This is a genomic window from Pseudodesulfovibrio cashew, from assembly GCF_009762795.1.
GTDB lineage: Bacteria > Desulfobacterota > Desulfovibrionia > Desulfovibrionales > Desulfovibrionaceae > Pseudodesulfovibrio > Pseudodesulfovibrio cashew.
Map to the genome: position 1 here is coordinate 2423828 of NZ_CP046400.1, position 113058 is coordinate 2536885.

Sequence of the window (113058 nt, forward strand, 5' to 3'; positions counted from 1 at the left end):
TTCCGCAAACGGCTGGAGCCTTTTTTGCGCTACTTTCCTTCCCTTTCCATCCTGGTCATTGCCTTGCTCATCGCCTGCATCATCGGGTTGAACCAGCAGACCCTGCTGGCTTTTCCCGTGCTGGTTCTCGTTGCCGTGGCTTTGCACAACGGTCTTGGCCTTGCCATGGGGTACGGACTGGCGCGACTTGCCCGCTGCTCCAGGCGCGACGCACGCACCCTGGCCATTGAGGTCGGCATGCAGAACTCCGGACTGGGCGTGGCCCTGGCGGTCAAGTACTTCGGTGCGGCCAGCGCCTTGCCAGGAGCCTTGTTCAGCCTGTGGCACAACCTCTCGGGCGTCTGGCTGGCCCGTCGCTGGCGCAACACGCCGAATTCATAGAATCCATTCTTCTCAGGTGTGCTATCAAAAAAAGCTTTGCGCTTGACAGGTGTTACCGTTTTGATATGAGTATGCATCAATTGGTTATGAAACCCTGACAAGTGCTATTCACGAGGAGTGTGTGATGAAAGCGAGAGCGTTGCTTTTGGCATTGGTGTTGACTGTACTGGGGAGCACGGCGGCCTGGGCGCATTTCGGGATGCTCATCCCGGATACGGACGAGTTGGATCAGGACAAGCGGACGGTCAACCTGACCCTGTCCTTTTCTCATCCCTTCGAGATGGTAGGGATGAATCTGGAAAAGCCCGCCGAATTTTTTGTCGTGGCCAACGGTGAAGACAAGACCGACCTCAAGGCCTCCCTCAAGGAATGCAAGGTCATGGATCACATGGCCTGGCAGACCCAGTTCACCCCGCGCCGTCCCGGCTTGTACGCTTTCGTGTTTGATCCGGTCCCCTACAAGGAGGATGCGGAGAACAACTACATCCGTCATATCACCAAAGTCGTGATCGACGCCTACGGCGAAGGCGAGGAGTGGAACAAGCCTCTCGGCCTGAAGACCGAGATCGTGCCCCTTACCAGGCCCTTCGGCAACTACGCCGGCAATGTCTTCCAGGGCATCGTCATGCTCGACGGCAAGCCCGCTCCCTACACCCGCGTCGAGGTGGAGTACTACAACAAGGATGGCAAGCGGACCGCTCCCAACGAGCGCATGGTCACTCAGGAGGTGATGGCCGACGGCAATGGCGTGTTCACCTTCGCCTGTCCCTGGAAAGGGTGGTGGGGGTTTGCCGGCCTTAACGCCGACAGCCAGCCGTATGAAGGCCGCGAGCTGGAATTGGGCGCAGTCATCTGGGTGGAAATGCGTTAAGTACTGGATTACCGATAGCAAATCAGGCCTTCGGCTCGCGCCGGAGGCCTTTTTCTGTGGTGAGCCTGACCACGGGCAGCGGAGGCCGACGCCAGTACTCTAAGAATGCGGCTGGGCGGCTCGCTCTTCCTCGCCGGTCTGCTTGGCCGCCTCGCGGGCTCGCATCAATTCCAGAATCGGAGTAACGAATTCATCCGGGAAGGCGCCGAACATGGCCCCGAGAAATGATCCGGTCATGGAACCGATGACCAGGTTGGCTCCGTTGTCCGAGTTGGCGATCTGCCAGAGTACCCCCAGCACCGAACCGAGAAACGCGCCCATGGTCCACCCGTCGTTGTTCACGCCGCGATAAGGGGGCATGCCGCGCCATGTGCGGAAGAGGTCCTTGAAGAAAAAGCCCGTGAATCCGCCGGTGAAAGCCGCCACCAATGTGAGCATCATGCCGGGGAACATGGTGTGCAGGGTGAGTCCCTGGCGCAGGGAGCCCTCAAGGACTCCGGCAAATCCGCCGACCAGGATCATGGCGTGAAAATTCTTTTCCTTGATGTCCAGTTTCGGAAGCATGGCATTCTCGCTGTTGGGCGGGAAGTAATTTCCCCGCAGGAGATGTTTTGCCAGAACCGTGCCGCTTTCTTCCCGTTTTTCAGGGCAGAGTGTTAAACATCGTTTTTAAACACTCGTTTCAATTAAAAGTTATATTTACACAAAGTTACGCTTGGGTTATGCATTTTGCGTTTGTGCAAATATTAACTGAGTGGTCCCGCAGCGACGCAGTTCGCTGAATCTGGGAGGGTGAAGGGATCGCTGAAAGCCGGTTGTCGCAGTGTCGGCGGCAGCCCAATGGGGGAAGGATGAAACGTGCGTCCATATTCTTTTTTTGTGCTCTTTTTCTGAGCCTGACCGCCACCGCCGCTTATGCGGGAGGATTCGCTCTTTATGAGTGGAGCAGCCGCGGCGTGGCCATGGGTACCACCGGGTACGCCTTTGCCGGGGACGCATCGGTCGTCGCCACCAACCCGGCGCTCATGACCAAGCTGGAAGGCGGTCATGTCCTTGGCGGCTTCACGCTGATTTCTCCGCAATCCACCGTCGTGGTAGATGGAGACAAGAACAAGACAAAGGCCAACATCCACGTGGTGCCGCATGCGTATTACACGCAGCAGATGGGCTCCAATGAGGATGTCTGGCTCGGTTTCGGCCTGTTTACCCGCTACGGATTGGGCACCGAATACGATCACGACTGGATTGGCAAGGGCAGCCTGCAGCAGGTCCTGCTCGAATCCATCTCCTTCAACCCCAACATTGCTTTCAAGCTCACTGACAACCTCTCTCTCGCTGTTGGTGTAGAGGTGCTCAAGGGCGGCATCAAGATCAAGCGGAATATCAACATCCTCGGTACCGATTACCAGATCGACGCCGATACGGAAGGGTATGCTTTCGGCGGCAACCTCGCTCTGCATTATGACGTCAATGACCAGTGGGCGCTCGGTCTCACCTACCGCGCCCCCATGAAGATGTATACCTCCGGCTCTGCCTGGAACCAACGTTCCGGAGCTTCCACCCAAGACGATCAGGATATTCACGCCACACTTCCCGGCAGCTACACATTTGCCGTGGGGTATCAGCCCATGGATGAGTGGACTTGGGAGTTCGACGTGGTGCATACCCGTTGGGAACACACCGACAAGATGGTTTATGAGGGCGCGGTACTGAACTCGGAAACCCCGCTGCACTACAAGAACACCTGGCGCTTCCAGCTTGGAACCGAGTACTGGCTCAAGCAGTGGCTGGCGCTTCGTTTCGGTTACATCTACGACCAGACTCCCACCCGCGCTGGCGACGCCTCCTTCATGCTGCCCGCCAATGACCGGCAGTTGTATTCGACCGGTCTGGGCTTCAAGTGGGACAAATGGACCGCTGACTGGTCCTTCATGTACGTTTCCGCCAAGAGCCGTCACGACCTGGGCATTGATGATCCCAACGTTCCCGGCGGCGCCGATTGGGATGTTGATTTCAAGGACGGCAAGACCTGGGTAACCGGCGTCTCTCTCGGCTACAGCTTCTAAGCGGGCCGACTCCTGCGAATACAAGGCCCCTGCCTCGGCAGGGGCCTTTTGTTTTAATGGTATCTCCTCGTCCGCGCTGCCTCACTCTCATCGGGAAGTTGACAGGATGTCTTCTCCTGGGAGAGGGTGTTTTCGCGCGATCAGGCGCAAAGGAGCGCGAATGATTACCCTGTCCAATCTCGATTTTCAGTACCCGTCCGGCGGCGGGGTGCTCTCCTCTGTTTCCCTGTCCGTGGGGCGGGGCGAGTTGGTCGGGTTGGTGGGCGCCAACGGGAGCGGCAAATCAACGCTGCTCTCCCTGGTGGCCGGACTCTATTCGCCCTCCTCAGGCAGCCTCTCGGTGGGAGGGGTGGAGAGTCCCGGAGACGAGAAGGGCATCCGGGCTCGTTGCCGCATGGTCATGCAGGACGCCGACCTTCAGATTCTCGGCGGCACAGTGGAAGAGGATCTGCTCCTGGGCAGGAGGCGTACAGAGGATGCAGTCGCCGCAGCTCATACCATGGCTGCCCGCTTTCATCTTCTGGACGTCTGGGACAGGCCGGTGCAAACCCTGTCCTGGGGCATGAAGCGCAAGCTCTGCCTCGCCGCCGCCCTGCTTGATGGCCCGGAGGTCCTGCTGCTGGACGAGCCGTTCAGCGGACTCGACTATCCCGGCATGACAGAGATGCGCCGTCTGCTCGTAGAGAGCCGGGATGCCGGGCTGACCCAGCTGGTTTCTTCCCATGATCTCGAGTGCATGGTGGATCTGGTTGATGCTCTGGTGGTGCTCGACGGCGGCAGGGTGGCCCTTGCCGGTCCGCCGGAGGAAGTTCTGGACCATGTCCGGGATCACGCCGTACGCCCCCCGTGCTCGTGGAGTACCGGGCTGGGGATCAAGCCATGGGGCGGAGGCCGATGATGGTTCGGGCGGCCGCCATGGCCGGAGAGCTGGACCCGCGCCTGAAGGTGGGGCTCACCCTGGTGCTGGGACCGTTATTCTGGGCCGCATCTCCCTGGCCTCTGAGTGCCTGCCTTCTGGCATTGTCATGGTTTGTCGTCGGACTGGTTGCCGCTCGCCCCATGGAGGGGCGCATGATCCGCAGTCTGTTTTTTTTCCTCCTTTTCTGGGTCGTCATGAAGGGCGCGCTCGATGCCTTTTTCGGCCTTCCCCTGGCTCAAGTCGTCCTCTCGGCCCTGCTGCTAGGTCTGCGGCTGGCCGCTTTGATTTCGCTTGGGTTGTGTCTCGCCCTGTCTACCTCATCCCGCTCTCTGGGCTTGGCCCTTTCCTGGGCTTTGCGCCCTTTCCTGGGCCGAGAGCGCGCGTGGCAGGTGGCGCTCTCCCTGGCCCTCATGGTCCATTTCCTGCCTCTGTGCCTTTCTTCCCTCGCTCAGATAAAGGAAACCCTCGGTCTTCGCTGGCCAGGGTGTCCGCTCTGGCGGCGCATGCAGCTCATTCCCCAGGCCTTTCTCCGCGTTCTGGGGCAGAAGACATGGAATCAGACCCTGGCAGTTGCCGGTCGGGGGCTGGACAGCCATGAGGCCTGGGTGCCCGATTTCACCTGGAGCGGACTGGATACGCTCGTCGCTCTTTGCGGTTGCGCCGTCGTCGCCATTCTGTTCGCCGTTTGATCCTCACAACTGACATTTTCCCATACGGGAAGTGAACGTATTAATTTCTAACGGTATTGACGCAGACTTTTGTCCTGCCTTAGGCTGTTGCGGACTCCGTGCCGTTTTTTGCGTGAACAGCGAGGTAGATATGACACAGCCGGTACAGATGATGGAATCCGGGGAAGCCCGGGAGTACATGAACAGGCACAAGCCCGAAGAGTATTTCCTGCTGGATGTCCGGCAGGACTGGGAATATGAGGAATTTCACATCCCGGGCGCGCGGCTCATTCCTTTGGCCGAATTGCCGGATCGGTTGGACGAAGTGGACCGCAGCAAGCCGGTGCTCGTCTACTGTCTTTCCGGCGGGCGCAGTTCCGCCGCAGCCGGGTTGCTTAATGGACAGGGATTCGACCCCGTCTACAACCTGGTGGGTGGAGCCATGGCCTGGCAGGGGCACACCGCCTTCGGCCCAATTGAGCTCGGCATGGCCGTGATCACCGGGGATGAGGCCCCGGTGGAGGTGATCATCAAGGCCTACGCCATGGAGAGCTCGCTCCAGGAATTCTATCTGCACCGCGCCGACGTCGCCGAGACTCTGGAGCGCATCGAACTGTTCCAGAAACTGGCCGGGTTCGAGGACCGGCACAAGGACGTCCTCTACAATCATTACACCAGGATAGTCGGAGACAAGGTCCCGCGCGGGATGGTCGAGGACGTGGCTCTGGGCAAGGCAGGCAATGAAGTGGAAGGAGGAGTTGACCTTGAGGCTTTCCTTGAGGAATACGCCCCGGCCTTCGAGGGCGACAAGGGCGTGCTCGAGATGGCGGCCATGATCGAGGCCCAGGCCCTGGACTACTACCTTCGTTGCGCCGCTCGGGCGGAGAATCCCGAGACAAGGGACATCCTTCAGCAACTGGCCCGCGAGGAAAAGGCCCACCTTCGTCTGGTGGGCAAGTATTTCGACGATATGGGCGCAGTTTCGGATTAGCCCGTCTCGAGCTTTTTCGAAAGCGTGAGGACGCGGGCGTTGGGGATGACAATGCCCAGGATGATCAGCGCCGCGCCGCCAATCTGCAACAACACCACGTTTTCATTCAGAAACGCAGCAGCCGCAGCAAGAGTGACCACGGGTTCCACGGTGGAGAAAATGCAAGCGTACGCGCTGCCTACCTTTTCTATGGCGAGATAGAGCAGACTCACCGCTATGACGCCGGGGACCACGCCCAGGGCGAACCCGATGGCGAAGGTTTTCGGCGTCAACTCCAGCCAACCGCCGGGATTGCCTGTCAGGGTGAAGGAGATGGCGGCGAAGGAGATGACGTACACGGTGGCGGTTAGCGGCCGGATTCCTTTGAGCAGTATCTGCACCAGAATCAGATAGATGGAAAAAAAGATCATGGCTCCGGTGGCGTAGAGCAGACCGGCAGGGTCGACGGCCTTGAGAAAGGCGTCATAGAACACCAGGCAGCAGCCACCCATCACCAGGCCGAGGGAGAGTCCCACCACGCGGTCCGGTTTCATCTTCAGCAGCCAGATGGACAGCAGGGTGACGGTCACCGGGTGCACGTAGAGCACCAGGGCGGTGGTAGACGCCGGGATGGTCGCCAGCGCCTGCACGAAGCAGCTGGTCTGGAGCCAATAGACCACAAGGCCCAGGAAGGCGCACGCGGCCAGTCCCTTGCGGGAGATGACGAGTAGTCGCCTGTCCTTGACGAGCAGGGCGGCGAACAGGATGACCGCCGCGTAGGTGAAGCGGTATTGCATCATCTCGGACCCGGTCATGCCCGCCTGATAGCCAAGCTTGACCAGGATGGCCATGCACCCGAAGGCTGTTGCCGAGAGGAGCGCGTAGATCAGTCCCCGGAGCATGGTGTCACCGGGGTTTCTTCATATAGGCCAGATATTCCTGGTTGCCCTTGGGACCGAGTATGCTGGAGGGCACCACGCCTTCCACGGTCAGGCCCAGCTCGGTCCGGCAGAAATCGGTGACCATGTCCACGGCCTCCTGGCGCAGGGATTCATCGCGTACCACGCCTTTGTCCGTCTGGCCGGGCCCCAGCTCGAACTGCGGCTTGATCAGCACGGCCAGCTCGCCTCCGGCCCGTAGGAACTGGAGGCAGGCGGGCAGGATCTTGGTCAGTGAAATGAAGGAGACATCGGCCACGATGACGTCCACCGGTTCTGGGATCAGGTCCGCCTCGGCATGGCGAATATTGGTTCGCTCCAGATTCACCACCCGGTCGTCCTGCCGGAGCTTTTCGTGCAACTGCCCGTATCCCACGTCGGCGGCATAGACCCGCACAGCTCCGTGCTGGAGCATGCAGTCGGTGAACCCGCCGGTGGAGGCCCCGGCGTCAAGTGCGACCTTGCCTGTGAAGTCGATGGAAAATTCGTCGATGGCCGTGAGCAGTTTGTACGCGCCGCGAGACACGTACCGGCTGTCCTCCGGGACCGTAAACTCGGTGTCCTGCGCAAACTGCTGGCCTGGTTTGGTTACCGGAATCTTCTGGCCCCGGTCCAGGTAGTGGACCTTCCCGGCCATGATCAGCCGTTTGGCTTTCTCCCGGCTCTCTACGTAGCCCCCGGAGGCCAACAACTGATCCGCTCGCTGCTTTTTTGCCATTGTGAGCCTCCGGCGGCCGGGGGAAGGGGAGAGAGGGAAACCCTTTGCAAAGGGCTCTCCCTCTCTCCCCTTCCCCCGGACCCCCATCCCCTCTTTCCCTTCCTAAACTCTTTGTCTGCGCTTCGCGCAAGTGGAGGCCAAGGGGAGGTGAGTCTTGGCTTGCCATTCGGGCACGGCAAGCCTTGGTGGAGTAGTTACTTTTTTTCCAGCCCCAGCTTTGCCACCACGTTGTCGGCGGTGGTGCGAGTGTATTCCTCGGCGGAGAGGCGTTCCTTTTCCTCGGGGGTGATGACCAGCTCCGGCTTGTTGGCCAGGCTCATGTCCGGGGTGACCTCGAACTCGGGCGGGAAGGCATTGTCGAAGTACATATTCTGGAAATCCACGAACTTGAGCTGGTGAGCCGTGGAGTCAAGGATGCACAGCTCCTCATCGGAGATCAGGCCCAGCTCCATGGCGCGCTTGGCGCCGGCAAAGGACTCGCCGCCCTGGGTGCAGGCGATGTGCCCGTTGCGGTTGGCCTGGATCATGGAGTCCATGATCTGCTGCTCGGTGACCTGGATGACCTGGAAGGCTTCCTTGCCACCCACGGCCTCGAATTTTTCGGCGAAATACTTCACGCGCGGGAACGAGACCGGGCTGCCGATCATGGCGGCCTGGGCCACGGAGGCGCTGACGGTCACCGGCTCGTACTTGCGTTCCTTGGGATCGTCCACGGCGTAGTAGCGGTAGACCGGGTCCGCGTGATGGGACTGCACGCCGAAGATGCGCGGCAGGTCGGAGATGACGCCCAGGTCGTAGAGCTTGAGGAAACCGGCCATGATGGCGGTGATGTTGCCCGCGTTGCCGATGGGCACGAAGATGCATTTGCCCTTCATGTCCCAGTCGTACCACTGTGCGCATTCGAAAGCGTAGGACTCCTGGCCCAGGATGCGCCAGGCGTTCTTGGAGTTGAGCAGGGCCACGCGGTAGTTGTCGGCCAGGTGCTCGACTACCTTCATGCAGTCGTCGAATACTCCGGGCACCTCCAGGACCACCGCGCCGGAGCCGAGCGGCTGGGCGAGCTGGGCCGGGGTGACCTTGCCATGGGGCAGGATGACTACGGACTTGATGGCTCCGCCCGCATAGGAGGCGTAGAGGGCCGCAGCGGCGGATGTGTCGCCCGTGGAGGCGCAGACGGTCAGGATCTGGTCCCAGCCGTGCTTGCGGATGAGCGCGCGCAGGTAGGAGAAGCCGCAGGCCATGCCCCTGTCCTTGAAGGAGGCGGAGGGATTCTGTCCGTCGTTCTTGTAGGCGGTGCGGATGCCGGTCGCGGCCTTCAGGGCCGGGCTGGACTCCACCAGCGGGGTGTTGCCCTCGCCCAGGTAGACGATGTCCTCTTCCTCCAGCACCGGAGCCATCAGCTCATAGAAGCGGAAAATGCCGCGCAGGGCGGTCTTCTTGGACGCGGCGCGTGCGTCGAAAATCTTCCTCCACTCCTCACCCGGCGTTTTTTTCAACTCGTCGAAGGAGAGGTTCTCCAGCAGGAACACGCCACCGCAGTCGGGGCAGGTGTAGTAGAGTTCGTCGGTGGGGAAGCGCTTGCCGCAACCAAGGCAGAAGTACTCCATGTCGCCGCGATAGGTGGGGAAAAGATCTGCAGTCATTATTGCACCCGGTAAAGTTGGTTCTGTCCATGAATATCGCCGTAAAACGGCCTCCCAAGTTCGCCTAAAACACTGCTGGACGCAACCAAAAATGTGCGCACTGCGTTGGCGGGAAGCCTGTCCGCCCGGTTTTTGTCACAGCATCGTCCATTGACCGGCGGTACGGCCTTGGTGCTATGGTGCGTGGCAGTTCAACAGGAGATCAAGGAAGATAGATCATGCGCAGAAAGAAAACGGTTTCCCTCGTCCTCGGCAGCGGAGGCGCGCGGGGATTGGCTCACATAGGCGTCATTCGCTGGCTGGAGGAAAACGGCTATCGGATCAAGTCCATTTCGGGCTGCTCCATGGGAGCACTGGTGGGTGGTATCCACGCCATAGGCAAGCTGGACGAGTTCGAGAAGTGGGTTCGGGCCGTGACCAAGTCGGACATGGTGAAGCTTCTGGATCTATCCCTGGGCATGGGCGGCTTGTTCAAAGGTGGCAAGATTATCAATACACTCAAGGATTTGGTGGGAGACAGCCGGATTGAAGACCTGCCCATCGCCTTTACTGCCGTGGCCGCCAACCTTTCTCGCGCCCGTGAAGTCTGGTTCGACGAGGGGCCCATGTTCGAGGCCATCCGGGCGTCCATCTCCATGCCCATCTTCTTCACCCCATACCAGTATCGGGGAGAGGACCTGGTGGACGGCGGCATCCTGAATCCGGTGCCCATTGCACCTACCTTCAGCGATCACAGCGACGTGACCATCGCGGTCAACGTCTGCGGTCCGCCCATGGACGACCCGGAGTCAATCTTCGCCGATCACGAGGAGGAGCTTTCGCCTCTGACCGAAGCGGTTTCGGATTTCATCGGCAAGATTCGCTCGAGCATTCCCCGAAGCTCTCTGAACATAAAGGCCTTCGATATCGCAGCCCAGTCCTTCGAGACCATGCAGGGCGCCATAGCGCGGCAGAAAATTGCGGCCTATCCGCCAGACCATCTGCTGGAGGTCCCCAAGAACCTGTGCACCATCCTGGAGTTCGACAGGGCGGCCCCGCTCATCCGTTACGGCTACGACCTGGCGCAGGCGGAACTGAACGGCTCGTTGGAGTAGCAGGCCGACCGGGGATACTTCAGGCGTTCCATTCTTCGCCGGACAGCATGTCCGCGATGAAGCTGTGGAAGGTGTCGGCGGCTTCATTCTCCGTTTCCGCCTTGTGCAGTTCCATGGCCACGGGGGCGATGGACGGCAATCCCTCTTTGGCCGTCACCCGGCGGCAGCCTGGGGCCCGGCAGTTGCGAGTGACCGGGGCCACGGCCAGGCCCGCCTGTACTGCGGCCAGCACCCCGGCCATGCTCGGGCTGCCATACGCTATGCGGTACTCTATCCCTGCTGTTTCCAGGGCGGCCAATGCATTCCGGCGATACAGGCACCCAGCATGAAATAGAGCCAGGGGCAGGGGCCGTTTTTCAAGAGCTTCGCCCCGGTCGGCCACGGCCCAGGCCAGATCGAGCCGATGGGTGTGTGCGTCGGAAGCAGGCTCTCCGGTGGCGAGCATGACATCAAGTTCCCGCCTGGCGAACCGTTCCCTTAGGGTGGGCGAGGCGTCACAGTAGACCTCCACCTCAATCAGGGGATGGGACGAGGCAAACCGCTTCAGGATGGCCGGGAGATGCAGGCTCGCGTAATCCTCCGGGGCGCCGAAACGGACCACGCCTTTCACTCCGGGCGTACCGATGGCGGCCAGGGCCTCATCATGGAGCGCCAGCAAACGGCGGGCGAACCGATAGAGTATCTCTCCCTCGGCAGTTAATGTCACGCCGCGCCCTTCCCTGACGAACAGCGTTTTTCCCAATTCGGTCTCTAGTCGTTTTATCTGCATGGACACAGCGGATTGCGTTCTGTGCACTGCGTCCCCGGCACGGGTGAAGCTGCCCGTGTCGGCGGCCGACACAAAGGTTCGCAGCACATCCGGCGCAAGTTGCGTCATGGTTGTCTCATCAAACATACTTATGAATTACATCAAGAGAATTCGTTTGTCGAATGAGTCAGCCAGGCGTTAGCAAAGGAAAAAACGCAACCAAAGGAGACAGCGATGAAAGAAAGTCAGATTGCCCTCAAGGAAAGCATCGGCCGTCACTGGCAGGCCTACAAGGACGCCATGCCGGAGATAGCGGACGTGTATGATCCGTTACCGCAGGAAGTTTACAAGGACGGCGTGATCAGCGCCCGGCACAAGCGCCTCATGGCCCTTGTCGGCGGGTTGGTTCATGGCTGCCGAGGGTGCATCCTCTACCAGACGGAAAACGCGCTCGAACTCGGGGCGAGCGTCGAGGAAATCTGCGAAGCCTGCGCTGTGGCCGTATCTCTCGGCGGAACCATGGCGTCGGCGGAAACCTCCCGCGTAATGGCATATCTTGAAGAAAAGGGAATTTTGTAGCTAAAAAAAGCCGGTCAGATGACCGGCTTTTTTACTCCTCTGTTGCCCACCTATCCCTCGGCAATCAATGGCAAGCCATGCCTCCACTCGCTTCTGAGCGAAGCGAACCCAAAGAGTTTAGGAAGGGAGAGGGGATGGGGGTCTGGGGGAAGGGGAGAGGGGAACCCTTTGCAAAGGGTTCCCCTCTCCCCTTCCCCCAGCCGCCGGAGGCCTTTTGCCTACGGCCAGACGCGGGGGATGGACATGACCACGATAACTGCGCCGATGGCGGTCTTGAGCGTGAAGCCCAGGGCCTTGCCCACGAACGCGCCCTTGGCGGCGAGCATGGCCTCGGGCCTGGAGCGGCCCGGGCTCTCGGCGATGAAGCAGCCGAGCCATGCGCCGCCCAAGGCGCCGAGCAGGGCGCCCACGCCGAGGAAGAAGGGCGCGCCGAAGATGGCTCCGGCCACCGCGCCGATGATGCCGCCGATGTTGCCCCGTCTGGATGCGCCGTATTTACCGGCATAGCGGGCCTGGAGAATAAACTCCATGGCTTCGGCAATGCCCGCCACCACGCCCATGATGATGACGTAGTTCCAGGACATGGACTCGGGGTAGAGGTATCTCCACAGCGCGATCAGCCCCAGGGCCAGCCAGTTGGCGGGCATGGAGAAGAGCTGAAGCACCTGGGACAGGCACAGCAGGAGGATGACCAGAACGGCCCAGACGTATTCCATGTCGGTCTCCGGCTATTTCTTGCGGTTGTCGATCACGCGCACGGCCTTGCCCTCGCTCTTGGGGATGGAGTCGTGCTGGCAGAGTTCCACTCGGGGGGTGATCAGGATTTCGCTGCACAGGTTCTTGGCGATCTTTTTCTGCAACCCTTGCAGGGCGCGCATGTCTTCCACGAAAAATTCGTCCTTGATCTCCACCTTGACCTTGAGCTGATCGGTGACGCCCTCGGTGATCAGTTCGATCAGGTAGTTCTGGCCCACTTCCGGCATGGACATGAGGCATTGCTCGATCTGCATGGGGTAGATGTTCACGCCCTTGAGGATCATCATGTCGTCGGCGCGGCCCGCGATGCGGTCTATGCGCCGGTGCGTGCGCCCACAGGCGCAGTCGCCCGGGACGAACCGGGTCAGGTCACGGGTGCGGTAGCGGATGAGGGGCATGCCGTCGCGCAGGAGGGTGGTCATGACCAGTTCGCCGATCTCGCCCTCGGCCACGTGTTCCCCTGTGTCGGGGTTGATGATCTCCGCGATGTAGGCGTCCTCCCAGACGTGCATGCCTTTCTGCTCGATACACTCGAAGGCCACACCCGGGCCGTTCATCTCTGAGAGGCCGTAGGAGTTGTAGGCCTTGATGTGCATCATCTCCTCAACCTTTCGCCGGGTTTCCTCGGTGTGCGGCTCCGCGCCGATGAGCGCGATACGCCACGGCATATCCTTTACGTCGAATCCGGCCTCGTTCACCTTCTGCGCGAAGTAGAGGGCGAAGGAGGGGATGATGTGCAGGACCGTGACGCTGAAGTCGCGGATGAGCTTGATCTGGCGCTTGGTGTTGCCCGCTCCCGCCGGGACCGTGAGCATGCCCAGCCGCTCGCTGCCGTTGTGAATGCCCAGGCCGCCGGTGAACAGGCCATAGCCGGACATGTTCTGGAGCACGTCGGAACGACGGCAGCCGCAGCAGTACATGCTGCGCGCCATGAGGTCGGCCCAGGTGTCCAGGTCTTCCTGGGTGTAGAAGATCGCCGTGGGCGTGCCAGTGGTGCCGCTGGAGGCGTGCAGGCGAACGAAGTCGTCCAGGGGCCGGGTGAGCATGCCGTAGGGATACTGGCTGCGCAGGTCGTCCTTGGTGGTGAAGGGCAGTGAGGTTACGTCCGCCACGGATTTGAGGTCGTCGGTATTCACACCAGCCAGATGTTCCTTGTAGAACGGGGACTTTCTGGCTTTTTCAATGGTCAGCTTCAGGCGCTCGAGCTGGAGTTCCTCCAGGGCGGCGCGATTCATGGCTTCGACGGTATCGTAATACATGGCGGCTCGGGGCTAAAGGTTACAATGTGGTGCAGCAGCCCGTTTACTTCTTTATTCGGGAAAATTCAAACCCTAGTGACTCTTTTTTGCACAGGGGGAAGAGGGCGGCATTGAGCGCGTGGGTTGGAAATCAGAGGCTGTGGACGCCTTACGGCGGCGATTGTCAGGTGAGTGTCGTCTCCGGCGGCCAAAGAGCTATGACCCTTTGGAAGTCCCATCGCGCCTTCGGCGGGAGGGGATCAGACTCCTTCGGGGAGTTCGGAGGGATAGGGAGTGACATCCATGTTCTCGAACAGGGTGTACTCCTTCTTGAAGAAGAGTTCGCACTTGCCCACCGGGCCGTTACGCTGTTTGGCGATGATGATCTCGGCGTGGTTCTTGAGCGGGTTGTCCTCGGCCTTGTTGTAGGCCGCATCACGATAGAGAAAGATAATGATATCCGCGTCCTGCTCGATGGCGCCGGACTCGCGGAGGTCGGACATCATGGGGCGTTTGTCCGTACGTTCCTCAACCTTGCGGTTGAGCTGAGACAGGGCGATGACCGGGACGTTGAGCTCCTTGGCCAGGGCTTTGAGGGATCGGGATATTTCGGAGATTTCCTGTTCGCGGGAATCGGTCCTTCCCGATGCTCGCATGAGCTGGAGGTAGTCGATGATGATCAGCCCAAGGTTGTGCTCGGCCTTGAGGCGGCGGCAGCGGGCCTGGAGTTCCAGGGTGGAAAGGGCCGGAGTGTCGTCGATGAAGAGCGGGGCCTGTGACAGGACATCGCCCGCTTCGTAGAGCTTCTGCCAGTCCTGGTCCTCGAGGTAGCCGGTTCGCAGGTTCTGGAGCCCGACCTTGGCCTGGACGGCCAGCAGACGGGTCATGAGCTGCTCCATGGACATTTCGAGCGAGAAAATTACGGTGGGTGTGTCGGACCGGGCCGCCGCGCGCAGGGCCACGTTCAGGGCGAAGGCGGTCTTACCCATGGAGGGGCGGCCGGCCATGATGATCAGGTCCGAGTTCTGGAGTCCGGCGGTCATGCCATCGAAGTCGTGGTAGTGGGTGGCGATGCCGGTGATGGCCGACTTGTTCTCGTATTTCTTGGTCAGGTCTTCGAAGACCCGATCCAGGAGTCGCTTGGAATCGAGCTGGTTGGCCGTGCCCTGGGACTGGGCGATGTTGAAGATTTCCTTCTCGGACTGGCCGAGCAGCTCATCCACGTCGCTGGCTTCGTAGCAGTTGGTGATGATGTTGGACGAGGCGTCGATGAGCTTTCGGAGAATGGACTTATCAGCCACGATCTTGGCGTGGTGCCGGGCGTTGGCCGAACTGACCACAGAGTCCGCGAGTTCGAAAAGATAGACCGGCCCACCGATGGTCTCCAGGGTTCCGGTGGACTCCAGGTAGTCCTTGACCGTGACCAGGTCGATGGGCTTCTGCTTGTTGTAGAGATCGATGAAGGCCTGGAAGATGGTCCGGTGCGCGGGAGAATAGAAATCGTCTGCATCGACGATGTCCACCAGTTCATGGAACATGGTGTTGGACTGGAACACGCCGCCGAGGACGGCCTGTTCGGCTTCCAGATTCTGGGGGGGGAGTTTGCGTAAGAGATCGGAAGAGGCCCTTTCCAGGGCCTCTTCCGGATTGGTGTCAAATCGGCCTGATCTAGGCCTCGGCGGTTTCGGATTCTGCGGCATCGGTCTCTACGGATTCCGTGGCAGCTTCTTCCGCGACAGCCTCTTCTTCGACGATTTCTTCCTCGATGGGGCCGCCGTGGCGGACAACGGCGAGCTTCAGTTCGCCGCGCACATCCGGGTGCAGCTTGATTTCGATTTCGAACTCGCCCAGGGAGCGGATAGGCTCGGCCAGGAGGATCTTGCGGCGGTCGATGTCGATGCCGGCGGCTTCCATGGCGTCACCGATGTTGGCGGTGGTGACGGAGCCGTACAGCTTGTCGCCTTCGCCGACGCGGACTTCGATCTCCACCGGAGTGGCGGCGATCTTGGCGGCCATGCCTTCGGCCTGGGCGCGCAGGGAATCGGCCTGCTCCTGGAGCTTGCGGCGCTCCAGCTCGAAAGCCTTGAGGTTTGCATTGGTGGCGGGCTTGGCAAGTCCCTGGGGGATCAGGTAGTTGCGGCCAAAGCCGGGCTTGACGGTAACGATGTCTCCGAGTCGACCCAGAGCGTCGACATCAGCGCGAAGGATAAGTTTCATTTGGTCATCCTCCCTTAGATGGAGCTACGCTTTTTCACATCAGTGCTGTGAACGGTGGTGTAGAACAGGAGGGCCATCTGACGGGCGCGCTTGATTTCGTTGGTCAGGCGGCGCTGGTGCTTTGCACAGGTGCCGGTGATGCGGCGGGCAATGATCTTGCCGCGCTCGGTGACGAAATCACGAAGGATATCGGGGCGCTTGTAATCCAGGGGGAGTTCCTTGTCCGCGCAGAAGCGGCAGAACTTCTTCCGAGGGGTGAATTTTTTGCGAAATGCCATGGTTGGACCTCCTAGGCAGCCAGTTTGACGGTCATGAACTTGAAGATGCCGTCGGTGATGCGGATGTTGCGTTCCAGTTCGGCCACCAGCGCACCGGGGGCTTCGAAGACCAGGCGAACGTAGTAGCCGCGGGTCTGCTTCTGGACGGGGTAGGCCAGCTGGCGCATGCCCCAGTCGTCGGTCTCAACCATTTTGCCGCCTTCCCGGTCCACGATGGCGGTGAGGGTGCCCAGGATTTCTTTCCTGTTTTCCTCAGCCAACTCGGGAGACAGGAGGACGAGCGTCTCGTAATTGTTAGCCATTTTCATAACTCCTTTTGGTCGTTGGCCCTCTCCAACAACGGAGAGAGCAAGGCAAGAGGGGTTTCATAGATTGAAACGGTGCGCCTGTCAAGCCGGGCACCCCCCTCCCGTACCGCTACTTCTTTTCATCATCTTTTTCCGGCGGCGTCCAGCCGCATTGGTCCTTTCCGGGACCTCATCCCCCGCCGCCGAACTTGCCCCTGATCATTCGACTGACCAGGAAGGCAACGAGGAACAATCCGATAAGCTGCAACCATTCGTGCATTTGTTACCTCTTGGGATGTTGCTGACTGCCTGCTCCGGTGTTTGAGCCTTTTGCCCTTGAGTCCCTGCGAAGTTCCCTTGGTTTGTAAAGGGCGAGGGGAGGGGCGAGGCGACACCTACACCTGGAGTTCGCTGCCGGTAAGCAGCTTGTAGGCTTCCATGTATTTGGCGCGGGTCTGGGCCGCGATTTCTTCCGGGATATGGGGAGCCGGGGGCTGCTTGTTGAAGCCGATTTCGATGAGCCAGTCGCGGAAGTACTGCTTGTCGAAGCTGGGCTGGGACTGCCCCGGCTTGTAGCCGTCCATGGGCCAGAACCGGGAGGAGTCCGGCGTGAGCACCTCGTCGATGAGGATAAGCTCACCGTCGAGCATCCCGAATTCGAACTTGGTGTCCGCGATAAGGATGCCGCGCTCCTTGGCGTAGTCGCGGGCGCGGCTGTAAATGTCCAGGGCAAGCTTTTCGACCTTGCGCATCATGTCCTCGCCGATGAGTTCGGCGGCACGTTCCAGGGTGATATTTTCATCATGATCACCCAGATCGGCCTTGGTGGAGGGCGTGAAGAGCGGGGTCTCCAGCATATCGGATTCCTTGAGGTTGGCAGGCAGCTTGTGACCGCAAACCTCGCCGGTCTTCTGGTAGTCGCTCCAGCCGGAGCCGGTGATGAAGCCGCGCACGATGCACTCGATGGGCAGGGGGGCGGCCTTCTTGACCAGCACGGAACGGTCCTGAAGATCCGCCTTGTATTTGTGCAGCGGTTCCGGGTAGTCGTCCACGTTGGTGGCGATGATGTGGTTCGGGGTCAGGTCCTGCATCATATCCATCCAGAACAGGGTGATCTGGTTGAGGACCTTGCCCTTGTCTTCGATGGGATCGGGCATGACCACGTCAAAGGCGGAAATGCGGTCCGTGGTGACCAGGAGCAGCTTGTCGTCGCCGATGGCGTAGATGTCGCGGACCTTGCCCTTGGAGATGAGGGGATACTCGGTGATGTTGGTTTCCAGAACGGCCATTGTCTCTCTCCTATAGGTAATGCAATGTGCTGGCGTTGGTTGTCGAACGTGATTTCTACCGCTGCTTGCGGAACTCCACGCTGCGGGCGTGGGCTTCGAGGCCTTCCAGTCGGGCCAGTCTGGCGATCTTGTCGCCGTGCTCGGTGACATAGCTGGGGCTTGCAGCGATCACACTGGATTTCTTGCAGAAGTTCTGCACTGACAGGGCGGACGAGAAGCGCACCGTGCGCAGGGTCGGCAGTACGTGGTTGGGACCGGCGAAGTAATCGCCCACGGGCTCGGGGGAGTTGTGCCCCATGAAGATGGCGCCTGCGTGGCGGATGGAGCCGAGCAGGGCCCACGGGTCGCTCACGGCCAACTCCAAGTGCTCGGCGGCAAGCAGGTTTACCAGCTCTGTGCCTGTTTCAAGGTCCGGCACGGTGATGATGGCCCCCCATCCGTTCAGGGAGTCACCCGCAATGGCGCAACGGGGCAGGGCATCGCACTGGGTCTTCAGCTCGGCCTTGACCTTGGCGGCCAACTCGGCGTCGGGCGTAACCAGGATGGAAGCGGCCAGTGGATCGTGTTCAGCCTGGGAGAGCATGTCCGCAGCCATCCAGGCCGGATTGGCGGACTCGTCGGCCAGGATGACGATTTCGCTGGGGCCGGCCACCATGTCGATGCCGACCTGCCCGATGAGCTGGGACTTGGCTGTGGCTACAAAGATGTTGCCCGGTCCGGCGAGTACATCGCAGGGAGCAATGAGCTCGGTGCCGAAAGCCAGTGCGCCTATAGCCCAAGCGGAGCCGGTCAGAAAGATTTCGTCCAAGCCAAGAAGGGCGGCTGTCGCTAATATGTAGGGATTCAGGGTGCCGTCTTTGCGGGGGGGCGAAGTCACGGCGATGGACTCCACGCCCGCAACCTGCGCCGGAATGGCGTTCATGATCAGGCTGGAGATGAGCGGAGTTTCACCGCCCTGGCCACCGGGTACGTAGAGGCCGACGCGGTCCACGGGACGAACCATTTGTCCGAGGATTGTGCCGTCCTCAGCCGTGGTCCACCAGGAGTTTTCCTTTTGTTTTTCATGGAAATCACGAACTCGTGCGATGGCTTCCTCGAGGATGGCCACATCGCTTTCCGGGATTTCTTTCAGCGCAGCCTCGATGGCTTCCTTGGGCACACGGAGCTTGTCCGCCGTGAAGCCGGGGCAGTCGAAGCGGGCCGTGTATTCGGCCAGGGCCTCGTCACCGCGTTGCTTTACCGCTTCCAGGATTTCTCTGACGGTGCCGTCAACGTTGGTGTCCGGGTCTTTGCGTTGGTCCAGCCACTGGGTGATGGCGGGCCAGTCGTTGCTATCGGTATATGTCAATTCTCTACAGGGCATGGTGTACCTCTGTGGGCTGGTGTTCCGGCGGGCGGGAAAGGGAGACGGAGCGGCCCGCCAAGGGGAGTTGGTATAGCCGACACCGTTTCAAAAGTCGAGTCCCGCCGGGAGGGCGGAAAGCCAAAGAATGAGGGCCGGGGTTTGCACTCCCCGGCCCTCGGCGTCACTCAGGTGAAGATTTAGCTAGAAGCTAAGTCGTTATACAAGCTTAGAACTTGTAGACCAGACCGGTGCTGATCTTCCAGGCGTCGCCGCCCTTCTGGTCGGCGCCCCAGACGGATTCCTTGGTGTCCAGGTTCAGGTAACCAAGTTCCATACCGATGGTCATTTCGTCGTACAGCTTGTAGTAGGTGTTGAAGTCCACTTCGATCAGGCTGTCCTTCTCGGTCAGGGTGCTGCCGTAAGCAACGTTGCCGTAAGACTCGGAGTAGGCGGTGCCGATTTCCTTGTCGTTGGTACCCTTGGCGTAGATGATGGTGGCGGTGTGGGTCAGGCCTTCAGCGAAGGACTGGATGTCCTTGAGGGAGGCGCCCAGGGCCCAGAAGCCGAGGTACTTGCTACGATCGCCCATGGAACCCTGCAGGAAGGTGTCACCACCGAAGAAGAAGGAACCAAGAGCCCAGTTAGAGGCGGACAGGAAAGGCATACGCTCGGAGTCGCCGGAACCCTTGGAGGCGTTTCCGTCTTCACCAGTGGTGTAGGCGAAGAATACTTCGGGGGTCATGTAATCCAGACCGGTGTACTCGAGGGCCATGTCGAACAGCCAGCCAGAACGCTCGTTGATGTCGTTCTTGGCCTGCACCTTACCATAGTTCAGGTCGGCCTTCAGGACGAAGGGATCGAACAGGTCCATGGTGAAGGCAGCGCCGAGCCAGTAAGCACCGTCGTACTCGTCGGTGGTGGTGGAGCTGGTGGCGTTCAGGGAAGCCAGGTTGGGCAGGTTGGTGTCAACTTCGTTGCCGCTCAGACCCTTACCAACGTTGGCGTACATGGCGAACGGCTGCAGGGAGAAGCCGTCGAAGGCCATGGGCAGGGCGGCGACGTAAGCGTCGACCTGGCTCTCACCAGCGGTGTTCTCGTCGAAGGCGCGGGCGTAACCGGCCAGGAAGGAGACGTTGTCGGTGATCGGACCGGAAACCATGGCACCGGCGATTTCACCGTCGAGGATGAAGGAACCACCACCAATAGCGGTCGGCAGGGACAGGCCCATGTAACCGGACTTGATGTTGATGGAGGTGTCAGGCCAGTTGAAGTCGATGTAAGCGCGGCGCAGGCCGATGCCGGTGGCGCCGGTGTAGGTGTCACCATCGACGGAGTAGTCGGAACCCCAGAGGCCCTGAGTACGGGTGTACATGACGGCCTTCAGGTTTTCGCTGGCGATGAACTCGAGGACGATGTCGATACGCTGCTTCACGTTGAACACGCGAGAGTCGTTGTCTTTGGCGCCCTTGTCTTTGAAGTTCCAGTTGGACTGCCACATGGCGTCGTTAACAAACTGGCCGCTGGCCTTGAAGTCGGCAGCGGAAGCAGCAGCAGCGCTGAGCACGAAGGCGCACAGAACTGCGAGCATGATGAGACGTTTCATTGTTGTCTTCCTTTTTTTGCGGTTATCACTAGAGTTAACGCCTTAACTGGAAACCTCTTTACCTCAGGGATGGGGGCTTTGACAAGGGGTTGGGGCAAAAAAATAACGGTTGGTAAAAATTTTTATACCGTCAAAAAAGTTTAACTTAAGAAGTGTGCCGATATCATCTAACTAACTGTTATAAATATATTTTTAATTAATACAGTTGACGCTGTGGAGAACTGTATTTTGTCTGTGTGCGCTGTTTGAAAAAAAAGCGTTGAAAAAAAACCACACAGCTGAGTGGGGTGGGTACAAAATTTTTGCCGCTCCGATAAGGGGTGCGTTTTCGCGTTCGGAAGGGCCTGACGGAGGCCATAAATACCCCTTAGCGGAGCATGGTCTTCCATGCTATATATACCCCTACGCCATGAGTGAGACATTTACCTTCATTTCCTCCGACTATCCGGATTCGCCCGGCGTTTATCTGATGAAAAACGCGCGTGGGCGGATCATCTACGTGGGCAAGGCCAAGCGGCTCAGACGCAGGCTAGCCTCCTATTTCCAGAAGAACGCCGGGCACACACCCAAGACCCGGGCTTTGGTGGCCAATGTCCGGCAGGTGGACATACTCCTGACTGGCACCGAGAAGGAGGCTCTGCTCCTGGAGAACGGGCTGATCAAAAAGCACCGGCCCCGTTACAACGTGGTGCTCAAGGATGACAAGCAGTACGTCCTGTTCCGGCTCGACAAGCAGTCGCGGTTCCCTCGGCTTTCCATCACCCGCAAGGTGACCCGAGACGGTTCGGTCTATTTTGGCCCCTTTACCTCGGCGGCCGCGGCCAGGGCCACCTGGAAACTGCTCGGCAAGGTTTTTCCCCTGCGCAAGTGCTCGGATCATGTTTTCAGGAACCGCGTCAGGCCATGCCTCTATCACGACATCCACCAGTGTTTGGCTCCCTGCGTCAAGGATGTGGACCATACAATGTATATGGACCAGGTCCGAAGGGTGGAGATGCTCCTCTCGGGCAAGTCCGGCGAGTTGGTGGAGATGCTTCGTCGGCGTATGGAGGAGGCCTCGGAGCGGCTGGAGTTCGAGCTGGCCGCCGCCTGCCGTGACCAGATTCGGGCCGTGCAGAAGACCGTGGAGGGCCAGGTGGCCGTTATTCACGACAACCGCGACCGAGACGTTATCGGCCTCGGTGAAAACGAGAATGGCCTGGGACTCGGGCTGCTTTTCGTGCGCCGCGGGCGCCTGCTGGACGAAAAACAGTTCTTCTGGCCCGGCCTGACTCTGGACGAGGGGCCGGAGGTCCTGGAGAGTTTCCTGCTGCAGTATTACCGCACGGGACGGTTCATCCCGTCAGTCATTATCGCCCCACACGACGTCGAGGATGGCGCGCTGGCCGAGGTGCTTGCCGAGCGGCGGGCGGCTCCGGTGCGCATTGCGCCCCCCCAGTCAACCCAGGAGAAGAAGCTGCTGGAGATTGCCCGTTCCGTGGCCCGTCAGGCCAGGCAGGACAAGGACACCATCTCCCGGAGGCTGATGAAGGTGCTGCGGCTTCGGCAGGAGCCGTTGCGCATCGAGTGCATCGACGCCTCCCATCTGGGGGGCACGGGCATGCGCGTGGGCCAGGTGGTTTTTGAGGAAGGCCGTCGGAACAAGGAGGCCTCGCGGGTCTACTCGTTTCCGGACCTGGAGGGCTCGGGTGATGACTATGCTGCGCTGGCGGCGTGGACGCGGCGGAGACTTGAGTCCGGGCCTCCCTGGCCTGACCTGGTGCTCATCGACGGCGGACGCGGCCAGTTGTCAGCCGTGGAGGCGGCATTGGGCGAGTGTGCTGACGAGGAATTTGAATCCTGCTGGGAGTTGGCGGCCATCGCCAAGGGACCGTCGCGCCGGGCGGGGGAATTGGACGACCAGATATTTCGTCCGGGCCGCAAGAACCCAATGCCGCTCAAGTCAGGCGGCGCGGAACTGCTTTTCCTGCAAATGGTCCGTGACACCGCACATCGCTTCGTTCTTGGCAGGCAGCGCAAGGCGCGCAAGAAGGCCGTGCTTTCCAGCGAGTTGACTTCGCTGCCGGGCATCGGACCCAAGACTGCGCGCATCCTGTGGGATCGGTTCGGCTCGCTTGACGCCATGCTGGAGGCGGATGCAGCCGACCTCCGCGCACTCCCAGGCGTAGGGCGGAAGAAAGGCGAGCAGATTCATGCGGCGTTGCTTTCGCTGAAAAAGGCCCGCAAGGGGTAGGTGGCTGAGAAAGGCCTGCTTACTGATCTGTTTTAAAAAGAATCCCCTTCGCATGCTAAACAGCGCGACGGGGATTCTCTTGTGACTTGTTCCGCTATCCCCTGCGTTGGCAGGGCTGCGCACCCGGTCAGATTTCGGTGGGAACCCCCACCTTCAGTTCGGCCAGCCGTGTGTCCGGTGCCATCATGGCCAGTCGTTCGGCGAATTCCTTGGTGCTGCTGTCCAGAAGCGGCCAGGTGCCCCAGTGCATGGGGATGACCGTGTCGCATTTGAGCAGCTTGCAGGCGTAGGCGGCCTGCCGGGCGTCCATGGTGAAGTGCCCGCCGATGGGCAACATGGCGATGTCTATGTCGTGGAATTCCGCGAACAGGCCCATGTCGCCGAACAGGCCGGTGTCGCCGGAGTAGTATACGCAGGTGTCGTCGGGGAAGGTCAGGATGTAGCCCACGGGCACTCCCGTGATCGAGGAGTGCATGGCCTGGACCATCTTGATGGCTATGCCGTCGAGGAAAACGGTGCCGCCGATGTTCATGCCCACGGCGAGGTCGTCAGACAGTCCTTTGGGCATCAGCGCCTGGATGAGGTCAAAGATGGCCACAACCTTGGCGTTGTGTTTTTGAGCCAGTTCCAGGGTCTGGCCGATGTGGTCACCGTGGTCGTGGGTGACCAGGATGATGTCGCACGCCTCGATGTCCTCATAGGTGACCGGCGCGGAAGGGTTGCCTTCGAAAAACGGGTCGATGAGCAGGGTGGTCTCTCCGGTGGCCAGCCGGAAGTTGGAATGGCCAAACCAGGTGATCTCCATGATTGCCTCCTATTCTCCCCAGCGCGGGAACAGGTCGTGGGGAATGTCGAGTTGGTCCAGAATCCTGCCTGCCAGGTGGTCGGCCAGGTCGCCGATGGTTTCGGGCCGGTGGTAGAACCCCGGGCAGGCCGGAAGGATGATCGCCCCGGCTCGGTCCGCGGCCAGCATGTTTTGCAGGTGGATGGCGCTCATGGGCGTCTCGCGCGGAACCAGGACGAGCTTTTTGCGCTCCTTGAGCGTCACGTCCGCGGCCCGCTGGATGAGGTTGTTCCCCACGCCGGTGGCCACGGCTGCCAGTGTGGCCATGGAGCAGGGACAGACGACCATGCCGTGGTGCCGCCACGATCCGCTGGCGGGAGGGGCCGCGATGTCGCGCTCGTCGTGTACCGCATGGGCTCCGGCGGTCAGCGCGTCGGTCGTCATGTCTGTTTCCAGTTCGAGTACCTTTCTGGCCGCATCGGAGATGACGACGTGCAACTCCACGTCCTCTCGTCCGCCAAGGGCCTTGACCAGGGAGGCCGCGTACAGGGAACCGCTTGCGCCGGTCACGGCAAGTATGATTCGTTTGATTTCCATTGATGGCTCGTTTGCGTTGTCGTTTCGATTCCCCATTCATACGCTGCCATCCGGCTTTCCCGCAAGGCCATTCCCCTGTGCCGGAGAAACATTCCGGTTTCGCTTTCGTTCAATATCATATAACCTTGACAAAGAAGTGGGTGAAGTATAGCTACTTCCTTCCCCGCCCCGATCGTCATTTCGGGGGCAGCTTGGCGAAAAAGGTCCAAGCGCAAGGGGAAAGCCGTTTGACGGCAGATCGCCGGGAATGCCCTTAGCGCTAGGCGCGAGTGGGAAGCAGGGCCGCAGCGTATTCCGATACGCAAGGGTCTGGTTCCCACAAAGCAACGCGGTGATCAGGTTATTCCCGGCGATCTGCGGGCTATTAGCTCAGTTGGATAGAGTGCTTGCCTCCGGAGCAAGAGGTCACAAGTTCGAATCTTGTATAGCCCGCCACAGAAAACAAAGGCCCGCGTACCATCGGTACGCGGGCCTTTTCTTATATATCGATTCCGGGCCACCGGATCAGGAATGCTTCTGGTTACTCCTCGGCGTGGCTCTCTTCCTTGGGCATGAACATGGAGTATTTGCGGTCCTCGTCCATGATGTGCGTGATGAGCCAGCGGCTCAGGAAGACGAATATCTGGGAGAGGTTGGTTTTCTCCAGCATCTTCCTGCGGAACTCATCCACGTCGGCGTTGAATTTGGCGTGCAGGGCCTTGTGCGCCTCGATCTCCGGATAGCCGTAGCGCATCAGGTAGCCTTCCTCGGTGGCGAAGTGGAGCCGCGCGTAGCGGGCCATCTTGTCGACCAGTTCGGCGCGCTTGTGCTCGTCATGCCGCCGCACCGCGTCGTAGGCCTCATTGATGAGGGCGATCAACTGTCTGTGCTGATCGTCCAGTTCGTCCACGTGGACGGCCATGCTTTCGTCCCATTCCATCAGGGGCATTCTTCTCCTCCGGGTATGATTTGCTCGAGAGAATTCCTAGCACATGGACGGTTGGTGTCAATTGGCGAATATGCCCGGAAAAAGGATATCAGTAATCTCGGTAAGTTGTATTTTTGTTTTTGGAAAAATAACCTGAAGCGACGGAGGAGAGTAACATTATAATACCAACTGGGCGGGGGATGTGCTTGTCTCATAAACTGAGGGATTACCTGCCTTGGAGGTTTTATACATGCGTAAAATGGTAATTATGTCAAACAATTGTCAGGAGTGTGTATTTCACAGGAAGAAATGCATACTGGGCCACAAGCGGCCCTGGAACGCCGTCACCTGTGATGACTACCGCCCGTATTGCCTGGTCTGCAACTACCCGAAGGTGTTTTGCAACACGTGCCGCAATCTCGGGTTCAAACACCTAAAGCCCATGGACGGCGACCTGAGCATCGAGCACGATCCGTTGACTCATGCGCACTATGAATGCGTCTGGGTGCCGCCGCAGATGGCAAGACAGTAGCCTGCACGTACACGAGGTTCCCCGCTGCTCCCAATCTCCCCTTAACTTTTCCCGCCACTTTGTCTAGATTGACTCGCCAACGACTCGTGGGGGAACCTCAATGGGATACAAGAATACTCGGCAGTGCCTTGACGCGCTCGAGGCCGAAGGCGAACTGATCCGCATCGACGCGGCGGTTGACGCACGCATTGACGCCGGCGCCATCCAGCGCAGGGTGTTTCGGGCCGGTGGGCCTGCGCTCCTTTTCACCAATGTGAAAGGGTGCCGCTTCCCCATGGCCGCCAACCTGTTCGGCACGAAGAAGCGGATGCATTTCCTCTTCCGGGACACCGTGGACACGGTCCGGCGGCTTATGAAGCTCAAGCTGAACCCCATGGAGGCGCTCAAGCGTCCGTGGCAGTATCTCGGCGCGCCCCTGACCGCGTATCACACCATCCCGAAGCGGGTATCCACCGGTCCGGTCATGCAAAACGTGACGTCGGTCTCCAGCCTGCCGCAGCTGGTCTCCTGGCCCATGGACGGCGGGGCCTACGTAACCCTGCCCCAGGTTTACACCGAGAGTCCTGCCGAGCCCGGATTTGCCGGGTCCAACCTCGGCATGTACCGGGTGCAGCTTTCGGGCAACGACTACCTGCGCGACGAGGAAGTGGGGCTGCACTACCAGATTCACCGGGGCATCGGGCACCATCACGCCCAGGCTCTTGAGAAGGGTGCGCCGCTCAAGGTCAACATCTTCGTGGGCGGGGCTCCGTCCATGACCCTGGCCGCAGTCATGCCGCTGCCCGAGGGGCTGGCCGAAATCTTTTTTGCCGGGGCCATGGGCGGGCATCGCATTCCCATGGTCCGGCGCGAGGGCGGACTGCCCATCCCGGCGGAGGCGGATTTCTGCATCTGCGGTACGGTGATGCCCGGCGCGGAAAAGCCCGAGGGGCCGTTCGGCGACCATCTGGGCTATTACAGCCTGACCCATGACTTTCCGGTGCTCAAGGTGGACGCGGTGTATCATCGCGACGACGCGGTCTGGCCGTTCACCACGGTGGGCCGCCCGCCCCAGGAGGACACCCTGTTCGGGGACTTCATTCATGAGCTCACGGCGGAGTTGGTGCCGTCGGTGTTTTCCGGAGTGCACGAGGTCCACGCCGTGGACGCGGCGGGCGTGCACCCGCTGCTCCTGGCCGTGGGCAGCGAGCGCTACGTGCCCTATGCCGGGGAGCGCCAGCCCCAGGAGCTGCTGACCAACGGCATGGCCCTGCTCGGCAACACCCAGACTTCGCTTTCCAAGTATGTGCTTATCGCGGCCCGGGAGGACCTGGAGCATGGCGTCAATTGCCACGACATCCCCGCCTTCTTCCGGCACATGCTGGAGCGGGTCGACCTGACGCGAGACCTTCATTTCATCACCCGGACGACCATCGACACCCTTGATTATTCCGGCATCAGCCTGAACCAGGGCTCAAAGCTGCTCTTCGCCGCAGCGGGCGCGCCCAAGCGCACGCTCTCCGTGGAGATGCCCTCGGGCATGGATTTGCCGCGCGGTTTCCGCGATCCGCAGGTGTTCGCCCCGGGCATCCTGGTCATCAAGGGGCCCAAGCACAGGCGCAAGCGGGACCAGCAGGACCCGGCCATGGAGCGGCTGGCCGCTGCACTGGTCAAGGCCAAGGGCGTGGAGGGCTTCCCCATGATCGTAGTGGCGGACGACGCCGGATTCACGGCAACGGACTGGGACAATTTCCTCTGGGTGACCTTCACCCGTTCGGACCCGGCCACCGACATCTACGGCGTGAACGGGTTCACCCATGCCAAGCATTGGGGTGCGGAAACAGCCATGGTCATCGACGCAAGGCTCAAGACCTACCACGCTCCGCCCCTGGAGCCGGACCCCGAGGCCGAGAAGCGCGTGGATGCCCTCGGAGCCAAGGGCGGCCCCCTGCACGGTATTATCTAGGTTATAATTCGAGCTGTATGCCTATGCGCGGCTGCCGCCAATGGCGGTTGCCCGTTGTTGCGTAATGGTTTTCGGGCGCATTCTTTTGAAGCCCATAGGGAAATGTCTGGACGGCTTTCTGCTACTTCCGGTTGACCGGAATATCCGATGGCGGGATGGGCACCTGCTTGACCACGTTTCGCTTCTGGGGCTTGGCCTGCTGCCTGGGACGCTGGCCGTTCTTGGCCTGTTGGGGCTGGCGGGGTTGCTGTGCCTGTTGCGGCTGTTGGCCCTGCTGTTGCGGTTCGCCGCCCACCAGTTCGTGCATTTTGGCCATGGCGCTCTCCAGCGGCTCCTGTTCTGCCACCAGTTGGCGCAGGAAGCGGTTGATGGGGCCGACCATGGAGATCGCCTTGTCCACCTCGGCGTTGGCGCCTTTCTGGTACGCGCCGATGTTGACCATGTCCTCCACCTTCTTGAACGTGGCCATGTGCCTGAGCAGGGCGCGGCCGTCGGCCTGGGCCTGGTCCGAGGTGATGTCGGAGCGAAGACGGCTGACGGATTTGAGCACGTCGATGGCGGGGTAGTGGCCGAGGTCGGCCAGTTCGCGGGTGAGCACGATGTGCCCGTCCAGGATGGAGCGGGTGGAGTCGGCAATGGGTTCGGTGAAGTCGTCGCCGTCCACCAGCACCGTGTAGATGCCGGTTATGGAGCCGGTCTTGGCCTTGCCTGCGCGTTCCAGGAGCTGTGGCAGGTGGGCGAAGACGCTGGGCGTATAGCCGCCTCGGGTGGGCGGTTCGCCGGCGGCAAGGCCCACTTCCCGGCCCGCCATGGCGAAACGGGTCACCGAGTCCATCATCAGCAGGACGTCCTTGCCCTGATCACGGAAATATTCAGCCACCGCAGTGGCCGCGTATGCTGCGCGCATGCGGATCAGCGGCGATTTGTCGGAGGTGGCGACCACCAGCACGGACCGGGCCATGCCCTCCGGGCCGAGGTCGCGCTCCATGAACTCCACCACCTCTCTGCCGCGCTCGCCCACCAGGGCGATGACGTTGATGTCCGCCTTGGTGTAGCGGGCCATCATGCCCAGGGTGGTTGACTTGCCCACGCCCGAACCGGCCATGATGCCCACGCGCTGGCCCTTGCCCAGGGTGAGCAGGGAGTTGACCGCGCGGATGCCCACATCCAGGGGCTCGTTGATGCGGGGGCGCTCCAGCGGGTTGGGCGGGTCGCGGTGCAGCGGGGCGTAGGCCTCGGGAACGATCTCCCCCTTGCCGTCCAGAGGCTCCCCGAAGGCGTCCACAGCACGGCCGAGCATGGCCTGTCCCACCGGGATGAGCGGCGGAGTGGCCGCATTGCGGATCAGGGAGCCGGGACCGATGCCTCGCAGGGCGGAGTAGGGCATGAACAGGCACGCGCCGTCGCGGAAACCAACCACCTCTGCCGGGATGGGGTCGCCCGTGCCGGGCAGCAGGTAGCAGACCGATCCGAGGGGAGCCTTGATGCCCTTGCCCTCGGCGATGAGGCCCACCACCTTGGTGACCTTGCCGAAGGTCTGGCAGGGGTCGAGTTCCTGAAGCAGTCCGAGCCGCGACACGCGCTATGCTCCTTCCGGCTTGACGAGCTGTTCGGCCAGTTGGTCGAGGATGGGCTCTACCCCGCGCCAGCGGGAGGCCACAGAGTTGTCCACCATGCCGTCGGCGCTCTCCAGGAGGATGCCGCCATCGGCCAGGGTGGGGTCGCCCTTGACCGTCCAGTACTTCAGAGCCGGGTTGCGCTCCTGAATATTCTTGATGAAGATCTCCAGATCCGGGGCGTCATCCGGCGAACATTTGACGATCAGCTCCCGCTGGGATTCGATGCGTTCCAGGGCCTCGGTCATGAGCGCCTCCACCGAGGCGATCCGGGATTCGCTCATCTCGATCTTGAGCGTCTTTTCGACGGCCAGCCTGATCAGGCTGAGGATGTCCCTGCGTCGCTCGTCGAAGACCTTGGACCCCTGGGCGCCGATCTGGCTCAGGATGTTCTCCACCTCGGCGGACATTTGGTTCGCATGCGCCTCCAGGTCGGCCTGGGCCTGTTTCAGACCCTCCTCATATCCTTCGTGCCGGGCCGTGGCGCGCAGGGCTTCGGCCTCCAGTTCGGCGAGGACCATGATCTCCTTGGCCTTCTCTCTGGCCTTGGCCTTGACCCGCTCCAGGTACTCCTCGTTGGTCGAGTCGTCCCACATGAGCCTCCGCTTGCCTTCCAGCTCCTGGATGGTCATTTCGTCGGGCCCGGGCGTGGTCATGCCCATGACCACCTTGCCGGTATACTTGGGGGATGGTGATTTAGACAAAGACATCGCTGCCGCCTCTGCTGATGACTATCTTGCCTTCGTCCTCCAGACGACGGACCGTCTTGACGATATTCTGCTGTGCCGCCTCGACTTCGGAGAGCTTCTTGGGCGGCATGATTTCCAGGTCTTCCTTGATCATGGTGGACGCGCGCTCGGACAGGTTCTTGAAGAACTTCTCCTTGAGCTCGTCGGACGCGCCCTTGAGCGCCACGGTGAGGTCCTCGTTGGAGACCTCCTTGAGCAGCTCGCGGATGGCCACGTCGTCGATGCCCTTGATGTCCTCGAACACGAACATGAGGTTGCGGATATCTTCGGCCATCTGGGTGGATTCCTCTTCGATCTCGGAGAGGACCTCCTCCTCGGTGTTGCGGTCCACGGCGTTGAGAATTTCGGCCACTGCCGGGACGCCGCCCACCTTCTTGCCTTCCTTGCCGCCCATGGCGATGAGCTGGCTCTGGAGCACCTTGTCCACTTCCATGAGCATCTCTTCCGCAACCGCTTCCAGCTTGGCCAGGCGCATGAGCACCTCGGCGCGCACGCCGGCGGGCAGGTGGGAGATGAGGTCCGCGGCCTGGTCCGGGTGCAGGTGGCCGAGAATGAGGGCCAGGGTCTGCGGGTGTTCGTTGCGCAGGATCTGGGCCAGGATGCGCGGGCTGACGTTCTCCAGCTCCTGGAACGGCGTGGGGCCGGTGTCCAGCTCCAGGGAGTCCATTATGTACTTGGCCGTCTCGGAATCCAGGGACTTGGTCAGCAGACGCTTGACCTGGTCCGCACCGCCCACCAGCAGTTCCGCGCCGTAGGCCAGGGCCTCGTTGTACTCCTTGAGTACCTCGAGCACCTGTTCCCGGGGGATGGAGTCGGTGGTGAGCATGGCCTTGGATACGGCCGCGATCTCGTTGCGCTCCATCCGCTTGAATACTTCCGCCGTGAACTTGTCGCCCAGGGCGAGCAACACGATGGCGGTTTTCTGGGGTCCGGTGAAGTCGGCCATTTACGCACCTTCCTCCTGGGTGAGCCAGGTCTTGAGCAGGTGCACGGCCTGATCGATGTTCTCGTCGGACAGCTGCACCGCGTGATTCTTCGCGTTTTCCAGGCGCCTGGACATGTCCATGGCTTCCTCGTCCACGTCCTCTTCCTCGAGGGCGAGGCGCTCTGCACCGGGCAGGCCGGCCATTTCCTCGATCTCCTGCTCCGCCACGCGGGGCCTGATCAGGGCCATGACCACCGGGCGGACGACCAGGACCAGGAAGAGGAAGATCAGGAGGCCGTTGAGGAACGGCTTGCCGAGCCGCTGTGCGTACTCGAGCATGGTGCGCATCAGCGATTCCTGGCCGTAGAGGTCGGGTTCGCCGAAGGAGATGTTGGACACCTCGATGGTGTCGCCGCGCGCCGAGTCGAAGCCCACGGCATTGGCGATCAGGTTCCGGATGCGTTCAAGCTCTTCGGCCGTGCGCGGGACATAGATCTGTTCGCCGGTCTCCTCGTTGACCTGCCACGTCCCGTCCACGATAACCGCGACGGTGAGCCGTTGCAACTCGCCAACGGGGGCGACAATATTTTCTTCCTGCTTGTTGATTTCGAAGTTGGTGGTCCGGGATTCGCGGGTAGAGTCCTGGGTGGTGCGGGTGCCGGTGAAGCCGTCGCCTCGGAAGTTGGCGTCGGGTTCGCCACCGGCCAGGTTGGCCGCGCCGGCAGTGCTTTCCTCGCTGCGGGTCTCGGAGCGGACTACCGAGCCGTCAGGGTCGAAGGATTCCTTGCGGATGGTCTTCTGGCTGAAGTCGAGGTCCGCGTTGACGCGGGCGACGACCTTGCCCGGGCCGACCACGGGGCCGAGCAGTTCCATGATTCGGCGCTGGGTCTTGTTTTCGACTCCGGCCTTGTATTCGAGCTGGGTGTTGGACATGGCCAGCCCGGTGGAGTCGTCCTCGGGAGTATAGAGCGGGCGGCCCTTCATGTCGGTAACGGTGATGTTCTTGGCATCGAGGCCCTCTACGGCCATGGACACCAGGTTGACGATGCCCTGAACCTCGTTGGGAGCCAGCTTGCCGTCGTCCTTGAGCTGCAGGACGATGGACGCGGACGGCGGCATCTGTTCCTCGATGAACAGGGACTTCTGGGGCAGCACCAGGTGCACGCGGGTCTTGGTGACCTGCGGGAACTCGGTGATGGTCCGGGCCAGTTCGCCCTGGAGGGCGCGCTGGTAGTTGATGTGCTGCACGAAGTCGGTCTGGCCGATCTGCACGTCGTCGAAAATTTCAAAGCCGATGCCCTGGCCGTGGAGGTTGCCTTCCCCGGCCACCTTGAGGCGCAGGTCGTAGACGCGGTCCGCCGGGACCATGATGGTCTTGCCGTTCTCCTCGAGCTGATAGGGGATTTTTTCCGCCTGGAGCATGGAGACCACGCGGTTGGCATCCTCTGGGTAGAGGTTGGTCATCAGGATCTTGTAGTCCGGCTTGTTCATCCAATAGATCATGAGGCCGAAGGCCAGGATCACCGACAGGGCCAGCCCGCCGATGAGGATGCGCTGGGACATGGTGCGGTCGGTCCAGAATCCAGTGACTTTGGTGAAGAATTCGGCAACGGACGGAGGCATCGTTTCTCTCCCGGATACTTGTTACGGTTGGTTGTTGCGTCCTTGGCCTGACCTAGAAGGTCATGCGCATGATTTCCTGGTATGATGACATGAGCTTGGAGCGGACCGCGCCGGTCATCTGCATGGTCAAAGAGGCCTTCTGCAGGGAGATCATGAGCTCATGGACGTTCTGGGTCTTGCCCGAGTCGAACTCCTGGATCATCTGCTTCTTCTCGGTCTGGAGATCGTTGACGCCCTTGATGGACTCGCTCAGCGTATCCGAGAAATCCTTGACCGGGGTGGGGGCCTTCTTCAGGGACTGGGTAACCTTGGAGTCCACCGACGTGCGGCGTGCGTCCATGGCGCTCTGGTACGCGTTGATGGCGACGGATTTGACGACCATGATTCCTCTCCTACATGCCGATTCGCAGCGCCCGGGTGAACATCTGCTTTACGGCGGTTATGGTCTGTACGTTGGCTTCGTATCCGCGCGTGGCGGACATCATGTTGGTCATTTCCTCAACCACGTTGATGTCGGGGTAGAAGACGTATCCCTGATCGTTGGCGTCGGGGTGGTCCGGCTCGTAGACCTGGCGGAAGGGGCGTTGGTCGGCGGTGACGCCGAGGACCTTGACGCCGTTGAGTTCCCGGTTGAGCTGGTTCTGCATGGCGGTGTCGAAGGGGGAGTAGACCGGCGTGGCTTCGAAGGAGACCGACTTGCGGCGGTAGGGGCCGCCTTCCATAGTCTTGGTCGTGCGAATGTTCGCCATATTCATGGAAATGACGTTCAAATGCGTGCGCTGGGCCTTGAGGCCGGATGCGCTGATATCCATTGCGGTCATGAAGTCCATTACTTACTCCCCTCCTGGATGACCTTCTGCATCCCCTGGAAGTTCTTCTGGATGATCTGGGCGAGGGCGTTGTACATCATGCCGTTCTTGGTCATGACGGTCATTTCCTTGTCCAGGTCGATAGCATCGTCGCCGTAGATATGGCGTGGTTTGAAGTCCCGCAGCGAGTCGCCCTGGAACGTGCCCGATTCGAATGCGGCGGGCATGTGGTTCTGTTCGGTGCGGGTCATCTTGCCGTGAGCGTTCTGGTTCAGCGCGCTCTGCAGTTTGTCCTCGAACTCCAGGCGGCGTGCCTTGTAGTCCGGCGTGTCCACGTTGGCGATGTTTCCCATGACGAGATTTTGACGTTCCAGCCGCATGTCCATGACCTTCGACGTCAATTGTATGTGGCTTTCAAAAATGCCTCGCATGCCTTGATCCTCCTGGGTTTTCTTCCGTTTCGACCCGGTTGCGGCTATGGATTGCACCGGGCACGCCTGAAGCATAGCAACTAGTGTTCCAACTGAGTAACATATTGAAATAAATGTAGAAGAATTATACTGACAGAAGGTGGGTCAAGAACTGGCGCTCGTGCGGGGTGGGTGTGGTGTTTGCTGGCGAAGCAAGGGGCAGAATGTGCCGTTATCTGGACTGACTGGGCGATATTCTGTTTCAGCCACTCAATCCGTTTAGATTGAGGCTTTAAGAGAATATCTTTATGATTTTATTGGAATTAGTTGGAGTAGTGTATCTGGTGACAGGTCGGAAAAAAACGGTCTGGCATACTCCTTGCTTTTCACGATTGCGGGCCAAGCATGGCCAGCAGACATCTTTTCAGCCCGGCTTCCGGGTAAAGGAGAAATGGAGGGGAACGTCATGAGTGGACATCTCGACTACGAAATCAACAAGGAACTTGGTGAATGCTACCTGTTCATGGGTGAGCTGGACAAGGCCGAAGAGTATTACAAGAAGGCAGTCAGCTCCAACGGCATCCATCCCGACCCCTACCTGGGCCTGGCCACGGTGGCTGTGCAACGGGGCGACCTGGATGACGCCATCGTCATGTATCAGAAGGCGCACAAGATCGAACCGTCCGACAAGAGTCTTTCCGGGATTGCGCTCATCCGCATGGAAAACGGAGAAAAGGAGGAAGCCTTCTCCCTGTTCTCCGAGGCCATCGAGATGAATCCCGAAAACATGGTCGCCCTGTATTCCCTGATCAGGCTCGGCCATGAACTGGAGCGCGTGGAGCAGATCGTTCCGTATCTCGAGGCGCATCTCGAGATCGACCCGGCCAAGCACGAAGTGCGCTACTCCCTGGCCGGCTGCTTCATCTGCCTCGACCAGAAGGACGCGGCACGGGAACAGCTTGAGAAGATTCTCGAAATGAACCCGGACTTTGAAGCCGCCTCCGAAATGCTGGAAACGCTCCAGTCCTAACAAAGGTCTCCCCTCCCCGTTGATTTCCCGCTCCGTCCGTTTCGGCGGGTGGGGCGGGAAATCAGCCTTGGCTCTTACCTGCCGGGGGAGAGGGCGTCTCGCCGCTTGCCTTCCGTACACAAATCTGGCACTCCCTCTCAAAACATCTAGCGAGGGGTGCATAATGGAACTGTTGCCTGTCAAAAAAGCGATCCTTTCGGTCACCGATAAATCCGGTCTGGCCGATTTCGGTCGTTTCCTGGTCGATAACGGATGCGAGCTGGTTTCCACCGGCGGCACCAAGAAGATGCTTTCCGAGGCGGGGCTGCCCGTGACCTCGGTCAGCGATATCACCGATTTTCCAGAAATCCTCGGCGGTAGGGTCAAGACCCTGCACCCGAACATCCACGGCGGCATCCTCGCCGATAAGGATGATCCCGGCCACATGGAGACCCTGCGCGAGTTCGGCATCGAGCCGTTCGATCTCATCTGCGTCAATCTCTACAACTTCGCCGACGCTGTGGCCAAAGGGCTGGATCTCAAGGCTGCCGTGGAACAGATCGACATCGGCGGGCCCACCATGCTGCGCGCCACGGCCAAGAATTTCCACTCCATCTGCGTGGTTCCCGACCCCAAGTACTACCCGGTGGTCCAGAAGGAGATCGAAGAGAACGGCGGTCTTTCCCTGGCCTTCCGCAAGGAGATGGCGGCGCTGACCTTCAAGCTCACCAGCGAATACGACGCGATGATCACCAAGTATCTGAGCGAGAACGAAGCGTAGCTCGAGGCTCGTCCAGGCCAGCCCGAATAGTCGCCCGGGAACATCGCTCTCGGCACTGTACTGCGGAGGGACTCCCCACAGGAACTCCTCGGCGTGATTGATTTGAAAATTGTTGAAAGGCAAGTACTATCGCGATAGTACTTGCCTTTATTTTTAACGACGGAGCAAAGTCATCGCCCAGAAGCCCAAGGGCAACCTCCAGGGGTTGAAGCCCAATCAGATCAAGCGTCTGTCGCGCCTTTATCAGCGTCAGTTCCCGGCGGACGGGAACTACACCAACGAGCAGGCGCGCGAGTTGGCCGAGCTTTCTACAGATACGGGCCGCCAGCTCGCTCTGCTTGTCGACCGGCAAGGCAAGGTGGCCATGGTCCTGGTGGGCGACAACCGGGCCATCTACATCCCGGAGCTGCCGCGTGCACGAATGAGCTCAGGGCGGTTGCGCGGGCTTCGGCTGTTACACACTCACCTGAACGACGAGCAGCTCTCCCAGGAAGACCTCATGGACATGGTCTTCCTGCGCCTCGATTCGGTCACCGTGCTGACGGTGGCCGACGGATTCCCGCAGGCCGCCCAGACCGCGCACCTGCTGCCGCCCAATCCCGATGATCGCAGCTACGAAATTTTCGATCCGGTCCGATGGGACCGCATGGAGTTGGACCTCGGGCAAATGGTGGAGGCCCTGGAGGACGAATTCTCCCGCCAGGCTGACGGACAGGGGCTGGAGTCCGACGAGAACCGGGCGCTGCTGGTCAGCGTGGACAATACCCCCAGACCGGTGCAGGAGCTTTCCCTGGAGGAATTGGGCGAGTTGGCCGACACCGCCGGGCTGACCGCGGCCGGGACCATGATCCAGCGGGTGCGCAAGCACAACCCCAAGTTCATCATGGGCAAAGGCAAGCTGGCCGAACTGGAGGTCAAGGCCCTCCAGGCCAACGCCTCGGTCATCCTTTTCGATCAGGAACTATCTCCAACTCAGAGCCGCAACCTGGCAGAGGTCACGGAACGCAAGATTCTGGACCGTACCCAGCTCATCCTCGACATCTTTGCCCAGCACGCCACATCGGCCTCGGGCAAGCTTCAGGTGGAGATGGCCCAGCTCAAGTACACCCTGCCGCGCCTGGTAGGTAAGAATAGGGCCATGTCCCGTCTCATGGGCGGCATCGGTGGGCGCGGACCGGGCGAGACCAAGCTCGAGATCGACCGCCGTCGCGCCAACGACCGCCTGACAAGGCTCAAGAAGGAGTTGGAGCAGGTCCGCAAGCGGCGCACCCAGACGCGGGAGCGCCGGGCCAAGGCCGGGCTGCCCATCGTCTCCCTGGTGGGCTACACCAACGCGGGCAAATCGACCCTGCTCAACACCCTGACCCAGTCCAAGGTTCTGGCCGAGGATAAGCTCTTCGCCACCCTGGACCCCACCAGCCGTCGCATCCGCTTCCCTCAGGAGCGCGAGGTGGTTCTCACCGACACCGTGGGCTTTATTCGACGGCTGCCGCCGGATCTCAAGGAGGCGTTTCGCGCCACTTTGGAGGAGTTGGAATCTGCTGATCTGCTCGTGCTTGTCTGCGACGCCTCCCATCCGGAGGTGGAGGAGCAGGTGGCCGCTGTCAGGACTATTCTCGCCGAGATGGACCTGGACGAGATTCCGTCCATTCTGGTGCTCAACAAGTGGGACAAGCTGGACCAAGAAGCGCGCGAGACCATGCGCAACGTCTTTCCCGAAGGCATCTCCGCCTCCGCGGTGGACCGTGCCAGCCTGGAACCGGTGGTGGAGGCTATCCTGAAAAGGGTGGACTGGGACTAGAGGGCACGGGCGTCCTCTAGGACGCTTTCTCTTCGTTCGGACAACGGCCTGTCAGGGTGCGTTCGCACGCGCCGCCGACTTTTTTCCCGTCATAGGAGGAACCGCATTCCAGCGGTTCCACGTGGATGGTCACCTCGGATTGGTCGAGGCGTGACTTGATTTCGTTCTCGATCAGTTCACACAGGTCGTGGGACTTGAGGACCGAGGTGTCGCCGGGCAGCAGCAGATGGAAGTCGATAAACCTGCGGCTGCCAGCCTTGCGCGTGCGCAGGCCGTGAAAGCTTCCGGCGGGGCCCTGGTGCTTGATGATCGCCTCGGCAATGACGTCCAGCTCCTCCGGAGGCAGCGCGTCGTCCATGAGCCCTCCGATGGAGCGGCGAAGCAGGCTGATGCCCGTGAACACGATATTAACGGCCATGATGCAGGCGATGATCGGGTCGAGGACCTGCCAGTCGGGTGTGATGAGCAGGATGGCCAGCCCGGCTACCAGACCAACCGAGGTCCAGACGTCGGTGAGCAGGTGCTTGGCATCCGCTTCCAGCGTGATGGAGTCGAACCGCCGGGCCGCACGCAACATGATCTGGGCCGTGACGAAGTTGATCACCGAAGAGAGGAAGGCCAGGCCGAGGCCGAGGCCGAGATGCCCCAGGGGCTGGGGATGGAGGAACCGGTCCACCGAGGCGTAGCCGATGGCGCAGGCGGCCACGATGATCAGCACTCCCTCGATGCCGCTGGAGAAATATTCAGCCTTGCCATGTCCGTAGGTGTGGTGGTCATCCGCGGGGCGCATGGCGATGGTGATGGCCGTCAGCGCCATGAGCGCGGCGGTCACGTTGACGATGGACTCAGTGGCGTCCGAAAGCAGGCCCACCGAACCGGTCATGCCCCACGCGCCGAACTTGAGCACCAGGGTGGTGATGGACGCGGCGAGCGAGTAGATCGCGTACCGGCGGGGCGAGTCAGAGGACATGGTTATGCCTTGGGTTTCAGCCAGGGATTTTCCTCACCGCGGGCGAGGCGGCGGATGTTTTCCCTGTGCCGCCAGAAGAGCAGGAGCATGACCACCACGGCGGCCGGGAACAGCCCGAAGTTGCCAGTCAGGATCATGAGCACCGGCAGGGCCAGGGCAAAGGTCAGGGAGCCCATGGAGACATGTCCGGAAAGGGCGACCACGCCGAGGCACAAGGCCGCGGAGATGATGCCTCCCCAGGGAGATGCGGCCAGGAACGCGCCCACGGTGGTGGCCACGGCCTTGCCGCCCTTGAAGCGCATGAACAGCGAGTAGGCGTGGCCGAAGATGGCGGCCAGCAGGACCAGGCTCAGGGCGAAGTTCGATTCAAGCCAGTAAGAGGCCATGAGCACGGGCACGAACCCTTTGGCAAGGTCCAGCACCAGGGTGGCGATGCCGTACTTTGCGCCGCACAGCCGGGCTACGTTGGTGGCGCCGGTATTCCTGCTGCCATCTTCGCGCGGGTCGATGCCGCACAGGGTCTTGGCGATGAACAGGCCGAACGGGATGGAGCCGAGGATATAGGCGATAAGGCACCAGAGGATTATTGCCATGGGGATGAACTCCTGAAATTCGTGATTGATGTGTGACCTTGTATCGTTTTTGTTCACGGATTGGAAGAGGCTGTTCCGGGCTACTCCTCCAGGGCTTCTCCCAAACGGATTTCATTGGTCAGGGGGTCGACGCGGCTGAAGTTGATCTCGAACCGCTGGCCCGGGTAGAGCTTGTCACCGAGCAGTTTCTTCGGTGCGCGAACGTTGACCTGAAGGTGGGGCATGGCCAGGGTGGCCAGGGGCCCGTTATCGTCCACCAGCACGGCGGGCTGGAATTCCCTGCGCCGCGCGGCCAGGTAGACGAGTTTCCAGTACCGGGGGCGGAATCGCTGCACCGCGCTTACGGTCTTGATGCGCAGGTTCAGGTGGATGGCCAGCCTGTCCAGTTCCTCGATGTCCAGGCGCGGGACGCCGGAGTCGAGGAAGGAGGCCACCTGGGCCATATTGATGAAATCCGTATAGCGCCTGAGCGGCGAGGTGATGGGCGCGTAGGCCGGGACCGCAAGTGCGGCGTGGCGTTTGGGCGTGGTCTCCAGGACCGGCGGAAGGAGCAGCTTGACCGCGCGCAGGATCTTGGCCGGTTCCGTGAAGATGCCCGCCGACTCCTGGGGCAGGGCGATGTCCTGGGTCCGGTGAAGCAGGGGGACGTCATGATCCCTTGCCCAGAGCGCCAGACCGGAATTGGCCAGGATCATGAATTCGCTGACAACCAGTTCCGAGCGTGGGCATTCCTCTTTCAGGACGATGCTGACCTCGGGCTTGGCCTCGCCTTCCTCCACGGTAACCACGGGTTCGGGCTTGCGGATAACGCAGGCACCGGCCTCGATGCGCCGCTGGATGAGCTTTTCCGCCAGTTGATGCGCCAGGACCAGTTGCTGATCGCGCTCCTCCCGAATGGCCTCGTCCGTATCCTCGTAGGTGGCGTTGGCCGACACCGTGACCCATGCCGTGCGCGGGGTGACGCCCAGGAGCTTGCCTTCTTCGTCCAGGAGAAAATCCGTTACGAGTGCGGGTCTGGCTTCTCCGGCGACCAGGCTGTAGAGGCCGGTGCCGAACTGCTCGGGCAGCATGTGCGCCGTGCCTTCGGGCAGGTAGAGCGAGGTGGCCCGGTGCATGACGGCCCGGTCCAGAGGAGAGCCGAACTCCCAGTGCGCGTCGGGCCTTGCGAGGGCGAGGGAGAGTTTGTAGCCGCCCCCATCCCGCTCGATGCGGAAGGCGTCGTCGATGTCGCGGGTCGTGGCCGCGTCGATGGAGAGAAACTCTTCCGCCTCTGGTTCCATTCGATGATTGGAAAAGGTGCTTTCTATTGAGCTGATTTCATTGTTGAACGTTTCTGACCACTCGTTGCCCCACGCATACTCGGCCGTATCCAGAAGGTAGTTGTGGTGGGGAGGGAGGACTCCCCAGGACTGGGCCAGGAGCAGGCCGAGGTGCGGCACATCCGGCAGCCCCTTGGCGATGGCGGTCCAAATCTTGCGTTCGTTGTCGTCCAGGGTGTCCGCCACCTGATGCCTGAGGATCGTCTCCAGGCTGCCGGCCAGTTCCGGCTCCAGGGCCGGGAGACGCGGCTTGCGTCCCTGGCTGTGTGCGCCCCAGAGTTCCTGGAGCAGGGTTTGTCCGGCGGCGGTCACGGCTTCGCGGGCCTTTTCCTCGGCCTTTTCACGCATCCGTTTTTCGACCTGTTCGGCGGACCAGACCTCGAAATTGGGCGGCCGAAACTTGAAGTGGGTTTTGGCCCCCAGCATGGCGCGGCCCAGGGCGGCGGTTTCGTCCGGGCCCGGGGATTCCCAGAGCAGCCCTGCGAACCAGGAAAGAGAAGCTGTCTCCACTTCCCCTTGGGCGAGTTCCCACAACTCCATTACGTCGATCCCTGCCTGGATTTCTCCCCGCTTCTCCTGATGGGAATTGAGAATGTCCTGTATCTCCTGGCGATTGACTTCTTCCGAGCACACAGGGCCATGCCACGGCAGGAGACGGGCGGCAGGCAGCTTCATCTCCCGTTTGGTGATGGTGAGAATGCGGAGTTTGCCCGACGACTCCTCCAGCACCCAGGCCAGTTGGGGTTGGTCGCCGTGCATGAATTCCACCACCGTGCCGGGGCGAACGGTCGCGGTTAGAAAGGTCGTTTTCGCCATGAATTGCTTCTTTATGTCTTCGTTTTATCCGTTGCTAACATGAAACGGTTGCCAGTGTAAGGGCGGGGGGATAGTGATCTTGCCATGGACAGGGAAATCATGGAACTCATCGGCATTGTCGCTGGATTCTGCACTACCGCGTCATTCGTGCCGCAGGTGGTGCATACCTGGCGGACCAAATCCGTGGCGGATATCTCCCTGAGGATGTACCTCATGCTCTGCCTCGGAGTTGCCCTCTGGATCGTCTACGGGATTCTCATAGGGTCCCTGTCCGTCCTGCTCGCAAACCTCGCCACTTTTGTCCTGGCTGCGTCCGTACTGGGCATGAAGCTGCGCTACGGCCGCCTCTCTCGCAAACGGGATAAGCGCGGACCGTGAAAAAAAAGACCCCGCCGGACCCGCGTCCGGCGAAGTCTTTGTTGAATCGGTATCAATGCCCGCTTAGTGCTTGAAGGAGCGCTGGCCGGTGAAGACCATGGCCACCTGCGGAGCGGCTTCATTCACGGCGGTGATGACTTCATGGTCGCGGATGGAGCCGCCGGGCTGCGCAATGGCGGTCACGCCCTGGTCGATGCAGAGGTCTACGCCGTCGCGGAACGGGAAGAAACCGTCGGAGACGACCACGGAGCCGGGCAGGCCTCCGCGGGCCTCGGCGGTCCGCTTCTCGATGTCCTCCAGCTTGGCCTTCATGTCCGCGTCCTTGATGGCTGCGAGCTTCAGTTCGAACAGGGATTTGCCCAGTTCCTTGGAGGCGAGCAGGTCGGCGTATTTGATGTAGGCCTTGGTGGTGGCCAGGAGCACGCATCCAACGCGGTCCTGCTCACCCGTGCCGATGGCGGTGGTGACGCCGTCCCGGGCGAAGATGACCGAGTTGGAGGTCACGCCTGCTTCCACGGCCCAGGCGAAGAGCAGGTCGTCCGCCTCCTGCTTGGAGGGAGTGCGGGCCAGGAATTCGTTGCCGTCCTTTTCCGCCTTGGCCGGGATGAAGTCCTCGGCCTTGAGGATGGCGTTGCGGAAGGAGAACTGGAGGACCATGCCGCCGTCCGACAGGGACTTGATGTCCAGGAAGGGCTGCTGGGCGAGGTCGGCCAGTTGGGTGATGCCGGGGATGCGCAGGATGCGCAGGTTCTTCTTCTGCTTGAGCAGGGCCAGGGCTTCAGCGTCGAATTCAGGGGCGGCGACCACTTCCACATACACCTTGCTGATCTGCTCGGCGCAGGCGAGGTCCAGCTTGCGGTTGACGACCACAGCCCCGCCGAAGGCGGCGATGCGGTCGGCCTCGAAGGCCCGCTTGAAGGCTTCGGCCACGCCTTCCTCGGTCCAGGCAGCGCCGCACGGATTGTTGTGCTTGAGGATGAGCGCCGCGGGCTTGGCCGAGAGGTACTGCAAAATATTCAGGGCGTTGTCCACGTCCGTAAGGTTGGTCTTGCCCGGGTGCTTGCCAGCCTGGAGCATGTGCTCCTCGGTCAGGGCGGACACCAGGCCCTGTCCCGCTCCGATGAATTTGACGCCGCCCACTTCGAGCTGGCCTTCCACCGGTTCGTATAGCGCCGCAGGCTGGTCCGGATTCTCTCCGTAACGCAGTCCCTTGGTCTCGCCGTCGATCTCCCAGGTTCGTTTCCTGAAGGTCAGCTCCTGGTCGCCCAGGGTGATCTTGAGGTCGGCGGGAAACGGGTCCTGCTGCAACGTGTGGTACATCTTTTTCAAATCGCTCATGGTGGTCACTCCCTGTTGTTCCCTGTGAAGGAGGCGGTCATAGCACAGCTTGACAGGGCGGGCAATGGCTCCGAGTTGGGCTTTCCCGGCGGTGAGGGGGGCAATGAGTTCTTTTTCACAAAAAAAGAAAAATTATCATGCCTGTCAGACATATTTTATGTCATGGTTGAATTGACACGGGGAGTCCCGATTGCCGACATGGCACCATATCCGTCAATAATACCACAGGGGGTTTGCCATGAAGAGGTTTAGAGATTGGAGCATGAGAAGCAAGGTCTTGAGCCTGTTTCTCGCTGCCGTGGTTTTGGTCCTGGCCGGGCTGCTGGGGTACTTCATTCCCGTGGTGGGTAGTTCCCTGATGGGTGAGAAGCAAATCGCAACCCAGAGCGTGGTCGAAGTAGCTTATGGTATTATTGACTACTGGGGCGGTCAGGCCTCCTCAGGGAAGTTCTCCAGAGAGGAAGCCCAGAAGCTTGCCATGGATGAGGTCCGTACCCTTCGGTATAAGGGGGGCGAATATTTCTGGATAAACGACATGGGGCCGAAGATGATCATGCATGCCGTCAAGCCAGCCCTGGACGGCAAGAATATCGGCGACATGAAGGACGTCAACGGCGTTCGTCTGTTCCAGGAAATGGTCGACGTCTGCAAGCGGTCGGGCCAAGGCTTCGTCCACTATTTCTGGCCCAAGCCCGGGTCCTCGGAAGGCGTCCCCAAGGTCTCCTATGTCAAGCTCTACAAGCCGTGGGGATGGATCGTCGGTTCCGGCATTTACGTTGACGACGTGGAAGCCCAGGTATCCTCCCTCCGCTGGCAGATTCTTATTCCCACCATCATCGGCATGGGGCTCATCATCCTGGTGGCCGTCCTGGTTATCAAGAGCATGGTCAGGCCGCTTCAGGAGGCTGTGGAGGTCTCCGATCTCATGGCCCATGGCGACCTGAGCCGCGACATCGAAGTGAAGAGCGACGATGAAGTGGGGCAACTCTCCCGCGCCATGGCCAACATGCTGACCGAACTCAGGCGGGTCGTGACGGACGTCTCCAGCGCCACAGAGCAGGTGGCTTCCGGCAGTGAGGAGCTTGCGGCCTCGGCCATCGAGCTCTCCCAGGGTGCCACGGAACAGGCTTCCAGCGTTGAGACCGTGTCCGCTTCCATGGAAGAGATGACCTCCTCCATCGAGCAGAACGCCGACAACTCGGCCACCACGGACCAAATGACCAACAAGGCCGCTGCAGATACGGAAAAGGGCGGTCAGGCCGTGGCCAAGACCGTTGAGGCCATGAAGCAGATTGCGGACAAGATTCTGATCATCGAGGAAATAGCGCGTCAGACCAATCTGCTCGCGCTGAACGCGGCCATCGAGGCGGCCCGTGCCGGTGAGCACGGCAAGGGATTTGCCGTGGTCGCCGCCGAGGTGCGCAAGTTGGCCGAACGAAGCGGTACCGCCGCTGCCGAGATCAGCGAACTGTCCATCTCCAGCGTGCAGGTGGCCGAGGAGGCGGGAGACCTGCTGGCGATGATCGTCCCGGATATTCAGAAGACAGCGGAACTGGTGCAGGAAATCTCCGCTGCCAGCAACATGCAGCGCGACGGCGGTGAACAGGTCAACCGCGCCGTGCATGAACTGGACAAGGTCATCCAGCAGAACGCGTCGGCCTCCGAGGAGGTCGCCTCCACCGCCGAGGAACTCTCCGGCCAGGCTGTGCAACTTCAGGAATCCATCCGCTTCTTCAAGCTGGACGGATACGGTGGGGCCATGCCCGCACCGGTCAAGCCCGCCTTTGACACCCGGAAGGCTTCGGCCAAGCCCAAGCCGCTGGCTGCGGGCAAGGCCAAGTCCGGCGGAGTGGCTCTGGAAATGGACGATGACGGGGATTTCGAGCGCTTCTAGGCATTCGGCTTCCCTTACATTAAAGAAGGTAAAGATGAAGACCTCCCCGCGTTGCGGGGAGGTCTCTTTTTTTGGCGTGGCAGGTGCGGAATAATTTTGTTATGTATTACATCCCGGCGTTTGCGCCGAGGTTGAGAATTAAGGAAGGAAGATGTCCGAAAGCTATATGGAAAAGGCCCTTCTCAAGCTGGCCCGCCAGATAAATGCCTTTGATGAGGCCTCCCTCATGAGTCTCTGGGAGAAGTATGCCGAAAAGGTGTCCCGCTTTGAGCCCACCAAGAGGTGGGAGGAAGCGGTGCTGGTGTTCAACCTGATCCAGTCCACACGCATGAAGAACCAGTTGTTCAACTACAATTGGGCTCAATCCAGAATGCCCGAGGCCCCTGCACACGAGGTCGATCTCGCTGCCCTGACCGCCCCGGAAAAGGTGCGCGAACCTGCCCCCGAACTCGAGGAGAAGCCGTCCGCCGATGAAAAGAAGCGGGATCGCAAGGGCAAGGTCCTTACCCTGACGCCGAAAAATAAGAATTGATTAGCTGTCTTGGACAGTTGACAGATGATCGCAATTGTACTTACGGAAGATAACCGTTTGTGCGCGATAATTTCGCCGGGCGTTTTTCCCGGTTTTCAAGGAGCAACACCATGGCCAATACAGTGGTTTTCGGTTCCCAGTGGGGAGACGAAGGCAAGGGCAAAATAGTTGATATGCTGGCGGAGGACGCCAAGGCGATCGTCCGTTTCCAGGGCGGCAACAACGCCGGCCACACCCTGGTGGTGGACGGCGAGGAATGTATTCTTCATCTCATCCCCTCCGGCATCCTGCATCCGGGCAAGCAGTGCCTCATCGGCAACGGCGTGGTCCTGGATCCCTTCGTTTTCTGCGAGGAGCTGGACAAGCTGGCCGCCAGGGGAATCGACGTTTCCTCCAGCCGGATGATGATCAGCAAGAAAACGCATATCATCATGCCCTACCATCGGTTGATGGACGCGGCCCGAGAGGCCGCCAAGTCCGCCGACGGCAAGATCGGCACCACGGGGCGGGGCATCGGTCCCTGCTACGAGGACAAGATGAACCGCTGCGGCATCCGCGCTGGCGATTTCGCGAACCCGGAGTTGCTCAAGGACAAGATCGCCAAGGCGCTGGAAGAGAAGAACGTGCTTTTCACCAACCTTTACGGCGCCGAAGCCGTCGACCCCGAGGCCATCTACAATGATGTGCTTCCCGTGGCCGAGCGACTGGTCCCGTACCTGGGCGACGTCTCCTCCGCCATTCAGGATGCCGCCGGCTCCGTGCTGTTTGAGGGTGCCCAGGGCACGCACCTCGATATCGACCACGGCACCTATCCTTTTGTCACCTCCTCGAACACGGTCACGGCCAATGCCGCTTCCGGTTCCGGCTCTTCGCCGCGCGACCTGGAGCGTATCATCGCCATCGTCAAGGCCTACACCACTCGCGTGGGTAGTGGCCCGTTCCCCACGGAGCAGCTGAACGAGGAAGGCGACTACCTCCAGAGCCAGGGACATGAATTCGGTGCCACCACCGGACGCAAGCGCCGCTGCGGCTGGCTCGACCTGGTCGTGCTCAGGGAGTCCGCGCGTCTGAACGGTCCCACCGAGCTGGCCATCACCAAGCTCGACGTGCTCTCCGGCCTGAAGGAGATCAAACTCTGCGTGGCTTATGAGTACAATGGCGAACAGATCGCCTACCCGCCGCAGGAACAGAACGGCATGGCTTACGTCACGCCCGTTTACGAGACCATGCCGGGCTGGGACGAGGATATTACCGGTGCGCGCTCCTGGGACGAGTTGCCGGAGAATGCCGTCAACTACCTGCGCCGCGTCGAGGAAATCTCCGGCGTGAAGATCGGCATCGTTTCGGTCGGCCCGGACCGGGCGCAGACATTCTAGCGGAGGTTGGGCCATGACGAGACACGATGATCCCCTGGCCGCTCTGGTCGGGCAGGAGCATGCGGTCACGCGTCTGAATAATATCGCCCACCATCCTCCCCAATCCATTGTTATCGAAGGGGGCGATGCGGACAGCCGCGTCGCCCTCGCCCTGTATTGGGCCATGCGCCTGAACTGCGCTTCCGGCGACATCCCGTGCGGCCAATGCCCGGCGTGTCGCCAGATCGCGGATTTCGCCTTCAACGACCTGCTTTTTTTCGACGGCCGGGAAGGGTTGATCAAGGTCGACGCCGTGCGCGGTCAGCGCGGCACCTGGGGGCAGCCGCCCAACGGCGACGGCTACCGGGTGACCATCTTTGCCGAGGCCCAGATGTTCATGACCGAGGCCGCCAACGCGCTGCTTAAATCCCTTGAGGAGCCGCGCCCCGGCAACGTCTTTGTCCTGGCTGCGCCCCAGCGCGAAAGGCTGTTGGAGACTCTGGTCTCGCGGTCCTGGGTTGTCACCCTGGCCTGGCCCGATATTCGCGAAAACTCGCCGGAGGTCACGGAGTGGACCACGGCTCTTGTCCGGTTCTGGGCCACGGGGCAGGGGTGGTTCGAGCGTACCTCGGCCAAGGGGGCCGTGGACAAGAATCTGGCCATGCGCGTGGTGCTGGGCATGCAGCGCGAATTGCGCGAGGCGTTGTCCGGCGCTTGCGGTACGCCGCTCTCCGGCAGAATGGCCCAGGCCTATGACCTCCGTGGGTTGCAGAAGATCGGCCTGGTGCTGGATCAGGCCCTGGACGCGCTCAACACCCAGGTTCCGGTCAACCCGGCCATGGTTCTGGACTGGGTCGCCACAAGGATGGTTTGACCATGCATATCACACCCTTCGACAATCACGACTGCCGCGCTATCGCCGAGTTGATCACCACGATCCAGATCGACGAGTTCGGCGTTGCCACCTCCCTTGAAGCCCAGCCGGACCTGTTTGAGATTCCCGCTTTTTACCAGCAGGGAGCGGGCGAGTTCTGGCTCGCCCTTGAAGGCGATGAACTGGTCGGCACCATCGCGCTCAAGGATGTGGGCGACGGGGTTTGCGCCCTGCGCAAGGTGTTCGTGAAAAAGGCGTACCGTGGGAAGGAACGGGGCATTGCCGCCGCGCTCATGGAAACCCTGCTTGACCATGCGAGGGGACAGGGTGTCCGGGAAGTCTACCTGGGTACCGTGGACGTTTACCACGCCGCTCATCGTTTTTACGAGAAACAGGGCTTCGTCGAGGTCCAACGGGAGCAGGTGCCGGAATCGGTGCCGCTCATGGCCGTGGACGTCAAATACTACCGCTATACATTCTAGTCGGGAAACTGACTCTCCTTCTCCACCCGGCAGATCCGCGTGGTGAACCATTCATACCACTTCTCGCGGCCGAGCCGCTGCGCCTCCCCGTGACCGGGGTGTTCGCGCCATGCCTTGATGGCCTCCAGACTCTCCCAATAGGAGACGGTGATACCCACTTCCTCGCGGGCGGAGTCGGCGCCGAGAAAGCCGGGCATGGTCTTTGCCAGCTCAAGCATGCGGCTGCCGGTTTCGGCATAGCCTTCGTTCACATCAGTGCGTTTCGAGGTGAAAATGACAGCGTAGCAGGGCGTTTTCAGGGGGGTGTTCAAGAAAGTCCTCCTTTTTTGGACGGCAATTAATTTAACATGGCTCTCCAGGACCGTCCACAAGTGAGGCTGAACCGCCGGAAAGCAAGGCCCCGTGCGGCATAAACGATCGTTTAAAAGCAAAAAAACTTTGACTCGTCCTGGCTCATGACCTATCCTTGCGAACTGCATTTTATTTTGTGTAAAAGTAAGAAAATCCAACCAACCCCAGGAAAGAATTTATGTATACATTGCGTACCCTTCCGGGAGATGACGTCCGCCAGATCATGTGGCGTTTCGCCGACCGTTTCGACCTTCAGATGTCCGTGCAGTCCGCCCGCTCCATCGCGCGAAGCGTGGTGGCCAAGCTCGTGGCAGAGGGCGCGCGCAACACCCACGAGTGGACCGAGCAGAAGAACGAGCTCCTGACCGCCTTTGACCAGTCCGGCCTGACCGCGCTGTTCATGGACCCGCATCAGGGCGGCTTCATCGAGGGCCCCAAGAACCTGGCTTTGGCACTGGTTGCCTTCGAACTGGCCTGGGTCGATGCTGGCGCGGCCACTTCTTCCCTGGCCTCCTGCCTGGCCCTGGCTCCCATCCATGAGAAAGGTACCCCGGAGCAGCGCGACTATTACATGTCCCGCTGCGTGCCGCCCCAGCCGGGCGAGGACCGCACCATCTGGCGCGGTGCCTTCGCCCTGACCGAGCCGCTGCCCTACGTGGGCGTGGATACCGGCGTGCTCTGCGGCAAGGCCACCGTGGCAGAGTGGAACGAGGGCGAGGAGCCCATGCTCCAGGTCGACAAACGCGGTCGGTTCATCACCAACATGGACTTCGCCAACTTCGTCACCGCCGCCGTGGAATCCAATGACGAGCGTATCAAGGGGACGTTCATGGTCACCCTGGAAGAGGGCGACGAGGGCGTTTTCGACCGCGGCGCACCTACCCTGAAGATGGTTCACCAGCTTTCCTCCACGCGCGATCCCGTGCTGAATCTCAAGGTTCCGGCCTCCCGCATCATCGGCGGCTACGACGTGGTCGATGGCGTGATCGTGCCCAAATACAACCACTCCGAAATCATCGGGTCGGTCTTCCACCGCACCCGCATCCCCGTGGGGCTGATGACCTCTGCCAAGCTGCTCTCCGCCGTGGAGCCGGTCATCCGCTACCACCGCAATCGCTTCCGTGGCGGTGACGCCTGCAAGGAAGGGTCCCCGCGCTATGACAAGGGGCTCCAGGCCAACGAGGACGCGCTCCAGCGCCTTGTGGACGTATGGGCTTCCGGTGAGGCCGGTTGCTCCCTGGCCCTCGCCGCTTCCCGTCTGGCCGACCGGTTCGATCCGATCGAGAAGGCCAAGGAGACCGAGTTCGAGTCACAGGGCGTGACCTCCCCGCGCAAGCAGATGGCGGCCCTGCGCAAGCTTCAGGATCAGGTGTTCGAGCTTATCGATCTCGAATACACCCCGGAAGCCGAGCGTGATCAGGCCCGTTATCAGGAGCTGAGCAACGATACCCTGGTGGCCTACGCCTACATGGAGGCCTTGGCGGGAGTTCTCAACCCCGGCGTCAAGCTCTGGAACACGGGCGAGGGCGCCAACAAGATGCGCGAGGCCGTGGCTTTGGTCGGCGGCTACGGCATCACCGAGGACTGTCCCGGTTTCCTGATGCAGAAGTGGTCCGACACCCAGCTCGAGGCCACCTACGAGGGCCCCGAGGCCGTGCAGCGCCGCCACCTGACCATGACCATGCCCAGCGATGTCTTCCAGTACACGCTGTCCGCCTGGATCAAGCAGATGAAGCGCGCCGGTGAAGAAGTTCCCGGTCTGGGCGGGCATGTGCTGGCCGCAGCCATGGAACTCTGGCAGTGGACTTTCAAGCACCTCCAGACCGCCAAGGATGCGGACGGCCGCAAGCTCTACCATAACAAGCGGCAGGGCGTGACCTTCCCCATGGCCGACGCTCTCGGTTGGCTGCTTGGCCCCTACTTCCTGGCCTGCGACGTCATGGAACTGATGGAGAAGGGCCCCATGGCCCCGACCCTGGCCGAAGGGCTCGACGATCTGACCGGGTTCTACAAGGATATGTGTCACGTCCAGGCAGCGCGTGCCGCCGGTGAGGTGGCTCGTATCTGTTCCGAGCTGGTCTATGGTTTCAATGCCGTTGACGGCGACTGCTCCTGCGGCGGCGTCAAGGAATTCACCGAGATGAAGACCAAGGTCGACGTGTGCCTCACCGGCTCGCGTCTGGCCAAGGACCGCGCGGGCAACGCCCTTGCCGAGGTGATGATTCCCGAAGCCCTGGACTATCCCCTGGGCTAACAAATGAGATAGTAATCCGGGGGGAACCTCTTCAGAGGTTTCCCCCGGTTTCCTTCCAGGCCATTTTGTCCCCACGCCGCCTGGAAGGAAGTTAAAGACATGACGGCCCGGCGTGGACAGGGATGCTGGACTCCGTTCCCTGAATAGTTTTTTTGAAATCAACCTAACCTCCCCGCATGGCGTTGAAACATGACGTCTCCCCGCCTGAACCTCCCCGCGAAGCGGCGATATAAAGTTTAGGAGGGTGAGAGGGGATGGGGGTCCGGGGGAAGGGGAGAGAGGGAAGCCCTTTTCGAAAGGGTTCCCTCTCTCCCCTTCCCCCGGCCGCCGGAGGCAACCATAATGACTGACGACATGCCGGAAGTGGTGCGTGCCGAGATGGAAACGGACATCGTCTGTGTGGGGTTCGGCCCTGCCGCGGGCGGATTTCTGACGACCCTGACCCGTGGCCTGATGAAGGAGGACGGTACCCCGCTGGCCGAGTCCAAGGCCATGCCGGGCATGCCGCCGCAGGTCATCTGCTATGAGCGCGCCGACGATATCGGCTTCGGCGTTTCGGGCGTGGTGACCAAGGGCCGCGCCATCAAGGCCAGTTTCCCAGATCTCGATCTTTCCCAGATCCCCATGGCTCACGAGGTGACCGAGGAAAAAATCCTCTACCTCAAGGACCCGGTAGGTGCGAGCCGCCGTCCCCTTGCGTTCAAGGTGGCCGACAAAGTGCTGGGCCGGTTCATGGAGGACGACGCCTACGAATTGCCATACATCCCGCCGTTCCTGGAAAAACATCCGGGCATGATCTTTTCTATTGGCCAGCTCAACCAGTGGGTGGGCTCCAATCTGATGGGCACGGGTATGGCCCAGATTTGGCCTTCCAGTCCGGTGGCCGAACCGCTCCTGGAGGGCGGGGCCGTCAAGGGCGTGCGCATGGCCGACCAGGGCGTGGAAAAGGACGGCACTCCGGGCGCTGGCTTCATGCCCGGCATGGACATGAAGGCCGCCCTTACCGTGGTGGCCGACGGCCCTGTGGGTGCCGTGGGTCAGCGGCTGGACCGCGAACTCGGCCTGCCCGAGGGCAACCACCAGCGCGAGTGGGCCGTGGGCATGAAGTGCGTGGTCGACCTGCCCGAGGGCTGCGACTGGCAGCCGGGCACCGTGCTGCACACCATCGGCTACCCCGAGCCTGAAATTTTCGGATTCCTCTATGTCTACCCCGGCAACGTCGCCTCCCTCGGCATCTTCGTGCCGTCGTGGTTCGACAACCCGGTGCGCACCGCCTACCGCTACATGCAGCACTGGATGCTGCATCCGTACCTCTGGAAACGGCTGGAAGGCGGCACCATGCGCTCCTGGGGCGCCAAGTCCCTGGCCGAGTCCGGCAAGCGGGGCGAGCCCATCCTCTGCGGCGACGGTTTTGCCCGCATCGGCGAGGGCTCCGGCTCCACCAACGTGCTGACCGGTTCCGGCGTGGACGAGGCGTGGGCCACGGGCGTGCAACTCGGCGAGGCCGTGCTGCAATTGCTCAAGGACGGCATGGACTTCACCAAGGATAATCTTGAGGCGACCTATCTTTCCCGCCGTCGCGAGTCCTGGGTTGAGCAGGAAGCCAAGGTCGCGGAGAAGTCGCGCGACGGCTTCACCAAGGGCATCCTGCGCGGCTTTATCGGCATGGGGCTGACCGGGCTCACCGGAGGCAAGCTGAACATGCCGGGCAAGCCGATTTCGCCGCAGGACCGCATTCCCTCCATCGAGGATTATTACAAGGGATATATTTCCCACGGCGAGATTCAGGAAATCCGTGCGGAGTGCGCGCGTCAGGGCAAGAGCCTGCATGACGCGCTCATGGACAGGGTGGGATGGCCCGAGATTCCCATGGACGGCCAACTGCTGGTCTCGCACCAGGACGCGCTGCTCATGGGCGGCAAGGTTCAGGCCAGCCCCGGCTATGCCGACCATGTCCGGTTCGCCAATCCCAACGCCTGCATGGCGTGCCGGGAGAAGGTCTGTATCGAGGCGTGTTCCGGTCAGGCGATCACCACCAACCCCGAGGGCGGCGTGCCGCTCTTTGACCGGGAAAAGTGTGTGCACTGCGGTGCTTGCATGTGGAATTGCAGTCAGTCCCACTTCATGGATGCGGAACGCACCAACGTGCGGTTCTCGGCTGGTTCCGGCGGACTGCATTCGGCAGAGAACTAGAGGCGGACAGGGAGGCCGACTGGGACGGTGAGGTCGGAAGACTTCGCCCGGTGGTCAAAAGGGCGAGCCCCCTTTGGAATCACTTTCTCGCCTTCGGTAAATAAATTGTAATGTAATTGTGTGACATATATCGTACGGCCTTTGCGTGCGAATTTGAGCGAAGCGAACCCGTAGGTTTGGGAGGGGCCAGGGAACCTTTTCCCCAAAAGGTACCTTGGCTGTAGAAGACACCTCCCCGCCGAGGGGCCGCCGGAGGTCTCCCGCAAGCGGGCGCTCGCAACCAAACCAAGGAGAAAACACATGAGCACTGATTTCCACATCGTGGTCTGCGGTTCCATCGTTCCGGACCCGCTCCAGACGCTCTCCCCCCAGGACTCGCCCCAGGGCCCCGTCCTGCAGAACGAAATGATGCTGCCCGCCGTGCTTGATCCGTGGGCCGGCCATGCCCTGTATGAGGCCGCTAATCTGGCCAAGAACAATCCCGGTTCCCAGGTCTGGCTGGTGGCCCTTGGTCCCAAGGCCAAGCTCCAGCAGGTGATGATGGCCGTGTCCCAGAAGGCTCCGTTCCAGCTGGTGGTCGCCGATGGTTCCGCTTCCGGTTTCACCGACAGCTTCGAGACCGCAAAGGTCTTGTCCGAGACCATCGACGGCATCGCCGGGCTCGACAAGTCCAAGATGTTGCTCTTCGGTGGCTGGCAGTCCGCTTCGCGCGGCTCCGGCGCGGTCATGCAGATGGTCGGCGAGATGCTCGGTGTCACTGAGCAGTTCCAGGGCGTGGACAAGATCACCGTGGGCGGTGACGGTTCCATAGAGGTCCTGGAGCGTGTGGAAGGCGGTGCATACCAGAAGTCCGTGGTGGACGGCGCGCCCGCCGTCATGGGCTGGGCCACCGGCGAACTTCCTGAGCCGCCCAACAATCCGCAGGTCGGCATGCAGAACATGCAGAAGAATATGCCTGCCCTGCAGCAGGCCAAGCCCGCAGACCTGTCCGGCACCACGCTGAAGTTCGAGAGCGTGGCTGTGCCGCAGCAGCGGCGCGAGACGCGTATCGTCAAGGACGCGTCCATCGAGGACATGGCCAAAGAAATCGTCGAATGGATCAAGGGCTAGGGGGATACGGATATGACAGTTCTCTATCTTGCACATACTGAATGCGACAACACCCTGGCCAAGATTTCCCTGGAGGCTCTGGGTGCGGCAAAAGCCCTGGCCGAAGGCCTGGGCACGGATCTGCAAGTCGGCCTGATCGGCGCTGACGTTGCAGCTGCAGCCGATTCCGTTGCCGGTTGCGGCGCGAAGTTCTACGGGGTCGCCGATCCCATGCTGGCCGATGGCATCTACGCCGCCGACCTGGCCGCCGCCGAGGCAATCGCCAAGGCGTCCGGTGCGGAGATCGTCGTTGCTCCGGCCACCTCCCGTTTCAGCCGCGCCCTGCCGGGCCTGGCCGTACGGTTGGACGGCAGGGTGGACACCCACCTGTCCGGCCTGGAAGCCAAGGACGGCAAGCCTGTTGCCCGCCGCTGGTTCTACCGCCAGCGTATGGAGGGCACTCTGACCCGCGAGGAACGCCCGTGGATCATGACTCTTGATTCCGGCTGCGCCGACGCCTTCGCAGGCGCGGGCTCCGCCGATGTTGAAGCGGTCGCCGTGGACCTTGCCTCCGTTCGTACCAAGCCCGCCGGCATGGAGTGCGTGTCCGAGGACGAGCAGACCATCCGCCCGGATGCGCAGCTGCTCTTCGTGGCCGGCGCAGGCTGGACCAAGAAGCAGGCCGACGGCGCTGTGCATGTGGACGTGGCCGAAGCCACCATCAAGGAGTTCCTGGGCACAACCAAGTCTTCGCTGGGCTCCTCCAAGTCCCTGGTGGACATCTCCGGCGAGGGCGGCGCGGTCATTTCCTTCCTGACGCACATGCATCAGGTGGGGCAGACCGGTTCATCCCCGCGCCACCCCAAGGGGCTGGCCACCTGCTGCCACGGTGAGGAGCCTCACGTGGTCGGCTGGCGCTTTATCAAGGAACGCCGGGCCGTGAACACGGACGCCGGTTGCGGCTGGGCTCAGGGCAAGTGCGACGTTCTGTATGTGGCCGACGCCTTCGAGATCATGAAGAAAGTCAACGAGCTGCTCGGCTAGTCCGGGCAGGCATCCAAGAAAGACAGGCCGCTCCGGGACTCCCGGGGCGGCCTTTTCATCTCAAAAGGATATCGGCTTCCGATGATGGTCAGCGCCGGACCGATTCCACGGCCAGAATCAATTCGTCGGCCTCATAGGGCTTGGTGATGACCTGCGTCATGCCCGCTTCGAGAAAACGTTTTTTCTCGGCTGAGCGGGCAAAGGCGGTCAAGCCGATGATGGGCAGGTCGCGCGGTACGTTTTCGGCGCCGCCCTGACGGATGATTCGGGTGGTCTCCACGCCGTTGATAACCGGCATCTGGACATCCATGAGAACCAGATCGAAGGTGGCGTCGGCGAGGGTTTCGAGGGCCTGCTGGCCGTTGCCCACGATGGTTACGTCGTGGCCCGCTTTCTTGAGCAGGCGCGAGGCCATTATCGAGTTTACCTGCTCGTCTTCGGCCAGGAGGATGTTCAGCCCCGACGGGGCTTCGCGGCATTCGCCAGCGCCTGTCTCGCGCTTGGGGCCTCGAATCTCGAATGGGAGCGTCAGGGTGAAGGTGCTTCCCTCTCCATGGCGGCTGGATACAGTCAGGGTCCCGCCCATGATTCCGGCCAGCTGACGGGATATGGCGAGCCCCAGGCCCGCTCCCCCGTATTGCTTGGTCAGGTAGTTCTCACCCAGGGAGAAGCTTTCAAAGATGGTTTCGAGCTTGGTTTCAGGGATGCCTATGCCCGTGTCGATGACGGCAAAGGCCAGGGTGCAGTGGTTGTCCTCGCTGCTGGACTGACGGGTTTTGGTCACGCGCAATGTGACGCCCCCCTCGAGGGTGAACCGGATGGCATTGGAAAGCAGGTTGATGAGAATCTGTCGGAGCTTGGAGGCGTCTCCCTTGATGTTGCAGGGGACATCCTCTGCGATATCCAGGTCGAGTGAGAGGGATTTGTCTCCGGCCTGCCTGGAAAGCGAGGAGATCAATCCCTCCAGGGCGGGGTGAAGTTCAAATGCCTGGCACATGGTTTCCAGGTTGCCCGATTCCACGTGGGAGAGCGCCAGCAGGTCGGTGAGCACCTTGCTCAATTGCCGGGCCGCATCCTGGGAAAGAGAGAGGTATTCCCGCTGTGCCGGTGTGAGTTCCGTGCCCATGAGGATCTGGGTCATTCCCAGGAATCCGTTGAGCGGGGTGCGCAATTCGTGGCTCATGTTGGAGAGAAACTGCTGCTTGGCGGTCCTCGCGATCTCCAGTTCGCGGGTGGCCGTGTCCAGGGCGTGCTTCAACTGTTGTCGTTCGGTGGTGTCGCGAGCGATTGTCAGACATTGAGGGCCGCTCTCAGTCTGCAACAGGGAGGTCCGGACTTCCATGGGAACGGGGGAACCGTTTCGGGCTGTGAATGTGGCGTTGCATTCCGCATAACCGTCTTCAGCCACGGTCTTGAAAAAAGTACTGCCCATGGTGTTGGAACCGACTACGTCGGAGATGGGCATGTCCAGCAGCTCCTCTCGGCTGTAGCGAAGGAGGTCGCAGGCGGTCTGGTTGACGTCGGTAATGACCACATGGAGTCTCGTGTCGTGTGTCGGGAGAGGATGCAACAGTACCGCGTCCCGCGACAGGGTGTGTATGATTTGGTCGAGACTGATGCGATCGGTCATGGCTTTCTCCAATCTCAAGATACCCGGGGTGGCATCACTTATCAACCGGCGTGGCGGACGCGTACCGGGCCACGCATTCGAACAGGACCTTCTTGGCTATGGGTTTGGTCAGGAAGTCGGTACATCCGGCCATTTCACAGCGCGTCCGGTCCTCGTCGAAGGCGTTGGCGGTCAGCGCTACGATGGGGACGGGAGGCTTCCCCTCTTTTCGCTCCAGCTCCCGGATGGTTTTTGTGGCTTCGTAGCCGTCCATGCCGGGCATTTGGATATCCATAAGTATGATATCATATTTCTTGTCGTGAAATTTTTCAACGGCTTTGATGCCATTTGTGGCAAAATCGAGGCGGCAGGCCGTGAATTGGAAGTATAGCTCAATGAGCATCCGGTTGGATTCGGAGTCTTCGGCCACGAGTATGTCCAGCGGGGCGTCCGTGAGCGTCCTCGATGCAGTGGGTTCAGGCATTTGAGAAGGTGTTGTTTGCAACAGTGTGTCGCGCTTGTTGTGAGTTGGGCGGGTGGGTACCCCGTCGAACAGACGTTGCATAGTCCCAGGCGGTTGTCCATGCAAAACGCCCTGGAGAGTGCTATTTCTCCCGAGCCGGTCCCGGGTCAGGTCAGAAGGTCAGCTTTTCCCAACCGCTCTTGATCATGGCCGTGACGGGCTCTCCAACGTATATGACGGAAATGCCGAGGGCTTCCAGGTCGGGAGTGACACCGTAGTTGTCCGCACAGGCGCGGCAGGCCCATATCTCCACGCCGTCGTGCATCATTGCGGTGAGTTTTTCCTGTATTTCCGCATTATGGCTGGCAAGCTTGGCGGAAGGGCCCCAGATGACCAGCCGGACGTTATCCCACCAGCCTCGGGCAAGGGAGTTGTGCGCGTACATGAAGGCAAGATTGTGCGCGACCTCGGGGTCGGCGGAACTCCAGATGATAAACAGGGAATCTTCAGGGTTGATGGGGCTCATGTCTGCTCCCGGTTGCATGGTGGGTAAGGATGTCGGTGGCAACCATACCCCTGCCGTGCGGGGAGAGCAAGGTCGGTTCTACTGTCGGCTGGAGTCGAGCATGACCTTCGACATGCGCAGCATGCAGTCGGCGCTGTTGGTGGAGTCGGGGTCCACCGCCACGGTGTTCATGAACCGGGCCGAGACGTTGCCTGTGCTGTCCACGCTTTCGATGAAGAACGCGCCGAGCTCGTAGACGATGATGTCGTTTCGGCCGGAGACCGGGGGGTAGCGCGGGTCGTAGAAGGCCATGATGGCCACGCGCGGCGAATCCAGGGGGTCGTTGTAGACGCTGCCTTCAACGGAGTTGGTGGAGGTGTCCCAATAGGCGTAGGGGTCTTCTCCGATGAGGCTGTTGGTGCCGGCCTTGACCGGACCGGCGGAGTTGCCGGGCTCCAGCTGGAGGGTGTCGCCGGGGCCCACAGGGTAGAGGGAGTTGGAGCCTGTGCATCCGGCGATGTTCTCGGCCACGGCGGCCGCGCCGGTGATGGGTGTTGCCCGGTTGGCGGGCGGGAGGTCCACCAGGTTGTACTGACCGGGCACGATGGCCAGGCTCGGGTCGCCGGGCTTGATGATGATCTGGGTGCCCACGTCCGACTGGTCGTAGCCGAGGATATTGACGGAATCCACTTCGGCCTGGTTTTCCACATCCATCGTGCCGTTTTCATAATACTTGGTGCCGGGAGCGGCCTGGTCGTCCCATTCGAACTTGGTGGGAACCACGAAGGGCTTGACGCACTTGGAGGAGCAGATACCCACGATGCCCGCGCGCGATACGGCGCGAACATCGGCGGTGGGAACACCCAGAAGCTTGCCGAAATACAATTGCAGAGGGTTGCCGCGAGCCGCGCTGAGGGTTACCGCCACCTCCACCTGATTGGGCTCATAGTTGGTGGGCACGCCGTCGCGCAGGAAGGTGATGTCGTTATCCGTGATCGCCAGATTGGGGATGTCCTCCTGGACCAGGTTCTTGGTCGCATATGCGGTGACGATGGTCCTGAGGGTGGCGAAATCGTCGCCTTCGGCCAGCAGGGAGTTTGCGCCGGCCAGGGCGCCCGCGTCGGCCGCCGTCTGAAGCGCGCCTCGCTTGAGGTGAATCTGGCCGAGATCCACGGCAAGGGCGGTAAGCCCCAGCATGGCGGTCATGGCCAGGGCAACCAGGACGCTCGCGACGCCGCTTCGGTCTGATACCAAATGAGAAATATGAGTGCGGAGGAAGGACTTCATGTCATTTTACTCCATCTTGGCGCTGGCGGAGGTGCTGACCCCGCCTGGCATGACGTCTTCCCAGGGAAAGATCGTCTCGCCGGTAAAGTCGTAGGCCAGCTTGACGATCACTTCCTGCCCCAGTGTCTGGACTTCGGCCCCGTGATCCACGGTGACCGTAAGGTGGGCGGCGGAGAGCCCCGCCTGTGCCACATAATCCTGAACCATGGCCGTGGGATCATCGCCGCGTGACGCGGTCACGACGCCTTCCCTGGCCGCGCGGGTCAGAATCTGATTGATGTCGATGAACTTGGAGACGTCCCAGACGCCTGCCATGAGCGGCACCATGAGCAGCCCCATGATGAGGGCGAACTCGATGACGGCGACGCCCTGCCTCTTGGTATCTGAACCGCGCATGACTCTACCTCTCGTGAGTCATGACGGCAGTTGCGGAAACCTGTGTGACCTGGGCAAGGGAGGGGATGAGGCCGTCAATCGCGAGGAAGGAGAAGGGGACGCTGACGGTGACGTCCACAGGCTGCTCCGGCTGGCGGGAGCCGACGCTGACGGAGGCGGTTTGGGTCACGCCGCCGGTGGCGAGTTCGCTCAGGATGATGGATTCCACCTGGGAGTTGGTGGTTTCCTCGAGAATCGCCGCGCGGACGCCTTCGTAGGCGGCGCCGCGGACCACGGACTGGGTCCAGTACAACCTTGCGAAGTCCATTGTTCCCATCATGATCATCATGAAAATGGGAAGGAGCAGGGCCACTTCCACTATGGTCGTTCCTCGTCTGCTCTTGGTATCCTTGGCACTGCGCATGGCATATCTCCATTCCGGCTGGAGCCGGGCTTTTTTTAACAATAAAAAGCAAGGGGTATGCCAGGATATTTTCGTGCTTGGGTAAAATTATATAACTATTTGTTATTATTAGTATAAAATTATTTCAACACGCCGAAATATCGCGGATATTTGTTTGTCGCAAGGCGTAGGTATTCCATGAAAAATAGGCGATCAGACAAGCATTCCACGAAAAGTGGAAAAAGAAAGGCGGATGGGTACTGTTAAGAAGAAGAGTTAGAAAACCGGGTAGATGGCCGATTCCGTGGCCTCGTCTCTTTCCGTGGTGCCCATCTGACCGGGGGCGGGGCGGTATTTGCCCGAGGAGAGCAGCTCGGTGAGCACTGGGCCAAGAGTCTTTGCATAGGCGGCGTTGGCCTCGGCGTTGGGATGACCGTCAAAGGGGGCTAGGCGGTACAGATAGCCGCCCCGTTCGTCGCATTGGTCGAGGTCCACCGGGCCGGGAGCCCAGTTCATGCCCGTTTGGTGCAGGAAGTCCCGGTAGCCGGTATTGGCCACCAGGTATTGCACGTGGAAGACGGTTCCGTGCTTGCGGCAAAGGTTCTCCATGGAGAGCAGCAGGTGTTCGGTGGTTTTGCGGCGGGCATCGTTTTTCCCTCTTCCCCCGTAACGCAACCTGTTCAGTAATCTCTCCGCAAGTTTGACAAGCGGACTCCTGCCGGACAGAGGCAGGCGTTTGTATGCCTCCGTGCCGAAGCGTTTCAGTATTCGTTTGCCGTTTTTCTTCGCTACGGAAAGGCAGGAGGGCGGGGTGCCGCCCTGTTCACCCACGATGCGCAGGTAGTGATGATCCGAAACCGAGCGGGCCTCCAGTCCGGGAGAGAACCCGAGTACGGCCACGGCCGGGTGATCCTGCTCTATGGTCTTCTCCATGGTCAGGAGGATCTGGTAGAGAGAATAACCCGAAACGCCGTAGTTGCGCACGGAACAGCCCGGACGCGCCTTGGCCACCAGCCACGGGTAGGTTGCCTCGTCATCGAGCCCCCATCCGAAGGTGTTGGAGCAGCCATAAAAGCTGATGCCGTTCTCCGCCGTAGGGGCGTTCTCGCTGCCTGTGCCGGTGACGCGCCGCCCCTTGTCGTCGGTGGTCACGGCGTATTCCAGCCTGAGCTTCTTGCGCGGGATGGCAAAAGCGTTGATGCAATGAGTTGCCGGTTTGAGCGTCCAGCCCAGTTCGGGGTCGGTCTCGTGGCAGGAAAAGGTCTTTTCCACCAGCGGGGCCATGACTTTGTCCTTCTTGCGGAGGCCTCGAAAATTGGTTCCGGCCAGCCGCAGAAGCATGTCGGACCATAGGGTTACGGCCAGCACGGCGATGCCCCAGGCCAGACCGAAGAACCAGCCCGCAACGCCAGCCACTGCCAACGGAAGCAGGAAAACGGCCAGGGTGACGGGAAGTGGGAATCGTTCCGCCCGGGTAGGGGCAGGGCGCTGGCTGGTGATATTCATGCTCATGACCGCTGGAGGTATCACCTCCGGCGCGCAGGCGCAACCGGGACCCTAGATGCTTTGCACCGTCAGTGGTGCACCTTTCTCCGGGGCCAAGTGCAGGGAGAGGGCATTCTTGGCGCATGCGTCGACGCAGACACCGCAGCCCATGCAGCGGTCCTCTCGGATGTATGCGGAGTCCTTGTCGAATCCGATGGCCTTGAATTGGCATTTGGGAGCGCAGACACCGCACTTGACGCAGGTTTCCGGGTCCACTGTTGCCAGGTAGCCGGAAGAGCAGAGCATGGGCACGCCCATGGCCTGGGCCTTCATGGCCCCGCAGCAGCAGGAGCAGCAGTTGCAGATGGCGTAGAAGCGTCCGAGCATGACGTCCTTGAAAAAGGCATGTGAGACATGCCCGCGCGCGTTCTCCGCCTTGATCACGCGCACGGCTTCGTCCGCCGAAATTCGCCGGGCCTTGTCCGGGTGATGGTCCAGCATGAACGACGCGATGGGGTCGCCGATGATGATGCAGACATCCAGGGGGGTGCACGGATTCTTCATGCCTGACCGGCAGGGGCAGTCCAGGAGCACGATGCTGTCCGGGTTGCCAAGCACTATCTCCCTTGCCCGGGTGAAGGGCAGGACCTGCTCCGGCACCTCCGTGTTTACTGCGCGCCCGATCTTGACCAGCTTGACCGCTTCCTTACCGGGCATGACCTTGCCGTGGTATGTGTCGCCCCAGGTGGGTTTCTTTTGCGCCGGGTCGCCCAGCGGATTTTCTCGGGAGGGCTTGAACGGCGTAGTCCAGTTGGCCAGAGCCACCAGAGGCACCCATAAATATCGCCACCATGGGTCCTTGTCCCCGGCCAGGCCTATATAGTGATAGCACCACCGAACATAGACGTAGCCGTGAATGCGTTCGAGCAGGGACATGCCCCGAGCCTTGGCCTCTCGGAAATATTCTCTGGTGGATTCTTTTACGTAGGGAAGTTGCATGGCGAGTTACGGGTAAGCAGTTTGAACAAGTGTTTAAAATCTACCCGAGGGCGCGGAAAAGTCAATCTGTTACGGCACGAGCTCGTTGGCCTGGGCTTCCGTGCCGAAATATTTCAGTCGCAGCTTACGGTATGCGGCGCCGGTCTTGAAAATTCGCAGTCGGTCCGAAAAGCTCTTTACGAAGGTTTGGTCCACCAGCTTGCGGTTGAAGATCAGGTATACGCCGTTGCGCATGATTTCCAGGTTTGGCCGGGGGAGGATGCCTGTCAGGGCTAGTTTGTTTAGCAGGTACATCCCGTTGTGGAGTTCGGCTACGGTAAAATCGATGCGGTTTTGCGCCAGTTTCAAAAAATTGCTCTCGTCCGTCGCCACTTGCTGAACATGGCAGTAGAGCGTGATGAAGTCCCAGAATTCGGGGGTGTAGTTGAAGCCGATGACCACACCGACACGACGGCCCTTGAGCGCGTCCATGGTAGGGGGGACGTCCCCTTTGCGGCTCCAGACAATCCATGGGGATACTGCCAGCGGTTCTGTCGGAAAGTGGGCGAAACGTCTGCGGATCGGCGAATCATTGGCGGAAAACAGGGCATCGGCTTTTCCCTGCTCCAGGTCCGTGAGCGCTCGTTTCCAGGGGAGCACCGTGATTGACTCGATTGGGACGCCCATGTCCTTGTAAACAGCTCGGACCACGTCCGTGGAAAAGCCTTGCACCGTGTCGCCGTCTTCGAATTCGTAGGGTGGCCAATTGTCGCAAACGAGTCTCCCAGGCTGCCTGGCGTAGGCTGTCATCTGCAGGCACAACAGCATGAGCAAAGCCAGAGTACCGGCGGTTGAGAGGAGTCGAATACGAGGGTGCATCAGTTTAATGTATGCGGAAGAGACTGTTGCTGTAAAGCTTGGCCATTTGCCTTCCCTGCTACCGGTATGCTTTTGTATTGTCGGGATTGTCGTCCTCCCGGCAGGGGACAAACGTTGTCGGATATGCTAGCAAACGGCCTGGAGGCTTACATGGTTCCGAAAGAGGAGACTCGGCTCGAACTGGCGGAAGAGCGCAATGAGGAGTCGCGGGTTCGCTCGCGTCTGGCTCGGCAGCGCACTCGGCTGGCCAACCAGCGGACGTTTCTCGCCTGGTGCCGCACGGCTCTGTCGTTCATGGCCTTTGGCTTCGTGCTGGAGAAGGTAGACGTTTTTCTGGCGTCTCAGGGGCAGACCGTATCCGCTGTCCTGCTGCGCGAGCTCGGAACCCTTGGCAAGTTCACCTTCATGGCCGGGCCGGTCTTCGTGATTTTTGCCGGTGTCCGTTATTACCATTTGGACAAGGATCTCGGTTTCCGCGATTTCGGGCGTTCGGCCCTGCCGGAAGTCATCCTCATGGTCGCCGTGGTCGGTGCGGCCCTTCTTTACGTTTTTTCCTGATCACACAGCCATGTTTCGTATTCTGCTCACCGGCTGCCTGGCCGCCCTGTTTTTCAGTTCCACCTTTGTGCTCAACCGGGCCATGTCTCTGGATGGCGGACATTGGGTCTGGTCCGCCAGCCTGCGCTATTTCTGGATGCTGTTGCTTCTGGCCGGGTGGCTGGCCGTCAGCGGCAGAGCGCGGCTCGGCATCGAGACCCTGAAGCTTTTTCGCAAGCATTGGATTTTCTGGACCGTGGCCGGATCAGTGGGGTTCGGTGTCTTCTACGCGCTGATCACCTTCAGTTCGGTGTTCACGCCAGGCTGGGTGGTGGCCGCCACCTGGCAGTTGACCATCCTGGCCACGCCCTTTGTCCTGCTCGGCTTCGGCAGGCGGGTGCCGCTGCGCGCCATCCTCCTGACCCTGGTCATTTTCGCCGGGGTGCTGCTGATCAACGTGGAGCAGGCCGCCACCGCCGATCTCTCCAGTACCCTGTGGGGCGCGCTGCCCGTGCTGGTGGCCGCCTTCGCCTATCCTTTCGGCAACCAGCTCGTCTGGGAAGCGCGCAAGGGCGAGAAAACGTGGTTGCCCGCCATTGACCATCCGGCCATGGACGATTCCATCTGCCGCGTGCTCCTGCTGACCCTCGGCTCTCTCCCGCTATGGGGCGTGCTCATTGCCGTCGTTTCACCGCCGCCGCCTTCAACGGGCCAACTGGTTCAAACCGGCATCGTGGCCGTGTGCTCCGGCGTGGTGGCGACCTCCCTGTTTCTCTACGCCCGGCACCAGGCCGCGAATACCGCCGAGCTGGCCGCTGCCGACTGCACCCAGTCCATGGAGGTGGTCTTCTCCCTCCTGGGCGAGGCGCTGCTGCTGGGCCACGTTATCCCCGGCATGCTGGGCTGGATCGGCATCGGCCTGACCATGCTCGGCCTGATTCTCTACGTGAAGGTCCAGGCAACGGGATAACCTTCGTTGCCGAAGCTCCACCCTCTTTCCCATTTTTCAGCACGCCCTCTGATCTGAGCGAAGCGAACCCAAAAAGTTTGGGAGAGTCCAGGGAACCTTTTTCAAAAAGGTTCCCTGGTCCCGCCGAAGGTGCCCCCCGGGAGGGCCGCCGGAGGCCTATCCGCCAGCTTGGCGGAATCAGCCGAGTTCCTTCTTGTAGTCGGCCATGACCGCAAGGATGTTCTTGCCTATGGCCGTGCAGTCCTCTTCCGAGATGTTGGCCAGGGCCACTCGCAGGGACCAGGCCGGTCCGGCAAAGCCTGCTCCCGGCAGGCAGACCGTGTGGTACTTGCCAGCAAGACGGAAGAGAAACTCCAGGGCGTGCCGCTTTGACAGGCTTTTGGCAAATCCACTTCCGTAGAGTTTGGTTGCCAACTGCTCCAGGTCGATGAGCGCATAGTAGCGCGTCAGGTTGTTTCCCTTGGGTTCAGGGAGGCCGACGGCTTTGAAAAGGGCGGTCCATCGCTTACCGAGGATGCCCATGATGCTCTTTTTATAGGCAAAGGTTTCGTCCAGCAGCTCGAAGAGAGAGAAGAGGCACATGGCCGCCTGCTGGGGGCCGGACAGGCCACCCGTATGGGCCAGCGCCACTTGGCGGCTGTCCATCTCCAGACGATCGAGGAACTTGATACTGCCCGGCTTGGTGGAGGTCAGCCGGTAGCGCAGGTCCAGCTGGGCCTGTTTCTTTTTCGGCAGCGCGGCGATAAGCCGGTCTATCACGCAGTTCTCGTGGACCATGACCACGCCCAGCCTCCAGCCCGTGACGCCGAAGTACTTGGAGAAGGAATACACGCCCAGGATGTTCTCCGGCAGCAGCGCGCCGAAGGTGTTGAACTCGTCAACGAAGCTCGCATAGACCGTGTCCGAGATGATGACCATATCGGGGTTGTGCGCCTTGATGGTCCCGGCCATGCGCCGGACCGTGTCCGCGTCGAGGGATACCGAGGTCGGGTTGGTGGGGTTGACCATGTACAGGGCCTTGACCTTCGGGTCCTTGAGCTTGGCGACCTCCGAGTCCGGCACCTGCCACTGCATGGCCTCGCTACCCCGGATGTAGACCGGTTCCAGACCGTAGTCCCGAAGGACCGGGAGTTCCAGATAGGGCGAGAAGATGGGCGTGACGATGGCCACCTTGTCGCCGGGGGTCAGGACCATGTTCTCCTTCAGGGAATTGAAGATATAGATCATGGCCGCCGTGGCGCCCTCGGTGGCGAAGAGGTTGAACTTTCCCTTGGGGGGCTTGCCGGAGAAGACCACGCGGTCCAGGTAGTGGTTGACGATGGCCTCGGTGGCCGGGAAGATGCGCGGCGGGTCGGGGTAGAAGTCGCCCTGGATGCCGTCGGTCAGTTCAAAGATCAATTCATCCGCGTCCAGTCCCGATTCCCTTGCGGCATAGTCCATGGCCTGCTCCAGGAAGACCGCGCCCGGAGCCCCCCGCTGGGCCTGGATGAACGCATTGAATCGTTCCGCCAATCCGTCCTTGGCTATTCTGAGGCCGGTGTCAGGCGCGGGGCTTTCTGACTCCGCCGTCTCAGCAGCGAACAGGGTCAGCAGCGACAGCCCTTTGCGTACTGTGGTGTTGAGAAAATTGGGGTTGCCCCGGCCCGCGTTGATCATGGAGCACTGCTGCTTGGAACAGGCCTCCTCGGCCATGTCGATGAGCCGGTTCTTGATTTCGAAGGGGCTCTCCTTGGCCAGCCCCTTCCAGTCCGGCTCGGCCGCCAGGGCGATCTCCGGTGCGGAGAGCCCGAGGAGCGTGCCTGCGCTCATGGCGGAAATGCCGAAGCAGGCTGCGTATTTGAAAAAATCGCGGCGGCTGATGAAGCCTTTCCTTGTCTGTTCGGCCGCCTCCCGGACGAACGGATGCATATCGTTGCCCATAATCGCCTCCTTTGGATCGTATAGCCTACGACGTTGGCAGATCGGGCTGAATTGTCAAGGGAATGCTACGGGATTGATCCCATGGAAGTTGGAAAGGGAACTTTTGGGGTAGTCCTATCGTGTCTCGGGCATGTGGTGGAGGTGATGGCGTGCGAAGCCCAGGGCCACGCGCGAACCGGTCTCCAGTCCACGGTTGAGGACCATATGCCGGTCGACCATTGCGGTGAAGTGCTCTCCGCCGCTGACAATGGTCGCAGTCCAGGTGAATCCTTCCCGTTCAAGACGCTCCACCTCACCTTGCAGCACGCACCAGCCAGAGGGGAAGTCGGCCTCGGCTCCCACGATGATGTCTTCGGGCCGCAGGGCGGCGTAGCCCGCGTCCCAGTCCGGCAGGGCGGGCAGCCTCTCGAAACGGGTTGCCGCGAACGTGCAGCCGTCGCCTGCGTATATGGCGGGAAAGACGTTGGTCATGCCCACGAAGGAGGCCACGAACGGGGTTGCCGGGCGGCGGAATATGTTGGTCACTTCATCTTGCTGATGGAGTTTGCCGTCCTTGATGACCGCGGCGCGTTCGGCCAGCACCATGGCGTCGGTGAAGTCGTGTGTGACCATCAGGAAAGTGGTGTCCGTGGTACGGTGGACGTCCCGCAGGGTATGGCGCAGCTCGCCCCGGAACTGCGGGTCCAGGGAGGAGAGAGGCTCGTCCAGAAGGATCACGTCCGGGCGGCAGGCCAGGGCTCGGGCCAGTGCGGTGCGTTGCTTCTCTCCGCCGCTGAGGCGCGCGGGCTTGCGGTTTTCCACGCGCGAGAGACCGAGGGTGTCAAGCAGGGCGCGGGCCTCACGCCGACCTTCTTCCTTGTTTATGCCGTGGTATCGTTGGCCGTACATCACGTTTTGCAGCACGGTCAGGTGCGGGAACAGGGCGTGGTCCTGGTAAACAAGGGCGACCTTGCGGCCTTCGGGCGGGAGGGACGTGACATCGCGTCCGCCTATCTCCACACTGCCGCCGTCGAGTTTGGTCAGTCCGGCCACGGTTTCCAATACCAGCGTCTTGCCCGAGCCGGTGGAACCCATAAGGGCGAAAAATTCGCCGGGCCGCACGTGCAGGGTGACGTGATCCAGGATAAAGCCGGGCAATTCCATGTACAGGTCGGTCAGGCGGATCATCGTTCCTTGGCTCCCGGGGTGGAAAGGGTCCGCAGCAGCAGGAAGAACAGCATGCTGACCACGATGAGGATGACGGCCACCGGCTGGGAGTACTTGAGCCCGTAAGCCGTAAAGCGCTCGTACATAAGCACCGGGGCGACCATGGGGTGGTAGGCCACGATGATGATGGCCCCGAATTCGCTGATGGCGCGGGCCATGCACATGATCATGCCGACCAGCATGTAGCGCCAGCACAGGGGCAGGGTGACACGGAAAAAGGTGGCCGCCGGGCCGGCGCCCAGGGAGCGCGAGACGTTTTCCAGGCGGCGGGGCGTGGCTTCGATGCCGGATTTGGCCGTGTTGACGTAGAATGGCATGCCCACGAAGACGAGCACGGCCACAATGCCGGTGGTCGTACCCATGATTTCGACGCCGAGGGATTGGAGAAAGGCTCCGAACACGGTGTTCGGGCTGGTCAGGCTGAGCAGGGCGATGCCCACCACCGGGTGGGGGATCATGATGGGCAGGTCCACCAGGCTCTCGACGATCTTTTTGCCGGGAAATTCATGACGGGCCAGGAAGTAGGCCAGGGGCGTGCCGAAAGCGAAGGCAATGCCAGCGGCCATGGCCGAGGTGGACATGGAGAGCCAGACCGACTTGAGGACCTCGGGGTCGGCCAGGGTCTCCACGAACACGTCCCACTTGGGGCCGGTGATGGTGAAGGCCAGCGGCAGGCCGATGAATATGAGCACCAGCGCCGCCGATGCCGTCATCCACCCCTGGAAGACGAGACCGGGGAGGGATGCAAGCACCCCTCCCCTTCCTGTTGCATTGTCAGGCATTTATCTACTCGGAAACGGTGACCAGAGGCTTGATGGCCTCGGGCAGCTTCTCCATGCCTTCCGCGCTGGTGCGCACGGGTACGAACGGAGGCTGGCCCATGTCCTTGAGAATCTTGAGGCCGCCTTCGGGCGAGAAGAGGTAAGCCAGGAAGGCGTCGGCCGCTTCCGGGTTGGGGGCCTTGTCGATCTTGGTGATACCGTAGGTGATGGACTTGCCGACACGCTCGATGAAGGTGCCGGGCTTCTTGCCGGTGACCTGGACGCGGGCGGCCTTGTAGTACGGAGTCATGGAGTAGTCGCCCAGGTTCAGGTGCTTGTCCAGGGTGACGTACTTGAGGCCGTGCTGCACGGCGACGGACAGGTATTCCCAGGCGTAGTCCATGTGGCCGGACTGGAGCAGGGAGATGAGCTCAACGGACTTGGGCCGGACGTTTTTTTCAGGACGGTTGGCCAGAAAATGCTCGTAGAGGCCGGGCTTTTCATAGAACTTTTCGGCCAGTTGCAGGACCATCAGCGAGCGGTAGCCGCAGGGGTCCAGGTTCGGGTCGGAGTGGCCCCAGACAACACCCTTGGTCAGCAGGATGTCGGCCCAGTTGTCGCTGTTGATCTTGTCGGCGAACTTGGACTTGTCCGTGTAGCAGAGCACCATCTGGTTGGAGGCGAAGCGGATGTTCCAGGAGGCGAACTTGGGGATGAGGTTCTTGTCGATGACCACGTAGTCGGCGGAGGCCATGATGTCGGCGGGCTTGCCGACCTCGGAGATCATCCGGGCCATCTTGGTGGAGCCGCCCGCTTCGCGCAGGACGTCCACTTTGGGATACATGGCTTCAAAATTCTTTTCGATCTGGGCAAAGGGGACGGACAGACTTCCGGCGTGGAAAATGATCAGCTTGCCGGACGGTTCAGCCGAGGCGTTGCCGGCGGCCAGCATGAGCGGGACGGCCAGGAACAGGACGGCGATGAACCGGGTGAAGTGTTTGGACATGATACAATCTCCTTGAGCTTTTGGTGGGTGAAAGCAATAGGTTTGGAGTATGTCGCACGCAGTGACATAATGTGTCAATTGGTTTGATAATTCAGCCCTATAGAGTCTGAATTTGGGTCAAAATGACCGTGCTTTCAGGAAATGGCCGGAAGGGTTTGCATCGAAGGTATTGTTGTCATGGCCATAAAAAAAGGACTGCGGCCATGGCCGCAGTCCTTTTATCCTACAGAAGTGTAGTTTTTGCTAGGCGTTCTGTTTCGCCTTTTTCTTCTTGCCTTCCTCGCGGTGGCGCACCAGGGCGGAGAGCTCGATCTTGCGCAGGCGCACGGACTGGGGAGTCACTTCGACCTGTTCGTCGTCCTTGATGAAGTTCAGGGCGAACTCCAGGGTCATGGGCTTGACCGGGGTCAGGATGACGGCCTCGTCCTTGCCGGAGGCGCGCATGTTGGTCAGCTTCTTTTCCTTGGATGGGTTGATGTTGATGTCGTTGTCGCGGTTGTGCTCGCCAACGATCATCCCTTCGTAGATGGCGTCGCCGGGCACGATGAACATGCGGCCGCGCGGCTCCAGGTTGAAGATGCCGTAGGCAACGCCCTTGCCCGCGCGGTCGGCCACCAGAGAGCCGGTGTAGCGGGAGGAGAACTCGCCCCGGAATTCGCCGTAGCCTTCCAGGTAGGAGTTCATGATGCCGGTGCCCTTGGTGTCGGTCAGGAATTCGTCGCGGTAGCCGATGAGGGAGCGGGAGGGGACGGAGAACTCCAGGCGGACACGGCCGGTGCCGTGGTTGACCATGTTGGTCATGCGGCCCTTGCGGGTCTGGATCTTCTCGGTGACGATGCCCATGAAGTCCTCGTCGCAGTCCACGAAGAGGTGTTCGATGGGCTCCAGCTTCTTGCCAGCCTCATCGTACTTGAAGATGACCTCGGGGCGGCCGACGGAAAGCTCAAAGCCCTCGCGGCGCATCTGCTCTACCAGAATGGCCATCTGGAACTCGCCGCGTCCCTTGACCAGGAATGCATCGCGGCTCTCGGTGTCCTCCACCTGGATGGCCACGTTGAGCAGGGTCTCCTTGAGGAGGCGCTCGCGGATCTTGTTGGACTGGACGTGGGTGCCTTCCTTGCCCGCCAGGGGAGAGGTGTTGATGCCGAAGCGCATGGACACGGTGGGCTCGTCCACGGTGATGCGGGGCAGGGCCTTGGGCGCTTCCTTGTTGCAGATGGTGTCGCCGATCTTGACGTCCTCGATGCCAGCGACGACCACGATGTCACCGGGCTGGCATGTCTCGGTGGGCACCACCTGGAGGCCGTCGTAGGTCTGGAGCTTGGTCACCTTGAGCGGGACTTCGCGGCCGCCGTCTGCCAGGCACAGGAGCTGGTCATTGGACTTGGCCGAGCCGTGGTGGACCTTGCCGATGGCGAGGCGGCCCAGGTAGTCGGAGTAGGAAAGATCGGACACGAGCATCTGGAACGGCTCGTTTTCGTCGTAGGAGGGACCGGGCACCTTGTCCACGACCATGTCGAGGAGGATATGCAGGTTCTCGCCGCGTTCCTCGGGGGACTCCATGGCGATGCCGTCGCGGCCGATGGCGTAGAGCAGGGGGAAGTCGAGCTGTTCCTCGGAGGCGTCGAGATCGATGAAGAGGTCGTAAATTTCGTCCAGCACTTCGTCGGGCCGGGCGTCCTGGCGGTCGACCTTGTTGATGACGACCATCAGGGCCAGCCCCTGCTCCAGCGCCTTCTTGAGCACGAAGCGGGTCTGGGGCAGCGGCCCCTCGGATGCGTCAACCAGCAGGATGGCGCCGTCGGCCATGGACAGGGACCGCTCCACCTCGCCACCGAAGTCGGCGTGGCCGGGAGTGTCGATGATGTTGATCTTCACGTCCTTCCAGCTGACGGAACAGTTCTTGGCCGCGATGGTGATGCCGCGTTCGCGTTCCAGATCCATGGAATCCATGATCCGGTCGTCCACTTCCTGTCCCTCGCGGAACAGGCCGGACTGCTTGAACATGGCGTCAACCAGGGTGGTCTTGCCGTGGTCGACGTGGGCGATGATAGCGATATTGCGCAGTTTGTCGTTGGTTGTCTTGGTGCTCATGGAGTCTCCGATAATATGTAATGGGCGCAGGTGCGCAGGGAAGCGGTTAACCGAAAGCGCGACGCGACGCAAGCAGAGAATGCGTGACGCCGCAGGTTCCCGTTCAAATCCGGGTAAAATTGGTGTAGTTTGGCGTTTCGCGTTACTTTTCCCCGTTCCACCTCCGGAGGCTCCCATGACCCAATCCCCATCTGCCGGGAAAATCTTCACCACCGCTCTAATCGTTACAGGAAATATGGTCGGCGCAGGCATCCTGGCTCTGCCCATCAATCTCGGCCCGGCCGGGCTGCTGCCCGCCGTGGGCGGCGCGCTGGCCGTCTGGGCGCTCATGACCACGACCGGTCTGGTTATCGCCCGGCAGCCGTTTCTGGCACAGAACCGCGACGCCGACCTGCCCACCTTTTTCGAGGCCGTGCTCGGCCCTGCGGGAAAGTGGATCAGCGTGGCCGCCAACCTAGTTATCCTCTACGGCCTGCTCACCGCCTATCTTGCCGGGGTCGCCTCGGTGGCGGTCAATTCCCTGGATGTGGCCCTGCCCGAGTGGGCCGTGCTGCTCATCTATTTCTGTCCGGCCACACTGCTGGCTTCTTTCGGCGAGATGGTCCTTCGGCGGGGCAACGCCCTGCTTATGACGCTCATGTGGCTGCTCTTCGGCACACTGCTGTTGCTGGTCATTCCCCACTTCAAGGGCGGCGATCCCATGGCCATGGATATGACCTTCTTCACCTCGGGTCTGCCGATCCTGGTGGTGGCCTTCAATTTCCACAACGTGGTGCCGACCCTGTGCCGGTCTCTGGGGCATGATCGCAGGGCCATCACCAAGGCCATCTGGCTCGGCTCAGGTCTGGGCATGGCCATGACCGTGGCCTGGACCGTGGCCGTCATGGCGACCCTGCCTATGGAGGCGGCGAACGGGGTGGACATCCTGACCGCGTTCAAGCTCAACCAGCCCGCCACGGTGCCCCTGGACAAGCTGATCAACTCCACGGTCTTCGTAGACGCGTCCATCGCCTTCGCCGTGGTCGCCATGTCCACCTCCTACATCGCCACCGGCGTGGCCCTGATGAGTTTCCTCAAGGACGTGACGAAGGATACTGTGCGCAGCCCTGCGGTCCGCTGGGTCATGGCCTTCCTGCCGCCCCTGGCCGTGGGCGCGGTCTATCCGGACATCTTTCTCAAGGCCCTCAACGTGGTCGGCGGCCTGGGCGTGGGTACCCTGTTCGGCATCCTGCCCGGCCTGCTTCTGGTCAGGCAGGGTGCGCCCGGCTCCCGGATGCGCCTGGCGGGCTGGTGTGTCATCGCCTTTTTCACCCTGGTCCTGATTGTGGAAGTGGGACAGGAGGCGGGCATGTTGCGCATCAGTCCCGACGTGGAGTACTGGACCGCCATTCGAAACCAATACGGGAGATGATCATGGAATATCGCACGGAGCATGACAGCCTCGGTGAGGTCGAGGTCCCGGCAGAGGCCTACTACGGAGTGCAGACCCTGCGAGCCAGGGAAAACTTTCACATCACGGGCGTGCCCATGTCCCATTATCCGCGCCTGATCGAGGCCCTGGCCTACGTGAAGCTGGCCGCGGCCGAAGCCAACGCATCACTGGGCATGTTGGACGAGGACAGGAGCCGGGCCATCTGCCGCGCCTGCGAGGAACTGATCTCGGGCAAATTGCACGATCAGTTCGTTGTGGACGTCGTTCAGGGCGGGGCGGGTACCTCGGCCAACATGAACGCCAACGAAGTGGTTTGCAATCGGGCCCTGGAGCTGATGGGGCGCCCCAAGGGAGACTATGAGCACCTGCACCCCCTCAATCATGTGAACATGTCCCAGTCCACCAATGATGTCTTTCCTTCGGCCCTGAACATCGCCTTGATCCTGGAGTTGCGCGAACTGATGGAGGCCATGCGCCATCTGCAACACGCCTTTGCCCGCAAGGGGGATGAGTTCGCCGACGTGCTCAAGATGGGGCGCACCCAGTTGCAGGACGCCGTCCCCATGACTTTGGGGCAGGAATTCACTGCCTGGGCCGTAACCGTGGGCGAGGACATCCAGCGCGTGGACGAGGCCGAGGACCTGGTCTACGAGATCAATATGGGGGCAACGGCCATCGGCACGGGGCTCAACTCGCACCCGGATTATGCACGGACCGTGACCGAAAAGCTTGTGGAGATCACCACCCTCAATTTGAAGCAGTCCCCTGATCTGGTGGAAGCCACCCAGGACACCGGAGTCTATGTCCAGCTTTCGGGTGTGCTCAAGCGGGTGGCCGTGAAGCTTTCCAAGATATGCAACGACCTGCGCCTGCTCTCCAGCGGGCCCCGGTGCGGGATCAACGAGATCAACCTGCCGCCCATGCAGCCCGGTTCGTCGATCATGCCGGGTAAGGTCAACCCGGTCATCCCCGAGGTGGTCAACCAGGTGGCCTTCGCCGTCATCGGTCATGATGTGACCATTTCAATGGCATCTGAAGCGGGGCAGCTTGAGCTCAACGTCATGGAGCCGGTCATCGGCTACTCCCTGTTCCAGTCCATCAACATGCTCAGGCGGGCCTGCCTTACTCTGGCGGACAAGTGCGTGAGCGGAATCACGGCCAACCGCGAGCGGTGCCGTGAGCTGGTGGAGCATTCCATTGGCCTGGTCACCGCGCTCAATCCGTACATCGGGTACGAGAAGTCTGCCGAGATCGCCAAGGAAGCCATGCGAACCGGCGGCTCCGTGTATGCCATCGTGTTGGAGAAAGGGTACCTTACCCGGGAGCAGTTGGACGAGATTCTCAAGCCGGAGAACATGGTCCGGCCCCGATACACGAAGTGACGCCTACCGATATTGCTCCAGGATGGCCTTGAGGCTGCCGTCCTTGCGCATGGTTTCGAATTCGCGATCGAAGGTCTTGATGAATTCCCGGCAATCCCACGTCTTGGTGAAGGCAAAGCGGTAGGGCGCCGTGTGGATCGGCTTCTCGCTGAAGCGGAAATCGTCTTTGCCTAGGTCGTCGTTGTTCCTGATGATCCATTCGGCCACGATCTTGTTGGCCACAGCCACATCCACGTGCCCCCGCTGGAGCATGCGCATGAGGGATTCCGTGGAGTTGGCGTTGCGCCGCAGGATGCTGCCGTCCCGGAAGCGATCCTCCAGTGTGGGATAGGTGTAGCCGAGGATGGTGCCGACGTTCAGGCCGGTCATGGCGTTGGGGGTGGTGAAGAGTCTCCATTCCTTACGGAACAGGATGTAGTCTGAACTGGAGGTGACCGGAGTGGTCCAGCGGAAGCTCTCGGGGTCGTCGACCCACTCCATGGCCTTGGGGAGGGCGTCCACCGTTCCCTCCCTCAACTGCATGAGCGCCCGTTTTTCCGGAAGATGAACCAAGGTCAACTCGCGTCCGTCCCGTCGGGTCACCTCACGCATGATGTCGATCATGATTCCGCGGTCCCCGCCCTGGTTGTCCGCAGGGATGACATAGGGAGGCCATCCGGTCTGGGGGACCGCCAGGATTATCTTCTCCTTTTCGGCAAAGGCGCTCAGCGCGCCCGGACCGAACAGCGCGCTCCAGAATAACGGGAGCAGCATGAAGGGCAGGAGGCGGAAGAAGGGCTTGGTGAACATGTGAGTAGTCGTTTACAAGTTTAAAACGTCAATAATATAGGTAATCCGGTGGTGTTAGTCCACTATATTTTGATAAATGGACGGTGACGTCATGGGGACATTGCCTTTTGCCCGGCCATTCAGTATATTTCTAGAGAATTTCGAGAGGGTCTTGCGGATTTTCCTCGAAGCGGATCGCCGGCCGGGATGGGTCTGTGTTTCGCGGCGGTTCCAGTTACGCCCAACAATCCGCACGGTGGAGGGTACCATGCGCCGCATCCTGGCTTTGTTCGCTGTTTCGGTCCTGCTGGCCATGACCGGGTGCGCCTCCCACGTCCCTTCCTCCCCGCCATCGGGCGGGAAGATCTCTGCTCCCCGGACCTATGATCCCAAGACCAAGCCGTACACCGTCCTCGGCAGGACGTATTATCCGCTCCAGAGCGCGGCAGGATACGACGAGGTAGGCCTGGCCTCCTGGTATGGGTCGGATTTTCACGGCAACAAGACGGCAGACGGTCGGACATACAACATGTACGGCATTTCCGCAGCCCACAAGACCCTGCCTCTCGGGACGCGCGTCAGGGTGACCAACCTTGAGAACGACCGTTCGGTAGAGCTGACCATAAATGACAGGGGCCCGTTCGTCCGAGGCCGTATTCTGGATCTGTCCTATGGCGCGGCCAAGCGGCTGGGCACGGTGGAGCGGGGCGTGGCCAAGGTCAGGATTACCGCTCTCGGCGCGGCACCGGGCGCGAAACGGGTGCAGGTGGTCAAGAGTGCCATCAAATACTACCATGTCCGGGTGGGGGCGTTTGCCGTTCGGGACAACGCCGAACGCACACACCGCAGGCTGGTGGCAGCGGGCTACACGGGCGCGGTCATCAACACCGTGAATCGCGACGGCCAGATTCTTCATATCGTACAGGCGGGCAGCTTCGTCAGCCGCGACAAGGCCGAGGCGGTCCAGCTCCGGTTGAAGTCGCAGTTCCCGACCTGCTACATCGTCAGCTAGCTTTCACCTCCCGGGCTTCGGGGAGGCGCTTGTCTCTGGGGATCATTCCGGGAAGAGCTAGGCCTTTTCCTTTTTTGCTCACCGTTTGTCTGTAGGTAGCCCGTCAGTGCCAAAGCCTTTCGTCGGGTGGCGCTGTTGTCTTAGCTCAGGGCGTTGAGGTCTCGTCTGCTGTTGAAGCGGAAAAGACGCCGCCCACTGCGTATTGCGATACGCAAGGGTGCCGTCTTTTCGCAGCATGCCTGGGGTATAAGATCTCGTAAGCTCGGAAACTCGCTAACGATTCACTTAACGAAGCGGCTGTCCGTGTCTACTGCTTCAGGTGCCAGACGCCCTTGTCGTCGCGCCAGGCCTTGGCCATGACTTCGCGGCCGTCCTTGTCCTTGATGATCACGTCACGGTAGACCTTGCTTTCGGAGACATAGGGGTGGCCGGGAGTGGCGGCGTAGGCTTCGCCGGTATCCGGGTTGGTCCAGGAAGTGGTCTGGCCGGACTTGTTGTGCTCCATGGAGTACTGGAGTTTCTGTTCATCGGACTTGTCCCACTCGTTGCCCACGATATAGCCCATGAGCACGCCGACTCCGGCGCCTACGGCTGCGCCGAGGAGCTTGTCCTTGAAGGTGAGCGCGCCGATGGTGGCACCGGCGAGGCCGCCGACAGTGGCGCCTTGTTGGGCCTTGTTGGCAGCGCAACCGAAACCCGCCACCAAAAAGCAGGCGAGGATAAGAGGGGTAATGTAACGTTTCATGACGTACCTTCCTTGTTTGAGTGTCATTCGAACCATAGCGCACTCTCGACTTTGTTGTACAGCCCGTTCACTGAAATTGCACAAAAAAATGAACTGAAGGCGAGGTTGGTGAGGGAGATTGCGGTCCGCCTTTTGCATATTGCGAAAATGGCGTATTTACGTAATGGACGCGAGAGTGAAACCAAGAGACTCCTATGAAAAGCATGCGAAATATACTGATTATCCTGGCGCTTATTCTGCTGTTGCCCATGACGGCCCGGGCGGAGAAGGCCAAGAAGACCGTTTTGTACATCAACTCCTACCATCACGGGTACCGGTGGTCCGATGCCATCCTCGAGGGAATCAGGTCGGTCTTCGACGACTGTGATTTCAAGATAGATCTCCAGGTGGAATATATGGACACCAAGCGGTTCAGCTACGAGGAAGTGGCGGACATGCTTCTGCGCCTCTACCGGGAGAAATACCGCAACGAGGACTTCGATATCGTCATGGTTTCGGACAATGACGCTTTCCGTTTTGCCATGGAGCATCGGGACACGCTCTTTCCCGGTGTCCCCCTGGTGTTCTGCGGCGTCAACGATTTTGATGAAAAAGCCTTGAACTCAGGGAACATAACCGGGGTGATCGAGAACTTCGATCTTGGGCAAACCCTGGACGTGGCACTCAAACTCCATCCGGACAAGCGACGTATGGTGGTCGTGGGCGACGACTCCACCGCAGCCGTGGCCATTCGGCACCAGGTCGAGGCCAAGGTGCCCGAGTACAAGGGGCGCCTGACCGTGGAGTATTGGACGCACCTGACCCTGCAGCAGGTCCTGGACAGACTGCAGACACTGGACCAGGACACCTTTCTCTTCTTCATCCCCTTCTATCAGGTCATCGGGGGGCGCTACTACACGGCGGAAGAGGTCATGGAGGCCATCTACGAGCGGTCCACCGTGCCCATATACACGGCGTGGGAGTTTCTGCTGGGGCACGGCGCACTGGGCGGCGGCCTGATCTCCGGTTTCATGAACGGCGAGAAAGGGGCCGAGATGGCCCTGCGTATCCTCAAGGGGGATAAGGCCGACTCCATCCCCGTCTACCGCAAGCCCATCGGGAATTATGAATTCGATTATAACGTCCTGTCCCGGCTCAACATTCACGAGAAGCAACTGCCTCCCGGCAGCCGGATCATCAACGCGCCAGACCCTTTTTACGAGCTGCCCAAGGAACTCTTCTGGACCATCATCATCAGCCTAGTGATCCTCGTCGTGGTCATGTTCTTCCTGACAGTGACGATGATTGAGCGCAGGAAGGTGGAGCGGAAGATCAAGGATCAGCTCGCGTTCCAGGAGACCCTCATGGACACCGTGCCTCATCTGGTGTCGTGGAAGGACGTCAACGGCAGGTATCTCGGCATCAACCGACCCTATGCCGAGTTCTTCGGGTATGAAGATCCCCACAAGGTCGTGGGCAAATCGGCCCGCGAAGTCATGCGTGACCGCAATCACGTGGAATGGGCGGTGGAGGCCGACCGGGCGGTGATCAGCCAGCGCGACGTGTTCCGCAAGGTTCGTCGAAAATTGCCGGACGCCGATGGCAGTATGGCCTGGCTCGAGATCAACAAGGTGCCCATCCGGGACCAGGCCGGCAACGTGGTCGGCGTGCTCAGTACGGCGGAGAACGTGACCAAGGAGTTGAACCTTGAGAAACAGTTGCTCCAGTCCCAGAAACTGGAAGCTATCGGCACGCTTGCTGGTGGGATTGCCCATGATTTCAATAACATCCTGACATCCATCATCAACTCCACCGAGTTGGCCGTGGGTGATGTCGATCCTGATTCCGTGACCGCCAATGACATGCGCCGGGTGCTGAAGGCGGCCCGACGCGGCGGCCGGGTGGTCAAGCAGATCCTGGCCTTCAGTCGTCCGTCCACGGAAGGGTTTACCTCCACGGACGTGGGCGCGGTGGTGTCTGAAGTCCTCGGTCTGCTGGAGGCCTCCATGCCGGGCAACATCAAGGTTCGTTCCACCATTGCAGGCGGGCTGGCCCGGGTTCAGGCCGATCCCACCCAACTGCACCAGGTGGTCATGAATCTGTGCACCAACGCCTTCCACGCTCTGCGCGAGACCGGAGGCACTATCGGCATGCGGGTGGACCAGGCCCTTCTGGACGATGAGGCCGCAGGTATGCTCGGGTTGATCCCCGGCGACTACGTGCGACTGAGCATCGAGGACGACGGCCCGGGCATTCCCCAGGACATCGTGGACAAGATTTTCGATCCGTTCTTTTCAACCAAGGACAAGACCGAAGGCACCGGGCTGGGGTTGGCCGTGGTCCACGGCATCGTCCGGTCCCACCGGGGCGGCCTCAGGGTTCTCGGTCGGGAGGGCGGCGGAACGGTCTTCGAGGTGTACCTGCCGAGGGGTGACGAAGCAGAGGAGGAGCATGGCGGCAACGGCCCGAAAGGCCGGCGGGGCTGGGCGCACATTCTTTTTGTGGAGGACGATGAGGATCAGCTTTTGACTACGCCGCGCCTGCTGGAGAACATGGGATATCGGGTCACGGCCCTGCGCGAGCCGGAAGAGGCGCTCATTCGGGCCAAGGCCACGCCGCGCCTTTTCGACCTGCTCATCACGGACTACGACATGCCCGGCATGAGCGGAGCTCAACTGGCGCGGCAGGTGTCCGAGTTCCTGCCGGACCTGCCGGTAATCCTGGTTTCCGGCCGCGAGGACGCGGCCACTGCCGCCTCGCACTTGCCCAATGTCCGTCAGGTGGTTATCAAACCCTACGACAAAGACTACCTTTCGGGCGCCATCGAGAGCGTCCTTGAAGTCGAATAGCGGGCCTTCAGGGGGGCAATGTGGCTCAAATACTGGTCATAGACGACGATTTTGAAGTTTGCGAAACAATGGAAAGCCTGATCTCCAGGCTGACCCATCAGAGCGACTCGGCTCATACTCTGGAGGAGGGCCTCCGGCTGGCGCGCGCCAAGGATTACGACGTGATATTCCTTGATGTCAGGCTGCCCGACGGCAACTCCCTGGACATCCTGCCGGAGATTATGGCCCTGCCGCAGCCGCCAGAGGTGATCATTCTCACGGGCAAGGGCGATCCGGACGGCGCAGAGGTGGCCATCGAGGGCGGTGCGTGGGACTACCTGCTCAAACCCTCCAGCGTTCGCGAGATTTCCCTGACGCTGGGGCGCGCCTTGAAATACCATGAGGAAAAGGTCGGCAAGATCAAGGGCAACGGCCTGGATCGAAGCAACGTGGTGGGCTCGAGTCCGTCCATCAAGGCGAGCCTGGAACTCATGTCACAGGCCGCCCGGTCCGATTCCAACGTGCTGATCACCGGCCAGACCGGGACCGGCAAGGAGTTGTTCGCCTCAACCATCCACGCCAATTCCAAGCGCAAGTCCGGCCAGTTCGTGGTGGTGGATTGCGCCGGATTGACGGAATCCCTTGTGGAATCGACGCTTTTCGGCCACCGCAAAGGGGCTTTCACCGGAGCCCAGACCGACCGCACCGGGCTGGTCAAGGTGGCTGACGGCGGCACGCTCTTTCTGGACGAGGTCGGCGAGATGCCGCTTTCCCTGCAGAAGTCCTTTTTACGGGTGCTTCAGGAGCATACCTTCCGGCCCGTGGGCGACACCCGAGAGCAGACCAGCGATTTCAGGCTCATAGCGGCTACCAACAGAGACCTGGACGAGATGGTGGAGCAGGGCACCTTCCGTTCCGATCTGCTTTTCCGGATCAAGACGATGCGCATTCACCTGGCCCCGCTCAGTCAGCGCAGTGAGGACATTCGCGACCTGGCCCGTTTCAAGGTGGCCCGGCTCTGCGAGCAGTACGGCATGGGCGGCAAAGCCTTTGGGTCGGATTTCTTCACGACTCTGGAGAGCCATTCTTGGCCTGGCAATGTTCGGGAATTATTCAATATTCTCGAGAGAGCCGTGGTCGCCTCCGGTGACGAGAAGACGCTCTACGCCATGCATTTGCCGCGTACCCTGCGTATCCAGGTGGCCAAGTCCCAGATCAAGCGCATGACCGGAACCGAGGTCCTGGAGGAGGGCGACTGCCCGGCGGAGTCCGTGGGTGTCCGAAAAATCGGACAGGAGATTTTCGAAGATATCTTTGATGAGGAGCTGCCCTCACTGCGCGAGTTCAAGGGCGTTGCGGAAAAGGTCTATCTGGGGGAGTTGATTCGCCAATGTGAAGGCGATCTGCCTAGAATTCTCAAGGCCTCCAAGCTTTCCCGGTCCCATTTTTACTCGTTGCTCAAGAAATACGGCTTGTCATTGTAAGGGGGCATTGGGAGAGTGGGCGAAAAAGTCGTCCTACCGGCCGGGAGCGGGCAGAAAATTGAGGATTTTTGTTGCAGACGCTATTTTTTGACTTCCCCTCATTTGCGCTAGCGTGTAAAGGGAGGAAATACTTTCGCGTTCAATTGTTGATAAACCCATCTGATAAAACGTAGGAGAGACAGAATGACCAAAGCAGAACTCGTTGCCAAAATTGCCGAGAAAAACGGCACTTCCAAAGCCCAGGCCGAAGCTTCCATGAATGCCATTCTCGATATCATCACGGATGAGCTGGCCGCTGGCAACAAGCTGACCCTTACCGGCTTCGGCACCTTCAGCGTGTCCGAGCGCAAGGCTCGCACCGGCCGCAACCCCCGCACTGGCGCCGAGATCAAGATCCCGGCCACCAAGGTTGCCCAGTTCAAGCCCGGCAAGGTTCTGAAAGAAGCTGTCAAATAGTTTCCGTCCGCATGGACATAGAAAAGACCCCGCCTCATTTCGGCGGGGTCTTTTTTTATTCGTCTGTTGTGAGGACCTGCAACACCGTGCTATTCTTGCATCAAATCTGGAAACAAGCGCCGGGGAGGCATGATGAGTCAGTTGACGCTGCTGTTGGAGAAGATGGGGGAGCTGGAAGAGGAGTTGACACGGGAGTTGGCCCGAAAGCAGGAAAAGTGGCGTTTCACCATCGAGCGCAAGAAGGTCCGTTTCAGCGAAGAGGTCAGGGCGCGGCACCGCGAACTGTTGTCCAAATTTTCGGACTATGTCTATGATTCCGGATTCTTCATTGTCCTTACCGTGCCCGTTATCTGGGCGGCGCTGGTCCCCGTTCTGTTTCTCGACGCGGTTGTCTGCGTCTACCAGCTTGTCTGTTTTCCGGTATACGGCATCCCGCGCGTCAAACGGAGCGACTACGTGGTCATGGATCGCCACTCGCTTCAGTACCTCAACTGGCTGGAGAAGCTTAATTGTGCTTATTGCGGCTATTTCAACGGGCTCATGAGCTTTGTCCGTGAGGTAGCGGCCCGCACCGAGCAGTATTGGTGTCCGGTCCGGCACGCCCGTCCGGTGAAGTCGGTCCACAGTCGCTACAAGACCTTTTTCGACTACGGCGACGCCCAGGGCTACCGCGATGGATTGGCCCGCGTCAGGCGTGAATATGACGACGTGCGCTAGGGGGTGAACTCATGGCTGACGCACCAAGATCCTATTGTGAGTATGTCGCGGGTCTCGAAAGGGACAACCTGCACCGCATCTATCACGACACGGCCTACGGCTTTCCGCTGGACGATGACAACGCCCTGTTTGAGCGGCTCATCCTGGAGATAAACCAGGCCGGGCTGAGTTGGGACCTCATGCTCAGGAAGCAGGAGAATTTTCGTGCGGCGTATGACGGTTTCGACATTGCCGCCGTGGCCGCTTACGGCGAGGCGGAGCGGGAGCGACTTCTGAATGACGCAGGAATCGTCCGCAACCGGCTCAAGGTCGGCGCGGCTATCCACAACGCAAACGTCATCCTGGGACTGCAACGGGAGCACTGCTCCTTCAAGGCCTGGCTGGATCAATGCCATCCGCTGTCCAAGGCGGACTGGACCAAGTTGTTCAAGAAGACCTTCAAGTTTACCGGTGGCGAGATCGTGGGCGAGTTCCTGATGAGCTGTGGCTACCTGCCTGGTGCGCACGTCGAGGACTGTCCTGTGCATGCGGAGATTTTAGAACTGGAGCCGCCGTGGACGCGCAAATAGGCGCAAGCGGAAGGAATTCGCTCTTTCGTTGTCTCCAGCCGAAAAATACGCTACTCCTCGCCGACAAATGGAGAAAACAGTATGGATGAAAATGTCATAGCCGATCTGAAGCTCGCTTTTGCCTGCGACCTCTACGAAACCGTCAAGGCCGCCCGGAAGAACCGGGACGAGAGTGTATTCCGTCACACCATGGCCGACGAAGACGGACAGATGGTCTTTGCCTCGGTTTTTCCCAAGAAGGACGTTCTGGAGATCCCCGACCTGACCGGGGAGTTCGCTTCCAGGCTCAAGACGTTCAACCTCCTGGGCGTGATCACGGACGGCAAGAGCGGTCTGGATGTGTTCTACCTGGGCGGCCTGAACAAGCCGTTCACTTCGCTCACCGATGCCAGAGACATCGACGGCATATTGGAGGAGGAGGCCCTGGCCGCCTTCCTGCAACTCTATTTCAAGGTCAAGGGTGTCATGATCGACATCTCCCGAATGAACCATGAGGAGTTTCTCCAGGCCGTGGAGAGCGAGGTCTTCAAAAACACTTCGTTCGCCGAGATGCAGGAGATAGGCGCGCTGCTCGACGAGTTTGAGCAGTAGGTCGGAAAATGAAACGATTAAAGGGGACGTCCTGGCGGGCGTCCCCTTTTTTTGCGGTAAAATCGGGTCGGGCGTCAGCCCCCGGCTTCTTCCAGGGTCCGTTTCACGGCCATGTCCAGCATGGCCGTGTGCAGGCGGATGGAGATGGATTCGCTCTGTTCCACGTTTTCCACCAGTTCGCGTAGCTTGTCCACGGCCTCCAGACTGGCTGTGACCACCATCTCGCTTGGCTCCAACGTGCATTGGCGAATGCGCTCAAGCACATTCTCCAGATCATGGGAAAGCTTCTCTATGGTGAAGAGCTCGAGCAGGTTGGCCCCGGCTTTGACCGAGTGGGCGTCGCGAAAGATGGAATTGACCAGTCGAGTGTCGCACTCCCGACGTTGTTCCAGCGTCAGGAGGCCTGATTCGATGGAGTCCAGTCTTTCCAAGGTTTCCTCGAGGTAGATCTCGAGGACGTCGTCACGTTGAGTCAAACGAAATATCCTTATATTCGACCATGAATCAGCTTCATGGCTTCCTCCGGAATGGTGTGCAGGTCGGGCTTGGTTATCTGCAGGTCTGCACCCACGGAGTCACCCTTGTGCTTGAGTTCCTTGGTGATGATGGAAGAGTACAGGATGACCGGGAGCTTTTGCAAGACCGGATCTTCCTTGATGTTCTTGGTAAGGCTGAAGCCATCCATGAGCGGCATCTCAATGTCGGAGACCACGAGGTCGACGTATTCGGTGATGTCCTTGCCCTCCGCTTCGGCCTGTGCCTTCAGGGCGAAGATCTTCTGGTAGGCTTCGTTGCCGTTGTTGGTGATTATGGGCTTGAATCCTGCATCGGCCAAGCTCTTTTCCACCATCATGCGGATTGTGGCGGAGTCGTCGGCCACCAGAATTTTGTATTCCCTGTCCGTCATGGGCACGTCGTTGCTTTCGGGCTGGGGGTCAATCTGCGTCAGGATGGTTTCCAGGTCGAGAAGCTGGATGAACCGCTCGCCCTTGTCGACCAGGCCGACGATGGCGTCCGTGGATTGGGAGATGACGCTGGTGGGCGGGATCACCTCGCCCCATCCCACGCGGTGAATTTCGGTGACGCCGGAGACCAGGAACCCGGTCACCGTCTTGGAGAATTCCGTAACAATGACGATGTCGCGCTCGGTCTTGGGCATGTTCAGTTCAAGCCAGACCGACAGGTCCAGCACGGGCAGGATCAGGTCGCGCAGGGGGATGGTTCCCATGAACGAGGGATGGGGGGCTGATTCCGGCGGTTCGAGGTTGGGCGTTTCGATGACCTGCATGACCTTGGCCACGTTGATGCCGAAATAGTTCTTGACCTCCTCGCCGTTGTCCAAGACCTCGACGATATAAAATTCAAGAATTTCAAGCTCGTTTGTGCCTGTTTCCAGCAGTATGCCGGTGTCGATTGCGCTCTTGCTCACGATGTTTCCCCCGTTGCTCGTTTCCCGTTGGTATAAAGGATGTTTCTTGAAGTATCTATATCCCGCCCCCCTCTTTGTGTCCACGATATTGGGTTGTATGCCGTAAATTTATAATGCCTCCGATGTGTTCCGCAACTTCGGGACGCGGTCCTTGACTCTCCCGGCAAGGCCATGCACAAGGAAATCATGGGAACTGCCGCAATGATCTAACCGGAGAACGCGATGCACGAAACGGATATGCCCAACCCATCGGAAATTCAAAAGAAAGTTGCAAACAGGCTAGAAAAGTCCGCCGAAGAACTCATTCCGTGGTTCTTGAGCGAGATGCCGGAATACTATTTCCGGACTCACGGGGAGGAGGAACAGGTCCAGCACATCATGGCTCTGGTCTCCGGCATGGTCCGCACCGAGAAACAGTCCATGGTGCTCCATTCGCCCTGCGGCACCATGGTTACCCACATTACGCCAGGCGGCGATATGCGGGCCCTGGCGGGCGTTCTTGCCAAGTACCGGGACAAGGACATTCAGATAGCCCGCATCTACTCCAGCAGGGATGACTCCATCAGGCTGGACACGCTTATTTTCGGCCCCAAGGCCAGGTGCTCCGCCGGGGCGGACCTTGATCGGGCTCTGGCCATGGCCCGCGGTGGAGCCGTTGAGGTCGGGGCGAGCGAGGTCGAGGCGTTCGAGCGATTCCTGTCGCAGGCAACCGAGGATTACATAGAGAAATTCGACCCCGACAGGGCGGTACGCCATTTTCGCGCATGCAATTGCGTGGAGCATCGCGAGCGTGTGTTCGTCGAACTGGAAAAGGACGTTCATCCCGGTTTTGATCGCGTCTCCGTGGCCATGTCCAATCCTCCGCGCAAAGGGCTGCTCCTTCGCGTGGTCAACGTCTTCGCCCGTGAGGACATTCCTGTTGACCGCGCCTATTCCGACGAGTTCGAACCGGACGGAAAGCCGTCTATGGTTGTCATGAGCTTCTATCTGGATCGCTCCCGCATTGATCTTGAAGCCGATTCGGAGCAGTGGCGCCGCCTGGAGCGGCAACTGCGGCTGACCAAGTGGTTCGCCTTCCACGGTCTGGAGGCTCTGGCCGAGGAAGAAGGATGGGAACTGGGCCAGGTCATGCTCATGCAGGCGGCGGGCGAGTTCGCCCATCAGTTCCTCATTCGTGAGAATATGCACGCCTACACCTCCAGCCGGATCACCTACGCCCTGCTCAAGCACCGGGACATCGCCGAATTGCTCATGAAGTACTTCAACGCCCGGCTCAACCCGGATTTCCGGGGCGACAGGGAGCGCGCGCGGGTGGAGGCCCGTCGGGCCGTTCGGGAGGCCCTGCGCCAGGTGGACAGCGCGGTCAATCGGCGCATCCTCACCTACATTTACCGATTCATCCGTTTCACCCTTCGGACAAACTACTATCTCCCGGACAAGCTTGGCCTGAGTTTCCGGCTCGACCCGCTCATTCTCGCACCCATGCCCAGGAGCCAGCGGCCCTTCGGCATCTACTGCTTTCACGGCCCGTATTCCTTCGCCTTCCAGGTCCGCTACCGCGACACGGCCAGGGGCGGAGTGCGTGTGGTACGCACCTGGTCCCAGGATCATTTCGAGGTGGAGTCCAACCGTCTCTTCGACGAGGTGACCAAGCTCGCTTCGGCCCAGCAGTTCAAGAACAAGGATATCCCCGAGGGCGGCTCCAAGGCCGTCATCCTCCTCGGCCCCGAGGCGGACGTGGACCTGGCGGTCAAGTCCATGATCGACTCCTTCCTCGACCTGCTGGTCGTGCCCGAGGGAGCGGAGGGATATGTCCAGCCCGGCATCGTGGACTACCTGAACCGCGAGGAGCTGATCTATCTGGGGCCGGACGAGAACATCACCCCGTCCCACATCGAATGGATTGCGGAGCGGGCTCTCATGCGGGGCTACAAGCGGCCGAGCGCCTTCATGTCCTCCAAGCCGGGAGCGGGCATTGCCCACAAGGAATACGGTGTGACCAGCGAAGGCGTCATAGTCTTTGCCGAGGAGTTGCTCAGGACGCTGGGCATCGACCCCCGCAGCGAGCCGTTTACGGTCAAACTCACGGGCGGTCCCGCCGGGGATGTGGCCTCCAATGTGATGAAAATTCTCATTCGCGAGTACGGCGACAATGCCCGTATCGTTGCCATGAGCGACGGCCATGGCGCGGTGCACGATCCAGACGGCATGGATCATGGAGAGCTGCTCCGGCTCATTCGGGGCGGGTTGCGGACTCACAACTTCGACAAGGCCCTGTTGCGGGGAGAGGGGGCCATCGCCGTGTCCACGGAGGACCCGGACGGCGTCCGCGTCCGCAATGAACTGCACAACACCGTGGTGGCGGACCTGTTCATCCCTTCGGGGGGAAGACCCGACACCATCAACATGTCCAACTGGAAGAAGTTCCTGCAGAAGGGCGGCGAACCGTCAGCACGGGGCGTGGTCGAGGGCGCCAATATCTTTATCTCCGCTGACGCTCGGGCCGAGCTGGAAAAGGCGGGGGTCCTGGTCATCCCCGGTCCTTCGGCCAACAAGACCGGAGTGATTTGCTCGTCCTACGAGATCCTGGCAGGGCTGATCCTGAGCGAAGCCGAGTTCCTGGAGATCAAGGGAGACTATGTGACCCAGCTTCTGGCCATCCTGCGCAGCCGGGCACGGAGTGAGGCCAAGGTGCTCATGCACGAGTACAAGTTGGCCGGTGGCATACGCACCATCACCGAGCTCTCCTACGAGTTGTCGGAATCCATCAACGCCCTGGGCGACCGGGTGGCCGCAGTGCTGGAGGAGAGTGTGGACAAGGTGGAGGATGATCCCAGGCTGTGCGACGTGCTGCTCGCCTATTGCCCGGATGTTCTGGTAGAGAGATATCGTGAGCGGATCATTGCGGACCTGCCGCGACGTCACCAGCTCGCCCTGATCGCCGCCTCGGTGGCCGCCCGGATGCATTACCACGAAGGGATGGGGTGGGCTAATCGGTTGCTGACGATCAGGGATGTCCCGTCCGTCATCTTCAACTACCTTGAAGAGGAAAAGGAGATGGCCGCTATTCTTGCTGAAATACGGGGAAGTGAATTGGAGAATAAAGAAAATTTGCTTGAAATACTGTATTTTGCAGGAAGGAAGTATCTCACGCTGCATCGGCTCGGATTGACCTGATCATGGGCGTGTTTTTGTTTTGGAAAAAAGTGATTGAAAAAGATTCTCAAATTAACTAGGATTCATTCCTGATAAGAAGCCAACCCATTAAGGAGTAATAGACATGACTGAACGCACCGGAGCCGCTACTTTTCAAGGCAATCCCCTGACCCTGGTCGGTCCTGAAATCAAAGTGGGCGATGCCGCCCCTGACTTTGCCCTGGCCGCCAATGACCTTTCTCCCGCCACCCTTGCCGACTATGCCGGAAAAGTCCTGGTTATCGCCGCTGTCCCTTCCCTGGACACCCCGGTCTGCGACATGGAAACCCGCCGGTTCAACACCGAGGCCGCAGCCCTTGGCAACGCGGTCAAGATTCTGACCGTGTCCATGGACCTGCCTTTCGCCCAGGCCCGCTGGTGCGGGGCCGCCGGAGTAGAGGCGGTCCAAACTCTGTCCGATCACAAGGACGCTTCCTTCGGCGAAGGGTGGGGCACCCTGATCAAGGAGCTTCGCCTGCTCACCCGCGCCGTGTTCGTCGTGGGCAAGGACGGCAAGGTAGCCTATGTGCAGTACCTTTCCGAGATTACGGAAGAACCCGATTATGACGCCGCACTTGAAGCCGTCCGCAGTCTGATCTAGCGGGCGTAAACGACGTTTCAGGCCGTCCCGTATGAACGGGGCGGCCTTATGACAGCCGGGAGATCCCGGTTGCTCCTATGCCGCTAAGGTTGATGTTGCGGATAGGGAGTACGCTCCGGACTTGTCCTTTTGCGCTTTGCATTTGAACTTCTTCCGGCAGCTGACTGGAATGGTTCGGCCTGCATTCGGAGCTTGCCTCGCATAAGCGGGGCATTTTTTTGTCTTATGGCATTGAGAGGCTGTTTGGTGTGGGGTGGGGAAGGAATTCCAGACTTGGCAAGTTTAGAAAATATCTATCTGTAATAGTTGTATTTATATTTTTATTTTGACTCCCGTCCCAGGGGTGAGTCTTGACAGTCATATGACTAAAGGGTACATAAGTAAAAAATGTGCAACTACTCATGTGAGGTATCATGGCCAACCTAGCTTGCAGTGACACTGCAAAACATACCGAAAACGTTTCCATGGTCAGGAGCGGCATGCTCTCCGAGCGGGAATTCCTGTTCATGGCCGAGCTGTTCAAGGCGTTGGGGGATTATACCCGCGTCCGGATTCTGTATGCGCTTTCCATCCATGAGCTGTGCGTGTGCGCTTTGGCCGAGGTGCTGGATATGTCCCAGTCCGCCATTTCCCACCAACTCCGGCTGCTGCGCGCGGCCAAGCTGGTGCGCTATCGCAAGGAAGGCAAGAACGTTTTTTACGCCCTTGATGACGACCACGTGCGTAACCTGGTCACCCAGGGGCTGGAGCATATTCACGAGGAGGGCTAGGCCCCTCCTTTTTTTTGGAGAATTGTGTGAATACATACTCAGTTATGACGACAATCAAAAGAGTGCGCCATGGTTGATGTGTTGTTGAATGTGATCCTTGCCACCTGGGAGGTTCTGGTCGAGGCTGGTCCCTACGTCCTGTTCGGCTTCTTTGTGGCCGGGCTGCTCAAGGCGTACGTGCCGGACACGTTCATGGCCCGGCATCTGGGCCGCAATACCTTGTGGTCAGTGGTCAAGGCCGCCGTCATCGGCGTGCCTCTGCCGCTGTGCTCCTGCGGCGTGCTGCCCACGGCGCTCGGGTTGCGCCGGCAGGGAGCCAGCAAGGGGGCGACCACCGCGTTCATGATCGCAACACCGGAAACCGGGGTGGATTCCATGGCCGTGACCTATGCGCTCATCGACCCGATCATGACCGTGGTCAGGCCCGTGGCAGCGTCGATTACTGCTATAGTGGCGGGTGTCCTGGTCAATGCCTTTCCCGAGCGGGAACCCGAACCGTTGCCCATGGACGGGCTTACGATGTCGGGTGGACTTGGGCATATGCATGAACATGAACACGAGGGGTGCGGCTGCTCCGGCGGGCATTGCGGCGCGGACGGCAAGCCCACGGTCTACGGCAAGTTTCTGTCTGGAATGGACTACGCATTCGGAGAGATGATCAGCGACATCGGGCGATGGCTTCTGGTGGGCGCGCTCATAGCCGGGCTCATTTCCGCCTTCCTCCCGCCCGATCTGCTGGACGGCTATGTCGGGACCGGGTTCCACTCCTATCTGATCATGCTCGTTGTCGCGCTGCCCCTGTACGTCTGTGCCACGGCATCCACACCCATAGCCGCCTCGCTGCTGCTCAAGGGACTCTCCCCGGGCGCGGCCCTGGTCTTTCTGCTGGCAGGCCCCGCCACCAATGGCGCGACCATCACGGTGATGCTCAAGGCGCTGGGCAAGCGGGCGGCGTCCCTCTACGTCTTGTCCATAGTCCTGTGTTCCCTGGCGCTGGCCTACGTGGTCGACGCGTTGTACGCGGCCCTTGGATTGGACATCACCGCCGTGGTCTCCGGGGTAAACGAGACCCTGCCTCACTGGGTGGGAGTGGGAAGCGCGGTGCTGCTTCTGCTCCTTGTGGCTCGCAGTTTTCTGCACTCAGAAGGGGGCGGCTGAGGAAGCTAGCACCCCGCAGTTTGCGGAGTTGAAAATGGATAACGGACGGCCCGGTCATGCGGACGGGCCGTCTTTTCTTTCTTCCCCGCCCGTGCTACATAGCCGCCACGAAAATACGGGAGAGATCCAGATGAAGAAAATCGTGTGCGCCGTGGCGCTGGTCCTGGTCATGAGCCTTCCCGCCCTTGCCTCGGGCGAGAAAATCCGCTTCGGCATTTTGCCGGTGGTCGACACGCTGCCGCTTCAGGTGGCCGTGAGGGACGGTCTGTTCAAGGATCAGGGCCTTGACGTGGAGTTGGTCAGGTTCTCCTCGGCCCTGGAGCGCGACACGGCCATGCAGGCCGGACAGCTGGACGGTTACTTTGGTGATATCATCGCCACCTATCTGCTGATCAGCAAGAACGTGCCCATGCACATCGCGCTGACCTCCTGGCGCACGACTCCCGGGTATCCCATGTTCGGCATCGCCCAATCCCCGGCTGCGGCCGAGCGGGGGCTGGCCGACATGAAGGGAGCCAAACTCGGCCTTTCCAAGTCCACGATCATGGACTACCTGGCCGATCGCATCTGCAAGCGTCTCGGCGTCGCTCCTGATTATTTCTCCCAGGTGGAGATCAAGAAGGTTCCCATTCGGTTGCAGATGCTGATGACCAATCAGATCGACGCGGCCCTTTTGCCGGAGCCGCTGCTCTCCCTGTCCAGGCTCAAGGGCGGCAGCATCCTGGCCACTGCCGAGAATCTGGGTATGCCGCTCACGGTGCTCTGTCTGCATCGCAAGTATTTCAAGGACGGCGCCGATGCCTACATCGGGTTCGTCGCCGCTTACAAGGAAGCGGTCCGCCGCATAGCCAACAGCCCGGAAAAGTACAGGCCGCTCATGGCCGAGACCTGCCGCATTCCCAAACCGTTGGTCGCCGAGTTCCCCATTTATCCCTACCCCCAGCCTTCGCTGCCCACGCCCGAGGAGTTGGAGGATGTCCAGCAGTGGATGATGGAGAAGGGGCTGCTCAAGGAGGCTGTGCCTGAAGAACTGGTCTTGTCCCCCCTTATCCCGTAGATCATGCTGACAGCTGAGAATCTGGCCAAATCCTACGACGGCGAGGCCGTGCTGAGGGACGTCTCCTTTTCCCTCGACAGGGAGGAGACCTTGGCCGTGGTCGGCCCTTCGGGGTGCGGCAAGACGACCCTGCTCTATATCTTGAGCGGCCTGGCCGCACCGGATCAGGGCAGGGCGCTGCTTCACGGCAGCCCCATCACCCGGCCTACACCGGATATCTCCATTATCCTTCAGGACTACGGACTGTTGCCTTGGCGTACCGTCCTCGACAACGTCGCCCTCGGCCTCAAGGTGCAGGGCGTGCCAAAACGGGAGCGCCTGGAGCGGGCACGGGAGCAGTTGGCCGAGTTGGGCATCGCCGGACGCGATCAGGCCTATCCCGCCAATCTGTCCGGCGGCGAGCAGCAGCGGGTGGCCATCGCCCGTGCCTTTGTCACCCGTCCTCGGCTCATGTTGCTGGACGAGCCCTTTTCCTCCCTGGACGCCCTGACCCGCGAGCGCCTGCAGCACTCCATGCTCGACGTGTGGCAGCGGAACAAGGTCCCTTACGTGCTGGTCACCCACTCATTGGAAGAGGCCGTCATGCTCGGCAAACGGATCATGGTCATGTCTGGACGCCCGGCCAGCCCGGTGGCGGTTTTCGATAACCCCGGCTTCGGCGACGGCGACATCCTGAACACCGAATCGTGTTTCGCGCTGCTCAAGGAGCTGCGGCGCACCGTGGAGGACCTGTGGTGAGCTGGATGCATTCCCTGTTGCGTTACGGGCTGGTGGTCCTGTGCATAGGTCTGCTCTGGAAGGGAGCGGCCCTGGCCTTGGGCGGAGTCATCCTGCCTCACCCGGAGGAAGCTCTCCGCATCTTCTTTTTCGCGCTGACCACCAAGCTGTTCTGGGAGCACTTCATGGTCAGCGCCTACCGCGCCGTGTTCGCCATGGGTCTGGCCTGGATCGTGGCCTTCCCCCTCGGGTTGGTCATGGGCAGCGTCAAGCGGGTGGACTCGCTGCTCGCGCCGTTCGTCTTTCTTACCTACCCGGTGCCCAAGATCGTGCTCCTGCCGGTCTTCCTGCTCTTGTTCGGATTGGGAGACACAGCCAAGATCGCCATGATCGCGCTCATTCTGGGCTACCAGATCCTGGTAACCACCCGCGACGGGGTCAAGGCCGTCCACCCCAAATACTTCGACTCGGTCCGCTCCCTGGGCGGCTCGCGCCTGGACGTTCTGCGCGAGGTGCTGCTGCCCGCAGCTCTGCCTCACGGATTTACTGCCTTAAGGCTGGGAACAGGCGTGTCCGTGGCCGTGCTCTTTTTCGTGGAATCCTTTGCCACCACCCGGGGGCTGGGCTATATGATCATGGACGCCTGGGGCGCCATGGATTACCTGACCATGTTCACCGGCATTCTCGGCATGTCACTCATGGGCGCGGCCCTGTACGAGATCGCCAATCTGCTGGAGCGGCGGTTGTGCCGGTGGATGTTTTTACGCAACAAGGGATAGAGTAGCGCTTCTCCGTCGCGGAGTTGCGACGGTAAAAAGTCAAGGGCGGCGCACGGTTTTTGGTCGCCAGGGGTTGATTTTTAACGGCAACGCGGCAATTCTGTTTTCGGTAACCGAAACAATCTGCTCCAGGCTGTTTCTTAACGGGTACGTGCAAGGCGGAGACAGACGCGCTCCGCAAATTGCGCATTTTGCAACAGCCCGAAAAGGGGAGGCCCCAAACTGTCCGCAACCAAACTTGAATTCGACGACTCCAATCTGGCGAGCCAGCTCTTCGGCCCCCAGAACCAGCATCTCAAATTGCTGGGCGAGCGTATCGGCACGAAGATCGAGAGCCGGGGAAACTCGGTGACCATCCAATGTGACGGGAACGACTGCCACAAGGCCGACCTGGCCGGGCAGGTGCTGACCCAGCTCTACGGCATGCTCAAGACCGGCAAGCCCCTCTATCCCCAGGACGTGGATTTCGCCTGCCGTGTGTTGGAGCGCAAACCCTCGGCCGACGTGGGACAGGTCTTCAAGGACGACGTGTACGCCACCTCGGGCAAGCGGACCGTTTCGCCCAAGACGCTGAACCAGCGCGCCTACCTGGACGCCATCCGCGAGTCCGACCTGACTTTCGGCATCGGACCGGCGGGCACGGGCAAGACCTATCTGGCCGTGGCCATGGCCGTGGGCTCGCTGCTGCGGCGCGAGGTGAAGCGCATCGTGCTCACCCGCCCGGCCGTGGAGGCCGGGGAGAAACTCGGGTTCCTGCCCGGCGACCTGACCGAAAAGATCAACCCCTACCTGCGTCCCCTCTATGACGGGCTGCACGATATGCTCGACTTCGCCAAGGTGCAGGAATATCAGGAGACCGGCGTCATCGAAGTCGCCCCTCTGGCCTTCATGCGCGGGCGGACGCTGAATGACGCGTTCATCATCCTGGACGAGGCCCAGAACACCACGCCCGAGCAGATGAAGATGTTTCTCACCCGCCTGGGTTTCGGCTCCCGCGCAGTGGTCACTGGGGACGTGACACAGATCGATCTGCCGTCTCACGCCAAGTCCGGGCTGTTGCACGCAAGGGCCATCCTGGGCAAGGAGGAGTCCATCCGTTTCATCACCTTCGATGAGCACGACGTAATCCGCCATCCTCTGGTGGGGCGGATTGTCCGGGCTTACGATCGTTTCGAGAGCGGGGCCGGGTAACCATGGCAGGTGCGGTAACCGTCATACGCGAAACCCGGCTTGATCCGGGTTTTCCGCTTTCCCGCCGCGAGCTTTCAGGGTTGCTGACCGTGATCCTCGACTCTCTGGGGCTGGAGGGACGGAGCGTTGAGGTCAAGCTGGTGGGCGATGGCGAGATTGCCCGCCTTAACCGGGAATTCATGGGCTGCGAAGGGCCTACCAATATTTTGAGCTTTCCGTCCGGCGACGAGGACGGCGAATTTATGGGAGCCCTGGCCCTGTCCGTGGACGCGGTAGCCAGGGAATCATTCCTGTACGGACAGCAGCCTACGCTGCATCTGGCCAGGCTCCTGGCCCATGGCGTCCTGCATCTGGCCGGTCACGACCATGGAGAGATTATGTACGACCTGACCGACGCCGCCGTGGACCGCGTCGCGCTTGAATACGCCATAGCCGGGGAGGACCATGCCTGGGCGTAATGTCATCAAGGGCAAGCAGCTTTACCGGGTTCTCTTTTACGGTGTGATTCTCACGGCGTTGACCATGGGAATCCTCGTCTTTTGGGGTGTGCGAGAGGTTCGCAGGGATGCCGCCGTGGTCGCTGTGGAGAATTCGGCGCGCGGTCTTGGAGGCGCGGTAACGGTGCTGGTCAACGCCGTGACCAAGTCCAACGACGAGATCGGAGCCGCCGGTCTGTCCAGCCTGTCGCCCAAGGCACTGCGAGCGCGGTACCGGTCCATGCTGGCCGGACACGCCGCTTTGGAGGCCGTTCTGGTTTCCGATGAAAAGGGGCTCCGCTATTCCCTGGCCAAGCGCGCGGACGGCATCGTCGAGCTCGTTCCCGGCAGGGGCACGGAGAACGCCCTGCGCTGGACCTTGCTGGGCAAGGGTGGCAGCGCGACGCCGACGTCTCCCGAGTGGCCCTTCGACCGTGAGGCCCTGGACAAGGGGTTGGCCGACGAATGGGCGCACCTCCAGCCGGGACAGGTCAATTGGCGTAGCGTGTATCGGTTCTACGCCTCGGGCGAGGCTTTGCTCGCGGCGTCCACCCCGGTGGAGGCCAAGGGCGAAAAGCTCATGATTTCCTATGTCTTTCCCGTCAAAGCCGTTCTCAGGCAGTTGGGAGGTGCGGAAAAGGGTGGGGCAGAGCGCATTTTCCTCTATTGGGACAGTGGCAAAGTTCTCCCCGTCCGGGAAGTGACCGACGGCGGAGGAGACGATGCAGCGGTTCATATCGAGGAGGCCGGGCAGATCGAAGACCAGGTCGTGGACGCGGCCATCCAAAGGCTGGACAAGGACCCGGGCCAGAAAGGCAAACCGTTTCGTTACTCACTGGACGGAGAGGTCTGGTGGGCTTATGTCCTGCCTTTATCCGTGTTCGGAGACACCATCTCCCTGGGCGTGGCCGTACCCATGGCCAATGTCGTCTCTTCGCTGACCAGCGACACATTTCTACAGATTTTCGGATTCGGCCTGGTGCTTTTGGCGGCCGGTGCGTTGCTCATCCTGCACCGGAACCGGGCACGGATAGAGGTCCTGGGAATGAAGCACGGCATGCCGCAAACGCCGGGCGACGTCTTGCGACTCATCGCCGAGGGCGAATCCTCCACTCTGGAGTTCAAGCAGACCCTGCGATTCAACCTCAAGTCGGGGAAGAACGGTAAGGAAATCGAGCATGCGAGCCTCAAGACCGTGGCCGGTTTCCTGAACTCCGAGGGCGGCAATTTGCTTATCGGCGTGGCCGACAGTGGTGAGGTGGCCGGATTCTCGGAAGACAACTTCGCCAACGAAGATAAGGCGCTCCTGCATTTCAACAACCTGGTGAACCAGCAGATCGGCACCGAATTTTCGAGGTATATCGATACGGCTGTTCTTGAGGTGCAGGGCAGACAGGTGCTCTGCGTCCACTGCATTCCGGCGGGCGCCCCAGCCATTCTGGACAACGGGAAGAGCGAGGAATTCTACGTGCGCAGCGGACCCGCCAGCCGCCAGTTGACCCTGAGTCAGTTTTATGAATGGCTGAAGCGGCACTGATCGTGGCTGGAAAAGCGGTTGTCTTGGCCGTTGGCCTCATCTAGAATGACTTAACATTACTGATAAAATGGAGTCGGCGAGTGACAGGTGGCGATTTCCGAAGTCTGTGCGTGGTAGGGCGTTTTAGAACCTTTTCGGCCCTGTTCCTAATTTTATTTCTTTTGGCAGTGTCCCCTGCTTCAGCTGCTCCGCCCGTCCGAATCGCCATGATCACAGCCAAGACGGGCGTGGCCGGAAAAACCAATTCCCTCTCTTTTGACGCCGCCCGGTTCTCCGTGGACAAGATAAACAGCGAGGGCGGCATCCTGGGCCGTTCCGTGGAGTTGTTGGAGTTCGACAACCGGAGTACCCCCGAAGGCAGCGCTCAGGCGGCGCGGCAGGCCATCAAGGACGGCGTCGTTGCCGTGGTGGGCTGCAACTGGAGCTCCCACTCCCTGGCTATGGCCGATGTGCTTCAGAAGGCCGGGGTGCCCATGGTCACTCACATGTCGACCAATCCCGCCGTGACCCGGGTGGGTGATTACATCTTCCGCATCTGCTACACGGACTCCTTTCAAGGCGCAGGCCTGGCAAGCTTTGCGCGACGGCGGCTCAGGGACAAAACCGCCGTGGTGCTTGTGGACGAGTCCCGGACCTACAGCATCGGGCTCGCCGATACCTTCATCCGCTCGTTTGAGCGGCTTGGTGGGCAGATCCTGTGGAAGGGCGTTTATCATGCCGACTCGGTTCCGTTCGCTGCCATCATCGGCGTCGTCAATAGGTATGAGCCGGACGCGCTTTTCGTTCCCGGAGGGTATGAGGACGTGTCGGGCTTTTTCCTCGAGGCCAAGCGGACGGGCCATGACTATCACCTGCTCAGTGGAGACGGCGTGGGCATGAAACTCTTCGACTATGTTGGCCGCAACGTCAGCGGCATCTATTTTTCAAGTCATTGGAGCCGTTGGGTGAATACGGAGTTGTCACGGCGTTTCGTCAAGGAGTACGAGCAGTCCGTGGGCAAGTTGAAGGAAGATACCTCGGCCCTGGTCTACGATAGCTTCATGTTGCTCAAGGACGCCATGGAACGGGCAGGGACCGTGGATAAGGCCAAGGTTCGTGACGCACTTGCCGCCACCAGGGGGTTCAAGGGTATTACAGGGACGATCCGTTTCGACGAAAACGGTGATCCCATCAAGCCCATGGTCATCAACGAACTCAGGTTTGGCGGGATTATGTTTCTGGAGCAGATCGACCCCTGACCGGGCGAGAGGTCCTATTCGGGGGATTGGCCGTTGGTCAAGGCAGTCCGGGGCAAAACGCTTTACATTCATATAATAATGGGCCAAACTCCACCTCTTTCGTAAGCATATGGCAAATGACAAGTGGAGTAACTACACGATGCCCAAGCATTTCTTGACCATTCTGGACATCCCCAGGGATGAGGCCCATCAGGTGCTCGCACGCGCCAAGGAGATGAAGGACAACGCTGTCCGTACCGATCTCCTGTCCGGCAAGGTGCTGCTCCTGATTTTTGACAAGGCTTCCACGCGGACCCGCGTGTCCTTTGAGATCGGCGTCCGCCAGCTCGGCGGCGATCCCGTTTTCATCGCCTCCAAGGATTCTCAGCTCGGCCGCAGTGAGCCGCTCAAGGACACCGCGCGCGTGCTGTCGCGATATGCGGACGGGCTCATCGTGCGAACCTTCGGCCAGGGCAATCTCGAGACCCTGGTCGAGTACGGCGACATCCCGGTGGTCAATGCCCTGACCGATGAATACCATCCCTGCCAGATCATGTCCGACATGCTGACAATGTACGAGCGGACTCCCGACCTGGAGAAACTCAAGGTGGCATGGGTCGGCGACGGCAACAACATGGCCCACTCCTTCATCAATGGCTCGGCGACCTTTGGCTACGAACTGGCCCTGGCCTGCCCCGAGGGGTATGATCCGGACCCGGCCATCGTGGACAAGGCCGTATCCTTGGGAGCCAAGGTCACTTTGACCCGCGATCCCGCCGAGGCCGTGGCCGGAGCGCACTACGTCAATACCGACGTCTGGGCGTCCATGGGTCAGGAGGCCGAGCAGAAGAAACGCGAGGCCGCCTTTGCCGGGTACATGGTCGATGAAGCCTTGATGGCCAAGGGCGCGGACAACGCCAAGTTCATGCACTGCCTGCCCGCCCACCGGGGTGAGGAAGTCAGCGAGTCCGTGTTCGAGAGCCCGGCTTCCATCGTCTGGGACCAGGCCGAAAACCGGCTGCACATGCAGAAAGCCATTCTTGAATGGATATATAAATAATCAAAAGAGATAGAGCTCAAAGGAATCAATCATGAGCAAGATAGAAAAAGTGGTCCTCGCCTATTCCGGCGGCCTGGATACCTCGATTATCCTCAAGTGGATCAAGAATAACTACAATTGTGACGTGGTCTGCATGACCGCCGACCTCGGTCAGGGCGAGGAGATGGACGGCATTGAAGACAAGGCGCTGGCCACCGGTGCGGTCAAGGCCTACGTCGAGGACCTGCGTGAGGAGTTCGTGCGCGACTACGTCTTCCCCATGTTTCGGGCCAATGCCCTGTACGAGGGCCGCTACCTGCTGGGCACGGCCATTGCCCGTCCGCTGATTTCCAAGCGGATGGTCGAGATCGCCGAGATGGAAGGCGCCCAGGCCGTGGCTCACGGCGCCACCGGCAAGGGCAACGACCAGGTTCGTTTCGAGCTGGCCACCATGGCCCTCAATCCGCGCCTCTCCACCATCGCCCCCTGGCGTGAATGGGAACTGAAGTCCCGCACCGATCTGATCGATTTCGCCAAGGAAAACGAGATCCCCATCCCGGTCTCCCGCAAGAAGCCGTGGTCCATCGACGCCAACCTGCTGCACACCTCCTTCGAGGGCGGCGAGTTGGAAGATCCGTGGTGCGCGCCCGGCCCGGACTGCTACCGCAACATCACGCCCCCGGAGATGTGCCCTGACGAGCCCGAGGAGATCACCATCGATTTCGAAGCGGGCGATCCCATTGCGGTCAACTCCGTCAAGTACTCCCCGGCGGCCCTGCTGGCCAAGCTCAACGAGCTCGGCGGCAAGCACGGCATCGGACGCATCGACATGGTCGAGAACCGCTTCGTGGGCATGAAGTCCCGCGGTGTGTATGAGACCCCCGGTGGAACCATCCTGGCCGCCGCCCATCGTGACCTGGAGGGACTGTGCATGGATCGCGAGGTGATGCACCTGCGTGACTCGCTGATCCCCAAATATGCCGAGATGGTCTACTACGGTTACTGGTTCTCCCCGGAGCGGGAGGCCCTTCAGGCCATGATCGACAAGTCCCAGGAGAAGGTGACCGGTACCGTTCGGCTCAAGCTGTACAAGGGTAACTGCGTGCCGCTCGGCCGCAAGTCGCCTTTCTCCATGTACAACTCCGACCTCGCCACCTTCGAGGAAGACTACGTGTACAACCAGGCCGACGCGGAAGGCTTCATCAAGCTGGTCGGCCTGCGGCTCAAGGGCCGCATGCAGCAGTCCAAGTGGGGCGGCAAGGACGTCGAAGAAACCTGCGAGTAACGTATGGCAGAAAAGAAAATGTGGGGCGGGCGGTTCGCTGAAGGCACCGCCGCCTCCATGGAAGCGTATTCCGAATCCGTCTCTTTTGACTGGCAGCTTTATGCCGAGGATATCCGCGGCTCTCAGGCTCACGCCCGCGTGCTGGCCAAACAGGGCTTCCTGACCGAAGAGGAAGCCAAGCGGATTTGCGACGGCCTGGATATGGTCAAGGCGGAGATCGAGGCCGGGGATTTCGTGTGGAAGACCGAAATGGAAGACGTCCACATGAACATCGAGTCCCGGCTGACCGACATTATCGGCCCCCTGGGCGGCAAGCTGCACACCGCGCGTTCGCGCAACGACCAGGTGGCGCTGGATTTCCGGCTCCATGTGGCCGCGCGGCTTGAGGCCTGGCGGGAGTATCTACTTTCGCTGATCAAGGTCTATCTGGCTCGTGCCGAAGAGCATCGCGATACCCTGCTGCCGGGTTGCACTCATTTCCAGCCCGCCCAGCCGGTAAGCCTGGCTCACCACCTGCTGGCTTATTGCCAGATGTTCAAGCGCGACTTCGAGCGCGTGACCGACTGCCTGAAGCGGGTACGCGTTATGCCGCTGGGCGCGGCCGCCCTGGCCGGGACCACCCATCCGGTGAACCCCCGCGCCGTGGCCGACGACCTGGGAGTGGACGAAATCTTCGCCAATTCCATGGACGCTGTCTCCGACCGTGACTTCGTGCTGGAGGCGGTCTTTGCCGGGAGCCTCGTCATGACCCACCTCTCGCGTATGTGCGAGGAGGTCATCATCTGGGCCAACCCCAATTTCGGCTACGTCAAGCTGCCCGACCAGTATTCCACCGGGTCCTCCATCATGCCTCAGAAAAAGAACCCGGACTCCTGCGAGATCATGCGAGGCAAGACCGGTCGCGTGGTAGGCTCGCTGATGAGCCTGCTGGTGGTCCTCAAGGGGTTGCCCATGACCTACAACCGGGACCTCCAGGAGGACAAGGAGCCGTTCTTCGACGTGGACAAGACCGTGTCCGCCTCCCTGGGGATCATGGCCGGTCTGCTTGAACAGCTCGAATTTGTGCCGGAAAAGATGCTGGCCACCGTGGAGAAAGGGTTCCTCAACGCCACCGAGCTGGCCGACTATCTTGCCGCCAAGGGCATTCCCTTCCGCGAGGCGCACCACATCACCGGCGCGGCCGTTGCCCATGCCGAGACCAAGGGCGTCGGTCTGGAAGGTCTTGCCCTGGAAGAATTGCAGAAGTTCTCCGCCGACATCGGGGAAGACGTTTTCAATGTGCTGGATTACCGGGCCTGCGTCCGGCGGCGGACCTCTCCCGGTTCCACTGGACCCGAGTCAGTGGAAGGGCAGATTAGCGCCCTGAATCAATGGCTCGAAGCGGTCAACTAATCCCTTGGTGACAAATAACGGGATACGGGGTATTTTTCACCTCGTATCCCTTGATTTTTTGCCGGAGGGCATTACTCTTACAATCGCACATCGCACGTTAACCATGGCCGCAATCCCCGTCAGGCGGTCCACCCAAGAGGGCAAAGGGACGAGACGTCCCAAGCTTCGGAGGAAGTTCATTTGAACAACCATATGAAAAATTTGGTTATTTGGGCCATCATCTTTATCCTGATGGTTGTCCTTTTCAACCTTTTCAACCAACCGCCCGTGCCGCAGGACAATCCGTCCTACAGCGAATTCCTCGCCATGGTCGATTCGGGCAACGTGGCCGACGTCAAGATTCAGGGCCCGAAAATCACCGGTACCAAAAGTTCCGGGGAGAAATTTCAGGTCTACACCCCCGATGATCCCAAGCTTATCGACACGCTGATCAAGAAGGGAGTCGAGGTCAAGGCGGAGCCGCAGGACGACTCCCCCTGGTATATGACCCTCCTGCTTTCCTGGTTCCCCATGCTGTTGCTCATCGGCGTCTGGATCTTCTTCATGCGCCAGATGCAGGGCGGCGGCAGCGGCGGCAGAGGGGCCATGTCCTTCGGCCGATCCAAGGCGCGGCTGATCAACGAGGAGACCGCAAAGGTCACCTTTGATGACGTGGCTGGCGTGGACGAGGCCAAGGAGGAGCTCTCCGAGGTCGTTGATTTCCTTCGCGAACCCCGCAAGTTCACCCGTCTTGGCGGGCGCATCCCCAAGGGCGTGCTCCTGGTGGGTTCTCCCGGTACCGGTAAGACGCTGCTTGCGCGCGCCGTTGCGGGCGAGGCGGGCGTTCCTTTCTACACCATTTCCGGCTCGGACTTCGTGGAGATGTTCGTGGGCGTGGGCGCATCCCGCGTGCGCGATCTCTTTGCCCAGGGCAAGAAGAACGCTCCCTGCCTGATCTTCATCGACGAAATTGATGCTGTCGGACGTCAGCGCGGCGCCGGTCTCGGCGGCGGGCACGACGAGCGCGAGCAGACCCTCAACCAGTTGCTGGTTGAGATGGACGGCTTCGAGTCCAACGAAGGCGTCATCCTGGTCGCGGCCACCAACCGGCCCGACGTGCTCGATCCGGCCCTGCTCCGGCCCGGCCGTTTTGACCGACAGGTGGTGGTGCCCAGCCCGGACCTGCGTGGCCGCGAACGCATTCTCCAGGTCCACAGCCGCAAGACGCCGCTGGCTCCGGAAGTGGATCTGGCGACCATCGCGCGCGGAACCCCAGGGTTCTCCGGCGCAGATCTGGAGAACCTCGTCAACGAGGCCGCCCTCCAGGCCGCCAAAATGGGCAAGGACCAGGTCTCCATGAGTGATTTCGAGGAGGCCAAGGACAAGCTGATGATGGGCGGCCGCGAGCGCCGATCGATGATCCTCTCGGATGACGAGAAAAAGACCACGGCCTATCACGAGGCGGGACACGCCCTGGTGGCCAAGCTGCTGCCCGGCACCGACCCCGTGCACAAGGTCTCCATCATTCCGCGCGGCCGAGCCCTCGGCGTGACCATGCAGTTGCCCGGCGAGGACCGCCACAATTATTCCAAGAACTATCTGTTGAACAATATGGCCGTGCTCATGGGCGGACGCTGTGCCGAGGAAGTCGTCCTCAATCAGCTCACCACAGGCGCGTCCAACGATATTGAGCGCGCCACCAAGACCGCCCACTCCATGGTCTGCATGTGGGGCATGTCCGACAAGCTTGGTCCCCTGAGCTTCGGTGACAACCAGGAGCAGGTCTTCCTCGGCAAGGAACTCATCCACGACAAGAACTATGGCGAGGAAACCGCCAAGATGATCGACTCCGAGGTTCGTCGTTTCGTGGAGGGCGCATACGAAAAGGCCACTCAGTTGCTCCGGGACAACCTGGACGCGCTGGAAGCCATTGCCCAGGCCCTGCTGGAACGTGAGACCATCACCGGCGCAGACATTGATCTGCTCATGGAAGGCAAGGCTTTGCCGCCTATGGAAAAGAACGGCAACGGTTCCGCTTCCGGCGGGACTCCCTCCGGCTCTGCTCCGGGTGGCACCGCATCCGGTTACGATGCCGAAGGGCGGTCGGTTTCCTCCCCCGGCTACAAGCCGGTCAGCGAGTCCGGTTCCGAGGAGGACGAGTTCCTTATCGAGGACGAGGACAAGCCGGAGACCGACGGCGACGGCGGTTCCAAGCTCCACTAATCGCAGTAACGCATCGGCAACGGCAGATGAAAGACATAACCTGGACACTCAAGGGGGGGGCGGTTCTCGGACCGGCCCCCTTCATTATTGCCGGGATCGTCAATGTGACCCCGGATTCCTTTTATGACGGCGGCAGGCACGAGGGTGCAGAAGCGGGCATTGCGCACGGCCTTGAACTGGCCCGGCAGGGAGCGCACATCCTCGATGTGGGCGGCGAATCCACCCGGCCTTACGCCGACCCTGTGTCCGCTGCCGAAGAGACGGCCCGCGTGGTTCCTGTCATCAGGGAGCTGGCTGCTGCGGACACCGGCTGCGTGCTCTCGGTGGACACCTTCAAGGCCGAGGTGGCTGCGGCGGCCCTGGACGCGGGCGCGCTGATCCTCAACGACGTATCAGCCTTCGCCTTCGATCCCGGCCTGCTCGACGTCATTGCCCAGTACCGGCCCGGCTATGTGCTCATGCACAGCCTAGGCAGGCCCGAGACCATGCAGGACGCCCCGAAGTACGGTGACGTGGTCGAGGATATCCTGGCATTTTTCGAGGAAAAATTGGAGATCCTGGACAAGGCCGGACTGCCTCGCGACCGGATAACCCTTGATCCCGGCATCGGTTTCGGCAAGCGGCTGGAGCATAATCTGGAGATACTCCGCCATATTGACCGGTTCATGGCCCTGGGGCTGCCGGTTTATATGGGGCTCTCCAACAAGCGGCTATGGCAGGACCTGCTCGGCTTGGATGTGGGCGAACGTCAGAACGCCACGCAGGCGGCCACCTCAGTGCTGGCGGCAAAGGGTGTTCCCATCCATCGCGTGCATGAAGTGAAACTTGCACGCCAAACATTGACCATTGTTCACGAATTGGCATAGTCTAAAATATGTTTGAACTTTTCGGGATACAGATCACTTGGCGCGTGGTGCTCGACATCGGCCTCGTCGCCTTCCTCTACTACAATATCATTTTGCTGGTCCGTGGGACCCGCGCTGCCGCCGTGCTCTATGGCCTGGTGGTGGTGCTGGTCATCTATTACATGTCGGACCTGTTCAATCTCTATACGCTCAACGCGTTGCTGGGCGAGTTCCTTGCTTCCATCTTCCTGGTGGTGGTCATCCTGTTCAAGAACGACATCCGCAAGGCCCTGGCATCGGTCGGTACCAAACGGTTCTGGTCCAAGGCCGAGGTGCGGGACGACACCCTTGACCAGTTGACTCAGTCGGTCATGACCATGTCGTACAGCCACACCGGGGCCATCATTGTCATCGAAAAGAATATGCCCCTCGGCGATATCATCGAACGCGGCATAGAATTGGACGCCAAGGTCAACAAGGAACTCCTGGAAACCATTTTCTTCACCGATACCCCGCTGCATGACGGGGCCGTGATCGTCCGTCGCAACCGCATCGTGGCCGCCGCCTGCATCCTGCCCCTGTCCAGCAAGCTTCGAGGACAGCCCAAGTACGGCACCCGGCACAGGGCGGCGCTCGGCATCAGCGAAGGCTCGGACGCCATCACCGTGGTCGTGTCCGAGGAGCGTGGCGAGGTCTCGGTGGCCATGAACGGCAGGCTGACGACCAGCCTGGACGAAACACGCTTACGCCGCGTTCTGAGGAACGCCCTGGGACGCTGACATGTTCAAGAATTGGTCAACCATGGTCCTGGCCCTGGCTCTCGCCATTTTTACCTGGTTTCTGGTCACCGGACGAGAGGTGGTGGAGACGTGGCTGGAGATGCCCGTCGTCATGACCAACCCGCCCGAGGGCATGATCATCGAGGAAGGGCTGGTGGACAAGATTCAGGTCCGGCTGCGAGGCCCTCGAGGACTCGTGGACTCCCTGGCGTCCCAGCATCTGACCTATCCGCTGAATGTTTCCTCGCTCAAGATCGGGCAGCAGGTTCTGGAGATCGACCCGGACAAGCTGCCCCTTACCTCGTCTTACGAAGTAATCGAGATCAAGCCCAACCGTCTCAAGTTGATGGTGGACAAGCGCATTACCAAAAAGATTCAGATGGAACCGGCATGGGCGGGGAAGCTCAACGCTGACTATGACCTGCTCGAAGTAAAGGCCGAACCGCCCCTGGTGGAGATCAGGGGGCCGGCCACCAAGCTCAGAAAAATAGAAAACGCAAAGGTCGTGCTGGAAGAGGATTTCCTGGAGAAGGTGCCTGACCAGTGGGCCGAGGACGTGGCCGTGGAGCTCGACGAGGAAATAGAGGCCTCGCCCGCACAGGTACGGGTTGTGGCCCGATTCGCTCCCAAGATGCGCGACATCTGGGTCAAGCTCCCCCTCAAGGTCCTGGAGCCGGAAGGCTTCTCCGCCTCGGTGGCGCAGGACTATGTGCGGGTGCACATTGAGGGGCCCGTCTTTCTGTTCCGCAATAACGAATACCGCAAGGAAATGGACGCGTCCCTCCTGTTCGGCGGCAGGCCCGCCTCCGGGACCTTCGACCTTGCGTATGACCTTGTCCTGCCGGAGGGATGCCAATTGCTGAAGCGGAATCCCGAAACCATCAGGACGACCATCAAGAAGAAATAGGCGACAAGCCTTTCGGAGGAGATATGAAGCAGAGGCTTTTCGGAACCGACGGATTGCGCGGCCAGGGGAATATCTATCCCATGACCCCGGAGATCGCGCTCAAGCTGGGGCTGGCCGCAGGCCAGTATTTCCGCAACGGCTCCAAGCATTCCCGCGTGGTCATTGGCAAGGACACCCGTCTTTCCGGATACGTGTTCGAGACCGCTCTGACTTCGGGGCTGTGCGCCAACGGCATGGACGTATTCCTGGTCGGACCAATGCCCACACCGGCCATTTCCTTTCTGACGCGGTCCATGCGTGCCGATCTCGGCGTGGTCATCTCCGCCTCGCACAACCCGTTCATGGATAACGGCATCAAGTTCTTCGACCGGGACGGATTCAAGCTGCCCGACGAGGTGGAGGACGAGATAAGCGATCTGGTCCTGGCCGAAAAACCGGCCTGGGACTACCCGCCTCACGAGGACATCGGGCGCGCTCACCGCATTGAGGACGCGCGAGGCCGGTACATTGTCTATCTCAAGAACAGTTTTTCCCCGAACCTGACCCTGGACGGGTTCAAGATCGTGCTCGACTGCGCCCACGGCGCGGCCTACGGCGTGGCTCCTTACGTGCTTGAGGAGCTCGGCGCCGAAGTCATCAAGGTCGGCATGAGTCCCAATGGCGTCAACATCAACGAGAAGTGCGGTTCCCTGTACCCGGAGGTCATCTCCAACATCGTGGTCGACGAGGGCGCGCACATGGGCATTGCCCTGGACGGCGACGCGGATCGGCTTATCGTCTGTGATGAGAACGGCCGCATCCTGGATGGTGACCAGATCATGGCCCTTTCGGCCCTGGAGTTGATGGAAAAGGGCAAGCTCCCCAAGAACATGCTCGTGGCGACGGTTATGTCCAACATGGCGCTCGAATTGTTTATGAATGAGAAGGGCGGCCAACTGCTGCGTACGGCAGTGGGCGACCGCTACGTTGTCGAGGCCATGCGCCGAGAGGGCGCCATGCTCGGCGGCGAGCAGTCAGGACACCTCATCTTCATGGAGCATTCGACCACGGGAGACGGCCTGCTGGCCGCGCTGCAACTCCTGCGCATCATGTGCGAAAAGGAGAAGCCGCTTTCCGAGCTGGCCGGTTTGCTGGAGCCGTTCCCCCAGATGCTCAAGAACGTGCACGTCAAGCGCAAGATTCCCTTTGACAGCGCCCCCGAGGTTCAGGAGGCGGTGCGCAAGGTGGAAGCCGCGCTTACGGGCAGAGGCCGTGTCCTGCTCCGCTACTCGGGTACGGAATCGGTCTGCCGGGTCATGGTCGAGGGGCCGGACATCGAACGAGTGGAAATGTATACCGACGACATCGTGGAAGCCTGCGAAAAACATCTGAAATAGTGTCTAGGAGACAGATTCATGGATATCAAGAAGGTAGTGATTCCCGTAGCTGGCTGGGGCACCCGTTCTCTTCCCGCAACCAAGAACGTGCCCAAGGAGATGCTCCCCATCTTCCGCAAGCCCATCGTCCAGTATATTGTTGAGGAAGGCATCGAGGCCGGCCTTTCGGACGTGGTTTTCATCACCAACCAGAACAAGACCATCATCGAAGATCATTTCGACCGCAACTTCCTGCTGGAACAGCTTCTCGAGCGGGCGGGCAAGGACGCCATGCTCAAGGAAGTCCGCCGCGTGGCCAGTCTGGTCAACGTCATCGGCGTGCGCCAGAAGGAGCAGCTCGGCTTGGGCCATGCAGTGCTCACGGCCCGTGAAATATGCAAGAACGAACCCTTTGCGGTCATGCTCGGCGACGACCTCATGTTCGGAGTGAACACCGGTATCGGCGAACTGATCAAGGCGTCCCGTGAAACGGGCAAGGCCGTGGTCGGCGTCATCGAGGTCCCCGAGGAGAAAGTCAGCAAGTACGGTGTGATCAAGGGTGAGGAACTGGAAAACGGGACCTACCGTGTTACCAATCTGGTGGAAAAACCCAAGGCCGAGGACGCTCCTTCCAACCTGGCCATCATCGGTCGTTACGTCCTGCTGCCCGAGATCTTCGACATCCTCGAGGGCCAGAAGGCTGGCGTGGGCGGCGAGATTCAGCTTACCGACGCCCTGCAGGGGTTGGCCGACCAGGACAAGCTCCTGGCCGTGAAACTCGGTGGCCAACGGTTTGACGCCGGCGACTGGGTGGAATACCTTACCGCCAATATCTATTTTGCCCTGCATGACGAGGAACTCCGCGACGACCTCGTCAAGCGTCTCCAAGACCTGTTATCCTGCTCAAGTTAATGAAAATCCTGACCGCCTTATTGTTTGTCTGCCTCTTTGCGCTCCCTGCCGCCGCATTCGTTCCGGATGACGGTGAACTTGCCGCGCAGGTGCGAAAAATCTACGGCCCGCTTTCGTCCTGGGAAGCGGAGATGACCTTCCCCGAATATCCCGGCGTGGCGGTGCATCTCTGGTACGCCAGGGGCAAGTGGCGGCAGGAGTGGCGCGCCGGGACTTCTGCCGTGGCCGTGGGCAGGAATGGTAATGTGGTGGCCGAGTGCACCCCGGACGGATTTCCTCTCTCCCCCATGTTCGTGTGGATGACGCCGGACCCTGTGGGGACGTGGAAGTCCTGGGGGGTGGACAACGCCACCCGGAACTTCGGTTTTTGTGACGAACAGCCCTGTTATCTGCTTGGAGCCGAGCCTGGCGACGAGACCCTGCCCACTGTGCGACTGAACAATGAGGACATGGCGGTCCTCCTGGTTCGTTACGCCTCGGGCGGCGGCATGATCTCGGTCGGTTACGGCGACTACCGGACGCTGGGAGGGTTCCGCGTGCCCCAAACCGTGACCACTACTTTTGCCGACGGTCAGGTGCTTGAGGCCAAGGTCAAGTGGATCGCGGTCAACCGGGCCGACGGAGAGGAACTCTACGACCGGGACTCCGTGGGAGGCACGCCCTGTCTTGCGCCGCCAGCGCCGTTCGACCTGTTGCGCGACGCGTTTCGCTATCCCCAACCCCGCTGACCCGCATGGGTGATCTCTGGCAGGTAACGCTCGTCAGTCCGCCATACACGGTGCTGACCTACGAGCGTCCGTCACATTTCCCGGCGATGACGCCCGGACTGCGCGTCATAGTGCCGCTGGGCCGCTCCCATCGCATGGGCGTGGTCGTGGGCCCGGCCAGGGAAGCGCCGTCCGGCGTGGAGATCAAGCCCCTTATCTGGCCCCTTGAGCTTACTCCCATTCTGGACGAGGACTACCTCGACGTGGCGGACAATCTCGCATCCCGCCAGATGGCCAGCGTGGGGCGCATCCTGGAGATTCTGCTGCCCCGCGGCCTGCGCACGGCGGCGGTGACCTTTCGGGTGGACCGGCACGTCGCGGGGCGGGACCTGCCCGGCATGGTCCGTCCCTCGGAGTTGTCCCGGTTTTCCCCAAAGGATTTGAGCGCGCTCATGGAGTTGTGGCTGGCCGGTCGCATGCGGGTGCGTGTCAACGCCAAGCGCGAAGCCGAGGAGCGGTTCGTCTCTCTTGTCTCCGATCCACCCTGGGCGGTCCGGCCCAACGCCAAGCGGCAGCTCCGCATACTCGAACATCTGTTGGATAATGGGCCCCAATCCCTGTTCGCCTTGAAGCACTCCCTTGGCGAGTGGGCCCCTGATACCGCCGCCAAGATGGAGGGACGCGGCCTGGTCGCACTGGGCGAGCTGACCGCCGACAGGCTGGCCGAGGTGGACGAAGGCCCGGGCCGGTGCGGCGAGGCCGAACCGCCGACCTATGACCTTACGCCGGAACAGCGGCAGACACTGGCTGAGCTTTCCGCGACCATGGACAACGGCGGGGGCGCGCACCTTGTGCACGGCGTAACCGGCAGCGGCAAGACCGTCCTCTACCTGGAGATGATTCGCGCCAGCCTGGAGCGGGGAAGGTCCGTGATCCTCCTTGCGCCGGAGGTGGCCCTGGCCTGCAAGCTCTACCGCAACGTCCTCACGCATTTCCCCGGACAACGGACGATTTTTTATCACGGCTACCAGAGTCCCAAGAAGCGGGAGCGGACCTTCATCGGCGTAGCCCGCGAGCAGGGGCCGGTCATCGTGGTCGGCACTCGTTCCGCCCTGTTCCTGCCCGTGCGTGAACTCGGCATGGTCGTCATGGATGAGGAGCACGATGAGTCCTTCAAGCAGGAGGATCGGCTGGCCTATCACGCCAAGGAGGTGGCCTGGTACCGTGTGGAGCGGTCCGGCGGCCTGCTGGTGCTGGGTTCGGCCACGCCGGACGTGAAGACTTTTCACGCGGCCCGGAATGGGGCCATCCCCCTCTCGACCCTGCGGGAGAGGGTGGGGGACGCCGTGCTTCCCGAGGTGAAGCTGGTGGATATCGGCTCCCTTTCCAGCGGCCAGGCCTTTGCTCCGGAGACCGTCAAGGCCCTCCGCGAGACGGTGAAGGCGGGCGGCCAGGCCATCGTCATGCTCAACCGGAGGGGGTATGCACCCCTCATGTACTGCCTGGACTGCGGCGAGACCGTGCGCTGCCCGGAGTGCGAGGTGGGCATGACCTACCACAAGGGGCGAGAGCGGGTGGTCTGTCATTACTGCGGCCTTTCCTACGCCTATCCGCTTCTGTGCCCCAAGTGCGGTGGCTCCAACTACGTACCCATGGGTGAGGGCACCGAGCGGCTGGAGGAGCGGCTGGTCGAGGCGTTGCCCGAAGGGACCGGCATTCTCCGCCTGGACAGCGACGCAACCCGCCGTCAGGAACGGATGGAGGAGATCCTCTCCGCCTTTGGGCGCGGCGAGGCCCAGGTGCTGGTGGGCACGCAGATGATCTCCAAGGGGCACCATTTCCCCGGCGTGACGTTGGTGATCGTGGCCGACGGCGATCTCGGGCTGAACCTGCCGGACTACCGCTCGGCCGAGCGTACTTTTCAGTTGCTGGTTCAGGTGGCGGGCCGGGCCGGGCGGGGCGATAGGCCTGGCCGGGTGCTCATCCAGACCCGTAACCCGGGACATCCCATCTGGAACGATGTCCTGAGCGGCGATTACCCTGCGTTTTTCGAAAGGGAGATCGGGCGGCGCAAGCTATTCGGCTACCCGCCGTTTTCCCGGTTGGCATTGATCCGCATATCCTATCCGGCGGACTGCAAGAACGGTCCTGCGGCCCTGTCCGCCTTCAAGAGGGTCCTTGAGCAGTACAAGGGCGGGCTCGGCGTTACCGTGCTCGGCCCGGCACCGGCACCGCTCTCCATGCTCAGGGGCAGGCGGCGGTTCAATTGTCTGCTCAAGGGCGGTGATTGGGGCGCGCTTCGGACTTTGTTCGCTCATGCGGCCCAGGCCAATTCCGACCCGAAGCAGGTCCGTATTTCTCTGGATCTGGATCCGCTGACAACCCTGTAGCCCGGCTCGACAATGCACGCCATTTGCGGCTATGTTGGGTAATTGAATACCACTCATGAGAAGGTTATTTATATGAAATTATTGAAGATATATGTTGCTCTGCTCGCCTTGATATTGGCCTGTCCCGTATGGGCGTCGGCCAAGGATTCCAAGGTCGGCTATGTCAATCCGCAGCGGATAGTCAGCGAATCCCGCATCGGGCTCATCGCCCAGGAGGATCTGGCGCGACTGGGCAAGGAAAAGGACCGGCGGGTGCGCGAATCCCTGCGCGAGGTGGAGACTCTCAAGCAGAAGCTGGAAAAGAGTACCCTCTCGGTGACGGAGCAACAGAGTGTGGAGCAGGCCCTGCGATTGGCCGCTCGCCGTTACGAGGATTTGGTCCAGGCCAGCAACCAGGACATCCAGAACGAAGAGCGCCGCCTGATCCAGTTCGTCATGCGCAGGGCGGACTCCATTCTCAGGCGAATTGCCAGGGACCAGGGTTTCACCATGATTCTCACCGACCCTGCGATCATCGGGTACGTGGACGCGTCCATGGACATCACCGATCAGGTCATCAGTCAACTCAACTCCATGCTCTAGGGGCGGTCCTTCATGCAAAAAGTACTTTCCATCCTGTTTGCTGCGCTGGTCGCAGTACTCGTTACTGCCCCTTCAGCCCTGGCCTTCGGTGAAATTCGTTATCCCGACCGGCCTCTGAACCTGCGCAAGTCCCGTTCGCCACGGTCGGAGTGGGTCGGTGCGCTTCATCCCGGCCAGAAGGTCCGGGTGGCCTTTCTGCGGGACGGCTGGGTCGCCGTGTTCGAGCCGGACGAAACCCGCGCCACCGAGGCTGCTGCGGTGGGATTCTCCAATATCAAGTACCTCAAGAAGTCGCGGACCCGGGTGGAACCCAAACCCTGGGGTGAGACGATGGTTACTACCCGGAAGCTTAATGTTCGTTCCCAGCCGTCGACCAGGGGGCGTAAGCTCATGACGCTGGACGCGGGCGTGCGGGTGGTCGTGGATTTTCCTGAAGACGATTGGTTCAGGCTTTTTCCGCCCGATGCGACTATTCGTTCCCGCATGGGTGGCTACGGCTTCTCCAGCTCCAAGTATCTGGAACCGGCCCCGGCCGAACCCGTCGCCGCTCCTGCACTCAAACCGGTAGCTCAGGTTGAACCCGAGCCCGCGCCTGAACCTGTATCGAAGCCCGTTGCTGAGCCTGTGCGCCCGGCTCCTGCGGCGAAAGCCGATGTTTCCAAGCCTTTTTCCGCTTCCTGGGGCAAGGTGCTTACCCTCAAGCGGAAGGTCAACCTGATGAGTGGAAGAACCACAAGCTCTCGTCTGGTGCGTGTGCTGGAACCGGGCGAGACAGTTCGCGCGGATTTCCCGGAAAACGGCTGGTACGCGGTGTTTCAGGAAAACGAACCCCTGCGTCGTAAAGAGAGGGCCTTGGGCTACGCCCTGCAAAGCCTGCTGGAGGGTGGCCCTGACGTCGAGGAACCGGCTCCTGCGCCGACGCGGAGTACCGCACCGTCGGCAAAGCCGGTTGACCCGGCCGTAGACCGCACCCCTTCACCCGACAGGGGACAGACCACCCTGGTTATTGACCGGTCCAAGTTCAAGCAGGGCAAGCGCCCGGATCCCACGCCCAACAAGACGGCGCATGGATACCAGTACCGCCTGCTCGAGAAGAGTGAGACCCGCCAGTACGGTGAAACGTGGATAACGCTGAAGGTATTTCTGGCCACCAAGAAGTTGCCGGGTATCGAAGGTCTCGAAGATTTCGCCGCGACCTTGTGGCGAGAACACAAGCGGCCCGCCAAGAACCTGGCGGTGCTCATCTACCTGCCCGGCATGGACACGGATGACCTTTCCTACGGG

Annotated in this window: 106 protein-coding genes and 1 tRNA gene (2 of these 107 only partly in view); 60 read left to right on the forward strand and 47 right to left on the reverse strand. The window is 60.7% G+C overall.

What is annotated here, in order from left to right:
- On the forward strand, window positions 1–381 hold the 3' portion of the coding sequence (locus tag GM415_RS10810; protein ID WP_422393754.1) for a bile acid:sodium symporter family protein. 576 nt of this gene lie to the left of the window's left edge; the window shows 381 of its 957 coding nt (coding positions 577–957); its start codon lies beyond the left edge, outside the window; the stop codon is at window positions 379–381.
- A 124-nt stretch (window positions 382–505) separates the two neighbouring features.
- Window positions 506–1252, forward strand: coding sequence for a DUF4198 domain-containing protein (locus GM415_RS10815; RefSeq protein ID WP_158948041.1), 747 nt, complete (start codon window positions 506–508; stop codon window positions 1250–1252).
- 99 nt (window positions 1253–1351) lie between these two features.
- On the opposite strand, the gene GM415_RS10820 is transcribed toward GM415_RS10815, so the two are convergent.
- Window positions 1352–1816 (reverse strand): hypothetical protein, encoded by a 465-nt coding sequence (locus GM415_RS10820; RefSeq protein WP_158948043.1) that lies wholly within the window; start codon window positions 1814–1816, stop codon window positions 1352–1354.
- 287 nt (window positions 1817–2103) lie between these two features.
- Here GM415_RS10820 and GM415_RS10825 point away from each other — a divergent pair, with 287 nt between their 5' ends.
- The 4 genes from GM415_RS10825 to GM415_RS10840 all read left to right on the forward strand — a co-directional run bounded on the left by GM415_RS10825 (window position 2104) and on the right by GM415_RS10840 (window position 5896).
- Window positions 2104–3318 (forward strand): OmpP1/FadL family transporter, encoded by a 1215-nt coding sequence (locus GM415_RS10825; RefSeq protein WP_158948045.1) that lies wholly within the window; start codon window positions 2104–2106, stop codon window positions 3316–3318.
- Window positions 3319–3478: 160 nt separating this feature from the next.
- Complete coding sequence (locus GM415_RS10830) at window positions 3479–4216, forward strand: energy-coupling factor ABC transporter ATP-binding protein (protein ID WP_158948047.1); 738 nt, start codon at window positions 3479–3481, stop codon at window positions 4214–4216.
- The gene (locus tag GM415_RS10835; protein ID WP_242012227.1) at window positions 4216–4926 is read left to right on the forward strand and encodes an energy-coupling factor transporter transmembrane protein EcfT; all 711 of its coding nucleotides are present in this window, start codon (window positions 4216–4218) and stop codon (window positions 4924–4926) included. The genes GM415_RS10830 and GM415_RS10835 overlap by 1 nt, the downstream gene beginning before the upstream one ends.
- A gap of 130 nt (window positions 4927–5056) precedes the next feature.
- Window positions 5057–5896, forward strand: a complete 840-nt coding sequence (locus tag GM415_RS10840) for a rhodanese-like domain-containing protein (protein ID WP_158948051.1) — start codon at window positions 5057–5059, stop codon at window positions 5894–5896.
- On the opposite strand, the gene GM415_RS10845 is transcribed toward GM415_RS10840, so the two are convergent.
- The 3 genes from GM415_RS10845 to thrC form a co-directional block, all read right to left on the reverse strand.
- Entirely contained in the window at window positions 5893–6777 is an 885-nt protein-coding gene (locus tag GM415_RS10845) for a DMT family transporter (RefSeq protein WP_158948053.1), read from the reverse strand. The two genes, GM415_RS10840 and GM415_RS10845, sit on opposite strands and share 4 nt — an antisense overlap.
- A gap of 4 nt (window positions 6778–6781) precedes the next feature.
- The gene (locus GM415_RS10850) at window positions 6782–7531 is read right to left on the reverse strand and encodes a TlyA family RNA methyltransferase (RefSeq protein ID WP_158948055.1); all 750 of its coding nucleotides are present in this window, start codon (window positions 7529–7531) and stop codon (window positions 6782–6784) included.
- Window positions 7532–7725: 194 nt separating this feature from the next.
- The gene (thrC, locus tag GM415_RS10855) at window positions 7726–9174 is read right to left on the reverse strand and encodes a threonine synthase (protein ID WP_158948057.1); all 1449 of its coding nucleotides are present in this window, start codon (window positions 9172–9174) and stop codon (window positions 7726–7728) included.
- A gap of 218 nt (window positions 9175–9392) precedes the next feature.
- On the opposite strand from thrC, the gene GM415_RS10860 reads away from it, so the two are divergent.
- Complete coding sequence (locus GM415_RS10860; protein ID WP_158948059.1) at window positions 9393–10268, forward strand: patatin-like phospholipase family protein; 876 nt, start codon at window positions 9393–9395, stop codon at window positions 10266–10268.
- Between the two features lie 19 nt (window positions 10269–10287).
- Here the strand turns inward: GM415_RS10860 and GM415_RS10865 are convergent, their stop codons facing one another.
- Complete coding sequence (locus GM415_RS10865; RefSeq protein WP_242012228.1) at window positions 10288–11145, reverse strand: LysR family transcriptional regulator; 858 nt, start codon at window positions 11143–11145, stop codon at window positions 10288–10290.
- A 105-nt stretch (window positions 11146–11250) separates the two neighbouring features.
- On the opposite strand from GM415_RS10865, the gene GM415_RS10870 reads away from it, so the two are divergent.
- A complete protein-coding gene (locus GM415_RS10870; protein WP_158948063.1) occupies window positions 11251–11595 on the forward strand; it encodes a carboxymuconolactone decarboxylase family protein in 345 nt (114 codons plus the stop codon).
- Window positions 11596–11813: 218 nt separating this feature from the next.
- On the opposite strand, the gene GM415_RS10875 is transcribed toward GM415_RS10870, so the two are convergent.
- From GM415_RS10875 to GM415_RS10915, 9 genes are all read right to left on the reverse strand, one after another.
- Window positions 11814–12311: a DUF456 domain-containing protein gene (locus GM415_RS10875; RefSeq protein WP_158948065.1), complete on the reverse strand. Its 498-nt coding sequence runs from the start codon at window positions 12309–12311 to the stop codon at window positions 11814–11816.
- Between the two features lie 12 nt (window positions 12312–12323).
- Entirely contained in the window at window positions 12324–13610 is a 1287-nt protein-coding gene (locus GM415_RS10880; RefSeq protein ID WP_158948067.1) for a phenylacetate--CoA ligase family protein, read from the reverse strand.
- A gap of 239 nt (window positions 13611–13849) precedes the next feature.
- Complete coding sequence (gene dnaB, locus GM415_RS10885; RefSeq protein ID WP_158948069.1) at window positions 13850–15289, reverse strand: replicative DNA helicase; 1440 nt, start codon at window positions 15287–15289, stop codon at window positions 13850–13852.
- Entirely contained in the window at window positions 15258–15806 is a 549-nt protein-coding gene (rplI, locus tag GM415_RS10890; protein WP_158948071.1) for a 50S ribosomal protein L9, read from the reverse strand. Before rplI ends, dnaB begins: the two co-directional genes overlap by 32 nt.
- A 14-nt stretch (window positions 15807–15820) precedes the next feature.
- The gene (gene rpsR / locus GM415_RS10895; protein ID WP_158948073.1) at window positions 15821–16084 is read right to left on the reverse strand and encodes a 30S ribosomal protein S18; all 264 of its coding nucleotides are present in this window, start codon (window positions 16082–16084) and stop codon (window positions 15821–15823) included.
- Between the two features lie 11 nt (window positions 16085–16095).
- Window positions 16096–16386 (reverse strand): 30S ribosomal protein S6, encoded by a 291-nt coding sequence (gene rpsF, locus GM415_RS10900; protein ID WP_158948075.1) that lies wholly within the window; start codon window positions 16384–16386, stop codon window positions 16096–16098.
- Window positions 16387–16766: 380 nt separating this feature from the next.
- Entirely contained in the window at window positions 16767–17660 is an 894-nt protein-coding gene (locus GM415_RS10905; protein ID WP_158948077.1) for a phosphoribosylaminoimidazolesuccinocarboxamide synthase, read from the reverse strand.
- Window positions 17661–17715: 55 nt separating this feature from the next.
- Window positions 17716–19023 (reverse strand): histidinol dehydrogenase, encoded by a 1308-nt coding sequence (gene hisD, locus GM415_RS10910; RefSeq protein ID WP_158948079.1) that lies wholly within the window; start codon window positions 19021–19023, stop codon window positions 17716–17718.
- A gap of 208 nt (window positions 19024–19231) precedes the next feature.
- On the reverse strand, window positions 19232–20608 hold the full coding sequence (locus tag GM415_RS10915) for an outer membrane homotrimeric porin (protein WP_158948081.1): 1377 nt from the start codon (window positions 20606–20608) through the stop codon (window positions 19232–19234).
- A gap of 409 nt (window positions 20609–21017) precedes the next feature.
- On the opposite strand from GM415_RS10915, the gene uvrC reads away from it, so the two are divergent.
- The gene (gene uvrC / locus GM415_RS10920; protein WP_158948083.1) at window positions 21018–22841 is read left to right on the forward strand and encodes an excinuclease ABC subunit UvrC; all 1824 of its coding nucleotides are present in this window, start codon (window positions 21018–21020) and stop codon (window positions 22839–22841) included.
- Between the two features lie 127 nt (window positions 22842–22968).
- Here the strand turns inward: uvrC and GM415_RS10925 are convergent, their stop codons facing one another.
- Both GM415_RS10925 and GM415_RS10930 read right to left on the reverse strand, forming a co-directional pair.
- A complete protein-coding gene (locus GM415_RS10925; RefSeq protein WP_158948086.1) occupies window positions 22969–23646 on the reverse strand; it encodes a metal-dependent hydrolase in 678 nt (225 codons plus the stop codon).
- Between the two features lie 9 nt (window positions 23647–23655).
- Window positions 23656–24222 carry a UbiX family flavin prenyltransferase gene (locus GM415_RS10930; RefSeq protein WP_158948088.1) on the reverse strand — a complete coding sequence of 189 codons (567 nt, stop codon included), beginning with the start codon at window positions 24220–24222 and terminating at the stop codon, window positions 23656–23658.
- Between the two features lie 358 nt (window positions 24223–24580).
- Between GM415_RS10930 and GM415_RS10935 the strand changes: the two genes are divergently transcribed.
- Window positions 24581–24657 (forward strand) — tRNA-Arg (locus tag GM415_RS10935).
- An 85-nt stretch (window positions 24658–24742) separates the two neighbouring features.
- On the opposite strand, the gene GM415_RS10940 is transcribed toward GM415_RS10935, so the two are convergent.
- Window positions 24743–25150, reverse strand: coding sequence for a bacteriohemerythrin (locus GM415_RS10940; RefSeq protein WP_158948090.1), 408 nt, complete (start codon window positions 25148–25150; stop codon window positions 24743–24745).
- A 229-nt stretch (window positions 25151–25379) separates the two neighbouring features.
- On the opposite strand from GM415_RS10940, the gene GM415_RS10945 reads away from it, so the two are divergent.
- Window positions 25380–25661: a hypothetical protein gene (locus GM415_RS10945; RefSeq protein WP_158948092.1), complete on the forward strand. Its 282-nt coding sequence runs from the start codon at window positions 25380–25382 to the stop codon at window positions 25659–25661.
- A 100-nt stretch (window positions 25662–25761) separates the two neighbouring features.
- Entirely contained in the window at window positions 25762–27606 is a 1845-nt protein-coding gene (locus tag GM415_RS10950; protein WP_158948094.1) for a UbiD family decarboxylase, read from the forward strand.
- Window positions 27607–27727: 121 nt separating this feature from the next.
- Here GM415_RS10950 and GM415_RS10955 read toward each other — a convergent pair whose 3' ends face one another.
- From GM415_RS10955 to flgB, 7 genes are read right to left on the reverse strand one after another with little or no spacing between them, the layout of a single operon-like run.
- Window positions 27728–29185: a FliI/YscN family ATPase gene (locus GM415_RS10955; protein ID WP_158948096.1), complete on the reverse strand. Its 1458-nt coding sequence runs from the start codon at window positions 29183–29185 to the stop codon at window positions 27728–27730.
- A 3-nt stretch (window positions 29186–29188) separates the two neighbouring features.
- Window positions 29189–29932 (reverse strand): FliH/SctL family protein, encoded by a 744-nt coding sequence (locus tag GM415_RS10960; protein ID WP_158948098.1) that lies wholly within the window; start codon window positions 29930–29932, stop codon window positions 29189–29191.
- A complete protein-coding gene (gene fliG, locus GM415_RS10965; protein ID WP_158948100.1) occupies window positions 29919–30917 on the reverse strand; it encodes a flagellar motor switch protein FliG in 999 nt (332 codons plus the stop codon). Before fliG ends, GM415_RS10960 begins: the two co-directional genes overlap by 14 nt.
- Complete coding sequence (gene fliF, locus GM415_RS10970) at window positions 30918–32519, reverse strand: flagellar basal-body MS-ring/collar protein FliF (protein WP_158948102.1); 1602 nt, start codon at window positions 32517–32519, stop codon at window positions 30918–30920.
- Window positions 32520–32571: 52 nt separating this feature from the next.
- The gene (gene fliE / locus GM415_RS10975) at window positions 32572–32901 is read right to left on the reverse strand and encodes a flagellar hook-basal body complex protein FliE (protein WP_158948104.1); all 330 of its coding nucleotides are present in this window, start codon (window positions 32899–32901) and stop codon (window positions 32572–32574) included.
- 10 nt (window positions 32902–32911) lie between these two features.
- Window positions 32912–33349: a flagellar basal body rod protein FlgC gene (flgC, locus tag GM415_RS10980; RefSeq protein ID WP_158948106.1), complete on the reverse strand. Its 438-nt coding sequence runs from the start codon at window positions 33347–33349 to the stop codon at window positions 32912–32914.
- A complete protein-coding gene (gene flgB, locus GM415_RS10985; RefSeq protein ID WP_158948108.1) occupies window positions 33349–33759 on the reverse strand; it encodes a flagellar basal body rod protein FlgB in 411 nt (136 codons plus the stop codon). The genes flgC and flgB overlap by 1 nt, the downstream gene beginning before the upstream one ends.
- A 445-nt stretch (window positions 33760–34204) precedes the next feature.
- Between flgB and GM415_RS10990 the strand changes: the two genes are divergently transcribed.
- From GM415_RS10990 to hflX, 3 genes are all read left to right on the forward strand, one after another.
- Window positions 34205–34768: a tetratricopeptide repeat protein gene (locus tag GM415_RS10990; protein ID WP_158948110.1), complete on the forward strand. Its 564-nt coding sequence runs from the start codon at window positions 34205–34207 to the stop codon at window positions 34766–34768.
- 163 nt (window positions 34769–34931) lie between these two features.
- Window positions 34932–35528 (forward strand): IMP cyclohydrolase, encoded by a 597-nt coding sequence (locus tag GM415_RS10995; protein WP_158948112.1) that lies wholly within the window; start codon window positions 34932–34934, stop codon window positions 35526–35528.
- 205 nt (window positions 35529–35733) lie between these two features.
- A complete protein-coding gene (gene hflX, locus GM415_RS11000) occupies window positions 35734–37329 on the forward strand; it encodes a GTPase HflX (protein WP_158948114.1) in 1596 nt (531 codons plus the stop codon).
- A 16-nt stretch (window positions 37330–37345) separates the two neighbouring features.
- Here the strand turns inward: hflX and GM415_RS11005 are convergent, their stop codons facing one another.
- From GM415_RS11005 to GM415_RS11015, 3 genes are all read right to left on the reverse strand, one after another.
- Window positions 37346–38299, reverse strand: coding sequence for a cation diffusion facilitator family transporter (locus GM415_RS11005; RefSeq protein WP_158948116.1), 954 nt, complete (start codon window positions 38297–38299; stop codon window positions 37346–37348).
- Between the two features lie 2 nt (window positions 38300–38301).
- A complete protein-coding gene (plsY, locus tag GM415_RS11010; RefSeq protein WP_158948118.1) occupies window positions 38302–38892 on the reverse strand; it encodes a glycerol-3-phosphate 1-O-acyltransferase PlsY in 591 nt (196 codons plus the stop codon).
- 80 nt (window positions 38893–38972) lie between these two features.
- Window positions 38973–41027, reverse strand: a complete 2055-nt coding sequence (locus GM415_RS11015; RefSeq protein ID WP_158948120.1) for a ribonuclease catalytic domain-containing protein — start codon at window positions 41025–41027, stop codon at window positions 38973–38975.
- A gap of 84 nt (window positions 41028–41111) precedes the next feature.
- On the opposite strand from GM415_RS11015, the gene GM415_RS11020 reads away from it, so the two are divergent.
- Window positions 41112–41405, forward strand: a complete 294-nt coding sequence (locus GM415_RS11020) for a SemiSWEET family sugar transporter (RefSeq protein WP_242012230.1) — start codon at window positions 41112–41114, stop codon at window positions 41403–41405.
- Between the two features lie 63 nt (window positions 41406–41468).
- Here GM415_RS11020 and GM415_RS11025 read toward each other — a convergent pair whose 3' ends face one another.
- The gene (locus GM415_RS11025; protein ID WP_158948122.1) at window positions 41469–42743 is read right to left on the reverse strand and encodes an IMP cyclohydrolase; all 1275 of its coding nucleotides are present in this window, start codon (window positions 42741–42743) and stop codon (window positions 41469–41471) included.
- A gap of 262 nt (window positions 42744–43005) precedes the next feature.
- Between GM415_RS11025 and GM415_RS11030 the strand changes: the two genes are divergently transcribed.
- The 5 genes from GM415_RS11030 to GM415_RS11050 all read left to right on the forward strand — a co-directional run bounded on the left by GM415_RS11030 (window position 43006) and on the right by GM415_RS11050 (window position 47880).
- Window positions 43006–44637: a methyl-accepting chemotaxis protein gene (locus GM415_RS11030; protein WP_242012231.1), complete on the forward strand. Its 1632-nt coding sequence runs from the start codon at window positions 43006–43008 to the stop codon at window positions 44635–44637.
- A 151-nt stretch (window positions 44638–44788) separates the two neighbouring features.
- Window positions 44789–45169: a hypothetical protein gene (locus GM415_RS11035; protein ID WP_158948126.1), complete on the forward strand. Its 381-nt coding sequence runs from the start codon at window positions 44789–44791 to the stop codon at window positions 45167–45169.
- Window positions 45170–45279: 110 nt separating this feature from the next.
- Window positions 45280–46545 carry an adenylosuccinate synthase gene (locus GM415_RS11040; RefSeq protein ID WP_158948128.1) on the forward strand — a complete coding sequence of 422 codons (1266 nt, stop codon included), beginning with the start codon at window positions 45280–45282 and terminating at the stop codon, window positions 46543–46545.
- A 13-nt stretch (window positions 46546–46558) separates the two neighbouring features.
- Window positions 46559–47398 (forward strand): DNA polymerase III subunit delta', encoded by an 840-nt coding sequence (locus tag GM415_RS11045; RefSeq protein WP_158948130.1) that lies wholly within the window; start codon window positions 46559–46561, stop codon window positions 47396–47398.
- A 2-nt stretch (window positions 47399–47400) separates the two neighbouring features.
- Window positions 47401–47880, forward strand: coding sequence for a GNAT family N-acetyltransferase (locus GM415_RS11050; protein ID WP_158948132.1), 480 nt, complete (start codon window positions 47401–47403; stop codon window positions 47878–47880).
- On the opposite strand, the gene GM415_RS11055 is transcribed toward GM415_RS11050, so the two are convergent.
- Window positions 47877–48191, reverse strand: coding sequence for an antibiotic biosynthesis monooxygenase family protein (locus tag GM415_RS11055; protein ID WP_242012232.1), 315 nt, complete (start codon window positions 48189–48191; stop codon window positions 47877–47879). The genes GM415_RS11050 and GM415_RS11055 overlap by 4 nt on opposite strands.
- Window positions 48192–48409: 218 nt before the next feature.
- Here GM415_RS11055 and GM415_RS11060 point away from each other — a divergent pair, with 218 nt between their 5' ends.
- From GM415_RS11060 to GM415_RS11075, 4 genes are all read left to right on the forward strand, one after another.
- Complete coding sequence (locus GM415_RS11060; protein ID WP_158948134.1) at window positions 48410–50485, forward strand: acyl-CoA dehydrogenase family protein; 2076 nt, start codon at window positions 48410–48412, stop codon at window positions 50483–50485.
- A gap of 342 nt (window positions 50486–50827) precedes the next feature.
- On the forward strand, window positions 50828–52678 hold the full coding sequence (locus GM415_RS11065) for a 4Fe-4S ferredoxin (RefSeq protein ID WP_158948136.1): 1851 nt from the start codon (window positions 50828–50830) through the stop codon (window positions 52676–52678).
- A gap of 300 nt (window positions 52679–52978) precedes the next feature.
- Window positions 52979–53788, forward strand: a complete 810-nt coding sequence (locus tag GM415_RS11070; RefSeq protein WP_158948138.1) for an electron transfer flavoprotein subunit beta/FixA family protein — start codon at window positions 52979–52981, stop codon at window positions 53786–53788.
- A gap of 12 nt (window positions 53789–53800) precedes the next feature.
- Complete coding sequence (locus GM415_RS11075) at window positions 53801–54811, forward strand: electron transfer flavoprotein subunit alpha/FixB family protein (protein ID WP_158948140.1); 1011 nt, start codon at window positions 53801–53803, stop codon at window positions 54809–54811.
- An 88-nt stretch (window positions 54812–54899) separates the two neighbouring features.
- Here the strand turns inward: GM415_RS11075 and GM415_RS11080 are convergent, their stop codons facing one another.
- The 9 genes from GM415_RS11080 to GM415_RS11120 form a co-directional block, all read right to left on the reverse strand.
- Window positions 54900–56441, reverse strand: coding sequence for an ATP-binding protein (locus tag GM415_RS11080; protein WP_158948142.1), 1542 nt, complete (start codon window positions 56439–56441; stop codon window positions 54900–54902).
- Window positions 56442–56475: 34 nt separating this feature from the next.
- Window positions 56476–56904, reverse strand: a complete 429-nt coding sequence (locus GM415_RS11085) for a response regulator (RefSeq protein ID WP_158948144.1) — start codon at window positions 56902–56904, stop codon at window positions 56476–56478.
- A 151-nt stretch (window positions 56905–57055) separates the two neighbouring features.
- Window positions 57056–57409, reverse strand: coding sequence for a DsrE family protein (locus GM415_RS11090; protein ID WP_158948146.1), 354 nt, complete (start codon window positions 57407–57409; stop codon window positions 57056–57058).
- A gap of 78 nt (window positions 57410–57487) precedes the next feature.
- Window positions 57488–58675 (reverse strand): pilus assembly protein TadG-related protein, encoded by a 1188-nt coding sequence (locus tag GM415_RS18200; protein WP_158948148.1) that lies wholly within the window; start codon window positions 58673–58675, stop codon window positions 57488–57490.
- Window positions 58676–58681: 6 nt separating this feature from the next.
- Window positions 58682–59071 (reverse strand): TadE family protein, encoded by a 390-nt coding sequence (locus GM415_RS11100; RefSeq protein ID WP_158948150.1) that lies wholly within the window; start codon window positions 59069–59071, stop codon window positions 58682–58684.
- 4 nt (window positions 59072–59075) lie between these two features.
- Window positions 59076–59474 (reverse strand): TadE/TadG family type IV pilus assembly protein, encoded by a 399-nt coding sequence (locus GM415_RS11105; RefSeq protein ID WP_158948152.1) that lies wholly within the window; start codon window positions 59472–59474, stop codon window positions 59076–59078.
- A 255-nt stretch (window positions 59475–59729) separates the two neighbouring features.
- Complete coding sequence (locus tag GM415_RS11110) at window positions 59730–60965, reverse strand: hypothetical protein (RefSeq protein ID WP_158948154.1); 1236 nt, start codon at window positions 60963–60965, stop codon at window positions 59730–59732.
- Between the two features lie 45 nt (window positions 60966–61010).
- Entirely contained in the window at window positions 61011–61937 is a 927-nt protein-coding gene (locus GM415_RS11115) for a 4Fe-4S binding protein (RefSeq protein WP_158948156.1), read from the reverse strand.
- A gap of 69 nt (window positions 61938–62006) precedes the next feature.
- Entirely contained in the window at window positions 62007–62744 is a 738-nt protein-coding gene (locus GM415_RS11120) for a substrate-binding periplasmic protein (protein WP_158948158.1), read from the reverse strand.
- 201 nt (window positions 62745–62945) lie between these two features.
- Between GM415_RS11120 and GM415_RS11125 the strand changes: the two genes are divergently transcribed.
- Window positions 62946–63353 carry a YidH family protein gene (locus GM415_RS11125; RefSeq protein WP_158948160.1) on the forward strand — a complete coding sequence of 136 codons (408 nt, stop codon included), beginning with the start codon at window positions 62946–62948 and terminating at the stop codon, window positions 63351–63353.
- A 10-nt stretch (window positions 63354–63363) separates the two neighbouring features.
- Window positions 63364–64302, forward strand: coding sequence for a DMT family transporter (locus GM415_RS11130; RefSeq protein ID WP_158948162.1), 939 nt, complete (start codon window positions 63364–63366; stop codon window positions 64300–64302).
- Window positions 64303–64479: 177 nt separating this feature from the next.
- Here GM415_RS11130 and GM415_RS11135 read toward each other — a convergent pair whose 3' ends face one another.
- The 5 genes from GM415_RS11135 to typA all read right to left on the reverse strand — a co-directional run bounded on the left by GM415_RS11135 (window position 64480) and on the right by typA (window position 71289).
- Window positions 64480–66222 carry a bifunctional aspartate transaminase/aspartate 4-decarboxylase gene (locus tag GM415_RS11135; RefSeq protein ID WP_158948164.1) on the reverse strand — a complete coding sequence of 581 codons (1743 nt, stop codon included), beginning with the start codon at window positions 66220–66222 and terminating at the stop codon, window positions 64480–64482.
- A 114-nt stretch (window positions 66223–66336) separates the two neighbouring features.
- A complete protein-coding gene (locus GM415_RS11140; protein ID WP_158948166.1) occupies window positions 66337–67389 on the reverse strand; it encodes an ABC transporter ATP-binding protein in 1053 nt (350 codons plus the stop codon).
- On the reverse strand, window positions 67386–68180 hold the full coding sequence (locus tag GM415_RS11145) for an ABC transporter permease (protein ID WP_242012233.1): 795 nt from the start codon (window positions 68178–68180) through the stop codon (window positions 67386–67388). The genes GM415_RS11140 and GM415_RS11145 overlap by 4 nt, the downstream gene beginning before the upstream one ends.
- A gap of 34 nt (window positions 68181–68214) precedes the next feature.
- Window positions 68215–69195 carry a tungstate ABC transporter substrate-binding protein WtpA gene (gene wtpA / locus GM415_RS11150; RefSeq protein ID WP_158948170.1) on the reverse strand — a complete coding sequence of 327 codons (981 nt, stop codon included), beginning with the start codon at window positions 69193–69195 and terminating at the stop codon, window positions 68215–68217.
- 243 nt (window positions 69196–69438) lie between these two features.
- A complete protein-coding gene (gene typA, locus GM415_RS11155; protein ID WP_158948172.1) occupies window positions 69439–71289 on the reverse strand; it encodes a translational GTPase TypA in 1851 nt (616 codons plus the stop codon).
- Between the two features lie 175 nt (window positions 71290–71464).
- On the opposite strand from typA, the gene GM415_RS11160 reads away from it, so the two are divergent.
- Both GM415_RS11160 and aspA read left to right on the forward strand, forming a co-directional pair.
- Window positions 71465–72700: an aromatic amino acid transport family protein gene (locus tag GM415_RS11160; RefSeq protein ID WP_158948174.1), complete on the forward strand. Its 1236-nt coding sequence runs from the start codon at window positions 71465–71467 to the stop codon at window positions 72698–72700.
- Between the two features lie 2 nt (window positions 72701–72702).
- Window positions 72703–74103, forward strand: coding sequence for an aspartate ammonia-lyase (aspA, locus tag GM415_RS11165; protein ID WP_199244290.1), 1401 nt, complete (start codon window positions 72703–72705; stop codon window positions 74101–74103).
- A 3-nt stretch (window positions 74104–74106) separates the two neighbouring features.
- On the opposite strand, the gene GM415_RS11170 is transcribed toward aspA, so the two are convergent.
- A complete protein-coding gene (locus tag GM415_RS11170; RefSeq protein WP_158948176.1) occupies window positions 74107–74892 on the reverse strand; it encodes a substrate-binding periplasmic protein in 786 nt (261 codons plus the stop codon).
- 247 nt (window positions 74893–75139) lie between these two features.
- Here GM415_RS11170 and GM415_RS11175 point away from each other — a divergent pair, with 247 nt between their 5' ends.
- Complete coding sequence (locus GM415_RS11175) at window positions 75140–75883, forward strand: septal ring lytic transglycosylase RlpA family protein (RefSeq protein WP_158948178.1); 744 nt, start codon at window positions 75140–75142, stop codon at window positions 75881–75883.
- 307 nt (window positions 75884–76190) lie between these two features.
- Here GM415_RS11175 and GM415_RS11180 read toward each other — a convergent pair whose 3' ends face one another.
- The gene (locus GM415_RS11180; protein WP_158948180.1) at window positions 76191–76628 is read right to left on the reverse strand and encodes a glycine zipper domain-containing protein; all 438 of its coding nucleotides are present in this window, start codon (window positions 76626–76628) and stop codon (window positions 76191–76193) included.
- Between the two features lie 194 nt (window positions 76629–76822).
- On the opposite strand from GM415_RS11180, the gene GM415_RS11185 reads away from it, so the two are divergent.
- From GM415_RS11185 to GM415_RS11210, 6 genes are all read left to right on the forward strand, one after another.
- A complete protein-coding gene (locus tag GM415_RS11185) occupies window positions 76823–79456 on the forward strand; it encodes a hybrid sensor histidine kinase/response regulator (protein WP_242012234.1) in 2634 nt (877 codons plus the stop codon).
- Between the two features lie 20 nt (window positions 79457–79476).
- On the forward strand, window positions 79477–80919 hold the full coding sequence (locus GM415_RS11190; RefSeq protein ID WP_158948182.1) for a sigma-54-dependent transcriptional regulator: 1443 nt from the start codon (window positions 79477–79479) through the stop codon (window positions 80917–80919).
- Window positions 80920–81102: 183 nt separating this feature from the next.
- Window positions 81103–81375: an HU family DNA-binding protein gene (locus GM415_RS11195; RefSeq protein WP_158948184.1), complete on the forward strand. Its 273-nt coding sequence runs from the start codon at window positions 81103–81105 to the stop codon at window positions 81373–81375.
- 132 nt (window positions 81376–81507) lie between these two features.
- The gene (locus tag GM415_RS11200) at window positions 81508–82092 is read left to right on the forward strand and encodes a hypothetical protein (protein WP_158948186.1); all 585 of its coding nucleotides are present in this window, start codon (window positions 81508–81510) and stop codon (window positions 82090–82092) included.
- 11 nt (window positions 82093–82103) lie between these two features.
- On the forward strand, window positions 82104–82661 hold the full coding sequence (locus tag GM415_RS11205; protein WP_158948188.1) for a DNA-3-methyladenine glycosylase I: 558 nt from the start codon (window positions 82104–82106) through the stop codon (window positions 82659–82661).
- Between the two features lie 81 nt (window positions 82662–82742).
- A complete protein-coding gene (locus tag GM415_RS11210; protein ID WP_158948190.1) occupies window positions 82743–83252 on the forward strand; it encodes a hypothetical protein in 510 nt (169 codons plus the stop codon).
- A gap of 74 nt (window positions 83253–83326) precedes the next feature.
- Here GM415_RS11210 and GM415_RS11215 read toward each other — a convergent pair whose 3' ends face one another.
- Window positions 83327–83728 (reverse strand): Hpt domain-containing protein, encoded by a 402-nt coding sequence (locus GM415_RS11215; RefSeq protein WP_158948192.1) that lies wholly within the window; start codon window positions 83726–83728, stop codon window positions 83327–83329.
- A gap of 11 nt (window positions 83729–83739) precedes the next feature.
- Window positions 83740–84681 carry a chemotaxis protein gene (locus tag GM415_RS11220; RefSeq protein WP_158948194.1) on the reverse strand — a complete coding sequence of 314 codons (942 nt, stop codon included), beginning with the start codon at window positions 84679–84681 and terminating at the stop codon, window positions 83740–83742.
- Between the two features lie 222 nt (window positions 84682–84903).
- Between GM415_RS11220 and GM415_RS11225 the strand changes: the two genes are divergently transcribed.
- The 24 genes from GM415_RS11225 to GM415_RS11340 form a co-directional block, all read left to right on the forward strand.
- Complete coding sequence (locus GM415_RS11225; RefSeq protein ID WP_158948196.1) at window positions 84904–87858, forward strand: NAD-glutamate dehydrogenase domain-containing protein; 2955 nt, start codon at window positions 84904–84906, stop codon at window positions 87856–87858.
- Between the two features lie 103 nt (window positions 87859–87961).
- Window positions 87962–88477, forward strand: a complete 516-nt coding sequence (gene tpx / locus GM415_RS11230; protein ID WP_158948198.1) for a thiol peroxidase — start codon at window positions 87962–87964, stop codon at window positions 88475–88477.
- A 413-nt stretch (window positions 88478–88890) separates the two neighbouring features.
- Window positions 88891–89247, forward strand: a complete 357-nt coding sequence (locus tag GM415_RS11235; RefSeq protein ID WP_158948200.1) for an ArsR/SmtB family transcription factor — start codon at window positions 88891–88893, stop codon at window positions 89245–89247.
- 69 nt (window positions 89248–89316) lie between these two features.
- The gene (locus GM415_RS11240) at window positions 89317–90405 is read left to right on the forward strand and encodes an SO_0444 family Cu/Zn efflux transporter (RefSeq protein WP_158948202.1); all 1089 of its coding nucleotides are present in this window, start codon (window positions 89317–89319) and stop codon (window positions 90403–90405) included.
- 130 nt (window positions 90406–90535) lie between these two features.
- On the forward strand, window positions 90536–91462 hold the full coding sequence (locus GM415_RS11245) for an ABC transporter substrate-binding protein (RefSeq protein ID WP_158948204.1): 927 nt from the start codon (window positions 90536–90538) through the stop codon (window positions 91460–91462).
- A 3-nt stretch (window positions 91463–91465) separates the two neighbouring features.
- The gene (locus GM415_RS11250) at window positions 91466–92200 is read left to right on the forward strand and encodes an ABC transporter ATP-binding protein (protein ID WP_158948206.1); all 735 of its coding nucleotides are present in this window, start codon (window positions 91466–91468) and stop codon (window positions 92198–92200) included.
- Window positions 92201–92205: 5 nt separating this feature from the next.
- Window positions 92206–92958, forward strand: a complete 753-nt coding sequence (locus GM415_RS11255) for an ABC transporter permease (RefSeq protein ID WP_158950898.1) — start codon at window positions 92206–92208, stop codon at window positions 92956–92958.
- A 222-nt stretch (window positions 92959–93180) separates the two neighbouring features.
- A complete protein-coding gene (locus GM415_RS11260; RefSeq protein WP_158950900.1) occupies window positions 93181–94149 on the forward strand; it encodes a PhoH family protein in 969 nt (322 codons plus the stop codon).
- 2 nt (window positions 94150–94151) lie between these two features.
- Window positions 94152–94607, forward strand: a complete 456-nt coding sequence (ybeY, locus tag GM415_RS11265; RefSeq protein ID WP_158948208.1) for an rRNA maturation RNase YbeY — start codon at window positions 94152–94154, stop codon at window positions 94605–94607.
- Window positions 94594–96162: an AlbA family DNA-binding domain-containing protein gene (locus tag GM415_RS11270; RefSeq protein ID WP_158948210.1), complete on the forward strand. Its 1569-nt coding sequence runs from the start codon at window positions 94594–94596 to the stop codon at window positions 96160–96162. The genes ybeY and GM415_RS11270 overlap by 14 nt, the downstream gene beginning before the upstream one ends.
- Before the next feature lie 167 nt (window positions 96163–96329).
- A complete protein-coding gene (locus tag GM415_RS11275; protein WP_277872921.1) occupies window positions 96330–97400 on the forward strand; it encodes an ABC transporter substrate-binding protein in 1071 nt (356 codons plus the stop codon).
- A 139-nt stretch (window positions 97401–97539) separates the two neighbouring features.
- The gene (gene argF, locus GM415_RS11280) at window positions 97540–98439 is read left to right on the forward strand and encodes an ornithine carbamoyltransferase (RefSeq protein ID WP_158948214.1); all 900 of its coding nucleotides are present in this window, start codon (window positions 97540–97542) and stop codon (window positions 98437–98439) included.
- A gap of 31 nt (window positions 98440–98470) precedes the next feature.
- Window positions 98471–99703: an argininosuccinate synthase gene (locus GM415_RS11285; protein ID WP_158948216.1), complete on the forward strand. Its 1233-nt coding sequence runs from the start codon at window positions 98471–98473 to the stop codon at window positions 99701–99703.
- 3 nt (window positions 99704–99706) lie between these two features.
- The gene (gene argH, locus GM415_RS11290; protein WP_158948218.1) at window positions 99707–101095 is read left to right on the forward strand and encodes an argininosuccinate lyase; all 1389 of its coding nucleotides are present in this window, start codon (window positions 99707–99709) and stop codon (window positions 101093–101095) included.
- A 180-nt stretch (window positions 101096–101275) separates the two neighbouring features.
- The gene (gene ftsH / locus GM415_RS11295) at window positions 101276–103297 is read left to right on the forward strand and encodes an ATP-dependent zinc metalloprotease FtsH (RefSeq protein ID WP_158948220.1); all 2022 of its coding nucleotides are present in this window, start codon (window positions 101276–101278) and stop codon (window positions 103295–103297) included.
- Window positions 103298–103323: 26 nt separating this feature from the next.
- Window positions 103324–104163 carry a dihydropteroate synthase gene (gene folP, locus GM415_RS11300; RefSeq protein WP_158948222.1) on the forward strand — a complete coding sequence of 280 codons (840 nt, stop codon included), beginning with the start codon at window positions 103324–103326 and terminating at the stop codon, window positions 104161–104163.
- A gap of 8 nt (window positions 104164–104171) precedes the next feature.
- On the forward strand, window positions 104172–104921 hold the full coding sequence (gene cdaA / locus GM415_RS11305; RefSeq protein WP_158948224.1) for a diadenylate cyclase CdaA: 750 nt from the start codon (window positions 104172–104174) through the stop codon (window positions 104919–104921).
- Between the two features lies 1 nt (window position 104922).
- On the forward strand, window positions 104923–105828 hold the full coding sequence (locus GM415_RS11310; protein WP_158948226.1) for a CdaR family protein: 906 nt from the start codon (window positions 104923–104925) through the stop codon (window positions 105826–105828).
- Between the two features lie 23 nt (window positions 105829–105851).
- Window positions 105852–107204 carry a phosphoglucosamine mutase gene (gene glmM / locus GM415_RS11315; RefSeq protein WP_158948228.1) on the forward strand — a complete coding sequence of 451 codons (1353 nt, stop codon included), beginning with the start codon at window positions 105852–105854 and terminating at the stop codon, window positions 107202–107204.
- A gap of 18 nt (window positions 107205–107222) precedes the next feature.
- Window positions 107223–108095 (forward strand): UTP--glucose-1-phosphate uridylyltransferase GalU, encoded by an 873-nt coding sequence (gene galU, locus GM415_RS11320; protein WP_158948230.1) that lies wholly within the window; start codon window positions 107223–107225, stop codon window positions 108093–108095.
- Window positions 108095–108823, forward strand: coding sequence for a hypothetical protein (locus tag GM415_RS11325; RefSeq protein ID WP_158948232.1), 729 nt, complete (start codon window positions 108095–108097; stop codon window positions 108821–108823). Before galU ends, GM415_RS11325 begins: the two co-directional genes overlap by 1 nt.
- A gap of 5 nt (window positions 108824–108828) precedes the next feature.
- On the forward strand, window positions 108829–111192 hold the full coding sequence (gene priA / locus GM415_RS11330) for a replication restart helicase PriA (RefSeq protein WP_158948234.1): 2364 nt from the start codon (window positions 108829–108831) through the stop codon (window positions 111190–111192).
- Between the two features lie 72 nt (window positions 111193–111264).
- Complete coding sequence (locus GM415_RS11335) at window positions 111265–111774, forward strand: OmpH/Skp family outer membrane protein (RefSeq protein WP_158948236.1); 510 nt, start codon at window positions 111265–111267, stop codon at window positions 111772–111774.
- Between the two features lie 12 nt (window positions 111775–111786).
- Window positions 111787–113058: the 5' portion of an SH3 domain-containing protein gene (locus GM415_RS11340; protein WP_158948238.1), read on the forward strand. Its footprint extends 78 nt past the window's final position; only the first 1272 of its 1350 coding nucleotides appear in the window; it begins with the start codon at window positions 111787–111789; its stop codon lies off the right edge, out of view.

What these genes read in the sequence shown, in the direction of transcription:
- GM415_RS11170 (WP_158948176.1), bottom strand. Translation starts at nt 74,892, where the DNA reads ATGTTCACCAAGCCCTTCTTCCGCCTCCTGCCCTTCATGCTGCTCCCG.
- GM415_RS11205 (WP_158948188.1), top strand. Translation starts at nt 82,104, where the DNA reads ATGGCTGACGCACCAAGATCCTATTGTGAGTATGTCGCGGGTCTCGAA.
- GM415_RS10840 (WP_158948051.1), top strand. Translation starts at nt 5,057, where the DNA reads ATGACACAGCCGGTACAGATGATGGAATCCGGGGAAGCCCGGGAGTAC.
- argH (WP_158948218.1), top strand. Translation starts at nt 99,707, where the DNA reads ATGGCAGAAAAGAAAATGTGGGGCGGGCGGTTCGCTGAAGGCACCGCC.
- GM415_RS10925 (WP_158948086.1), bottom strand. Translation starts at nt 23,646, where the DNA reads ATGGAGATCACCTGGTTTGGCCATTCCAACTTCCGGCTGGCCACCGGA.
- fliG (WP_158948100.1), bottom strand. Translation starts at nt 30,917, where the DNA reads ATGGCCGACTTCACCGGACCCCAGAAAACCGCCATCGTGTTGCTCGCC.
- GM415_RS10945 (WP_158948092.1), top strand. Translation starts at nt 25,380, where the DNA reads ATGCGTAAAATGGTAATTATGTCAAACAATTGTCAGGAGTGTGTATTT.
- GM415_RS11255 (WP_158950898.1), top strand. Translation starts at nt 92,206, where the DNA reads ATGCATTCCCTGTTGCGTTACGGGCTGGTGGTCCTGTGCATAGGTCTG.
- GM415_RS11310 (WP_158948226.1), top strand. Translation starts at nt 104,923, where the DNA reads ATGTTCAAGAATTGGTCAACCATGGTCCTGGCCCTGGCTCTCGCCATT.
- GM415_RS11250 (WP_158948206.1), top strand. Translation starts at nt 91,466, where the DNA reads ATGCTGACAGCTGAGAATCTGGCCAAATCCTACGACGGCGAGGCCGTG.
- plsY (WP_158948118.1), bottom strand. Translation starts at nt 38,892, where the DNA reads ATGGCAATAATCCTCTGGTGCCTTATCGCCTATATCCTCGGCTCCATC.
- GM415_RS10825 (WP_158948045.1), top strand. Translation starts at nt 2,104, where the DNA reads ATGAAACGTGCGTCCATATTCTTTTTTTGTGCTCTTTTTCTGAGCCTG.
- GM415_RS11235 (WP_158948200.1), top strand. Translation starts at nt 88,891, where the DNA reads ATGGCCAACCTAGCTTGCAGTGACACTGCAAAACATACCGAAAACGTT.
- GM415_RS11060 (WP_158948134.1), top strand. Translation starts at nt 48,410, where the DNA reads ATGTATACATTGCGTACCCTTCCGGGAGATGACGTCCGCCAGATCATG.
- GM415_RS10865 (WP_242012228.1), bottom strand. Translation starts at nt 11,145, where the DNA reads ATGACGCAACTTGCGCCGGATGTGCTGCGAACCTTTGTGTCGGCCGCC.
- GM415_RS11070 (WP_158948138.1), top strand. Translation starts at nt 52,979, where the DNA reads ATGAGCACTGATTTCCACATCGTGGTCTGCGGTTCCATCGTTCCGGAC.
- thrC (WP_158948057.1), bottom strand. Translation starts at nt 9,174, where the DNA reads ATGACTGCAGATCTTTTCCCCACCTATCGCGGCGACATGGAGTACTTC.
- GM415_RS11325 (WP_158948232.1), top strand. Translation starts at nt 108,095, where the DNA reads ATGAAAATCCTGACCGCCTTATTGTTTGTCTGCCTCTTTGCGCTCCCT.
- GM415_RS10815 (WP_158948041.1), top strand. Translation starts at nt 506, where the DNA reads ATGAAAGCGAGAGCGTTGCTTTTGGCATTGGTGTTGACTGTACTGGGG.
- GM415_RS11130 (WP_158948162.1), top strand. Translation starts at nt 63,364, where the DNA reads ATGTTTCGTATTCTGCTCACCGGCTGCCTGGCCGCCCTGTTTTTCAGT.
- GM415_RS10880 (WP_158948067.1), bottom strand. Translation starts at nt 13,610, where the DNA reads ATGTATTACGATACCGTCGAAGCCATGAATCGCGCCGCCCTGGAGGAA.
- cdaA (WP_158948224.1), top strand. Translation starts at nt 104,172, where the DNA reads ATGTTTGAACTTTTCGGGATACAGATCACTTGGCGCGTGGTGCTCGAC.
- GM415_RS11100 (WP_158948150.1), bottom strand. Translation starts at nt 59,071, where the DNA reads ATGCGCGGTTCAGATACCAAGAGGCAGGGCGTCGCCGTCATCGAGTTC.
- GM415_RS10905 (WP_158948077.1), bottom strand. Translation starts at nt 17,660, where the DNA reads ATGGCCGTTCTGGAAACCAACATCACCGAGTATCCCCTCATCTCCAAG.
- GM415_RS11045 (WP_158948130.1), top strand. Translation starts at nt 46,559, where the DNA reads ATGACGAGACACGATGATCCCCTGGCCGCTCTGGTCGGGCAGGAGCAT.
- GM415_RS10940 (WP_158948090.1), bottom strand. Translation starts at nt 25,150, where the DNA reads ATGCCCCTGATGGAATGGGACGAAAGCATGGCCGTCCACGTGGACGAA.
- GM415_RS10830 (WP_158948047.1), top strand. Translation starts at nt 3,479, where the DNA reads ATGATTACCCTGTCCAATCTCGATTTTCAGTACCCGTCCGGCGGCGGG.
- ybeY (WP_158948208.1), top strand. Translation starts at nt 94,152, where the DNA reads ATGGCAGGTGCGGTAACCGTCATACGCGAAACCCGGCTTGATCCGGGT.
- dnaB (WP_158948069.1), bottom strand. Translation starts at nt 15,289, where the DNA reads ATGCCGCAGAATCCGAAACCGCCGAGGCCTAGATCAGGCCGATTTGAC.
- GM415_RS11160 (WP_158948174.1), top strand. Translation starts at nt 71,465, where the DNA reads ATGACCCAATCCCCATCTGCCGGGAAAATCTTCACCACCGCTCTAATC.
- GM415_RS10820 (WP_158948043.1), bottom strand. Translation starts at nt 1,816, where the DNA reads ATGCTTCCGAAACTGGACATCAAGGAAAAGAATTTTCACGCCATGATC.
- priA (WP_158948234.1), top strand. Translation starts at nt 108,829, where the DNA reads ATGGGTGATCTCTGGCAGGTAACGCTCGTCAGTCCGCCATACACGGTG.
- GM415_RS10960 (WP_158948098.1), bottom strand. Translation starts at nt 29,932, where the DNA reads ATGTCTTTGTCTAAATCACCATCCCCCAAGTATACCGGCAAGGTGGTC.
- GM415_RS10850 (WP_158948055.1), bottom strand. Translation starts at nt 7,531, where the DNA reads ATGGCAAAAAAGCAGCGAGCGGATCAGTTGTTGGCCTCCGGGGGCTAC.
- hisD (WP_158948079.1), bottom strand. Translation starts at nt 19,023, where the DNA reads ATGCCCTGTAGAGAATTGACATATACCGATAGCAACGACTGGCCCGCC.
- GM415_RS11180 (WP_158948180.1), bottom strand. Translation starts at nt 76,628, where the DNA reads ATGAAACGTTACATTACCCCTCTTATCCTCGCCTGCTTTTTGGTGGCG.
- GM415_RS10915 (WP_158948081.1), bottom strand. Translation starts at nt 20,608, where the DNA reads ATGAAACGTCTCATCATGCTCGCAGTTCTGTGCGCCTTCGTGCTCAGC.
- GM415_RS11085 (WP_158948144.1), bottom strand. Translation starts at nt 56,904, where the DNA reads ATGCCTGAACCCACTGCATCGAGGACGCTCACGGACGCCCCGCTGGAC.
- galU (WP_158948230.1), top strand. Translation starts at nt 107,223, where the DNA reads ATGGATATCAAGAAGGTAGTGATTCCCGTAGCTGGCTGGGGCACCCGT.
- glmM (WP_158948228.1), top strand. Translation starts at nt 105,852, where the DNA reads ATGAAGCAGAGGCTTTTCGGAACCGACGGATTGCGCGGCCAGGGGAAT.
- GM415_RS10995 (WP_158948112.1), top strand. Translation starts at nt 34,932, where the DNA reads ATGGAACTGTTGCCTGTCAAAAAAGCGATCCTTTCGGTCACCGATAAA.
- GM415_RS11200 (WP_158948186.1), top strand. Translation starts at nt 81,508, where the DNA reads ATGAGTCAGTTGACGCTGCTGTTGGAGAAGATGGGGGAGCTGGAAGAG.
- GM415_RS10870 (WP_158948063.1), top strand. Translation starts at nt 11,251, where the DNA reads ATGAAAGAAAGTCAGATTGCCCTCAAGGAAAGCATCGGCCGTCACTGG.
- GM415_RS11285 (WP_158948216.1), top strand. Translation starts at nt 98,471, where the DNA reads ATGAGCAAGATAGAAAAAGTGGTCCTCGCCTATTCCGGCGGCCTGGAT.
- folP (WP_158948222.1), top strand. Translation starts at nt 103,324, where the DNA reads ATGAAAGACATAACCTGGACACTCAAGGGGGGGGCGGTTCTCGGACCG.
- GM415_RS11065 (WP_158948136.1), top strand. Translation starts at nt 50,828, where the DNA reads ATGACTGACGACATGCCGGAAGTGGTGCGTGCCGAGATGGAAACGGAC.
- tpx (WP_158948198.1), top strand. Translation starts at nt 87,962, where the DNA reads ATGACTGAACGCACCGGAGCCGCTACTTTTCAAGGCAATCCCCTGACC.
- GM415_RS11020 (WP_242012230.1), top strand. Translation starts at nt 41,112, where the DNA reads ATGGACAGGGAAATCATGGAACTCATCGGCATTGTCGCTGGATTCTGC.
- fliE (WP_158948104.1), bottom strand. Translation starts at nt 32,901, where the DNA reads ATGGTCGTCAAATCCGTCGCCATCAACGCGTACCAGAGCGCCATGGAC.
- GM415_RS11005 (WP_158948116.1), bottom strand. Translation starts at nt 38,299, where the DNA reads ATGTCCTCTGACTCGCCCCGCCGGTACGCGATCTACTCGCTCGCCGCG.
- GM415_RS11105 (WP_158948152.1), bottom strand. Translation starts at nt 59,474, where the DNA reads ATGCGCAGTGCCAAGGATACCAAGAGCAGACGAGGAACGACCATAGTG.
- GM415_RS11030 (WP_242012231.1), top strand. Translation starts at nt 43,006, where the DNA reads ATGAGAAGCAAGGTCTTGAGCCTGTTTCTCGCTGCCGTGGTTTTGGTC.
- aspA (WP_199244290.1), top strand. Translation starts at nt 72,703, where the DNA reads ATGGAATATCGCACGGAGCATGACAGCCTCGGTGAGGTCGAGGTCCCG.
- GM415_RS11050 (WP_158948132.1), top strand. Translation starts at nt 47,401, where the DNA reads ATGCATATCACACCCTTCGACAATCACGACTGCCGCGCTATCGCCGAG.
- GM415_RS11225 (WP_158948196.1), top strand. Translation starts at nt 84,904, where the DNA reads ATGCACGAAACGGATATGCCCAACCCATCGGAAATTCAAAAGAAAGTT.
- GM415_RS11040 (WP_158948128.1), top strand. Translation starts at nt 45,280, where the DNA reads ATGGCCAATACAGTGGTTTTCGGTTCCCAGTGGGGAGACGAAGGCAAG.
- GM415_RS11115 (WP_158948156.1), bottom strand. Translation starts at nt 61,937, where the DNA reads ATGCAACTTCCCTACGTAAAAGAATCCACCAGAGAATATTTCCGAGAG.
- GM415_RS10875 (WP_158948065.1), bottom strand. Translation starts at nt 12,311, where the DNA reads ATGGAATACGTCTGGGCCGTTCTGGTCATCCTCCTGCTGTGCCTGTCC.
- GM415_RS11195 (WP_158948184.1), top strand. Translation starts at nt 81,103, where the DNA reads ATGACCAAAGCAGAACTCGTTGCCAAAATTGCCGAGAAAAACGGCACT.
- rpsR (WP_158948073.1), bottom strand. Translation starts at nt 16,084, where the DNA reads ATGGCATTTCGCAAAAAATTCACCCCTCGGAAGAAGTTCTGCCGCTTC.
- GM415_RS11270 (WP_158948210.1), top strand. Translation starts at nt 94,594, where the DNA reads ATGCCTGGGCGTAATGTCATCAAGGGCAAGCAGCTTTACCGGGTTCTC.
- GM415_RS11035 (WP_158948126.1), top strand. Translation starts at nt 44,789, where the DNA reads ATGTCCGAAAGCTATATGGAAAAGGCCCTTCTCAAGCTGGCCCGCCAG.
- GM415_RS10950 (WP_158948094.1), top strand. Translation starts at nt 25,762, where the DNA reads ATGGGATACAAGAATACTCGGCAGTGCCTTGACGCGCTCGAGGCCGAA.
- GM415_RS11175 (WP_158948178.1), top strand. Translation starts at nt 75,140, where the DNA reads ATGCGCCGCATCCTGGCTTTGTTCGCTGTTTCGGTCCTGCTGGCCATG.
- GM415_RS10930 (WP_158948088.1), bottom strand. Translation starts at nt 24,222, where the DNA reads ATGGAAATCAAACGAATCATACTTGCCGTGACCGGCGCAAGCGGTTCC.
- flgB (WP_158948108.1), bottom strand. Translation starts at nt 33,759, where the DNA reads ATGCGAGGCATTTTTGAAAGCCACATACAATTGACGTCGAAGGTCATG.
- GM415_RS10845 (WP_158948053.1), bottom strand. Translation starts at nt 6,777, where the DNA reads ATGCTCCGGGGACTGATCTACGCGCTCCTCTCGGCAACAGCCTTCGGG.
- rplI (WP_158948071.1), bottom strand. Translation starts at nt 15,806, where the DNA reads ATGAAACTTATCCTTCGCGCTGATGTCGACGCTCTGGGTCGACTCGGA.
- GM415_RS11210 (WP_158948190.1), top strand. Translation starts at nt 82,743, where the DNA reads ATGGATGAAAATGTCATAGCCGATCTGAAGCTCGCTTTTGCCTGCGAC.
- uvrC (WP_158948083.1), top strand. Translation starts at nt 21,018, where the DNA reads ATGAGTGAGACATTTACCTTCATTTCCTCCGACTATCCGGATTCGCCC.
- typA (WP_158948172.1), bottom strand. Translation starts at nt 71,289, where the DNA reads ATGAGCACCAAGACAACCAACGACAAACTGCGCAATATCGCTATCATC.
- GM415_RS10860 (WP_158948059.1), top strand. Translation starts at nt 9,393, where the DNA reads ATGCGCAGAAAGAAAACGGTTTCCCTCGTCCTCGGCAGCGGAGGCGCG.
- GM415_RS11075 (WP_158948140.1), top strand. Translation starts at nt 53,801, where the DNA reads ATGACAGTTCTCTATCTTGCACATACTGAATGCGACAACACCCTGGCC.
- GM415_RS11080 (WP_158948142.1), bottom strand. Translation starts at nt 56,441, where the DNA reads ATGACCGATCGCATCAGTCTCGACCAAATCATACACACCCTGTCGCGG.
- rpsF (WP_158948075.1), bottom strand. Translation starts at nt 16,386, where the DNA reads ATGGCTAACAATTACGAGACGCTCGTCCTCCTGTCTCCCGAGTTGGCT.
- GM415_RS11110 (WP_158948154.1), bottom strand. Translation starts at nt 60,965, where the DNA reads ATGAGCATGAATATCACCAGCCAGCGCCCTGCCCCTACCCGGGCGGAA.
- GM415_RS11125 (WP_158948160.1), top strand. Translation starts at nt 62,946, where the DNA reads ATGGTTCCGAAAGAGGAGACTCGGCTCGAACTGGCGGAAGAGCGCAAT.
- GM415_RS11240 (WP_158948202.1), top strand. Translation starts at nt 89,317, where the DNA reads ATGGTTGATGTGTTGTTGAATGTGATCCTTGCCACCTGGGAGGTTCTG.
- GM415_RS11090 (WP_158948146.1), bottom strand. Translation starts at nt 57,409, where the DNA reads ATGAGCCCCATCAACCCTGAAGATTCCCTGTTTATCATCTGGAGTTCC.
- GM415_RS11335 (WP_158948236.1), top strand. Translation starts at nt 111,265, where the DNA reads ATGAAATTATTGAAGATATATGTTGCTCTGCTCGCCTTGATATTGGCC.
- GM415_RS11120 (WP_158948158.1), bottom strand. Translation starts at nt 62,744, where the DNA reads ATGCTGTTGTGCCTGCAGATGACAGCCTACGCCAGGCAGCCTGGGAGA.
- GM415_RS11245 (WP_158948204.1), top strand. Translation starts at nt 90,536, where the DNA reads ATGAAGAAAATCGTGTGCGCCGTGGCGCTGGTCCTGGTCATGAGCCTT.
- GM415_RS10835 (WP_242012227.1), top strand. Translation starts at nt 4,216, where the DNA reads ATGGTTCGGGCGGCCGCCATGGCCGGAGAGCTGGACCCGCGCCTGAAG.
- GM415_RS18200 (WP_158948148.1), bottom strand. Translation starts at nt 58,675, where the DNA reads ATGAAGTCCTTCCTCCGCACTCATATTTCTCATTTGGTATCAGACCGA.
- wtpA (WP_158948170.1), bottom strand. Translation starts at nt 69,195, where the DNA reads ATGTCCAAACACTTCACCCGGTTCATCGCCGTCCTGTTCCTGGCCGTC.
- flgC (WP_158948106.1), bottom strand. Translation starts at nt 33,349, where the DNA reads ATGGACTTCATGACCGCAATGGATATCAGCGCATCCGGCCTCAAGGCC.
- fliF (WP_158948102.1), bottom strand. Translation starts at nt 32,519, where the DNA reads ATGCCTCCGTCCGTTGCCGAATTCTTCACCAAAGTCACTGGATTCTGG.
- GM415_RS11135 (WP_158948164.1), bottom strand. Translation starts at nt 66,222, where the DNA reads ATGGGCAACGATATGCATCCGTTCGTCCGGGAGGCGGCCGAACAGACA.
- GM415_RS10990 (WP_158948110.1), top strand. Translation starts at nt 34,205, where the DNA reads ATGAGTGGACATCTCGACTACGAAATCAACAAGGAACTTGGTGAATGC.
- GM415_RS11025 (WP_158948122.1), bottom strand. Translation starts at nt 42,743, where the DNA reads ATGAGCGATTTGAAAAAGATGTACCACACGTTGCAGCAGGACCCGTTT.
- argF (WP_158948214.1), top strand. Translation starts at nt 97,540, where the DNA reads ATGCCCAAGCATTTCTTGACCATTCTGGACATCCCCAGGGATGAGGCC.
- GM415_RS11015 (WP_158948120.1), bottom strand. Translation starts at nt 41,027, where the DNA reads ATGGCGAAAACGACCTTTCTAACCGCGACCGTTCGCCCCGGCACGGTG.
- GM415_RS11185 (WP_242012234.1), top strand. Translation starts at nt 76,823, where the DNA reads ATGAAAAGCATGCGAAATATACTGATTATCCTGGCGCTTATTCTGCTG.
- GM415_RS11140 (WP_158948166.1), bottom strand. Translation starts at nt 67,389, where the DNA reads ATGATCCGCCTGACCGACCTGTACATGGAATTGCCCGGCTTTATCCTG.